This window comes from Pantoea sp. X-Soil-MYKO-1289, from assembly GCF_059730625.1.
The window spans coordinates 2,929,265-3,042,294 of record NZ_AP036004.1; the positions used below are offsets into that span (position 1 = coordinate 2,929,265).

The window sequence follows — 113,030 nt, forward strand, 5'->3', positions numbered from 1 at the left end:
ATCTCTCTAAATAACTCTACATTCACTGCATCATCACTCCACTATTCCGGCGTAATGTTGTACCTATCGGAAAAGAGGAGAACTTTCTGTGAAAAAAATCGTTAAAGTTGCCACCGTTTTTGCCGTTATCTCAATGCTGAGCGGGTGCATTATCGACAGAGGTCATGGCGGCGGCTGGCATCACGGCGGCGGGCATGGCTGGCATCATCACCGCTAAGGGCAAAGATTTCACACAGCATAAAATAATAAAATAAAAAAAGGGCGGGATATTACCCGCCCTTTTTACTTTTTAACGCAATTAGCTTTTCAGCGCGTAGTTACACTGAAACCAGCTGGTTTTCAGTCCAGGAATATGACTCTCCTGCGGCGTTAGCGCCTCCACCTTATCAAATCCTTTCTTACCGCAATAATCCGCCAGATCCAGCTCCATCGCATCTCGATTTAATTTCTGCGGATCGTAACGGTACTGCACGGTATTTGCGCTCGGATCTTCATCTACGCGTTCAAAGCCCCCGGGTTTGCTGACGCTACAGCCGGTCAGCAATAACAGCGCTATCGCGCCGGCGATAATTGATTTCATTTTTTCTTTCTTCCTCTCGTTGCTGCGGCAGTTTAAGCCGCAGCGCTGGCGTCGACTATCGGAAAACTGCCTAACCTGACGCTATAAATGCAAGTTTTCACCGATTAAATTGATATTACCAAACGGTTATCTCTATCACTACAAGGGTGAGAAGATGCTTTCAGACAAAACAGCGTCTGCGCCACACCAGGTTATTCCCAAGAAGACATTCAGATTTATTTCAAGCCCGTGCTAAGCGGGCTTTTTTTCGCCCGTCAGCCAGAGAGAGCGACCATTCTACGCAACAGATTGGCGGCCTGTTTGTCCGGCAATGCGAGGATGGCGCTGTAGAGATCCACGGACATGGCGCACATAGAGGAGCGATCGACCGCGGTGTCGGCAGGCATATTGAGCTGCTGCAGTTTGTCGCCCCACTTCTTATAGAGCGTCGCCACGATGCGCTGCAGATCCTGCTGCGCCTGCGGCTGATCCACCGGTAAATCGGCGCCGCGACTCGACAATAGCAGCTGCTCCATCGCCGCGGCGTCCTCGGCGTTGAGCGTCGGCGACAGCGTTTTCGCCAGATTCACCCCGCCGCTCACCTGCGGATAAAGAAAGCGGAAACAGAGCTGCGGATCGCGCTGGCCCAGCGCCTGCATCGCATCGACCGAAGCGCGGATATAGTTGACCACGGCCGCATCCGGCGCGCGCATCAGCCGCTGATTAATCAGGTCGGCCAGCCAGCCGCGCAGCTCGCCCGTCGCCTGCTGAGGCGGTTCGCCGAGACGCAGCTTGAGCTGCAGCTCCTGCACCAGCAGCTGCCACAGCGCCGGCTCCTGCGTTTCCAGCACGCGGTAGCCTGGCGTTTGCGCCAGATAGTCCATCGCCGCCTGACGCTGGGCAGCGCGCTGCTGCTGCGGCTTAAGCCAGCTGAACCAGAGCAGATTCGCCAGCAGCAGCGGCAGCAGGAAAAGCAGGACGCCCTGCCAGGCGCGCAGCCGGGTGGTTTTAATCAGGACGACGATAATAAGCGCCAGCAGCGCAAAGGCGGCCAGCGTGACAATCCACAGCGAGGTCATGCGAAGTTGCTCAATCCTTACGAACGTCGATTAATACCGGGCAGTGGGCGCGCTCAATCACCGCCGCGCTCACCGATCCCTTCAGCAGGCGATTAAAGGAGGAGAGATGGCGGCGTCCCATTATGATCATCTGTGCGTTAAGCTGCTGCGACTGGGCGACGATGGTATCCGCCGCTTCGCCCGCGACGATCAGCCCGCGCGCGTCGACCCCGGCGCGCAGCAGCGGAGCCAGCGCGTGACGCACCACCAGCTCGGCGGTGTTCTGCTCATCCTGCGCGGCGGCGAAATCCTCCGGATCTTCGCCGGCGGCGATATAGACAGGCTGGTTGCAGGAGGAGTACGCGGGATCGACGCAGCAGAGCACCACAACCTGCGCCTTGTGCGCCAGCGCCTCCTCTATCGCCGTGGCGATCACCTTCTGGGCAACCGGCGAATTATCAACAGCCATCAGCAGTGTTTTCATCAGAGTTTATCCTTCAACAGCGGCAGTTTTGCCGATTTCGCGTATCAGCGCCTCTTTGCATCTGAGCATCTCTTCACGGTACGCCGCTTCGTTTTTCTGAAAACGCGACGTGGGCACCAGCAGAGAAACAGAGAAACGGCCGAACAGCGTATCCAGCGCCACCGCCATGGTGGAGATACCTTCAAGGGTTTCGCCGCGATCGTAGGAGATGCCGGTTTTGCGCACCTCATGAATCAGCGCCATCAGCTGCGGCAGCGTTTTGACGGTTTTATCCGTTAGCTCGCGGTAGGCTTCGCCCACCATCAGGCGCACGTCGTCGTCGCACTCCAGCGCCAGCAGCGCGCGGCCGCCGGAGGTGCTGTAGAGCGGCAGGTTCAGCCCCATGCGCGGCACCACGCGCAGTTCGCGCGACGCCACCACGTGGTGAATGATAGTCAACTGCGTGCCGCTGGCGCGCGACAGCGACACCGTTTCATTGGTCGCTGCGCAGAGCGCTTCCAGCTTGGGTCGCACCAGATCGACGACGTCAGTATGCACGCTGGAGATCAGTTTCAGCAGCGCCGGCCCCAGCCGCAATCCGCCTGCGCCGCTGCTGCGCACCAGCTGGGCGTTATCGAGCGCGGCGACGATGCGCTGCACCGTGGAGCGCGGCAGATCCACCGCCTGCGCGATTTCGCCCAGGCTCATGCCGCCTGGATGCTCTCCCAGCGCGTTAAGAATTTTTGCCGCGCGGGCGATCACCTGAATGCCGCCCGATTTTTCATCCTCGCGGCTGGATGGAAGTTTTGCCATGAGTCGTCCTTTTCAGCTGCCCTACTCTACCGCGAAAAAGGCACGATTTACAGCATGTACCACATTGCAATACAGCATATCGAAATGTAAGATCGCAGCCTGTATCACATCGCAATACACTGCATCATAATAATGAGAAACCTGCTATGAACGCTCAGCCTGCCGCTGCGCCGACGCCGCACCCCTTCACGCTTCGCCTGGCGCTGGGCCTGGTCGGCGTGCTTATCGCCGCGCTGACCTCGGGCCTTAACGACCGCGTGACCGATATCGCGCTGGCGGACATTCGTGCCGCCATCGGCGTCAGCTATGACCAGGGCAGCTGGATCGTCTCGGCCTATCAGGCCGCCGAAGTAGCGGCGATGATGATCGCGCCCTGGTTTGCCGTTACCTTTTCGCTGCGCCGCTTTTCGCTGGCGGTATCGACCGGCTTTATGCTGTGCGGCATTTTGCTGCCGCTGGCGCCTTCAGCCGGCAGTTTTATCGCCCTGCGCGTGCTGCAGGGGCTGTTCGGCGGCGCGCTGCCGCCGATGCTGATGACGGTGGCGCTGCGCTTTCTGCCGCCGCCGCTTAAGCTCTACGGGCTGGGCGGCTACGCGCTCACGGCCACCTTCGGCCCCAATATGGCCGCCTCGCTGGCGGCGTTCTGGACGGACGACGTCAGCTGGATGTTTGTCTTCTGGCAGGTGGTGCCGCTGATGCTGATCGCCATGCTGCTGTTCGGCTGGGGTCTGCCGCAGGATCCGCTGCGCCTCGAGCGCTTTAAGCAGATTGACCTGTTCGGCATGCTCACCGGATGCAGCGGCATGGCGCTGCTGGTGCTGGCCCTTACCCAGGGCGAGCGGCTGGACTGGTTCGAGTCGCCGCTGATCGCCGCCATGCTGCTGGCCGCCGCGCCGCTGCTGCTGGTGTTTCTCATCAACGAGTGGTTTCATCCGCTGCCGCTGTTTCGGCTGCAGATGCTGTCGCGCCGCAATCTGACGCACGGCCTGCTGGCGCTGGCGACCGTGCTGATCGTCTCGCTCTCCGGCTCGGCGCTGCCCTCCGCCTATTTCGGTCAGGTAGAGGGCTTCCGCACCCTGCAGTTCGCGCCGCTGGCGTTAACCGTCGGCCTGCCGCAGCTGCTGATCGCGCCGCTGGTCGCCGCGCTGCTGAATATCCGCTGGATCGACTGCCGCTGGGTGCTGGCGGCGGGCGTCGCCTTGCTGGTGACCGCCTGCCTGCTCGGCGCGCAGATCACCAGCGACTGGGCGCGCCAGAACTTCTGGACGTTGCAAATATTGCAGGCCTTCGGCCAGCCGATGGTGATCCTGCCGATTCTGATGAGCGCCACCAGCGTGGTGGCGCCGCCGGAAGGTCCCTTCGCCTCGGCAATGTTCAATACCGTGCGCGGCTTCTCCAGCGTCGCGGCCTCGGTGCTGGTGGAGGTTTTCCTTAGCCACCGCGAGAAGATCCACTCCAACATCTTGCTGGACCAGGCCGCCAGCCGCCCCTGGCTGATGAGTACGCCCAACAGCGCTGAAGCCAGCGCCAGCCATCCGCTGCTGATGGACGGCAGCGTCAGCAGCAGCGAGAACCTGAGCGGCTTCGCCACGCTGGTGCGTCATCAGGCCACCGTGCTCGGTCTGAGCGACACCTGGCTACTGCTAATCGCCTTCGCCGCGCTGCTATTACTGCTGACTGCCTGGCTGCCGAAACGCGTCTGGCCGCCGCAAACCCTGATTCAACCTGCCTCTTCGACATCGAGAAAATAAGATTATGCGTGCTTTAGTAATGAGAAAAACCGTGCTGCTGAGCCTGTTGTTGCTGGTTTTGCTGGCCATCGCGTTTTTTATCTGGTCAACCCTGACCGGCAACGATCACCGCACCAACGACGCTTACGTCAACGCCGACTACACGCTGGTGGCGCCGAAAGTGTCAGGCTATATCGCCCAGGTGAAAGTGCAGGATAACCAGCAGGTAAAAGCGGGCGACGTGCTGGCGACGCTGGACGATCGCGACTATCGCGTGGCGCTGGAGAGCGCCGAAGCGGATCTGCAGGTCAGCGAGGCGAAACTGCTCAGCAGCCAGGCGCAGCTGGAGCAGCAGCAGTCGGCCATCGAGCAGTCAAAAGCGACTCTGGCGGCCAGCCAGGCAACCGCGCAGTATGCCGGTCAGAACGCCGATCGCTATAACCGCCTGTATAAAAACGGCATCATCGCCGCCGACGACCAGCAGAAGGCCAGCTCGACGCAGCGCTCCGCCGCGGCGGCGGTGCGTCAGAGCCAGGCGGCGGTGGCTTCCGCGATGAAAGAGATCGGCGTGCTGCAGGCGGCGGTGCGTCAGGCGCGGGCAGACGTGGCAGCGGCGCAGGCGAACGTGGATCAGGCGCGCCTGAACCTCTCCTATACGCGCATCGTCGCGCCGGTGGACGGCATGGTGGGCCAGCGCGCGGCGCGCGTCGGCGCCTACGTTTCCGCCGGGACGCGGCTGCTGGCGGTGGTGCCGCTGCAGCAGACCTATATCACGGCCAACTTCCTGGAGACACAGCTCAGCGACGTGCGCCAGGGACAGCGGGTGCAGATCGCCATCGATGCGCTACCAGGCAAGCGTTTCACCGGCCATGTCGACAGCATCGCGCCCGCGACCGGCGCGACGTTTTCGGCAATTTCGCCCGACAACGCGACAGGTAACTATACTAAGGTCGTCCAGCGCCTTCCGGTTAAAATCGTGCTGGATACGGACCAGCCTGACCTGTCGCAGCTGCGGGTTGGTATGTCGGCGATCCCGGAGATTGAAGTAGAGTAAAAACGTGATGAATCTCTCACACTGGTGCTATTTATTTTAGGATCAATAACGCGTAGATTAGCGTTCGATCCTGTTCTGAGTTACTCGGAACGACCTGAGAAAATGCCTGAGGCGATGATGACCTGATGCGTTTTTCTCATTCTGTTCGCGTTGCGCTGGCCTGGGATCGCTATCGTCGTAACCGCTCAGAGGAGTTGTTTGTGAAATACGCCTTGATGGGAATCTCTTTCTTTGCGCTGCTTTGGCTCGGCACCTTTGTGCTGATGCTGTAGCGCCAGCCAGGGGGCGACAGTGCTGTCGCCCCGCTTTGCTTTACTCTGCTTCCTCTACTGCTTTTACGCTACCCGGCAAAATGCCGTCCGCGCGAAACATCGCTTTAATGCCCCGCACCGCCTGCCGAATGCGATCGCTGTTCTCTATCAGCGCGAAACGCACGTGAGTATCGCCGTAGTCGCCGAAGCCGACGCCCGGTGAAACGCACACCTTCGCCTCATGCAGCAGCTTTTTGGCGAACTCCAGCGAGCCGAGCGCGGCGTAGCGATCGGGAATTTTCGCCCAGACGTACATCGAGGCCTTGGGGTTATCCACCATCCAGCCCGCCTCATGCAGTCCTTTGACCAGCACGTCGCGGCGACGCTTGTACTGTTCGGCGATGTCGCGCACGCACTGCTGATCGCCTTCCAGCGCGGCGATGGCCGCCACCTGCAGCGGCGTAAAGGTGCCATAGTCGTGATAGCTTTTGATGCGCGCCAGCGCGGCGACCAGCTCTTTGTTGCCCACCATAAACCCGATGCGCCAGCCCGCCATGTTGTAGCTTTTCGACAGCGTGAAAAACTCCACCGCCACGTCGCGCGCGCCGGGCACCTGCATAATCGAAGGCGCTTTCCAGCCGTCGTAGACGATATCGGCGTAGGCGAGATCGTGCACCACCAGCACGTTGTACTGTTTCGCCAGCGCAATCACCCGCTCGAAAAAGTCCAGTTCGACGCACTGCGCGGTGGGGTTCGACGGAAAGCCGAGGATCATCATTTTCGGCTTGGGATAGCTTTCGCGGATCGCCCGCTCCAGCTCGGCGAAGAAATCGACGCCCGCCACCAGCGGCACCGAACGCACCTGCGCGCCGGCGATCACCGCGCCGTAGATATGAATGGGATAGCTGGGATTCGGCACCAGCACCGTGTCGCCGTGATCGAGCGTCGCCAGCATCAGGTGCGCCAGCCCCTCTTTCGATCCAATGGTGACAATAGCTTCGGATTCGGGATCGATCTCTACCTGATAGCGCTCGGCGTACCAGCGCGAAATGGCGCGGCGCAGGCGTGGAATGCCGCGCGAGGTAGAGTAGCCGTGCGTATCTTCGCGCTGCGCCACCTGACAAAGCTTTTCCACGATATGCGGCGGCGTAGGGCCGTCAGGATTCCCCATCGAGAGGTCGATGATATCTTCGCCGCGCCGACGCGCAGCCATCTTCAACTCAGCGGTAATGTTAAATACATAGGGGGGAAGGCGATCGATACGCGAGAAACGACGGGGTGTGCTGTTGTCAGCCATAATGTCCTCTTGAATACGTAAGCGCCCGGACCGTCCGAGCGACGCAGGTCACAGCCGTGACCGAAAAAAGACCTTAACGCGGCGCTTGCGCGCTTGTCGAGGGAAGAATAAAATTTTTTTAATCTTCGGGATTCAGGCGACCAAACACCCAATCGTTCACCCATTGGCCATTTAGCAGATAATTATCCCGCAAAGTCCCCTCCAGCACATAGCCATTCTTCTCCAGAATACGCCGCGATGCCATATTTCCTTCTACCACCATTGCCTTGAGCTTATGGAAACCCGCTTTGAGCAGGAAGTCGCTCAGGCCGGCCAGCGCTTCGCTGCCGTACCCCTGGCCGCAGAACCGGTGCAGCAGCATGTAGCCGACCTCCGCCTGACGATAAGGCTGCCATTCCGGGCTACAGCCGAACAGGCCGATCGGCTCGCCGCTGTCGCGCAGGCGCGCCACCACGCAGAGCATATGAAAACTGCTGACCTGCCAGGGCGCGAGGCGTTCATTGAAGCGCTGGCGCAAATCCGCCTCGTCAGGAATTTCGCTGACCCAGGTCATGGTGGCCGCGTCTTCATGCACGGCGCGGAACAGCAGCCAGTCTTCAGGCTTAAGGGTGGTGAGGGTAAGACGCGGCGTGATTAACTGCATGAAATGGCTCCCGGTGCAGATAGCCATAACGGCTGTCTGAATAAAAATGCTATTAGCTCACCCGCCTGCGGCGAACGAAAAACCTTCCCTGTTTTGCTACTCAGGTTTCCCCTTTTTACCATTTCAGCCGTGAAAATTGATCCACAACATGAAGGACGCGCTCACTCTTTTTGCAGACTGGCGCATCGCGATCACATTTTTTATCATAGGCCTCTCTCTGTTATAACCTGAAGGCTGGCTGTGATCTCTCACTTCGATATGCTGTTGGCGGTGTTTGACCGCGCCGCCCTGATGTTGATCTGCCTCTTCTTCCTGACCCGCACCCGGCTGTTCCGCCAGCTGCTGCAAAAAGATGAACATGCCCCGCTGGAAAAAGCCGCCGTTATCGCCATTTTTGCACTGTTTGCGCTTTTCAGCACCTGGTCGGGCATTCACGTCGACGGCTCGCTGCTGAACGTGCGGGTAATTGCGGTGATGGCCGGCGGCATCCTGTTCGGCCCCTGGGTCGGCATCGCCACCGGCGTTATCGCCAGGCTGCACCGTTTTCTGATCGACATTCACGGCGTCACCTCGGTGCCCTGCTTGATCACCAGCATTATTGCGGGCTGCGTGGCCGGCGCTATCAACCGCCGCGTGCCCAAGGCGCAGCGCTGGCGCGTCGGCATCATCGGCGGCATGCTGTGCGAAAGCCTCACCATGCTGCTGATCGTGCTGTGGGCGAAGCCGATGTCGCTTGGCCTGGAGATTGTGTCGGAGATTGCGCTGCCGATGATCCTCGGCGCGTCGAGCATCGGCCTGATTGTACTGCTGGTGCAGAGCGTCGAAGGCGAAAAAGAGGCGATTGCGGCGCGACAGGCCAAGCTGGCGCTGGAGATCGCCAACAAAACGCTGCCGCTGTTCCGCGACGTCAACAGCGACTCGCTGCGTCGCATCTGCGCGATAATCTGTGACGATATCAACGCCGACGCCGTCGCCATTACCAACAAGACCCATATTCTCGCCTACGTCGGCTACGGCGAGCAGAACTACCAGAACGGCGACGACGGCATTAGCCCCACCACTGTGCAGGCGATGGCCACCGGAAAAATTATCATCAAAAACAACGATGAGGCGCATCGCACCAGGGATATTCACTCGATGATCGTTATTCCGCTGCGCGAGCAGGGCAAGGTTACCGGCACCCTGAAGATTTACTACCGCCGCGCGCACCGCATCACCGGCTCGCTGAAAGAGATGGCGATCGGCCTGTCGCAGCTGATCTCGACCCAGCTGGAGGTGTCGCGCGCCGAGCAGCTGCGCGAAATGGCGAATAAAGCGGAACTGCGCGCCCTGCAGAGCAAAATCAATCCCCATTTTCTGTTTAATGCGCTGAACGCCATCAACTCCTCTATCCGCCTTAATCCCGATACGGCGCGCCAGCTGGTGATCAATCTTTCCCGCTATCTGCGCTACAACCTTGAGCTTAACGACGACGAGACGATCGATATCAAACGCGAGCTGTGGCAGGTCAAAGATTATATCGCCATCGAACAGGCGCGCTTTGGCGACAAGCTGACGATGATCTACGACATTGACGACGATCTTCACTTCTCGCTGCCCAGCCTGCTGATCCAGCCGCTGGTGGAGAACGCCATCGTGCACGGCATTCAGCCCTGTCGCGGCAAAGGGGTGGTGACGCTGAGCGTCAAGGCGTGCGGCGATCGGGTGCGTATCGCGGTGCGCGACACCGGGCCGGGCATCAGCGACGAGGTCATGCGGCGCGTGGCGAATAATGAGATGCCGGGCAATAAAATCGGTCTGCTGAATGTGCACCATCGCGTCAAACTGCTGAGTGGTCAGGGGCTGGACATTACCCGGCTGCAGCCCGGCACCGAAATCGCCTTTACCCTGAGCAAAAGCGGACAGCTGCTAACCGAGTCGCCGCTTGCCGTCGCGGAGAGCGTGCAATGAAAGCCATTATTGTCGAAGACGAATTTCTGGCGCAGCAGGAGCTGAGCTGGATGATTCAACAGCACAGCAAGATTGAGATCGAAGCCTGTTTCGACGACGGACTGGAGGTGCTGAAATATCTGCAGCAGCATCGGGTCGACGTCATTTTTCTCGATATCAATATTCCGTCGCTGGACGGCATGCTGCTGGCGCAAAATATTCGTCAGTTCGCGCAGCGGCCGCTGATCGTGTTTATCACCGCCTGGAAAGATCATGCGGTAGAGGCTTTCGAGCTGGAAGCCTTTGACTATATTCTCAAGCCCTATCACGAGGCGCGTATCGTCACCATGCTCAACAAGCTGGAAGCCGCCGGACAGCAGCAGAACGTTGCCCAGACGCCGATCGACCACAGCCCGCAGACGGTGAACCTGGTCAAGGATGAGCGCATTATCGTGACCGATATCGACGATATCTATTACGTGGAGGCGCATGAGAAGCTGACGTTCGTCTATACGCGGCGCGAAGCCTATGTGATGTCGATGAGCATCAGCGAATTCTGCGCCCGTTTGCCGGAACAGCGCTTTTTCCGCTGTCATCGCTCTTACTGCGTGAACCTGAGCAAAATCTCTGAGATAGAACCCTGGTTCAACAATACCTACCTGCTGAAACTGCGCGATCTGGCGTTTCAGGTGCCGGTCAGCCGCAGCAAAGTAAAACGCTTTCGCGAGCTGATGCGCCTGTAGAAAAACAGTCCGCGCCAACACGCATTAATGCTAGCCAGCGGGTGGTATGAAGCGGAGAGCAAAGCGTCCCGCGACAGGGACGTCGCGGGCCGAGCGAGCAAGGATGCCTTGAGCGACTTTGCGATCGCTTCATATCACCCGCGCCAGCATAAAAAAACGGCCCGAAGGCCGTTTTTGAAAGACGCTACAGAATACGCCCCAGCGTCTGCCGCAGATGCGCGCCTGCGCCCAGCAGGCCAGGCTGATCGTGGGTGATCATATAGACCGGGATGCGGGAAACGTAGTCGCGGAAGCGCCCTTTATCCTCAAAGGCGGCGCGGAAGCCGGAGGCCTTAAAGAACTCCAGGAAGCGCGGCACGATGCCGCCGGCGATATAGACGCCGCCGAAGGTGCCGAGATTCAGCGCCAGATTGCCGCCGAAACGTCCCATAATCACGCAGAACAGCGACAGCGCGCGACGGCAGTCGGTGCAGCTATCGGCGAGCGCGCGCTCGGAGACATCCTTCGGCTTAAGGTTTTCCGGCACGCGGTTGTCCGCCTTCACGATAGCGCGGTAGAGGTTCACCAGACCGGCGCCGGAAAGCACGCGCTCTGCGGAAACATGGCCCAGCTCGGCGCGCAGCACCTCCAGAATCAAATCTTCCTCATCGCTGTTGGCGGCGAAGTCGACGTGGCCGCCCTCGCCCGGCAGGCTGACCCAGCGACGATCGACGTGCACCAGATGGCTGACGCCCAGTCCGGTTCCCGCGCCGTAAATCGCGATGGGCTTATCCTTCACCGGCTCGCCGCCGCCGAACTGAATCACATGCTCAGCCTTCAGCATCGGGATCGCCATGGAAACGGCGGTGAAGTCATTAATGATTTCAAGATGATCGAAGCCAAGGCTGGCTTTCATTTTGCTGGTGGAAAAAGCCCAGTCATGGTTGGTCATTTCGACCCAGTCTTCCGTGATCGGGCAAGCAATGGCGATGCAGCCGTCTTTAACGTTTTGCAGCTGCTCGCCAAGATAGTGGCGGATGACGGCTTCGAGGCTGTCATAATCTGAAGTTGAGAATGTTTGGGCCTGGGAGATGCTGCCGGTTTCCACCTCACACAGGGCGAGTCGGGCGTTGGTGCCGCCGACGTCGCCGACCAGGGCATAAGTTGTCATTCTTTTGTTGCTCCGCTTGGGGTCCCTAAGATGCAGGACACTATAAAAGTCTGCCGGTAAAACAACAACGCTCGCCACGACAAAAGAGGAGCGTTGAAGGTGGTGAGCACAGCCTACCCGTCCGGCAAGCCGCTTGACAGCGGCAACACTCCGAATCTTACCCTCCGTTGCGTTGCGCGAGGCAAGCCGTCACCTTATGCAACAGCGGCGGCAGATCGTCTTTAGGCATCACGACCTCGACCAGCGTCAGGTAGTCGGGCGCCTGCAGGCGCGCCATTACCTCATCCAGCTGCACACATTCGGTGACGCGCCAGCTCTGCGCCTGTCCATGCAGACAAAGCGCCTGCGGCAGCGCGGTCCAGTTCCACTGCGCGATATCATTATAACGCTGCGTTGCGCCGTGGATGGCGCGCTCCACCGTATAGCCCTCGTTGTTCAACAGGAAAATAATCGGCGTTTGCCCGTCGCGCAGCATCGAACCCAGCTCCTGGATCGTCAGCTGCGCCGAGCCGTCGCCGGTAATCAGGATCACCCGCTGCGCGGGCGCGGCGGTCTGCACGCCGAAGGCTGCCGGAAGAGTATAGCCAATGGAGCCCCAGAGCGGCTGCACCACCAGCTGCGCGCCGGACGGCAAGCGCAGCGCCGCCGCGCCGAATGCGGCGGTGCCCTGATCGGCGAGAATAATGTCGCCCGGCTGGAGAAAGCGCTGCATCGCCAGCCAGAAAGCGCTCTGGCTGATGATATCGTCGCGCGCGTCCGCCGTCTCGACCGGCTGCACCTGCGGCGACAGCGCCCAGCCCTCGCCGTAGCGCGCAAACAGCGCCTCCAGCTCGCTTAGCGCATCCGCCATGTTAAGCGGCGCAAAGCGTTCTCCAGCAACGCTGGCGGCGAAAGGCTGCAGATCGATCAGCTGCGAGGCGGCAAAACTTTGGGTGAAGCCCGCCGTCAGCGTATCGGTGAAGCGCACGCCGACGCAGATGGTTACATCGGTCTGCTCAATCAGCTCGCAGATGCCTGGCTCGCTGCCCGCTGCGGCGTAAGTGCCGACGTAGCCCGGCTGGCGCTCGTCCAGCACGCCCTTGCCCATCAGCAGCGTGGCGCAGGGAACGGCGCGCAGCCGACGCAGCCGGGCCAGCGCCGCCTGCTGCCGCCAGCGCGCGGCGAGGAAATCAGCCAGCAGCGCCACCCGCCGCGCCGGTTGCAGCAGTCGTTCAGCGGCGGCGCGAAACGCCTGGCGCGCCTGTGCGCTGGAGCCCGGCGCGGCGTCGAGCGGCGCGGCGGGCGGCGCCACCTCCGCCTCCGCGACATCGACAGCCAGCATCAGATAGCCCGGCCGCTGTTCGCGCATCGCCGTGGCCAGCACCCGATCGATTTCCGCCGCGGCGTTGCCCGCGCTGAGCTGCGCCGTCGCTGCGCTGACCTCGCCCGCCATGCGCAGAAAGTGACGAAAGTCGCCGTCGCCCAGCGTATGGTGCACGCAGTCGCCGCGCTTTTGCGCCCCGCTTGTGGGCGCGCCCACGATATGGATCACCGGCAGATACTCGGCAAAACTGCCGGCCGTGCCGTTGATGGCGCTCAGTTCGCCGACGCCGAAGGTGGTCAGCAACGCCGCCACGCCGCGACAGCGCGCATAGCCGTCCGCCGCATAGGCCGCGTTGAGTTCGTTGGCGCAGCCGACCCAGCCGATATCGCGATGGGCGATCACGCGATCGAGAAACTGCAGGTTATAGTCGCCCGGTACGCCAAACAGATGAACGACGCCGATCTCCTGAAGCCGCGCCAGCAGATAATCTCCTACGGTAAAGCGTTGCATATGCCACTCCTTTCACCAGTGTCTGGTTTGAGTATCCGCTATGCTGCCAAAGCGGCGAGAAAGCAGCGCAATCGACTGAACAAAAAAGTGGCAACCCGGCGTTACGATGGGGGATTATTCTGTAAGTATGCGATCTGCGATCCGTTGTGACTGTGTGTAAACGCATACACTGCTATTCTTGCGCTTGAAAATTCTTCCCTTTGACAGGAAAGCCGTATGACCTACCTTCCGCATCCCGGTCGTTATCAGCAGATGGAATATCGCCGCAGCGGCCGCAGCGGGCTAAAGCTGCCCGCAATTTCCCTTGGCCTGTGGCATAACTTTGGCGACAACACGCGCGTCGACAACAGCCGCGAGCTGCTGCGCCACGCGTTCGATCGCGGCATTACCCATTTTGATCTGGCCAACAACTACGGCCCGCCGCCGGGCTCAGCGGAAGAGAACTTCGGCCGTATCCTGCGCGAAGACTTTCGCACCTTTCGCGACGAGCTGGTGATCTCCACCAAAGCGGGTTACACCATGTGGGACGGCCCATACGGCGACTGGGGCTCGCGCAAATACCTTATCTCCAGCCTTGATCAGAGCCTGAAGCGCATGGGGCTGGAGTATGTGGACATCTTCTATCACCACCGGCCGGATCCGGAAACGCCGCTGGAAGAGACTATGCGCGCGCTGGATCAGGTGGTGCGGCAGGGTAAGGCGCTCTATGCCGCGATCTCCAACTATCCGGCGGATCGCGCGGCGGAAGCGATCGCCATCCTGCGCGATCTCGGCACGCCCTGCCTGATCCATCAGCCGCGCTATTCGATGTTTGAACGCGGCCCAGAAAACGGCCTGCTGGAAACGCTGGACGACAACGGCGTCGGCTGCATCGCCTTCTCTCCGCTGGCGGGCGGCGTGCTGACTGACCGCTATCTACAGGGCATTCCCGAGGATTCGCGCGTGGCGAGCGGCAGCAAATTCCTGCGTGAAGATCAGCTTACCAATGAGAAGATGGAGAAAGTGCGCAAGCTGAACGAGATTGCGCAGCAGCGCGGCCAGAAGCTGGCGCAGATGGCGCTGGCGTGGACGCTGCGCGACGCGCGCGTCACCTCCGTGCTGATCGGCGCAAGCAAAACCGCGCAAATCGACGACGCGGTGGAGATGCTGGCCAACCGTCACTTTACTATCGCCGAACTCTCCGCTATCGAAGGCGCGCTGATCTGACCTTTGCTCGCCCGGCCGCCGCGCCGGGCATTTCTGCGAACAGAATTGTCTCAATCCGCTTTTTCTTCCGATTTTCCTCACAATTGTCAGCGACACTCAACCTGCCACACAAGCAATACGTGGGCACTACGCCTGCACCGCAGCGGCGCTGTCGCTGATAAGGAGAATAAGATGAAATTTGCTATTTTTGCTGCTTTGCTAACCTGCCTGTCGCCTCTGGCGATCCCCAGCGCTCAGGCTGACGGTGCCTCTATCAGTCTGGCGCCGGGCGTAACGCTGCATCTGGGTGACCAGGATCGCCGCGGCTATTACTGGGACGGCGGCCGCTGGCGTGAGCCGCGCTGGTGGCACGATCGCTATCAGTACAACAACCATCGCTGGTGGCGCCATGAAGAGTGGCGCCGTCATCAGCAGTGGGAGCGCGAGCGACGCTGGCATGAACGCGAACGCCGCCACCACTGGCGCGAAGCGCAGCGCCATCACGACCGCCACGACCGCCACGACCGTCATGACCACCACCATCACTGATGATGCGGCGGCACGGCTAAAGGCCGCTGCGCGATACCGCGCGCAAAGCGGCCTTTAATCCGCGAACAGCCGACGTCCGATTTGCCGCGCCGTTTCCAGATGCGCTTCAGGCGAGTCGGCGTCAGGCAGCAAGATCAGTTCCGACGTTTTCACCGCTGCGCCGACATAGTCAAAGATGCCCTCGTCAATCTGCGTGCGCATCGCGGCATAGTAGCCGCGCCGCGCATAGGTGCGCAGATTCGCCCCGCCTATTCCCAGCAGGTGCACCTTCAGACGGCCCATTTTTTTATCGATTTTGCCGTCGGGCGTCTCCTGATATGCCCAGCCGTGGGTAAAAACGCGATCGATCCAGCCTTTCAGCACGCCGGGAAACGACCACCAGTAAACGGGATAAACCAACACCAGCGCGTCTGCGCCGTCAATGCGCTTTTGCTCGGCCAGCACATCGGCGGGCGGCGCGGCCTCACTGCGGAACAGCGCCAGATCGGCGGCGGCGTAGCGCGGATCGAAACCCTCTGCTATCAGGTCGGCGATTTCAAAGGTGTGCGGCGCGCGAATCTCGCTGGTTAGCGTTCGCGCGACGGCGTGGGTAAAAGAATCTTGATCGGGATGGGCGACCACTACCAGAGCATGCATATCCTGACTCCTGTGCGAGAAGAGAAAACGGCTGCATATCGAGAGTAGATGAGTGGAGGCGGGCTGTTAAGGCGGCGGCACGGGAGGTTAAAAAGCAAAGCTGGCCCGGCATAGATCGGGCCAGCTTCGGCAGCCTTTACAGGCCGAGTATTTCACCAATCAGCAAATAGGCGTTGAGCGCCACCACCAGCACCACGATGGCGCGACCGGCGTTCTGCATCAGGCGCGTATTGACCATCTCGCCCATAATCTCGCGGTTGCCGGTAAACGAGAGCAGCGGCACCAGCGCCAGCGCGATGCCGAAGCTCAGCAGCACCTGGCTCATAACCAGAATGCGCGTCGGATCCCAGCCCGCCATAATCACGATAAATGAGGGCAGCATGGTGACCAGACGGCGCACCCAGAGCGGAATATGAAAGCGGATAAAGCCCTGCATCACTACCTGACCGGCCAGGGTGCCCACCACGGTAGAGGAGAGGCCCGCGGCCACCAGACTCAGGCCGAATACCGTCGCCGCCGCATGGCCAAGCAGCGGCGTCAGCGTCAGATAGGCCTGATCCAGTTCGGCAATGGTGCTGTGGCCGCTGAAGTGGAACGCGGCGGCGGCGGTCGCCATCATCGCCAGATTGACAAAGCCGGCGATGGTCATGGCGATGGCCACGTCCAGCTTGGTGGAGGAGTAGCGCTGGCGCTTATTGCCGCTTTCGCCGCCCTGCGTCAGCGCCGAGTGAAGGTAGATGACGTGCGGCATAATAGTCGCGCCCAGCACGCCCGCCGCCAGGAAGACCGCGTCTGACGTTGGCAGCGACGGCAGCGCCATCCCGGTCACCAGCTCGCTGACCTTCGGCTGCGAAAAGAAGAGTTCGACGATATAGGCCGCCGCCACGAACAGCAGCAAACTGCCGATCACCAGCTCCAGCGGCTTCTGACCGCGGCTTTGCAGCATCAGGATCAGGAAGGTCGCCACGCCGGTCAGCACCGCGCCCTGCAGCAGCGAAATGCCGAGCAGCAGCTTAAAGCCGAGCGCCGCGCCGATAAATTCCGCCAGATCGGTCGCCATGGCGATGATCTCCGCCTGCACCCAGTAGAACCAGACCGCCGGACGCGGGAAGCGATCGCGAATATGCTCAGCCAGATTTTTACCGGTGGCGATACCGAGCTTGGCGGACATCAGCTGAATGATCATCGCCATGATATTGGCCCAGACCACCACCCACAGCAGCTTATAGCCGTAGGCTGCGCCCGCCTGAATGTTGGTGGCGAAGTTGCCGGGATCGATATAGCCGATGGCGGCGATAAAGGCCGGCCCCAGCAGCGCAAGCTTGATTTTTCGGGCTCCGCGAGCGGCGCGCTCGGCGGTACGGCTCTCAAACATATTTCTCTACCTGTCTGAACGCGTTTTAACCATGGCAGCTTATGGCCTGATCGCGGCAAGTGAAATGAGGTTATTGTTATCGTTGTGATAGATGATGCTATAAAGTATAGCCATTGCTATACCTTACGGTAAAGCGAGACTTGCTAAAAAATATGCAATGCATTTCACTTTACGCTTCGGACATATTATAGACAATAAATTTGTGGATATTAGGTGTGAACATTTTGTGAACAGGCTGTGACTGGTGAGAGTTTTCTGAGAAAAGGGGTGATAGCGAATCCTTATAATGTGGAATTGATCTCGTTTTTAAGTAACGCGTTACATAGAATACGCAGCAAATTACAACCCTCCTCAAATCTGGAGCAAGCATGTCCCATATTTTGCACTTCCTTTTAGCACTGGTGGTGGTAGCCGTGCTGGCGTTACTCGTCAGCCACGACCGTAAAAGTATTCGTATTCGCTACATTGTCCAGCTTCTGGTCATTGAAGTGCTGCTGGCGTGGTTCTTCCTTAACTCCGAGGCGGGTCTCGGATTTGTGAAGGGTTTCGCTGGTCTGTTCGATCATCTGCTCAAGTATGCGGCCGAAGGCACCAACTTCGTGTTCGGCAACATGAATGATAAAGGCCTCGCCTTCTTCTTCCTCAACGTGCTCTGCCCGATCGTCTTTATCTCCGCGCTGATCGGCATTCTGCAGCATTTCCGCATCCTGCCGTGGGTGATCCGCGGCATCGGCACCGTGCTGTCAAAAATCAACGGCATGGGCAAGCTGGAATCCTTTAACGCCGTCAGCTCTCTGATTCTGGGACAGTCAGAAAACTTTATCGCCTATAAGGATATCCTCGGCAAAATGTCGCAGCGCCGCATGTACACCATGGCCGCGACCGCGATGTCGACCGTTTCCATGTCGATCGTCGGCGCCTATATGACCATGCTGCAGCCGAAGTATGTGGTGGCCGCGCTGGTGCTTAACATGTTCAGCACCTTTATCGTACTGTCGCTGATCAACCCTTACCGCGTCGACAGCGAAGAAGATCTGCAGCTGCAGGATATCCATAAAGGCCAGAGCTTCTTTGAAATGCTGGGCGAATATATCCTCGCCGGCTTCCGCGTGGCGATTATCGTCGCGGCGATGCTGATCGGCTTTATCGCGCTGATTTCCGGCCTGAACGCGCTGTTCGATTTTATCTTCGGCATCAGCTTCCAGGGCGTGCTGGGCTACGTTTTCTATCCGTTCGCCTGGGTGATGGGCGTGCCGGCTCACGAAGCGCTGCAGGTCGGCAGCATCATGGCCACCAAGCTGGTTTCCAACGAGTTCGTGGCGATGATGGATCTGCAGAAGCTGGCGGGCCAGCTGTCGCCGCACTCTGAAGGCATCCTGTCGGTGTTCCTGGTCTCGTTCGCCAACTTCTCGTCTATCGGCATTGTCGCCGGCGCCATCAAGGGCCTGAACGAAGAGCAAGGCAACGTGGTGTCGCGCTTCGGCCTGAAGCTGCTCTACGGTTCAACGCTGGTCAGCGTGCTCTCCGCCGCTATCGCCGGTCTGGTGCTGGCGTTCTGATGCGCAAGGGCGAGACCGGTTCTCGCCCTTCAGGCTGCTGATAAATTCAAAACGCGAATGACGGGAAACGAATAGCAACGCGTCCCGTCTTTATTCTTAATTATTCCTGCTTGATATAACGCCTGCCGCGGCGCCTCAGCCGCGCGGCGCCGCCCTTCCCCGATTCCCGCAAATCCTTTGCACAATATCGAATTTCATCTCCTGCCCGTCGCCCCGTAGTTTTTTCATTACTTAACATCGGGAGAAGCGCATGAGCATTCAATTTCTGGGCATGATCGGCCATCGTCTGGCCTCTGAAATCATTCCGGCCAGCGGGCCGTTATTCGATAAAAACTACATTGCCGATTTCGCCCGCGCCCACGAAGAGGCGGGATTCGATCGGATTCTGGTGGGCTACTGGTCCGATCAACCAGACGGTTTTTTAGTCACGGCGCACGCCGCCGCGAACACCTCGCGCATTAAATTTTTACTGGCGCACCGTCCCGGCTTCGTCTCGCCCACGCTGGCGGCGCGCAAGCTGGCGTCGCTCGATCACCTCACCGACGGGCGCCTGGCGGTGCATATCATTAGCGGCGGCAGCGACAGCGAACAGCGCCGCGACGGCGACTTCCTCAGTAAGGCGGAACGCTACGCGCGCACCGACGAATTTCTCCACGTGCTGAACAAGAGCCTGACCTCGGCGGAAGCCTGGGACCACAAAGGCGAGTTTTACCAGGCTGAACAGGCTTTTTCCGCCATCAAGCCGCTGCAGAGCAAGCTGCCGGTCTACTTCGGCGGCTCTTCGCCAGAGGCGATCGAGGTCGCCGCGCGTCACGCCGACGTCTTCGCGCTGTGGGGCGAGCCGCTGCAGGGCGCGGCGGAAACCGTGCAAACCGTGCGCGCCGCCGCCGCGAAAAGAGGCCGCGACATCAAATTCAATATCTCTTTCCGCCCGATTATCGGCAAGACCGAGAAAGAGGCCTGGGAGCGCGCGGAACACATTTATCAAACCGCGCAGAAACAGCTGGCCGAATCGGGCTACACCTTCGGCCTGCCGAAACCGCAGAGCGTCGGCGCGCAGCGCCTGCTGGCGGCGGCTAACGCAGGCGACCGTCACGATAAAGTATTGTGGACCGGCGTCGCGAAGCTGGTGAGCGGCGGCTACAACTCCACCGCGCTGGTGGGCACGGCGGATCAGGTCTCCGACGCGCTGCTGGATTACTACAACCTGGGCATCGACAGCGTGCTGATCCGCGGCTTCGATCCGCTGAACGACGCAATTGAGTATGGCCGCGAGCTGCTGCCGCTGACGCGCGAAAAAGTCGCCGCGCTAACGCGCGTTAAGAGGAGCGCCTGATGCGTCTCGCCGCCCTGTTTGCCGGCGTCGCGCTGGCGCTGAGCCTCAACTCCGCTTTCGCCGCTGAAAAAGTGACGCTGCGGCTCGGCGATGTTAAAGGGGATCGCTTCGCCTCGCTGAAGGCCTCCGGCGAGCTCGATAATCTGCCTTACGATCTGAAGCTCACCGCCTTCGACTCCGGCGCGCCGGTGCAGGAGGCGCTGAATGCGGGCGCGCTGGACGTCGGTTTTACCGGCGATCTGCCCTTTCTGTTCGTCTATGCCGCAGGCGCGCCGGTTAAAGCGGTCGGCGCCTGGCAGAATAATCCCGACAGCATCGCGCTGCTGACGCGTCCCGACGCCGGGATCCACAGCCTGAAGGATCTAAAGGGCAAGCAGATCGCCGTCAACCGCGGCGGCTGGGGACACTATCTGATCCTTGGCCTGCTGGAACGCGCCGGCCTGAAGCCCGATGAGGTGACGCTGCGCTTCCTCGGCCCGGTGGATGGCCGCGCGGCGCTGACTTCCGGCGCGGTTTCCGCCTGGGCGCCGTGGGAGCCCTATATCGCTACCTCGACCCAGATCGACGGCACGGTGCGCGTGCCGCAGGGCGGCGGCAACGGCATTATGTCGGGCTACTCCTATGCGCTGGCGCGTAAAGAGGCGCTGGCCGATCCGGAGAAACGTAAAGCTATCGCCGATTTGCTGACGCGGCTGGCGAAGGCGCAGGTGTGGGCGGCGCAGCATCCGCAGCCGTTCGCCCAGGCGCTGGGCAAGACGCTGAATATGCCGACCACCATCACCAGCAGCTGGATCGCCGACGCGCGTATTCGCCCGCTGGTGTTCGATCCCTCGCTTATCGCGACGCTGCAGAAATCCGCCGACTTTTTCCACCGCTATCAGGTGCTGCCGAAGGCGGTCGACGTCAGCGAGGCCTTCGATTTCAGCCTGGCGAGCGGCGCTAATCAGGTGGCGCGGCACTATCAGGAGAACAAATCGTGAGCGACCTTAACCACCAGCGGCTGCGTGACTTTGTGGCGCAGCTCGCCGCCTTGCTCGATGGGCAGCCGGACGAGGCGACGATTCTGGCGCGCGGCAGCGAGCTGCTGCGTCCGCTGCTGCAGCACGACGACTGGCTGGATGACGCTTTTGCCCAGCCGCATCCGCAGCGCTATCAACAGTATCTGCTACACGCCGACGCGCAGCAGCGCTTTTCGGTGGTGAGTTTTGTCTGGGGGCCTGGCCAGCAGACGCCGGTGCACGATCATCGCGTCTGGGGATTGATCGGCATGCTGCGCGGCGCGGAAGTGTCGCAGGGCTTTAAGGCGGAAAACGGCGCGCTGACGGCGGACGGCGCGCCGGTTCGTCTGGAACCTGGCGAGATTGACGCAGTCTCGCCGCGCGTCGGCGATATCCATCGCGTCAGCAACGCCTTCGACGATCGCGTCTCTGTCAGCATTCACGTCTACGGCGCCAATATCGGCGCGGTCAAACGGGCGGTTTATCGCGAAGACGGCAGCGAAAAACCTTTTATCTCCGGCTACAGCAATCGCTACTTGCCTAACATCTGGGATCTTTCACATGGCTAAAACTTTTCCTCTGCGCGACGCCGCAGAAATTCAGCAGGCGCTGCGCCAGCAGCAGGAAGTGGCGCTGGTCGACGTTCGTGACGAGGCGCTCTATGCGCAGGGGCATCCGCTGTTCGCAGTTAATATTCCGCTTTCGAAGCTGGAGCTGGAGTGGCTGGATCGCCTTCCACGCCGCGATACGGCGATTACGCTTTACGACAACGGCGAAGGGCTGGCGCAGGCGGCGGCGGAGCGCGCGGCGGCGTGGGGCTACACCAGTATCAGCCTGCTCAAAGAGGATCTGGCTGGCTGGCGGGCCGCGGGCGGCGAGCTGTTTATCGATGTGAACTCCCCGAGCAAAGCCTTCGGCGAGCTGGTGGAACACCATAATCAGACGCCGTCGCTGGCGGCCGAAGAGGTCGATGCGCTGCTGCGCGACACGGCCGACGTGGTGGTGCTCGACGCGCGCCGCTTTGACGAATACCACACCATGTCGATTCCAGGCGGCATCAGCGTGCCGGGCGGCGAACTGGTGCTGCGCGTGCGCGATATCGCGCCCTCTCCCGCGACCACGGTGATCGTCAACTGCGCAGGCCGTACGCGCAGCATTATCGGCACTCAGTCGCTGGTGAACGCGGGCATCCGCAATCCAGTCTACGCGCTGCGCAACGGCACCATCGGCTGGACGCTGGCCGGTCTGACGCTTGAGCAGCAGCAGAGCCGCCGCTACGGCGCCGTCAGCGAAACCGCGCAGCGTCATGCGGCGGCGCAGGCGCGTCAGGTGGCGGATCGCGCCGGGGTGGCGCGCATCGACGCGACGACGCTGGCGCGCTGGCGGCAGGAGGCGCGCACGACTTATCTGTTCGACGTGCGCGACGCCGACGAGTACGCCGCCGGGCATCTGCCGGGTAGTCGTCACGTGCCGGGCGGACAGCTGGTGCAGGAGACCGATCACTACGCCAGCGTGCGCGGCGCGCGCATCGTGCTGGCTGACGACGACGGGGTGCGCGCCAGCATGACCGCCTCCTGGCTGGCGCAGATGGGCTGGGAGGTCGCCGTGCTGGAGGGGCTGCAACCACAGGACTTCAGCGCCACTGGCGGCTGGACGGCGCAGGTGCCGGCAGCGCCTGCGGCCGAGACGATCTCTCCGCAGCAGCTGAACGACTGGTTGAAGCAGGGCGATACGCAGGTGCTGGATTTCACCACGCGCGCCAACCACGTTAAAAGTCATATCCCCGGCGCCGCCTGGCTGCTGCGCTCGACTCTGCAACAGCAGGGCAAAGCTGCGCTGCCGCCGGCCGAGCGCTATGTCCTGACCTGCGGCAGCAGCCTGCTGGCGGGCTATGCGGTGCAACAGGTGGCGGCGCTGACCGGTAAGCCGGTCTTTGTGCTGGAAGGCGGCAATGCCGCCTGGCGCAGCGCCGGGCTGCCGACCGACGCAGGCGAAGAGGCGCTGCTCTCCCCCGCCATCGATCGCTATCGCCGCCCCTATGAAGGCACCGATATCGAACCGGCGGTGATGCAGGCCTATCTTGACTGGGAGTATGGTCTGGTGGCGCAGCTGGATCGCGACGGCACGCATGGCTTTCGCGTGCTGCAGCCGGAGAAACAAAGCGTAACGGCGTAAGTAAACAGGGCGGCAGCGATGTCGCTCTTTTTTGCGCGCAGCAAGGCTTGCGTAAGATTTGCGGATGATTTTTAGAAGCTGCCTGAGAGATCAGGACGAAGAAAATGGTGGAGATAAGCGGGATCGAACCGCTGACCTCTTGCATGCCATGCAAGCGCTCTCCCAGCTGAGCTATACCCCCACATCTGGAATCGTTTTTTCAGTGCCAAATCGTTGGGATGCGATTTGGTGGAGCTAAGCGGGATCGAACCGCTGACCTCCTGCATGCCATGCAGGCGCTCTCCCAGCTGAGCTATAGCCCCGAACCGAAAAAACCGTCGGATGTTCTCGACGGACGGCATAATATGAAACCGCCTTCAGGGTGTCAACGGCAAAATCAAAAACTGCGTTTGATCGCTGAAAAAGGCGGCAAATCCCGGATGGTGCTGTTTTCCGCCGCTTTTATTCAGCGCAAAAGCAGAGGTTGGTCGGTGTGGCGTCGTGCTGCTCTTTGCCTGCCGCGTCAGGTTAAATTATGGTTAAACAGCCTTTAGGATTTTTCTTGTTTTCCGTTAAAAGCCGTGTAAAACTTAGCCCGCTAATTAAGTGGTCATCGCTGCCCACGCCTTATTACAACACCATCCCTGTCACAACTATCAATAATATTCGAGATACTATGTCGCTGCATTCACCTAAAGAGATCGCTCAACTGGCGATTCAGGCTGGCGTCACTAAAAGCCGCGCCTCCATTCCGACGTTATTAATTCTTGGTTTTATGGCTGGCGCCTTTATCGCCACCGGCTTCCTGCTTGACCTGCACGTGATTAACTCGCTGCCGGCAGACTGGGGCTCGTTCGGCGGCCTGCTGGGCGCGGCCGTCTTCCCGGTAGGTCTGATTCTGACCGTACTGGCGGGCGGCGAACTGCTGACCGGCAATATGATGACGATGCCGGTCGCCTGGTTTGCGCGTCGCATCAGCGGTTTCGCCGTGCTGCGCAACTGGTTCTGGGTCACTATCGCCAACTTTATCGGCAGCCTGGCCATCGCCTGGTTCTTCGGCCATATGCTCGGCATGACCGAAGGCGACTACCTGAAGAAGACCGTCGCCATCGCCAGCGCGAAAGTGCACGCCGACTTCCTGCACGCCTTTATCTCCGGCATCGGCTGCAACTGGCTGGTTTGCCTGGCGGTGTGGCTGGCGTTCGCCAGTAAAGATGTGGTAGGGAAAATCTTCGGCATGTGGTTCCCGGTGATGGCCTTCGTCGCCATCGGCTTCCAGCACGTGGTCGCCAACATGTTTATCGTGCCTGCGGCTATTTTCGCCGGTCAGCTGAGCTGGGCGGAGTATCTGCCGAACTTTGTGGCCGTATTCCTGGGCAACGGCGTCGGCGGCGCGGTATTCGTCGGCCTCGCCTACTTCCTCGCCTTCCGCCCTTCCGCTGAAGCGGTAGGCACTGCGCAGTGATTTTTTTGCCTTTTGTCGCAAGGCAAAAGGCAATTTCCCTTCCTGTTACTTTCACGCGTTACGATTTGCTGTAATATGTAGAACTAATGTATTTAACAGGGACAGCATCGTGAAAAAGGAATGGTTAACCCCCGAAGAGCTTGCGAACGAAACAGGTTACAGTCGGCAAACGGTGAATAAATGGATCAAGCGCGAAAACTGGACCACCACGCCGAAGCCCGGCGTACAGGGCGGTAAGGCGCGATTGATTCATATCGACGAGCGCGTGAAAAGCTTTATTCAGTCCATGCGTAACCTGAACGAGCCGAACGCTTCCTACGCCGCACAACAAAATTCTTTACCTGCGTTACTATTAAGTTCTGTACAGCAAATGACACAGAATGAGCAGGATCTTCTTGCCGCGATGATTTTACGCGAAGGGATTAAAGGCGTACTGCAGCGACTGGGCATTAGCGAAGAATAAAAAAAACCGGAAGCATTGCGCTTCCGGTTTTTGTTTGTCAGGCCTGCGCTTCGCGTTCAGCGATGAAGGCCAGCGCTTTTTCGATCCGCGCCACGCTACGGCGCTGTCCGATCGCTTCGACGGTGACGTCCAGGCCCGGCGACTGACCGGCGCCGGTCACGGCGACGCGCAGCGGCATGCCGACCTTGCCCATCCCCACTTCCAGCTCATCCGCCGCGCTCTGAATCGCCTGGTGAACGTTTTCCGCCGTCCAGTCGCTAATAGCGGCCAGTTTGTCGCGCACTACTTCCAGCGGCTGGCGCGCCACCGGACGCAGATGTTTTTTCGCCGCGTCGGCATCGAACGCGTCGAACTCTTCATAGAAGTAATGGCAGGAAGCCGCCATCTCTTTCAGCGTCTTGCAGCGTTCGCCCAGCAGGGTCACCAGCTTTGCCAGCTCCGGGCCGGTGCGGGTGTCGATGTTCTGCTGTTCAATATGCCACTGCAGATGGGTCGCCACATATTCCGGCGGCAGGCTGTTGATATAGTGGTGGTTGAGCCACTGCAGCTTTTCGGTGTTGAACGCGCTGGCGGATTTGCTCACCGCGTCGAGGGTAAACAGCTCTTTCATCTCCGGGATCGAGAAGATCTCCTGATCGCCATGGGACCAGCCCAGACGCACCAGATAGTTGAGCAGCGCTTCCGGCAGATAGCCGTCGTCGCGGTACTGCATCACGCCTACCGCGCCGTGACGCTTGGAGAGCTTTTTGCCGTCGTCGCCCAGAATCATTGAGACATGCGCGTAGACCGGCACCTGCGCGCCGATCGCTTTAAGGATGTTGATCTGGCGCGGCGTGTTGTTGATATGGTCTTCGCCGCGAATCACATGGGTGATGCCCATGTCCCAGTCATCGACGACGACGCAGAAGTTATAGGTCGGCGAACCATCGGTGCGGCGGATAATCAGGTCATCCAGCTCCTGGTTGCTGAACTCGATCGGGCCGCGGATCTGGTCGTCAAAGATGACCGATCCTTCCTGCGGGTTGCGAAAGCGCACCACGCAAGGCTCATCCGCCGCGTGATGGTCATGGCTGTCGCGGCAGCGGCCGTCGTAGCGCGGCTTTTCGCCGTTCGCCATCTGGGTTTCACGCAGCTGTTCCAGTCGCTCTTTCGAGCAGTAGCATTTATAGGCGGTGCCCGCTTCCAGCATCTCGTCGATAACGGCGTTGTAGCGGTCGAAGCGTTTGGTCTGATAGTACGGGCCTTCATCCCAGTCCAGGTTCAGCCAGTTCATGCCGTCCATAATGGCTTCGATGGCTTCCGGCGTTGAGCGCTCGAGATCGGTGTCTTCGATGCGCAGGACGAATTCGCCCTGGTGGTGACGCGCAAAGAGCCAGGAGTAGAGCGCGGTACGTGCGCCGCCGACATGCAGGTAGCCGGTCGGACTGGGCGCGAAGCGAGTTTTGATTTTCATTCAGCAGTGCCTTAGATGCGCAGGTTTGATGTCTGGATGACAAAAAACGGGTTAGACGCGAAAAACCGTGCGCACATTCTAGCACCTGGCGTTGAATCCTCAATGACCGCGCGCCTGCGCAAAGGCGTTAAGCCGTGGGTTTCTGCTAATAAAACCAGCACATTGGCTAAAAGCAGCGCGTGATGTCTAATTTTGAAGCGAACGCGCATTTTAGTTTTAAAAAGCGTTGACTCACTTCGAAGGATCCCTATAATGCGACTCCACACAGCGGGGGTGATTAGCTCAGTTGGTAGAGCATCTCCCTTACAAGGAGGGGGTCGGCGGTTCGAGCCCGTCATCACCCACCACTCTAAAGGTGGCCCGCAGTGAACAAGAGATAAGATATGGGTGATTAGCTCAGTTGGTAGAGCATCTCCCTTACAAGGAGGGGGTCGGCGGTTCGAGCCCGTCATCACCCACCATATCTCAGTCAGATGACGCTCTTGTTAAGCAGTACCGAAGTGGGTGATTAGCTCAGTTGGTAGAGCATCTCCCTTACAAGGAGGGGGTCGGCGGTTCGAGCCCGTCATCACCCACCACTTCGGGTCGTTAGCTCAGTTGGTAGAGCAGTTGACTTTTAATCAATTGGTCGCAGGTTCGAATCCTGCACGACCCACCAATTCAGAGAAAAGCGCCTTATGGGCGCTTTTTTCGTTTCTGCGCGCCGTGAGTTAGTGCCTTTCAGGCACACGGAATGGACCGTTACGTAAAGTCGGCGTGAACACGTCCGTGTGGCCTCGGCCGCCGCTTCCCTGCGGCGGACGCTTTACTTCACGGCCCATCCCGCGCGCCTTTATGTAGCATCGCGCAGCGTTTGAGAAAAATCAGGGGTAGCTTTCCCTATCTTTTCCAAACCTTAACGCATTCTTGCCTCAAGCCTTTTTCTCCTCAACCGATAACGATCATGTCTATTTGCAAGGAGAAAAACGATGTCATCAATATCCGCTTTATCTGGCAGTACAGGCAGCAGCGCCGGCAGCAACGTCAGCGTCTCGTCGCAGATTTCCGCACTGAATAAGCAGATCCAGAGCATCACGAAGCAGGTCAAAGAGCTGTCGGATAATCAGGAGCTGACCGACGAGCAGAAGTCGGAAATGGAGCAGATGTATCAGTCGCAGATCGCCATGCTCGAAGCGCAGATCGCTCAGCTAGAGCAGAAGCAAACAGAGCAGGCGCAGCAGAACAGCGAGCCGGCGAATCAGGTCAGCGGCGCTAAGGCCGGCGACGGCCTGAATCGTCCAACGGAAGCTAACCAGATTAACGTCTATATCTAAAACGCCGGATTGATCGCGCGTTGTTGCGTCAGCAGCGTCGCCTGCTGACGCGCTTCCTGCCAGATTGCCTGCGCCGCCGGCGTCAGCGAACGGTTTTTGCGCTTGACCAGCATCAGGCTGCGGTTGATTTCAGGATAGAGTCGCCGCACCGTCAGCGCCCTGCCCGCCGGCAGCGGCAGCGCCAGTGCCGGCAAGATGCTGATGCCGATGCCTGCATCCACCATAGGAAACAGCGTCGCCGGATGACCAATATCCTGCACCACGTTAATTTCCACCTGCTGCTGTCGCAGCGCCGCGTCAATCAACACGCGGCTGCCAGAAGCGTAATCCTGCAGCACCACGTCGCGCCCCGCCAGCATGCGCCAGTGCGCCATATCGACCGCAGCAAGCGGATCGTCGCTGCGGCACAGCAGTAAAAAAGGCTCTTCCAGAATCGGCTGACAGTCGAGGTCGCTATCGTTAAGCGGGCCGATGACGATGCCGAAATCGACTTCGGCATTGCGTACGCTCTGTAAAACCACCTGCTGCATCCGGTCGTGCAGAATGACGTTGATGTCGGGATAGCTTTTCTGGCTGGCGGCGAGACACTGCGGCATCAGATGCGCAGAGATAGTCTGGCTGGCGGCGATACGCACCGTGCCGCTTCGCTGTTCGCCGTAACTGCGGATATCCAGCAGCGTCGAGTTCATCTCTTCCAGCAGACTCGCCATACGCGACGCCAGCTGCTGCCCCGCTTCCGTTAGCATAACCTCGCGCGTGGTGCGATCGAGCAGCCGCACGCCGATAACCGCCTCCAGCTCTTTGATGCTGTGGCTGACGGCCGACTGACTCAGGCCAATCGCCTGCCCGGCCTGGCTGAAACCGCCGTGATGGGCGACGGCGACAAAGGTGCGCAGCTGACGTAACGTGTAATTCATCGAAATGGCTCATAGATTGATGCAATAAATCAATTTTATTTCTAAACCCGCATCACGCACAATCACTGCATGTAACTTTTAACCGGATTTTAACAATGAGATTTCTGCGACTCGATCCGATGATGATTAAGCTGATCATCACGGTTCTGCTGGCCACCTTTCTGCCCGCTAAAGGCGTTTTCGTCGATATCTTCGACTACCTGACCACGGCCGCTATCGCCCTGCTCTTTTTTATGCACGGCGCCAAGCTGTCGCGTGAAAAAATCATCGCGGGCAGCAGCCACTGGCGGCTGCATCTGTGGATTATGTTTAGCACCTTCGTGCTCTTCCCGATTATCGGCCTGCTGATCGTCTGGTGGCATCCGGTTAATGTCAGCGCAGAAATCTACACCGGCTTTATCTACCTCTGCATTCTGCCCGCTACGGTGCAGTCCGCTATTGCTTTTACCTCAATGGCGGGCGGCAACGTCGCGGCGGCGGTCTGTAGCGCTTCGGCCTCGAGCCTGCTGGGCGTCTTTATCTCTCCGCTGCTGGTGAATCTGGTGATGGATGTACACAGCAGCGCACCCACCAATGGTCTTGAGCAGGTCGGCAAAATTATGCTGCAGCTGCTGGTGCCTTTTGTTCTCGGTCACCTGTCGCGCCGCTGGATTGCCGGCTGGGTAGAAAAGCATCGCAGCCTGATCGGCAAAACCGACCAGACCTCCATCCTGCTGGTGGTCTATTCCGCCTTTAGCGAAGCGGTGGTGAACGGCATCTGGCATCGCGTCGGTATCGATACCCTGCTGTGGATTCTGGCGGGCTGCGTGCTGCTGCTGGCGCTGGTGCTGGCGATCAATATCTGCGCCTCGCGTCTGTTCGGCTTTAATCGCGCCGATGAAATCGTGGTGCTGTTTTGCGGCTCGAAAAAGAGCCTGGCAAACGGTGTGCCGATGGCGAACATTCTGTTCCCGGCCAGTTCAGTGGGTATTATTGTGCTGCCGCTGATGATCTTTCACCAGGTGCAGCTTATGGTCTGCTCCTGGATCGCCCAGCGTTATAAAGTCAGTCACGAGAAGAAGCTGGCGCAGCAGGTGAAGCCGACCGTCATTGAGTCGCAGAAGTAACGAAAAGCCCGCCGAAGCGGGCTTTTTTACGCATCGCGTTTAAGCGGTTTAACCAGACCTTCCAGGCCTTCGATCTTGATAGCGAGCGTCATTTGCATCAGCTCGCCGAGATGGCCCGACGGGAACTCCGCTTTGCGCGCGAACCACAGCAGATAAGGCTCCGGCAGATCGATAAGCAGACAGCCTTTATATTTGCCGAACGGCATCGCCGTGTTGGCGATTTCAACCAGGTGCGCCTTGTCCATATCAGGCGTCCAGCAGCCGGATCATTTCAGCTTCGTCGATCACCTCAATGCCCAGCTCCTGCGCCTTAACCAGCTTAGAACCCGCCGCTTCGCCCGCGATAACCAGATCGGTTTTCTTCGAGACGCTGCCGCTGACCTTCGCACCGAGCGCGGTCAGGCGATCTTTAGCTTCGTCGCGCGTGAGCTGGGTCAGTGAGCCGGTCAGCACCACGGTTTTGCCGGCAAACGGACTGTCGATCTCTTCCGCCTTAACCACTTCGATTTTCGGCCAGTGGACACCAATCTCATCCACCAGCTGGCGAATGATCTCACGGTTGCTCTCTTCATCCATAAAGTTGCGCACGTGGGTGGCGACGACGGTGCCGACATCCTGCACGGCAATCAGCGCTTCCAGATCGGCGTCCATCACTTTTTGCAGCTCGCCAAAGTGGTTCGCCAGGTTGGCGGCTGTCGCCTCGCCGACTTCGCGAATGCCAAGCGCGTACAGGAAACGCGCCAGCGTGGTCGATTTCGCCTTCTCCAGCGCGTTGACCACGTTTTGCGCCGATTTCGGCCCCATGCGATCCAGGCCGAGCAGCTTCTCCGGCGTCAGCCTGAAGAGATCCGCAGGGGTTTTGACATATTCGGTCTCTACCAGCTGGTCGATAATTTTATCGCCCAGACCGTCGACGTCCATGGCGCGGCGCGAGACGAAATGCTTCAGCGCCTCTTTGCGCTGCGCGCCGCAGATTAGCCCGCCGGTGCAGCGCGTGACCACTTCTCCTTCGACGCGTTCGACGTCGGAGCCGCATACCGGGCAATGGGTAGGAAATACCACTTCGCGCGCGTCTGCCGGTCGTTCAGAGAGCACCACGTTGACGACCTGCGGGATCACGTCGCCCGCGCGGCGGATCACCACCCTGTCGCCGATGCGCAGGCCGAGACGCTCAATTTCATCCGCATTATGCAGCGTGGCGTTGCTGACCATCGCGCCCGCTACCAGCACCGGCTCAAGCCGCGCCACTGGCGTAATCGCGCCTGTGCGGCCCACCTGAAATTCGACGTCGCGCACGAATGTCATCTGCTCCTGCGCGGGAAACTTAAAGGCCACCGCCCAGCGCGGCGCACGCGCCACAAAGCCGAGGCGCTCCTGCAGCGCCTGCGAGTCGACTTTGATCACTACGCCGTCGATATCGAATCCCAGCTCAGGACGCGTCTCCTCTACCTGACGGTAGAACGCCAGCGCCTCTTCCGCGCTGTGCACCAGCTGAACGCGGTCGCTGACAGGCAGTCCCCAGGCTTTAAACTGCTGCAGACGCGCATAGTGGCTGCCCGGCAGCTCGCCGCCTTCCAGCAGCCCGAAGCCGTAACAGAAAAAGGTAAGCGGACGCTTCGCGGTGATGCGCGGATCGAGCTGACGCAGCGATCCCGCGGCGGCGTTGCGCGGGTTAGCGAAGATTTTGCCGTCGGTGCGGCGCGCTTCCGCATTCAGCTTCTCGAAGCCGCGCTGCGTCATAAAGACTTCGCCGCGCACTTCCAGCCGAGCGGGAAAATCGTCGCCCTTGAGGCGCAGCGGAATCGCGCCGATGGTGCGGACGTTGGCGGTGATATTCTCGCCCGTGGTGCCGTCGCCGCGCGTGGCGGCGCGCGTCAGCAGGCCGTTCTCATAAAGCAGGCTTACCGCCAGGCCATCCAGCTTCAGTTCGCAGCAGTAGGCGATATCGTCGCTGCTTTTCAGGCGATCCTGCACGCGCTTGTTGAAAGCGAGAAAGCCGGCTTCGTCGAAGGTATTGTCCAGCGACAGCATCGGCACCTCATGGCGCACTTGCTCAAATACCGTTAGCGGCGCGGCCCCAACGCGCTGGGTCGGCGAGTCTGGCGTGATGAGTTCGGGATGCTGCTCTTCCAGCGCGCGCAGTTCGCGCATCAGGCGGTCATATTCGGCGTCCGGTATCTCGGGCGCGTCCATGACATGGTAGAGATACTCGTGATGGCGCAGCGTGGTGCGCAGTTCGGTGATCTGGTCCTGAACGGATTTCATATTGCCCCATCAGATAAAAAACCCCCGACAGGCGGGGGTTTGGTGAATCAGAATTAACGGTCTGCCCTATTCTCTGGATTCAATGACTTCGCGTATGCGGTTCTTGTAGGTTTCCAGCTTCTGCGGCGTCATCATGCGACGCTCGTCGTCCAGCACCACGCCGCCGACGTCATCAGCGATGCGCTGCGCGGACTGCAGCATTAGCTTGAAGTTTTGGTTCGCGTCGCCGTAGGAAGGCACCATCATAAAGATCGAGATGCCGGGCGTGGAGAAGTCAGACATCTCATCTGGATTGAACGAGCCAGGCTTCACCATGTTCGCCAGGCTGAACAGCACCGGGCCGCTGCCCGCTGGGCTGAGATGGCGATGGAAAATATTCATTTCGCCGAACTGGAAGCCCGCCTGCAGAATGCCCTGCAGCAGCGCTTCGCCGTTCAGCGTGCCGCCGGTATGCGCGGCGACGTGCAGCACCAGCACCGTCTCTTTCGGCTTGCCTGGCGCTTTCGGCGCCTCATGGCGAACCGGCTCGTTCGGCTGCGGCTCATGCTGTTCCGGCTGATGGCGAACAGGCTGCTGCGGCTCCGGCTCCGCCTCGTACAGCGGCTCGGGCTGCACAGCGTCCAGCGGATCTAAATCGAGCAGCGGATCGGCCTGAATCGGCTGCGCTGGCGCGAAACGCGGCGCAGGTTCCTGCGGCGTCTGCACAGGCTGCGGACGCGACTGCTGCGGACGCGGCTGTTGCGGCGTCAGCAGCGGATCGTCTTCCTGCTGAGGCTGCGGGCGCGCGGCGGGCTGACGCGGCTTCTCCGGCGCGGCGCTGAAGACCGGCGCGTCGTCCTGCTGCTCGTCGCGGAAATTGTCGATGCGCGGCTCCTGATGCGGCCGCTCATGGCGCACGCGAACTTCGCCGACGCTCTCTTCGTCATCGGTCAGGCTATCTTCATCGTCGCGCTGGTCGCGCTGTTTGAGCCGTTTGTGCGGGCGATCGCGAAACACTGACGAGCGCTCTTTACGGCTGGTCCACAGCCCGTGAAGAAGGAGCGCTATAATGGCGATCGCGCCAACAACGATTAATATCAGACGCAAATCCTGCATCATTGTATTCTCTGTTGTTCCAATACCTTGCCACCGCGGCAAACTTTATCCTCTAACTGTATTTGCCCAGCTAAACAAGTGCAAGCTCGTGCAGTATTTTCTGACAAATAAGATAGTCACCCCACGGTTTTTTGCTGTTTTTTCACACAATCGCCTCATGGTCAGGAGAAAAAGCCAGGTTATCATGGTCTCGCCTGATTATTTCCTGGAGAGTTGCCTGTATGGCCCACAAGAACACTGTCTCAAGTTTCAACGGCGTGCACTATTTTAGCGAAGGCTGGAGACTGGTTCGTCTGCCAGGCATTCGGCGTTTCGTTATTATTCCGCTGCTGGTCAATATTCTGCTGCTGGGCGGCGCGTTCGTCTGGCTCTTCTACCAGCTGGGCAACTGGATCCCGCAGCTGATGGCGCACATTCCCGACTGGCTGCAGTGGCTAAGCTATCTGCTCTGGCCGCTGTCGGTCATTTCGATCGTGCTGGTGTTCAGCTACTTCTTTTCTACTATTGCCAACTGGATCGCCGCGCCGTTTTGCGGCCTGCTGGCGGAGCAGCTGGAAGGCCGCCTGACGGGCAAACCGCTGCCGGACAGCGGCTGGATGGCGATGCTGAAGGATGTGCCGCGCATTATGAAGCGCGAACTGCAAAAGCTCGGCTACTATTTGCCGCGCGCGCTCGGCCTGCTGCTGCTCTACTTTATTCCCGGCTTTGGCCAGACGGTGGCACCGGTGCTGTGGTTCCTGTTTAGCGCCTGGATGCTTTCGGTGCAGTATTGCGACTATCCGTTCGATAACCATAAAGTGAGCTTTCAGCAGATGCGCAGCGCTCTGCGCCGCCATAAAAGCGCCAATATGCAGTTCGGCGCGCTGGTCAGCCTGTTCACCATGATTCCGATTCTCAACCTGGCGATTATGCCGGTTGCGGTATGCGGCGCGACGGCGATGTGGGTCGATCGCTACCGCGCGCAGCTGGGCCGCGCTGAGCTACGCTAGTACTCATCAGACCGCCTTATGCATTTTTTAATAAGGCTTATTGCGTGGGGACATATAGATATGCGTTTTCTTTCCTTCCGCGCGTAGACAGAAAGGGTATGCTCAGTGGGTTCCCAATAATTCATACAGTTAAGGACAGGCTATGAGTAAGATCTATGAAGATAACTCGTTGACAATTGGTCATACGCCACTGGTTCGACTGAACCGCATCGGTAACGGCCGCATTCTGGCGAAGGTAGAATCCCGTAACCCGAGCTTCAGCGTAAAATGCCGTATCGGTGCCAATATGATTTGGGACGCAGAGAAACGCGGTATTCTGAAACCTGGCGTCGAACTGGTCGAACCGACCAGCGGCAATACCGGCATTGCGCTGGCCTACGTGGCCGCCGCGCGCGGCTACAAGCTGACGCTGACCATGCCGGAAACCATGTCGGTCGAACGCCGCAAGCTGCTGAAAGCGCTGGGCGCCAACCTGGTGCTGACCGAAGGGCCGAAAGGCATGAAAGGCGCTATCGCCAAAGCGGAAGAAATTGTCGCCAGCGATCCAGACAAATATGTGCTGCTGCAGCAGTTCAGCAACCCGGCGAACCCGGAAATCCATGAAAAGACCACCGGTCCTGAAATCTGGGAAGATACCGACGGCGCGGTAGATGTGTTTATCGCAGGCGTCGGCACCGGCGGCACCCTGACCGGCGTCTCTCGCTATATCAAGAACACCAAAGGCAAGAAAGAGCTGATCACCGTGGCGGTGGAGCCGACCGACTCGCCGGTTATCGCTCAGGCGATCGCGGGTGAAGAGATCAAGCCTGGCCCGCATAAGATTCAGGGCATCGGCGCCGGCTTTATTCCCGGCAACCTCGATCTCAATCTGGTGGACCGCGTTGTGGCGATCACCAACGAAGAGGCGATCAGCACGGCGCGTCAGCTGATGGAAGAGGAAGGCATTCTTGCCGGCATCTCTTCCGGCGCAGCAGTCGCAGCGGCGCTGAAGCTGCAAGAGGACGAAGCGTTCGCCAATAAGAATATCGTGGTCATTCTCCCCTCTTCCGGCGAGCGCTATTTAAGTACCGCGCTGTTTGCCGATCTTTTCACCGAGAAAGAGCTGCAACAGTAACGACAGATTCCTAAAACGCCGAAAAAAGCACCCAAATGGGTGCTTTTTTGTGGCGTAGATCGCACTTTCACCACCGTCCAGATTGATTTCAGTGACTCAGCTCTGGTATTTAAGCTGCCAATTATTTCGGTGCCTGAAATTAATCAGCCTTTGAAGTGGATCAAGCTGAATCGATTTACGCATTTGGCGAAACGGCGAATCACGGCATAATTAGCAGCTGAAGCGCTCGACAGGGATTTTGACCCTTCATCTGGAATGACGTACTCATTCAAGCGCATTTAATGGTCAGCGTAACGCTATACCCGCGCACCTACACAGGCTAAAGTTACGGCTCCAGGCTAGACTTTAAGTCCATAACACCAAACCTGATAACGTTGGGGAAACAGAATGTTCCAGCAAGAAGTTACTATCACCGCGCCTAATGGTCTTCACACCCGCCCTGCCGCGCAGTTTGTTAAAGAAGCGAAAGCGTTCCAGTCAGAAATCACCGTTACCTCTAACGGCAAATCCGCCAGCGCCAAGAGCCTGTTCAAACTGCAGACGCTGGGCCTGACTCAGGGCACGGTTGTGACGCTCTCCGCAGAAGGCGAAGATGAGCAGCAGGCCGTGGAGCATCTGGTTAAACTGATGGCTGAACTGGAGTAATCTGGTCAGCTTTTGCTTTATACCGACTCCTTTGCCCCATTGAGTGCAAACATCTTGATCGCGGACAATTTGTCCGCGTTATCACATCCGTAGAGTACAGCTCCCGCGACAATGGCAACGCATTGGGTCTAAGAGCCATCGTGATTAAAAGGTAGGGTTATGATTTCAGGCATTTTAGCATCACCAGGTATCGCTTTCGGCAAAGCTCTGCTGTTGATTGAGGATGAGATCGTCATCAACCGCAAGAAGATTTCTGATGATCAGGTTGACCAGGAAGTAAAACGCTTCCTCGACGGCCGCGCTCAGGCTGCGCAGCAGCTGGAAGCGATCAGAGTGAAAGCGGGTGAAACGTTTGGTGAAGAGAAAGCAGCCATCTTCGAAGGCCACATCATGTTGCTGGAAGACGAAGAGCTGGAGCAGGAAATCATCGACCTGATCAAGAAAGATCACGCTTCGGCCGACGCCGCCGCCTACTCCGTGATCGACGGTCAGGCGAAAGCGCTCGAAGAGCTGGACGACGAATACCTCAAAGAACGCGCCGCTGACGTTCGCGATATCGGCAAACGTCTGCTGCAAAACATTCTCGGTCTGCATATCGTCGACCTGAGCGCTATCCAGGACGAATCGATTCTGGTAGCCAAAGATTTAACGCCGTCGGAAACCGCGCAGCTGAACCTGAAAAAGGTGCTGGGCTTTATTACCGACCTCGGCGGCCGCACTTCGCACACCTCAATTATGGCGCGCTCGCTTGAGCTGCCGGCGATCGTCGGCACCGGCAACGTCACCGCCACGGTGAAAAATGGCGATTTCCTGATTCTGGACGGCGTGAACAACAAAGTTTACGTCAATCCGTCAGAGAGCGAGCTGGAAGAGCTGAAAGCGGTTCAGACCCAGTATCTGAGCGAAAAACATGAGCTGGCCAAGCTGAAAGATCTGCCGGCGATCACGCTGGACGGTCACCAGGTTGAAGTGTGCGCCAACATCGGCACCGTGCGCGACGTTGCCGGCGCAGAGCGCAACGGCGCGGAAGGCGTCGGCCTCTACCGTACCGAATTCCTGTTTATGGATCGTGATTCGCTGCCGACCGAAGAAGAGCAGTTCCAGGCCTATAAAGCGGTAGCCGAAGCCGTCGGCTCGCAGGCGGTGATTGTGCGCACCATGGATATCGGCGGCGACAAAGATCTGCCTTACATGAACCTGCCGAAAGAAGAGAACCCGTTCCTCGGCTGGCGCGCCATTCGTATCGCCATGGATCGCAAAGAGATCCTCCATGCCCAGCTGCGCGCTATTTTACGCGCCTCCGCCTTCGGCAAGCTGCGCATTATGTTCCCGATGATCATCTCTGTTGAAGAGGTGCGCATCCTGAAAGCCGAGCTGGAAACCCTGAAGGCGCAGCTGCGCGAAGAAGGCAAAGCGTTCGATGAAACCATCGAAGTCGGCATTATGGTGGAAACCCCGGCGTCGGCGGTGATTGCGCGTCATCTGGCGAAAGAAGTCGACTTCTTCAGTATTGGGACAAACGACCTGACGCAGTATACTCTGGCGGTCGATCGCGGTAATGATTTGATTTCACACCTGTATAACCCGATGACGCCGTCGGTGCTGAATTTGATCAAGCAGGTGATCGACGCTTCTCATGCCGAAGGTAAGTGGACCGGCATGTGCGGTGAGCTGGCCGGTGATGAACGTGCTACACTACTGTTACTGGGTATGGGGCTGGACGAATTCAGCATGAGTGCCATTTCAATCCCAGGCATTAAGAAAATCATTCGCAATACTAATTTCGAAGATGCGAAGGCTCTGGCGGAGCAGGCTCTGGCTCAACCTACAGCGGAAGACCTGATGAATCTGGTCAACAAGTTCATCAAAGAGAAAACACTCTGCTGATCCACGAGACGCTGGCCCAACAATACTGTTTAGGAGAAGAATATGGGTTTTCTTGACAAGCTTTTTGGCAATAAATCAGAAAGCACATCTGGGACGATTGATATTGTTGCGCCTCTGTCAGGCGAAATCGTAAACATTGAAGACGTGCCGGATGTGGTGTTTGCCGAGAAGATCGTTGGCGACGGTATTGCCATCAAACCAACCGGCAACAAAATGGTTGCGCCGGTCGATGGCACCATCGGTAAGATTTTCGAAACCAACCACGCGTTTTCAATCGAGTCTGACAACGGCATCGAGTTGTTTGTACACTTCGGCATCGACACCGTCGAGCTGAAAGGCGAAGGCTTCAAGCGCATCGCGGAAGAAGGCCAGAAGGTCAAGAAAGGCGATGTGGTGATCGAGTTTGATCTGCCGCTGCTGGAAGAGAAAGCGAAATCTACGCTGACGCCTGTGGTGATCTCCAACATGGATGAGATCAAAGAGCTGGTTAAGCTCTCTGGTCAGGTTACCGTTGGCGAAACGCCGGTGATCCGCATCAAGAAGTAACGGATCTCGCTAACAAAAACGGCACCCACTGGGTGCCGTTTTTGTTTCTGTTTTGTGGGGTGACGACGCGGGTGAAAAACGTAACTCAGCTGCCCTTTACCTGCGCCTGCCAGCGCGGCAGACGGATCGTCAGCTCCAGCCCGCCCTCAGGGCGATTTACCGCCTGCACTTCGCCGTGATGCGCCAGAACCACCTTACGCACGATAGCCAGCCCCAGCCCGTAGCCTTTGCCCAGCAGCGGCGAATTAACCCGGACAAAAGGATCGAAGATGCTGGAGAGCTTCTCATCGTCCACGCCCGGCCCCTGATCGCGTACGCGAATCGCCAGCCACTCCTGATCCGCCTTCAGCCTGACCTGAATATGCTGACCGGGCAGCGAGAAACGCAGCGCGTTGCGCAGCACGTTTTCGATGCCGCGGCGAATCAACTCGGCGTTGCCGCGCACGGTGTAATCGGCGTTTTCATCCACCAGGAAGTCAACCTTCACGCCAGGAATTTGCGCCTCGTAGCGCACATCGGTGACCACCGCGTGCACCAGGCCGGTCAGATCGAAATATTGCTCGTCGGGCATGCTCTCATGCTCGGCGCGCGACAGCGTCAACAGCTCGCCAATCATCTTATCCAGCCGCCGCGCCTCTTCGTCGATGCGATCCAGAGAGGCGTTAACGCTGGCCGGCGTCTGACGCGCCAGGCCGGTGGCCAGCTGCAGTCGCGCCAGCGGCGAACGCAGCTCGTGCGAAATATCATGCAGCAGCTCCTCACGCGCGTGCACCAGCGTATCGAGCCGCTCCACCATGGCGTCGAACGCCTCCGCCACGTTAGAAAGCTCATCGTGGCGCTTGCGCATCATGGGATAGAGCCGCACGCTGAGATCGCCGTTCGATACGCGTGAAAAGCCCTCGCGCAGCTGACGCATCGGCCGCGTCAGGTTCCACGCCAGCAGCAGGCTGAACAGCAGCCCCACCGTACCGGCGAAAAAAAACATCGGCTCGGGGATATTGAGAATGCGGCGCGGCCTGTCCAGACCCATTGAGCTGTCTTCGCGCAGCCCTTTGACGTTATAGCGCAGCTCATACTCTTTGCCGTCCGCGCCTTTCACCCAGCGCACGATCACATCCGGGAATTTGCCCTGAAACGGCGGACTGAAGGTCTCCGGCAGCGGCTCGGAATGAGCGGGCCGGGCATGCTGGATCACGGAAAAGAACTGGCGATCGTTAGGCTCCCAGTCCGCCATCATATCGTTCAGCGAGCCGAGGCCGCCGCGCTCCAGCACCGAAACCGCGGACGCCATCTGCAAGTTGACGATGCGGCGCGTGGCGATAATCTCCGGCGGCTCATGGCGATTGCCGGCAATGCTGAAGCCGAGCCAGAGCAGCTGGCTGATAATAACGAATACGATCCAGAAGCCGATTAAAATCTTCCAGAACATGCGCCCACGGTAGTTCTGCTTCATCGAATGCGGTAGCCGATGCTGCGCACCGTTTCGATGTTGACGCTGTCGGCGGTGAGCGCCGCCAGCTTCTGACGGATGTTGCTGATATGCACGTCAACGCTGCGATCGTAGGCTTCGCGCGGACGGCCAAGCCCTTTTTCCGACAGCTCATCTTTCGACACCACGCGGTCCGGCGCGCGCATCAGCAGATCCAGCAGATTGAATTCCGAAGCGGTGAGGTCGAATGCTTTGCCCTGCCACTCAGTTATGCGCGTGGCGGGATTGAGCGTCAGTTCGCCCCAGCGCAGCAGCTCTTTTTTATCCGGCAGCGGCGCCTGCTCTTCGAAACGGCGCAGCACGGCGCGCAGGCGCGCCACCAGTTCGCGCGGGTAGCAGGGCTTCGGCATATAGTCGTCCGCGCCCATTTCCAGCCCGATCACGCGATCGATATTGTCGCCTTTGGCGGTCAGCATGATCACCGGCAGGCGGCTGTTCTGCCGTACCTGACGCAGCACGTCGATGCCGCTCATATCGGGCAGCATAATATCGAGGATCATCGCGGTGTAGTGGCCGGAAAGCGCGCCTTCGATACCGGCGCTGCCGGTTAATACCAGCTGGGTTTCAAAGCCTTCCGCAATAAGGTACTGGCTGAGCATGGTGCCCAGCTCCAGATCGTCATCAACTAACAAAATTTTCATAGGGGTCTCTCGCCTGAATTGCCGCTATTTTGTCCTGAGCGGGCGCCGGACGCAGCCGATTTTACGCGTTCCTTACAGATCCGACGTCAGACGATGCTCAGGATGACTATAGACAAAAACGGCCCGGCAGCACCAGACAGGCGCAGCCGGGCCGTTTAGCAGAGGGGTTAGCGGTAGACGCCAGTTGAGAGATAACGGTCGCCGCGATCGCAGACGATAGCGACAATAACGCTGCCGGGCCGCGCCTGAGCGATGCGCAATGCGCCCGCCACCGCGCCGCCGGAGCTGACGCCGCAGAAGATCCCTTCGCGCCGCGCCAGCGCCCGCATCGTCTCTTCCGCCTCTGCCTGTCCCATATCCATCACCTCGTCCACCAGCTCGGGCCGATAGATGCCCGGCAGATAAGCCTGCGGCCAGCGACGAATGCCGGGTATGGCGCTGCCCTCTTCCGGCTGCAGCCCGATGATGGCCACGCGATCGCTTTGCTCTTTCAGGTAGCGCCCGACGCCGGTAATGGTGCCGGTGGTGCCCATGCTGGAGACGAAATGGGTCAGGCGTCCGGCGCTCTGCTGCCAGATTTCCGGGCCGGTGGTCTGATAATGGCCGAGCGGATTATCGGGATTATTGAACTGATCGAGCACATGCCCTTCGCCGCGCGCCATCATCGCCAGCGCCATATCGCGCGCGCCCTCCATGCCCTGCTCGCGGCTCACCAGCACCAGCTCGGCGCCGTAGGCGCGCATCGCGTCCTGCCGCTCCTGGCTCATATTTTCAGGCATCAGCAGGCGCAGCGCGTAGCCCTTCATGGCGGCGATCATCGCCAGCGCGATGCCGGTATTGCCGCTGGTCGCCTCAATCAGGCGGTCGCCGGGCGCGATCTCACCGCGCAGCTCTGCCTGGTGGATCATCGACCAGGCGGCGCGATCCTTAACCGAGCCGGCGGGGTTGTTGCCTTCCAGCTTAAGCCAGATTTCGCTGCCGTTGGCAGGCGTCAGGCGCTGAAGTTTGATCAGCGGCGTATTGCCGATGGTGTTTTGCAGAGTGCTCAAGGTGCGTTTCCCGGCGAAGCTAAGCGAACAAAAAAAGGGCGGGATCGCTCCCGCCCGCTGTCGCGTGAGAAAATATCAGGCGCTCTCGGCAAAGGCAACAGCGCGCAGCGGCGTCGCGCCCTGATAGAGGCGCGCCTGCTGCAGGCCGACGAACAGGCGTTCGCCGCGTACCGGCGCGCTGCGTTCGCCGTCGAACACCAGTGAAAAAGGTTCGCTCTGCCAGCCGCTCGGCTGAACCACCAGCTGCCAGAAGTGGCCGCGCGGGCTCACCTCAAGGATCTGCACCGGCAGCGGCGTCTCCAGGCTGCTCTGACGGGAAACGTCAATCTCCCACGGACGCAGGAAGAGCTCGACCGCGCCCTGATGCGCCGGGGTGTAGCCCAGCGGCCAGTGGTGCGCGCCGACGTGGAACTGCGAGCCGTGGACTTCGCCGTCGAAGCGGTTCACTTCGCCGAGGAACTCCAGCACGAAGCGCGTGGCGGGATCGCGCCACACCTCGTCCGGCGTGCCTACCTGCTCGATATTGCCCTGGCTCATCACCACCACGCGATCGGCCACTTCCATCGCCTCTTCCTGATCGTGAGTCACGAAGACGCTGGTGAATTTCAGCTCTTCATGCAGCTGACGCAGCCAGCGACGCAGCTCTTTACGCACCTGGGCGTCCAGCGCGCCGAAGGGTTCGTCGAGCAGCAGGATCTGTGGTTCCACCGCCAGCGCGCGCGCCAGCGCCACGCGCTGCTTCTGGCCGCCCGAGAGCTGCGCCGGGAAGCGGTTCGCCAGATGCGCCAGCTGCACCATCTCCAGCAGACGCGTCACGCGCTGCTTAATTTCCGCCGAGGAAGGACGCTCGCGGCGCGGCAGCACCGTCAGGCCGAACGCGATATTGTCGAACACCGTCATATGACGGAACAGCGCATAGTGCTGAAACACGAAGCCGACCTGGCGGTCACGAGCGTGCAGCGCGCTGACATCTTTATTGTGAAAGCGGATCTGCCCGCTGTTCTGGTGCTCCAGCCCGGCGATAATACGCAGCAGCGTGGTTTTCCCGGAGCCGGACGGGCCCAGCAGCGCCACCATCTGGCCAGAAGGAATATCCAGAGAGATATCGTTCAACACCGGAGTGCGGCCGAAAGATTTGTTGATCTGGTTAATCTCAATGCTCATGATTTTCCTCCTGTTGCAGGCGATGCTGCTGTTGCTCTAAACGCCACTGCAACATGCTTTTCAGAAACAGCGTCACAATTGCCATCAGCGTCAGCAGCGCGGCGGCGGTAAAGGCGCCCACCACGTTGTAATCCTGATGCAGTAATTCAATTTGTAGCGGCAGCGTGTAGGTTTCGCCACGAATCGATCCCGATACCACCGAGACCGCGCCAAACTCGCCCAGGGTGCGGGCGTTGGTCAGTACCACGCCGTAGAGCATCGCCCAGCGAATATTCGGCAGCGTTACGCGGCGGAACATCTGCCAGCCAGAGGCGCCAAGCAGCACCGCCGCCTCATCTTCATGGCTGCCCTGGCTCAGCATCACCGGCACCAGCTCGCGCACCACAAAGGGACAGGTGACGAAGACGGTGGCCAGCACCATGCCGGGCCAGGCGAACATCACCTGAATGTTATGCGCGTCCAGCCAGCTGCCTGCGGTGCCGTTAACGCCCCAGAACAGCAGGTACATCAGACCCGCCACCACCGGCGACACGGCGAACGGAATGTCGAACAGCGTCAGCAGCAGCTGGCGGCCGGGAAAGTTAAAGCGCGTCACCAGCCAGGCGAGCAGCGTGCCGAACACCAGATTAACCGGCACGGTAATCAGCGCCACCAGCACCGTCAGCCAGATGGCGTGCAGCATGTCGCTGTCGCCGAGATTCTGAAGGGCGACGCCCACTCCCATCTTCAGCGCTTCGTAGAAGATAGAGATCATCGGCACCACCAGCAGCAGCAGCGACACCAGCACGCCGATGCCGATCAGCAGCCATTTGCCCCAGTTGACCGGCTGGCGGTCGGCGGCGTTGATGTGGGAAATATCCGCCATTAGTGACCTCCCAGTCGACGGCCGAAGCGGCTCTGCAGGGTGTTAATCGCAAACAGCAGCACCAGCGACGCGGCCAGGATCACCGAGGCGATCGCGCTGGCGGCCGGGTAGTCGAACTCCTGCAAACGCACGAAAATCATCAGCGAGGTCACCTCGGTTTTCCAGGCGATATTGCCGGCGATAAAGATCACCGCGCCGAACTCGCCGATGCTGCGGGTAAAAGAGAGCGCGGTGCCCGCCAGCAGCGCAGGTGCCACTTCGGGCAGTACCACGCGGCGAAAGCTCTGCCAGGGCGTCGCGCCCAGCGTTTGCGCCGCCTCTTCATACTCCGGCCCCAGCTCTTCCAGCACCGGCTGTACGGTGCGCACGACGAAGGGAATGCTGGTAAAAGCCATGGCGACGGCGATGCCGAGCCAGGTATAGGATACTTTGACGCCGAAGGCGTTGTAGATCCACTCGCCGTACCAGCCGTTCGTCGAGAAGAGACCGGCCAGCGTCAGGCCCGCCACCGCCGTCGGCAGCGCGAACGGCAGATCCACCAGTCCGTCCAGCAGCGTGCGGCCGGGAAAGCGATAGCGCGTCAGGATCCACGCCATAATCATGCCGAACACCGCATTAAACAGCGAGGCGACAGCCGCCGACAGCAGCGTCACTTTATAGGCCGCCACCATTTGCGGATTGCTGATCACCTGCCAGTACTGCGCCAGCGTCATCTGCGACAGCTGCATCAGCAGCGCGCTGATCGGCAGCAGCAGAATCAAACAGGTAAACAGCAGGCTGGTGCCCAGACTCAGGCCGAAGCCAGGCAGGACGCGTTTCTGACTTAAGGCAAACATTATCCACGCCCCGCTGATAACAGTTGATCCAGCTCGCCGCCGCTGGCGAAGTGGGTTTTCATCGCCTTATCCCAGCCGCCGAACTGATCTTCCACGCGGAACAGCTGCGTCTGCGGGAAGCGATCTTTATGCTCGCCCATCAGCTGCGGGTTGTTCACGCGGTAGTAGAAATCGGTCACGATTTGCTGCGCCTGCGGCGTATAGAGATAGTTGAGATAGGCTTTCGCCGCATCCGCGGTGTGATTGTGCTCGACGTTTTTATCGACCCAGGCAACCGGGAACTCGGCGAGAATATCCGTTTTCGGCACCACGACTTCGTACTCGTCTTTGCCGTACTGGTTGCGGATATTGTTCACTTCCGATTCAAAGCTAATCAGCACGTCACCCAGGCCGCGCTCGGCGAAAGTGGTGGTCGCGCCGCGCCCGCCGGTATCGAACACCTCGACGTTCTTAAGAAACTGCGTCATAAAGGCGCGGGTTTTCGCCTCGTCTCCGCCGTTAGCTTTACTGGTGGCGCCCCAGGCCGCCAGCCAGGTGTAGCGGCCGTTGCCGGAGGTTTTCGGATTGGGAAAGACCAGCTTCACGCCGTCACGGCCAAGATCGGCCCAGTCGTGAATCTGCTTTGGATTGCCCTTGCGCACCAGAAAAGCCATGGTGGAGTAAAACGGCGAGCTGTTATTCGGCAGCCGGCTTTGCCAGTCGGCCGCGACCAGATTGCCTTTATCGTGCAGCACCTGCACGTCGGTGACCTGGTTATAGGTGACCACATCGGCGCGCAGTCCCTGCAGGATCGCCAGCGCCTGCTTCGACGAGCCGGCGTGCGACATCTTAATGGTGAGTTTGTCATCGGGATGGCTGGCATCCCACTGTTTTTCGAACGGCGCATTCAGGGCGACAAAAAGCTCGCGCGCGACGTCGTACGAGCTGTTGAGCAGTTCGGTGGCACTGGCCGCGCCCGCCAGGCTAAGCGACAAGGCGATACCGCCAACGATATTTTTCATCGTTCTTTTGGTCATGGGGCACCCTGAGAAAACAAGAGATCCGGCTTATGCCAGCCGTTCGCCCAGTGTATTTATAACCCCATGAAAAGCTGTAGCGGTTTTATATATCGTTTGATGATTTCAAAGTCGAAAATGGCATAAGCGGGCGCAAGAGTTTATGCGTCAGGCGGGAATGGCGCTGACGCTAAAGGCTTTAACGCTGCCAGATGATTTTGCTGAGCTTCCAGCTTTTCAATACGTCATCCGACGGCATCAGGCCGTCCGGGCCGTGCCAGTCGCCGCTGTAAACGTAGGAGAGATGCTGGCTGCCCGGCGCGCGGCACTCGACGTCGTGGCTGCCCGCGCCGCCCGCCAGCTTGCAGTTATTAAAGGCCTTGCTGAACCTGTCGCTAAAGGCGTCGCCAATTTTCGCGCCGTCCTGCGCGGCGATGTCGCTATCCATCACCTCGATACGCTCTACGCTGCTGGCTCCGCTGATCTGCAACTTCACTTTGCCGTCATCCAGCGCCTGCCAGAAAGCGATCACGTCGCCGTTTTCGCTGCGCATGCCCTGACGCAGCTTGTAGTTGCCTTTCAGGCCGTCGCTGATGGCGCTTTCGCTCATCGCAGTGGCGCTGCCGACGCCGCCGACGCCCTGTTCGGTGGCGGTCAGCGATGAACCGAACCAGTTCCACGGCAGCGCCGACGACCAGTGGTAGCTCAGCGGGTTATACCAGCTTACGTCGGACGCAGAGGCGGAACCGGAATCCGAACTGGCGCAGCCGCTCAGCAGCGCGGCGGCAACCAGCAGCGAAATGGGTAAAGCTTTCATGAAAACTCCTGTTAACACTGTGCCAAACGGCAGAACTCATTGGAGTCGCCAGCGGCAAAAAAGTTTATTCCGCCAGCTGATGTTCCGGCAGAAAGCAGTCGCGCAGCCTGACGTTGACCAGCAGCCACAGCAGCGCCAGACCGTCGAACAGCGTCAGCAGCAGCGGCCAGGGCGACGCGAGCAGATCGCCAGAGGCGAACGTCGCGCCCTGCCACGCCAGGTTAACCGCCAGCGACAGCGCCAGCACCCAGCGCCACGCCTGCCACAGCCGCGGCCAGCGCGCGCGATAGCCGGTCAGCAGCAGGCCGATCAGCGCGGGCGCGCCGAGCGCCAGCCCGAGCCAGAACGCCTGGCGATCGGGATAGAACAGCCCCAGCAGATCGCTGCCCTGCTGACGCGACGCGCCTGCCATCACCAGCAGGATCCAGGTGCGCGCCAGCAGCAGCAGCGTCAGCCAAAAAAGAAACGGCAGCCGCAGCTGCCCTTTCGCATCATATTCATCCGGCAGATATTTCACCGCATCAATACTCCCGGTCTTCAATCAGCCGCTTGCCGAGCAGCACCGAATCCACCGGTTCGTACTCCAGCTTTTCGTAGAACGCCACCACCTGATCGTTCTCTTCGCGCACCATCAGGTTGATCTTGGGACAGCCGCGCGCAATCAGCTTTTTCTCCAGCCGGTTCATCAGCGCGTTGGCGAAGCCGCGGCCCTGGTAGTCGGGATGCACCGCCAGATAGTAGGCGGAGCCGCGATGGCCGTCGTAGCCGCCCATCAGCGTGCCGACCACTTCGCCGCCGACTTCCGCAACCAGAAAGAGGTCCGCGTCATGGTTCATCTTGCGTTCGATATCCAGCTCTGGATCGTTCCACGGACGTAACAAATCGCAACGCTCCCAGAGCGTGATCACCTCTTCAAAATCTTCCTGGCGGAAGGCGCGGATTTCCATCTTCTTTACCTTGCAAATAAGCACAATTCGCTGATTATCACGCATTCGCCGCCGCGTGCAACCCCGCTTAGTGCAGCCTGGAACAAAAACCGGCAATTTTTCTGTTAGCAACCTGACATACAAAGTAAAGAGCTGAAAGGGTTGCGTCCTCGCGGTGAACAAAATGTTACGATATAACACTCTGCACCTAAATTCGCTAATGGACCAGCCCATGCCCACACTCTCTCTGCTTAAGCGTCTTACCAACCGTCGCCAGCTGCTGCTCTCCGGCCTGGCGCTGGCCGTGCTCTCTCCACGCGCGATTCAGGCGAAAGAGGAGAATACGCCGCTGCGCGCAAGTCCGCGTCACGCGCAGCCTGCGCCGCCGCAGAAAAACGGCAAGCGCATCGTGATGATCGATCCCGGCCACGGCGGCATCGATTCCGGCGCCGTCGGCAGCGAAGGTTCGGAAGAGAAACATATCGTGCTGGCGATCGCGCACCAGGTGCGCGCGCTGCTGCAGGCGCATCCGCGCATCGAAGTACGGCTGACGCGCGACAGCGACCACTTTATTCCGCTCTATCAGCGCGTCGAGATCGCCCACCAGCACGGCGCGAACCTGTTTATGTCGATTCACGCCGACGGCTTTACCAGCCCGGAAGCCAGCGGCGCCTCGGTGTTCGCCCTCTCGAATCGCGGCGCCAGCAGCGCCATGGCGCGCTATCTCTCCGATAAAGAGAATGCGGCGGATAAAGTGGGCGGCGCAAAAGTCGAGGAGCAGGATCACTATCTTAATCAGATCCTGTTCGACCTGGTGCAGACCGATACCATCCGCAACAGCCTGACGCTGGGCAAGCATGTGCTCGATCAGATCCGCCCGGTGCATCGACTGCACAGCGAACACACCGAACAGGCGGCGTTCGCCGTGCTGAAATCGCCGTCGATTCCGTCGGTGCTGGTAGAGACCTCCTTTATTACCAATCCGCGCGAAGAGCAGCTGCTCGGCACCGACGCCTTCCGCCGCAAAATCGCCACAGCGATCGCCGACGGCATTACGCGCTACTTTGATGAGTACGATCGCCGCAATGGTCAGGTATAATCGCGCCACTTTTTTGCAATGAGTCCGAAGCCATGCCCGATATTTCCCGCGTTAAAGCCTTTCTGCTGAACCTGCAGGAGACAATCTGTAATCAACTGGCGGCAGCTGACGGCGGCGCGCAGTTTGTCGAAGACAGCTGGCAGCGTCCGGGCGGCGGCGGCGGACGCAGTCGCGTGCTGCGTGACGGCGCGGTATTTGAGCAGGCAGGCGTTAACTTTTCCCACGTGCACGGCGATCAAATGCCCGCGTCGGCGACGGCGCACCGTCCCGAGCTGGCGGGCCGCAGCTTCGAGGCGATGGGGGTGTCGCTGGTGATCCATCCGCACAGCCCCTATGTGCCGACCAGTCACGCCAACGTGCGCTTTTTTATCGCCGAAAAGCCGGGCGCCGATCCGGTGTGGTGGTTCGGCGGCGGTTTCGATCTGACGCCCTATTACGGCTTCGAGGAAGATGCGGTGCACTGGCATCAGACCGCCTTCGATCTCTGCCAGCCGTTCGGCGACGAGGTCTATCCACGCTATAAAAAATGGTGCGACGACTACTTCTATCTGAAGCACCGCGACGAACAGCGCGGCATTGGCGGCCTCTTCTTCGACGATCTCAACGCGCCGGACTTCGACACCAGCTTCGCCTTTATGCAGGCGGTGGGCAACGGCTTCCTCGACGGCTATCTGCCGATCGTCGAGCGCCGCAAAGCGCTGCCCTGGGGCGAGCGCGAGCGTCAGTTTCAGCTCTATCGCCGCGGACGCTACGTCGAGTTCAATCTGGTGTGGGATCGCGGCACCCTGTTCGGCCTGCAGACCGGCGGCCGCACCGAATCCATCCTGATGTCGATGCCGCCGCTGGTGCGCTGGGAGTATGACTACCAGCCCGCGCCCGACTCGCCGGAAGCCGCGCTGACGCGCGACTTTTTGCCGGTGCGCGACTGGCTATAGCGGCGCGGTTTGTGCTTCGACTACCGCCAGCGCCACCATATTCACAATGCGCCTGACCGACGCGATGCGCGTCAGCACATGCACCGGCTTGCTGATGCCCATTAGCACCGGGCCGACCGTGACGCCTTCCGAACTGGAGACGCGTAGTAGGTTGTAACTAATGCGCGCCGCTTCTACGTTGGGCATGATCAGCAGGTTCGCCGCCCCTTTTAGCGGGCTGTCAGGCATCAGCTCGCGGCGGACGCTCTCTACCAGCGCCGCGTCGCCGTGCATCTCGCCATCCACTTCCAGATCCGGCGCGCGGCGCTGAATAATCGCCAGCGCCTCGCGCATCTTGCGCGCTCCCGGCGCGTTCGAAGTGCCGAAGCTGGAGTGCGACAGCAGCGCGACGCGCGGCTCGATGCCGAAGCGACGCACCGTTTCCGCCGCCAGCAGCGTCAGATCGGCCAGCTGTTCCGGCGTAGGATCGTCGTTGACGTAGGTGTCGGTAATAAAGGTATTGCCGCTGGGCAGCAGCAGCGCGTTCATCGCGCCCGCCACCTTAACGTCGTCGCGCAGGCCAAACACCTTCTCTACCACGTCATAATGCTCATGGTAGTCGCCGATGGTGCCGCAGATTAGCGCGTCCGCCTCGCCGCGATGCACCATAATGGCGCCGATCAGCGTCGGATTGCCGATCACCGCACGCTGCGCCTGCTCGGGCGTGACGCCGCGCCGCTTCATCATCTGGTAATATTCGTTCCAGTATGCCTTGAAGCGCGGATCCGATTCGTTGTTGACTACGTCGAAATCTTTGCCCGCCTCGATCTTCAGCCCCTGCTTCTGCAAACGCATCGCGATAACGTTGGGACGCCCTATCAGGATCGGCCGCGCCAGACCGAGCGTCACCAGCTCCTGGGTGGCGTGCAGCACCCGCACCTCCTCGCCTTCCGCCAGCACCACGCGCTTTGGCGCCTTGCGCGCCTGGGAGAAGATCGGCTTCATAAACAGGTTGGTTTTATAGACGAACTCGGTCAGCTTCTCACGGTAGGCGTCGAAATCCTCAACGGGCCGGGTCGCCACGCCCGACTCCATCGCGGCGCGCGCCACCGCCGGCGCGATCTGCACGATCAGGCGCGGGTCGAACGGTTTAGGTATCAGGTAGTCCGGCCCGAAGCTGAGATCCTGGTCGTCATAGGCGGAGGCGACCACATCGCTCTGCTCCGCCTGCGCCAGCGCGGCGATGGCGTGCACCGCCGCCAGCTTCATCTCTTCGTTGATAGTGGTTGCCCCGACGTCGAGCGCGCCGCGGAAAATAAACGGGAAGCAGAGTACGTTATTGACCTGATTAGGGAAGTCGGAGCGGCCGGTGCAGATGATGGCGTCGGGGCGCACCGCCTTCGCCAGCGGCGGCATAATTTCCGGCTCCGGGTTGGCCAGCGCCAGGATCAGCGGATCGCGCGCCATCTTTTGCACCATCTCCGGCGTCAGCACGCGCGGCCCCGAGCAGCCGAGAAAGATATCGGCGTTTTCAATCACCTCTTCCAGCCTGCGCGCGCCGTTATCTTCGACGGCGTAGGCGGACTTGGTGGGCGCCATATCCGCTTCGCGATCGCGGTAGATCACTCCTTTCGAATCGCACACCACGATGTTGCGCTTCTGCATGCCGAGCGCCACCAGCAAATTCAGGCAGGCGATAGCCGAGGCGCCGGCGCCAGAAACCACCAGCCGCACTTCGCCAATCGCTTTCTCGACAATGCGTAGCCCGTTGAGCACTGCGGCGGTGCAGATAATCGCCGTGCCGTGCTGGTCGTCGTGAAATACCGGTATCTTCATGCGCTGGCGCAGCTGCTGCTCGATATAGAAGCACTCCGGCGCTTTGATATCTTCCAGGTTGATGCCGCCAAACGTGGGCTCCAGCGCGGCGATAACCTCGATCAGCCGATCGGGATCCTGCTCGTCGATCTCGATATCGAAGACGTCGATGCCGGCGAACTTCTTGAACAGCACCCCTTTGCCCTCCATCACCGGCTTGCCCGCCAGCGCGCCGATATTGCCGAGCCCCAGCACCGCGGTGCCGTTGGAGATCACCGCCACCAGATTGCCGCGCGCGGTGTATTTATGCGCCGCCAGCGGGTCCTGCGCAATTTCCAGACAGGGCGCCGCGACGCCGGGGGAGTAAGCTAGCGCCAGATCGCGCTGGGTGGCGAGAGGTTTGGTGGGGGAAACCTGGATTTTGCCCGGGGTGGGAAACTGATGAAAATCCAGCGCGCTCTGCTTGAGTTGGTCGTCCATTGTCGGTTCCTTTTTCAGCTTCGGTGCGCTGGCAGTATAAAAGGCTGATGACAAGGAAAACGTTGGGGCGATCGCGATAAGGCAGTTCGGTGCGTAAAGGCGGCGCAGGGCGGAAAGTGCGGTTCATCCGGCAGAACCTGTCAGTTCTGCTAACCTTTGTGATGCGCGATTTTCGCCCCCCGGCTCGCTGACAGGATGTTGCAGCATGCTCTCCCTGTTTAACGTCACGCGCTTTTCGCCGTGCGGGGCCCCGATGAGTTCAACCCATCGCAATAATCAGAAAAAGAGTATTTTCATCATCGAACGCCTGATGCACTGTGTTGCAGGGTGAAATCATTCGCAATAAAGAATTGCTCATCAAGGAGTTAAAAGATGAACCAGCTAGAGGCATTAAAACAGTTTACTACCGTCGTGGCGGACAGCGGCGATATCGAATCCATTCGCAACTACCATCCTGAAGACGCGACCACCAACCCTTCTCTGATCCTGAAAGCTGCCGGCCTCGAAGGCTACAAGCATCTGATCGACGACGCTATCGACTATGCGAAAAAGCAGGGCGGCAGCAAAGAGACGCAGATTATCAATGCCAGCGATAAAGTCGCTATTAACCTCGGTATGGAAATCCTGAAAAGCGTACCGGGCCGTGTTTCGACCGAAGTAGATGCGCGCCTCTCTTTCGATCGTGGCATGTGCGTGACCAAAGCGGAAAAACTGGTTCGCCTGTATGAAGAGCACGGCATCGACCGCTCGCGCATTCTGATCAAGCTGGCGTCCACCTGGGAAGGCATCAAGGCGGCCGAGGAGCTGGAGAAAAACGGCATCCACTGCAACCTGACGCTGCTCTTCTCCTTCGCCCAGGCACGCGCCTGCGCCGAAGCGGGCGTCTTCCTGATTTCGCCATTCGTCGGCCGTATCTACGACTGGTACAACAGCCGCAAGCCGCTCGACCCGTATGTGGTCGACGAAGATCCGGGCGTGAAATCGGTGCGTCGCATCTACGACTACTACAAAAAGCACCGTTACAGCACCATCATCATGGGCGCGAGCTTCCGTAAAGTAGAGCAGATTATCGCGCTGGCGGGCTGCGACCGCCTGACTATCTCTCCGAATCTGCTGGAAGAGCTGCAGAACAGCGATGCGCCGGTTGAGCGCAAGCTGGAACCGTCGACCGAAGGTTTCCACCAGCCGGCGTCGCTTTCTGAAGCGGAGTTCCGCTGGGAGCACAACCAGGATCCGATGGCGGTCGAAAAACTTTCCGACGGCATCCGTCAGTTTGCCGTCGATCAGCAGAAACTCGAAGACGTGCTGGCCGCGCGCCTGTAGTTTTTGCCTGTTAATTTTGTCGGGCGGGTTTCCCGCCCGCACTTCCGCTCAACGAAGGGAGAACCCTATGTCATCACGCAGAGAGCTGGCGAACGCGATTCGTGCGTTAAGTATGGATGCGGTACAGAAAGCGAACTCAGGTCACCCGGGCATGCCGATGGGCATGGCGGACATCGCCGAAGTGCTGTGGCGCGACTACCTGAAACACAACCCGACTAATCCCGCATGGGCAGACCGCGACCGTTTTATTCTTTCCAACGGCCACGGCTCGATGCTGCTCTATAGCCTGCTGCACCTCACCGGCTACGATCTGCCGATGGAAGAGCTGAAGAACTTCCGTCAGCTGCACTCTAAAACGCCGGGCCACCCGGAAATCGGCTACACGCCGGGCGTCGAAACCACCACCGGTCCGCTGGGCCAGGGGCTGGCCAACGCCGTGGGTCTGGCGATCGCCGAACGCACGCTGGGCGCGCAGTTCAACCGTCCGGGCCACGATATCGTCGACCACTTTACCTATGTGTTTATGGGCGACGGCTGCCTGATGGAGGGGATCTCCCACGAAGTCTGCTCGCTGGCCGGCACGCTCGGCCTCGGAAAACTCATCGGCTTCTATGACCATAACGGCATCTCTATCGACGGTGAAACCGAAGGCTGGTTTACCGACGACACCCATAAGCGTTTCGAAGCCTACAACTGGCACGTCGTCGGCGAGATCGACGGCCACGACGCCGAGGCGGTGAGCCGCGCGATTAAAGAGGCGCAGAGCGTCACCGACAAGCCGTCGCTGATTATCTGCCGCACCGTTATCGGTTTCGGTTCGCCGAACAAAGCCGGTAAAGAGGAGTCGCACGGCGCGGCGCTGGGCGACGCGGAAGTGGCGCTGGCGCGTAAAGAGCTGGGCTGGACCTCGCCGCCGTTTGAAATCCCGCAGGAGATCTATCAGCAGTGGGACGCCAAAGAGGCAGGCGCCGAACGCGAGCGCGCCTGGAACGACAAGCTGGCCGCCTATAAGCAGGCGCATCCGGAGCTGGCTGAAGAGTACCAGCGCCGCATGAACGGCGAAATGCCGTCGACGTGGGAGAGCGAAACCCACAAGTTCATTACCGACCTGCAGGCCAATCCGCAGAAGATCGCCAGCCGCAAAGCGTCGCAAAATACGCTGGAGCACCTTGGCTCGCTGCTGCCGGAGCTGCTGGGCGGATCGGCGGACCTTGCGCCGAGCAACCTTACCATCTGGTCAGGTTCGAAGCCGATTAAAGAAGATCCGGCGGGCAACTACATTCACTACGGCGTGCGCGAGTTCGGTATGACCGCCATCGCCAACGGCATCGCCCATCACGGCGGTTTCGTGCCCTACACCGCCACCTTCCTGATGTTCGTGGAGTATGCGCGCAACGCGGCGCGTATGGCGGCGCTGATGAAAGCGCGGCAGATTATGGTCTATACCCATGACTCTATCGGCCTCGGCGAAGACGGCCCGACGCACCAGCCGGTCGAACAGCTCGCCAGCCTGCGCCTGACGCCGAACTTCAGCACCTGGCGCCCCTGCGACCAGGTCGAGACGGCGGTGGCGTGGAAAGCGGCGATTGAGCGCCATCACGGCCCGACCGCGCTGATCCTGTCGCGCCAGAACCTGTTGCAGCCGGAGCGTAGCGCGGCGCAGGTTGAGAATATCGCGCGCGGCGGCTACGTGCTGAAAGAGAGCGACGGCACGCCGGATATCATCCTGATTGCCACCGGTTCCGAAGTGGAGATCACGCTGGGCGCGGCGGAGAAGCTGACCGCCGACGGCCACAAAGTGCGCGTGGTGTCGCTGCCGAGCACCGACGTGTTCGACAAGCAGGATATCGCCTATCGCGAATCGGTGCTGCCGTCGACGGTGCGCGCGCGCGTCGCCGTTGAGGCGGGCATTGCCGACTACTGGTACAAATATGTCGGCATTGACGGCAAAATCGTCGGCATGACCACCTTCGGCGAATCCGCGCCGGCAGGCAAACTCTTCCCTGCCTTCGGCTTCACGGTGGAAAACGTCGTGGCGCAGGCGGAGTCGTTACTCAAGCCAGCGTAATGCTTCTGGCCCTTCCCTTTCTGCGGGAAGGGCCACTCTCTCTCATAGCCTGAAACAGAAAAAAATCCTCTTGGCCCCCTTCACCGCTTGCGTAAACCCATTACTATAGGATCTTTCCCTTATTCCTCTCGCTGGATGCTTTTCCGTTGAAAAAACGTACACCCTGGTTACTCGCCTTAATGGTTTCGCTGATGCCATTCGCAGGCAAGGCGCAGATCGCGCCCGATCCGCTGCTCTCATCCCAAATCGTCGATCGCTACGCTGAACACATTTTTTACGGCAGCGGCGCCACCGGCATGGCGCTGGTCGCTATCGACGGCAACCAGCGCGTTTTCGCCAGCTTTGGCGAAACGCGTCCCGGTAATAACGTGCGGCCGCAGAAAGATTCCCTGATCCGCATCGCCTCGCTCAGCAAGCTGCTGACCAGCGAAGTGATGGTGAAGATGGCGGAGCGCGGGCAAATTCGCCTTGACGATCCGCTGAGCAAATATGCGCCGGCGGGCGCGCGCGTGCCGAGCTACGCCGGGCAGCCGATTCGCCTGATCAATCTCTCGACCCACACCAGCGGCCTGCCGCGCGAGCAGCCCGGCGGTAAGCCGCATCGCCCGGTGTTTGTCTGGCCGACGCGCGGCGACCGCTGGCAGTGGCTGGCCGGCGCGAAGCTGAAAGCCGCGCCAGGCACCGACGCGTCCTATTCGAATCTGGGCTATGACCTGCTGGGAGATGCGCTGGCGCGCGCCGCCGGCATGCCCTATCCGGCGCTGCTCCAGCAGCTGATTACCCGCCCGCTCGGCATGAAAGACACCACCTTTACGCCCTCGCCTGAGCAGTGCGATCGCCTGATGGTGGCGGAGAAAGGCGCCAGCCCCTGCAATAACACGCTGGCCGCTATCGGCAGCGGCGGCGTCTACTCGACGCCGGACGATATGGGCCGCTGGATGCAGCAGTTCCTCGACTCGGCCATCAGCCCGCGTTCGCCGCAGGTAGACCGTATGCAGACGCTGATCTATCGCCGCGATCAGCTGGCGAAAGTAGAAGGCATGGATGTGCCGGGCAGAGCCGACGCGATTGGCATGGGCTGGGTCTATATGGGGCCGAAAAACGGTCGCCCCGGCATTATTCAGAAAACCGGCGGCGGCGGCGGATTCATCACCTATATGGCGATGGTGCCGCAGCATAACGTCGGGGTATTTGTGGTGATCACCCGCTCACCGCTGACGCGCTTTACCGCCATGAGCGACGGCGTCAACGATATGCTGGCGGAGCTGGTCGGCAACCAGAACGGCTCGCCGATGATGGTGCAGGCGATTCGCTAGGGCGCGGGCGGCGGCTGGGAGACCCACAGGGTCGGCCAGTCGTCGCTGCTGTGCCAGGCGTCGCAGGTAGACTCTTCGGCATATTCCGCCAGCGTGAAGTCGGTGCCGTTAAAGCGCCAGCGCGTGGCGGAGCCGCAGTCGCCCAGCCCGCGTCCTTTGCTGAAGGTGTAAAGCTGGCCGGTGCTGGCGTCATAGTCGGCGTTGATCAGCTCCAGCTGGCGCTCGCCGCGCGGCGGCGTAAACGGCAGCGTCAGGGTGATGCCGCGTGCGACATAGGGCGCGGCGCGCGTCACTTCGAACGCCAGATCGATCACGTTATAGGCGCCCATCTCGCAGCTCACCATCAGCAGCGCTTTGCTGTCGGTCAGCGGCGCGACGTTGACTTCGCGCCGCATCGGGTCGAGCGAGCAGGCGTCGCTGTTAAGCCGCCAGGTGCCGTAATCAAGCAGTCCGCTGGTTTCCTCGCGCGTCAGCGCGGCAGGCGGCGCGCCCATATCGGGCAGCGGCGGCAGCGGCGGCTGGGGCGGCACATCCCACAGCGCGCGCGAACCGCGTTTAATCCACGCGCTCATGCCGTTGACCCTGCCCTGCACGTCATCCACCAGCAGCAGCGCCGCTTTCAGTCCATGCAGTGAAATAGCCGCCTGGCCATTATAGGTAAGCTGGATCGCGTCCGCGTCGAGGATTTGCGCGAGAAATTCGTCAATGGCGATAGCGTTGCTGGTGGCGAGGTGGTGCGGCTCAACCGTCCAGTGTTTGAAGTCGGGACGCAGACGGCGCTGATCGAGCAGTAAATTATCCTGTAGCGGCGCGCCGGGCAGCTCGCCGCTGTAGGCGCTGCCGTAATCGATACGCAGCAGCGGGCGATCGTTGACGCCGGCATGGCGCGCGATAGTCATTACCAGTCCTTTGTCGCCAGGTATATTGCGCGCCACGCAGAACGCGACGTTATTGCAGGTCACCTGCCAGTCGGAAAACGACTTTTGCAGTGGATCGGCTTTAGCGCAGGCAATGAAAAAGAATGGCAATACCAGCAGTGACTTCGTCCAGGTCGGCATCAGGAAAAACGGTCCCCAAAATCTCAGAGTGGAGATGATAGCGCAACGGCCGGACATCAGGTGGACCTAAACTGTGACCACGTCCGGAAAGCGCACTTAACTGCTGAAAAAGCATACGATAATGCGATACGGCGCCACAGAAATCACCTTTTTCATCATCGGGAGCGCACGGGTTTATCTCAATCGGATTTATCGGACAATGCGCGGCGACGCATCGCCCTGCCGCGCGCGTCGTCCCTTTCGTCAGGCCTTCAGCCAGCCCGCCAGCTGGGCATGCTGCAGCAGCATAATGGTTTTGCCATCGCGGATACGGCCATCTTTCACCATCGTCAGCGCCTCCGGGAACGGAATCTCCAGCACGTCGATATCCTCATCCTCGACGCCGCCGCCGGCGTTATCGCGCAGCGATTCGTTATATTCGGCGGCGAAGAAATGAATCAGCTCGGTGACGCCGCCCGGCGACATATAGGCTTCATAGAGTTTTTCTACCTCGCCCACCGCATAGCCCGTCTCTTCGATCGCCTCTTTGCGAATGCAGACTTCCGGGGTGTCGTTATCCAGCAGCCCGGCGCAGGCCTCGATCAGCATGCCGCTGGCGTTGCCGTTGACGTAGGTGGCGATTCGAAACTGGCGGGTCAGCACGACGCTGTTTTTCTCGCGGTTATAGAGCAGGATGGTGGCGCCGTTGCCGCGGTCATACACTTCGCGCTTGTGGCGCACCACCTCGCCGCGTTGGGTGGCGAGTTCGTAGGTGAAGTTGCGCAGGATAAAATAGTTTTCGGAGAGAAGTTTGTCTTTGATGATATTGATCTTGAACGACATGATGGCTCCACTGCCGATTTGCGGGAGCCTGCCATCATAGGGGGAAGCGCGCGCGAAAACTATAAGCGGCGGGAATAAAAAAAGCCTGCCGTTAGCAGGCAGGCTTTTCAGCATGGATGCTTGCGCTTAGCGCGCGGCGTCATCCGCCAGCGCGTGCGGCTTGTCGTCGTGCAGGTGATCGTGCTCGGTCTGCGCGACAGCGGCCACGCGCTTGCGCACGCCGAACCAGCCCAGCACCAGAATCACCGCCAGAACCGGGATAGCAGCGATGGTGTAGGTGCCGTTCGGGTAATCGAACGCCATCAGCACCAGCACGCTCAGCAGGAACAGCAGCGTCAGCCAGGAGGTGACCGGCGCGCCCGGCAGCTTAAAGCTGACGTCGTCCGCTTTGCCTTCCTTGATCGCTTTGCGCAGGCGCATCTGGCAGATCACGATAAAGCCCCATGAGGCGATAATACCCAGCGACGCGACGTTCAGCACGATCTCGAAGACCTGCGAAGGCACGTAGTAGTTGAGCACCACGCCGATGACGTAGACCGCGATGGTGACCAGAATACCGGCGTAAGGCACCTGCTGGCCGTTCATTTTCGCCATGAACTTCGGCGCCGAACCGCCCATCGCCATCGAACGCAGAATACGGCCGGTGGAGTAGAGGCCGGAGTTCAGACTGGAGAGCGCCGCGCTCAGCACCACGATGTTCATGATGCTGCCAACGTAAGGCACGCCCAGCTTCGAGAAGAAGGTCACGAACGGGCTCTGGCCCGCCTGATAGGCGTTCCACGGCAGCAGCAGCACCAGCAGCACCACCGACCCCACGTAAAACAGACCGATACGCCAGATCACGCTGTTGATCGCTTTCGGCAGCATGGTGGCGGGATCTTTACACTCGCCTGCGGCGGTGCCCACCAGTTCGATAGACGCGAAAGCGAACACCACGCCCTGCACCAGCACCAGCGCCGGCAGCAGACCGTGCGGGAACAGGCCGCCGTTGTCGGTCACTAAGTGGAAGCCGGTGGCGTTGCCGTCCAGCGGTTTGCCGGTGCCGAGAAACACCACGCCCACGACCAGGAAGATGGCGATCGCCAGCACTTTCACCAGCGCGAACCAGAACTCCATCTCGGCGAACCACTTCACGCCGATCATGTTCATGGTGCCGACAATGGCCAGCGCGCCGAGCGCGAAGACCCACTGCGGCACATCGCCAAACGCGCCCCAGTAGTGCATATAGAGCGCGACGGCGGTGATGTCGACGATGCCGGTCATCGCCCAGTTAACGAAGTACATCCAGCCTGCGACATAGGCGGCTTTTTCCCCGAGGAATTCGCGCGCGTAAGAAACGAAGCTGCCGCTGGAGGGACGGTGCAGCACCAGTTCGCCCAGCGCTCGCAGAATAAAGAACGAGAAGATGCCGCACACCAGATAGATTAACGCCAGCGCCGGTCCCGCCGCCTGCAGTCGTCCGCCTGCGCCGAGGAATAAGCCGGTGCCGATGGCGCCGCCGATGGCAATCATCTGAACGTGACGATTGCCCATCGCCTTGTGGTAGCCGGTGTCATGTGAGTTCAGCCAGCGTCTTTTCGCAGCACGCATTTCGGCTGCGGTTTTTTTTGTAGATTTCATAGCCTTCCTGTTTGTCCTGACCATCAATCACGGCGATCACAAACGATTGCGTACGCCATGCGAAATGGGGTAATGACCCTGTGATCTGCCTGTGAGTTATTAGTAAAAAGGCAGGGGAAATTACGGCGATGAATCCTACCCGTTCTGCGAGAACGAAGCAAAAGATACCGGCGAGACGCACAAAGTGTTTTGTAATAATTGGGTTTGTTGCACAAAAAAACCGGCCATTGGCAGGCCGGTAAGTGCTACAGGGATGGAAGGGTATGGCTGAGGGTTAGCGATAAATCTCTGCGGTGCCGCGCCACAGGCTGGAGTCGCCCGGGTTCTCGACGCCGATAACACGGTAGTGGCTTGCGCCCATCTCTTCCGCTTTTTGCGACAGCTGACGCGTCGCGTCATCCAGCGAGCCGCGCGCGTTCGAAACGGAAACGCTGCCGATGCTTTGCAGACCCTGCGCCTGGTCCTGATCGACCGGCGTGGCCGCCAGCGTCGTAAACGAAGCGGTTGCCAACAGGGCGCCGGCCAGAATCACAATACCTTTTTTCATAGCATGCTCCTTCGAGGGGGTTGCAGGTGACGTGTTTAATTGTGCTTAGAATTATTAGCGCCGTAATGAAAGCCTACATCTGGCCGATGTAAACCTGTCTGCTTTTTAAACGCCACGCCGTACGCTCTCCTGGGTTATGTCAACAGAGTTTATTTTTTGTGCAGACTGTAAGCCGGCGTGTCGATAATTGGTATGAACCTGGCAGCTTGCTGCCCTCTCCTTTATAATGCCCGCACCAAAAACAGGGATATTGCCGTGATTGTGAAACGTTCCGTAACCCGCAGCATCGCCCAGGCGCTGAGCGCCATCGTGCTGCTGGCGCTGCTGACGACCGGGCTGGCGCTGATGACCCTCTCCAGCAGCCTGCGCGACGCCGAGGCGGTCAACCTGGCGGGTTCGCTGCGCATGCAGAGTTATCGGCTGGCCTGGGACAGCGCCAGCGCGCCACAGCAGCTTCGGCACCATCTGCTGGAATATGAAGAGACGCTCAATAAACCGGCGCTGCGCGACCTTGATCGTCCCTGGGTGCCGCAGGAGGTGGTCAACCGCTATCGCCATCTGCGTACCGCCTGGCCTGCGCTGCGGCAGCAGCTGCAGCGCGGCGAGGCAGCGCTCTATCAACAGCAGGTGGCGAACTACGTCGGCGAGATCGATCGCTTTGTGATGGGATTACAGCGCTACAGCGAAAGAAAGATGGAGCTGGTGGCCGCCAGCAGCCTGCTGGGCGTGGTGTTGATTGTGGCGCTGGCGCTGGGCACGATTCGCTTCAGCCGTCGTCAGGTGGTGCGTCCGCTCAACGCGCTGGTCACCGCCAGCCGCTACGTTGAAAGCGGCAACTTCGCCTTTCCGCCACTGGTGGTGGAGCAGAATAATGAACTGCGGGTGCTGGCGCAGACTTTTAGCGCCATGGCGGCGCGTCTGCATTCGCACCATCAGGCGCTGGCCAGCGCGGTAGAAGAGAAAACGCGCGATTTACAGGAAGCGAACCGCACGCTGTCGCTGCTGTATGAAAGCTCGCAGATGCTGACCGCCCGACCGCTCAATGCGGCGCTGTTTGAAAGCGTGATGGCGCAGGTGCGCGAGCGCGAAAACCTGCGCGCGCTGGTGCTGGAGAGCGAGCATGGCCGCTTCAGCGTCGGGGAAAGCGACGCGGCGCTAAGCTGGCACGGCGTCACGCTGCAGCAGGACGACGAACAGGCCGGCGCGCTGCGCTGGCAAAGCGATCAGCCGCGGCCGCGCCAGGCGCTGATGCAGAGCCTGGGCAATATGCTGTCGCGCGCTGTCTGGATCTGGCAGACGCAAAAGCAGGTTCAGCAGATGCTGTTGATCGAAGAGCGCGCCACTATCGCCCGCGAGCTGCACGATTCGCTGGCGCAGGCGCTCTCTTTTATGCGTATTCAGTTTACGCTGCTGCGCCGTACGCTCGGCCCCTCCAGCGCGGAGGCGCAAAGCATTATCGCCGACGTCGACCGCACGCTTTCCGACGCCTATCGCCAGCTGCGCGAACTGCTGGCGACCTTCCGCCTGACCATTGAGCAGGCCGATCTGGTGGCGGCGATGCAGGCGATGATCGCTTCGTTGCAGGAGCAGGTTACGGCTAAAATTAGTTTTAGCTTCCAGCCCGGGCTGGAAACGCTGGATGCGCAGCAGCAGGTTCATCTGCTGCAAATTGCGCGCGAGGCGGTGTTGAACGCCATTCGTCACGCCGATGCCGCCACCATCAGCGTACGCTATGAGCGCAATGCGGAAGGTGAGCATTTACTTACGGTAACGGACGACGGCGTGGGCATCGCCAGCACCGAGGAGCCGCAGGGCCATTACGGCCTGACCACCATGTCGGAGCGCGCCGCACGGCTGGCGGGCGAGCTGAAGATTCAGGCGCAGGCGCGCGGCACGCAGGTCGCCCTGCGTTTTCCGCCGCGCTCCGCCGCGCCGCTGACGTAATACCATCGCGTTGACGCGCAACGCCTCTTTTTAACCTTTTCAGACGCGCTTTTGCGTTTTCGCCGGGAGTCAATATGCAACAATCTACGCTGACGGTCATGATAGTGGACGATCATCCGCTTATGCGCCGCGGTATTCGCCAGCTGCTGGCGCTGGAGCCTCGGCTGGACGTCATTGCCGAAGCGAACAACGGCACCGAAGCGCTGGCTGAGGCGCGCCGCCTCGCGCCGGATATCATTCTGCTCGATCTCAATATGAAAGGCATGTCGGGCCTCGATACGCTGAAGGCGCTGCGCCATGAAGGGATTAGTTCGCGCATTTTGATCTTTACCGTGTCGGATGCGCGCAGCGATATCGACGCGATGGTCGACGCCGGCGCGGACGGCTATCTGCTCAAAGACAGCGATCCGGAACTGCTGCCCGGCCAGATCCTGCAGGCGGCAAGCGGCGAAAAAATCTTCAGCGACGCGGTGCGCGATTATCTCGCCACGCGCCAGCACAGCGCCAGTCCGTTTCGCCAGCTCACCGAGCGCGAGCGGGATGTGCTGCAGGAGGTGGCGCGCGGCCTGTCGAATAAAGAGATCGCCGCCGCGCTGCATATCTCGGAAGAGACGGTAAAAGTGCATATCCGCAATTTGCTGAAAAAACTCGACGTGCGCTCGCGCGTCGCCGCAACCGTGATGTGGCTGGAAAACCGCCACAGCTGACCTGACGGGGGTTTTACACTTTCTCCACAATTTCTCCACGATTTCCTAATTTGCAGCACGTAGAGTAAGTTTCGGCGAAAGAGTGACTTTTCCCTGCCCGCACGACCCGCGCAACGCGCGGGTCGCATTCAGATAATAAAAGCGAAACGCTGCTGAGGAGTGTCGATTCGATGTCGAATTTTTTCATCGACCGCCCTGTTTTTGCCTGGGTGCTGGCGATTTTAATCAGCCTGTGCGGCACGCTGGCGATTATTTCCCTGCCCATTGAGCAATATCCCGATCTGGCGCCGCCGAATGTGCGCATCACCGCCAACTATCCTGGCGCCTCGGCCGAAACGCTGGAAAACACCGTTACGCAGGTTATCGAGCAGAACATGACCGGCATCGACAATCTGATGTATATGTCGTCCAACAGCAGCAATACCGGTCAGGCGCAGATCACCCTCACCTTCTCGGCCGGCACCAATCCCGATGAAGCGCGCCAGCAGGTGCAGAACCAGCTGCAGTCGGCGCTGCGCAAGCTGCCGCAGGCGGTGCAGTCGCAGGGCGTGACGGTCAATAAAACCGGCGACAGCAATATCCTGATGATCGCTTTCGTCTCCACCGACGGTAGTATGGATAAACAGGATATTGCAGACTATGTCGCCAGTAATATTCAGGATCCGCTGAGCCGCATCGACGGCGTCGGCCAGGTTGACGCCTACGGCTCGCAGTATGCGATGCGAATCTGGCTCGATCCCGCCAGGCTTATCGCCTACTCGCTCACCACCGACGACGTGGTAAGCGCCATCGAGGCGCAAAACGCGCAGGTCGCCGTCGGTCAGGTCGGCGGGCTGCCTTCGGTCGACAAGCAGGCGCTGAACGCCACGGTTAACGCCCAGTCGCTGCTGCAGACGCCGGAACAGTTCAAGGCCATTACCCTGAAGACCAATCCCGACGGCTCGGTGGTGACGCTAAGCGACGTGGCGCAGGTGGCGCTGGGCGCGGAAAAATATGACTATCTGAGCCGCTATAACGGCCAGCCGGCGTCGGGCCTGGGCATCAAGCTCGCCTCCGGCGCTAACGAGATGAACACCGATAAGCTGGTGCGCCAGCGCGTGGATGAGCTGTCGCACTTTTTCCCGCACGGGCTGGAAGCCAAAATCGCCTATGAAACCACGCCCTTCGTCAAAGCCTCGATTACCGACGTGGTGAAAACGCTGCTGGAAGCGATCGTGCTGGTGTTCGGCGTGATGTATCTGTTTATGCAGAATTTTCGCGCCACGCTGATCCCGACTATCGCCGTGCCGGTGGTGCTGCTCGGCACCTTTTCCGTGCTCTACGCCTGCGGCTTCAGCATCAATACCCTCACCATGTTCGCCATGGTGCTGGCGATCGGCCTGCTGGTGGACGACGCCATCGTAGTGGTGGAGAACGTCGAGCGCATTATGAGCGAAGAAGGCCTCTCGCCGCGCGCGGCGACGCGTAAGTCGATGGGGCAAATTCAGGGCGCGCTGGTGGGGATCGCGCTGGTGCTGTCGGCCGTTTTCGTGCCGATGGCCTTTTTCGGCGGCACGGTCGGCGCGATCTACCGTCAGTTCTCTATTACCATCGTCTCGGCGATGGTGCTGTCGGTGCTGGTGGCGATGATCCTGACGCCCGCCCTGTGCGCCACGCTGCTGAAGCCGCTGGCGCAGGGAGAACATCACGGCCGCCGCGGCTTTTTCGGCTGGTTTAACCGCCACTTTAATCGCAACGCCGACCGCTACGAGCGCGGCGTCGCGCGCATTCTGCGCAAAGGCGGCCGCTGGCTGCTGCTCTACCTCGCGATTATCGGCCTGATGGCGTTTCTGTTTATCCGTCTGCCCACCTCGTTTCTGCCCCTTGAAGATCGCGGCGTTTTTCTGACGCAGGTGCAGCTGCCTCCGGGCGCGACGCTGCAGCAAACCTCCGCCGTGGTGGCAAAGGTTGAGCGCTACTATATGACCCAGGAGCAAGAGAATGTGCTGTCGGTGTTCTCCACCATCGGCTCGGGGCCGGGCGGCAACGGTCAGAACGTGGCGCGCCTGTTCGTAAGGCTGAAAGACTGGGAAGCGCGCTCCGGCGCGGATCGCACCTCTTTCGCCATTATCGAGCGCGCCACCAAAGCCTTCCGCGACATCAAAGAGGGACGCGTTATCGCCAGCAGCCCGCCAGCGATTACCGGCATGGGCAGCTCCTCTGGTTTTGATCTGGAACTGCAGGATCACGCCGGTCTCGGCCACGCTTCGCTGATGGCGATGCGCGATAGGCTGCTGGAGATGGCGGCGGCGGATCCGGCGCTGTCGCGCGTGCGCCACAACGGCCTGGACGACAGCCCGCAGCTGCAGATCGATGTCGATCAGCGTAAAGCGCAGGCGCTGGGCGTCTCGATCGACACGATCAACGACACCCTCACCACCGCCTGGGGATCGACCTACGTTAACGACTTCCTCGATCGCGGACGCGTGAAAAAGGTCTACGTGCAGGCCGCGCCGGCTTTCCGCATGCTGCCGGACGACATCAATAAGTGGTACGTGCGCAACAGCAGCGGCGGCATGGTGCCCTTCTCCGCCTTCGCCACCAGCCGCTGGGAGACCGGCTCGCCGCGGCTGGAACGCTATAACGGCTACTCGTCAATCGAGATCGTCGGCGAGGCGGCGCAGGGCGTCAGCAGCGGCGCGGCGATGGACGCCATGGAACGCCTGGTCGCGCAGCTGCCGCTCGGCGTTGGCTTCCAGTGGACCGGCGCCTCTTATCAGGAGCGGCTGTCTGGCTCGCAGGCGCCGGCGCTCTACGCGATTTCGCTGCTGGTGGTATTTCTCTGCCTGGCGGCGCTCTATGAGAGCTGGTCGATCCCCTTCTCGGTGATGCTGGTAGTGCCGCTCGGCGTCGTTGGCGCGCTGGTCGCTACCTGGCTGCGCGGGCTGGAGAACGACGTCTACTTCCAGGTGGGGCTGCTGACGGTGGTGGGCCTGTCGGCGAAGAACGCCATACTGATTGTGGAATTCGCCAACGAGATCAACAGCAAAGGCGGCGAGCTGGTCGGGGCGACGCTCTCCGCGTCGCGTCAGCGTCTGCGCCCGATCCTGATGACCTCGCTGGCCTTTATCTTCGGCGTGCTGCCGATGGCCATCAGCGCGGGCGCCGGTTCCGGCAGCCAGCACGCGGTCGGCACCGGCGTGATGGGCGGCATGATCTCCGCCACGCTGCTGGCGATCTTTTTTGTGCCGCTGTTCTTCGTGCTGGTGCGCCGGCGCTTCCCGCTAAAGGCGAAGCCGCACGACTGACTGAAAAAGTAAAGGCAGCCACCGAAGTGGCTGCCTTATTGCTATGTGTGGTCGGAATCAGAGCAAGGGGGACGTTTCCTGCCTTTACCGCCGCGCGTTACTTGTTGCGTAACATCGCCGCGATGAATTCTTTCCAGTTCCCCATTTCAGCGTCAATCATATAAACCCTCTCTTATTGTGCTGACGATTTTACGCATAAATTTTCGCCATGTGAATACGGTTACACCTGTTTTCACTATCGGCAGCGTCGATTAATTACTGTAGCTTTTCGTTCTGCTAGCTGACGCACATTTCAGCAACCTGTTATAAACATAAAAGAAACAGGGAAGACATTCGGGCCAGCAGGTCTGGATGAACACTAAGATAATTCTTAACAGGCTCATGATAAACCGCGTGACAATAACCCTTAAAATGAAAGCGGTTACTAAGACAAATCTTAATGATTTTGTTCCAGTTATTTCTCCGCTTTTCTTTTCACACCGCTTAGCACCCCGGCTCTCTGTGTTAAACTGACCGCCTCATTTTCAGACGAGGAATCCTGATGACAGCGCAGTGGGTGATGTACGGCATAAAAAATTGCGACACCATAAAAAAAGCGCGCCGCTATTTAGAAGCCGCCGACATCAACGTTGAATTCCATGACTACCGCGCCAGCGGGCTAAACGATGCGCTGCTGTCGCAGCTTATCGACAGGTCCGGCTATCAGACGCTGCTTAACACCCGCGGTACCACCTGGCGCAAGCTGACGGATGCCGAACGCGACGCCGTTATCGATGCAGAGAGCGCCAAGGCGCTGATGCTGGCGCACCCCGCCGTCATCAAGCGGCCCGTACTGCGCGCGCCAGACGGCGCGCAGCTTGTCGGCTTCAGCGAAGCCGCTTACCAGGCGTTTATCCAGGAGAAGTCATAATATGTTCTGTCCTGTAATCGAACTGGCGCAGCAGCTTATCCGCCGCCCCTCGCTCAGCCCGGATGACGCGGGCTGTCAGGCGCTGCTGATTGCGCGTCTGGAGGCGATTGGCTTTCAGGTCGAGCCGATGCTTATCGACGACACGCTCAACTTCTGGGCGACGCGCGGTCAGGGCGAAACCCTGGCGTTCGCCGGCCATACCGACGTGGTGCCGCCGGGCGACGCCAGCCGCTGGATCAACCCCCCTTTCGAGCCGACGATTCGCGACGGCATGCTGTTTGGCCGCGGCGCGGCGGACATGAAAGGTTCGCTGGCGGCGATGGTGGTGGCGGCGGAACGTTTCGTCGCCGCGCACCCCAACCATAAAGGCCGCCTGGCGTTTTTGATCACCTCGGACGAAGAGGCGAGCGCCAAAAACGGTACGGTGAAAGTGGTAGAGCGTCTGATGGCGCGCCATGAGCGTCTGGACTACTGCCTGGTGGGCGAGCCGTCCAGCACCGAAGTGGTGGGCGACGTGGTGAAAAACGGGCGTCGCGGCTCGATGACCGCGAACCTGACCATCCACGGCGTGCAGGGCCATGTCGCCTATCCGCATCTGGCGGATAATCCGGTGCATCGCGCGATGCCGGCGCTCAACGCGCTGGTCGCCACCGAGTGGGATCGCGGCAATGAATTTTTCCCGCCCACCAGCATGCAGATCGCCAACGTGCAGGCGGGCACCGGCAGCAACAACGTTATTCCGGGCGAGTTTTTCGTGCAGTTCAATTTCCGCTTCAGCACCGAACTTACCGATCAAATGATTAAAGATCGCGTGGCGGAACTGCTCGACAGCTATCAGCTGCGCTATACGCTGGAGTGGAACGTTTCCGGCCAGCCCTTCCTGACCTCGCGCGGCAAGCTGGTGGACGCCGTTATCAGGGCGGTATCGCACTATAATGAAATTAAGCCGCAGCTCCTGACCACCGGCGGCACCTCAGACGGGCGGTTTATCGCGCGGATGGGCGCGCAGGTAGTGGAGCTTGGCCCGGTGAATGCCACCATTCACAAAATCAATGAGTGCGTGAAGGCAGCCGATCTGCAGACGCTGAGCCGCATGTATCAGCGCATTATGGAACAGCTGGTCGCCTGATCGCGATCGAGAGGAGCAGGCAAATGGAATTTATTAAAGATTACTGGTGGATCCTTGTGATCCTGTTGCTGGTCGGCGTGTTGATGAACGTATACAAGGATCTGAAGCGCATCGATCATAAAAAATATATGGCAAACAAGCCCGACCTGCCGCCGCATCGCGACTTTAACGATAAATGGGACGATGACGACGACTGGCCGAAAAAGAAATAACCGGCTCTTTGCGTCGCGCCACCGTCCTGCAACGCCCTCGCCTGCGCGAGGGCGTTTTCACATCATCATAATGACGTCGTCGTCGCCGGGTTTCGCGCCGCTCAACGCCTCATCGAAATAGCGCTTCGGCACGGTATAGTGCAGATGCTTCAGCGCCAGCGCCATGCTGCGGTCGTCAACCGCATGCGGCAGATCTTCAACGATATCGAGCGTCACATCGCCGCCCAGCGCGGTCAGCCGCTGCGCCGCCTGCTCAGCGTGCTGCATCGGTATCTGTTCGTCATACTCGCCGTGGATCAGATGGATGGTGGTGCGCGTCGATGCGCGCTCCGGCAGCGTCGCATAGCGGCCGCTGAACGCCACCACCCGCCCCGCCAGATCCGGCTGCGCCTTCACGCCCTCCAGCACCATGGTGCTGCCCTGTGAAAAGCCCACCAGCGCGGTCGCGTCGGCGCGCACGCCGCTTTGCGCTTGCCAGTGCCGCACCGAGTCGACGAACTGCGGCAGCACGGCGTTAACCCGCTGCTGCTCGCTCTGATCGTGCTGTGCGGTTTCGCTGAACCAGTAGTGGCCCGGCGACGGCGCGCCTACCGCCACCACCTGCGCCTGCGGGAACTCGCGCGCGAACCAGCCGCCCAGCTGCGCCATAGAGTGGGGATTGTCGCCGACGCCGTGATAGAGCAGGAACAGCTGTTGCGCTTCCGCGCTCGGCTGCTGAACAATAACGTATTGCAGTGTCATAGTGACCTCCTTTAATCACTATACGCCGCCCTGCGCAGAGCGCTATTGGGAAAATTTGAACAAGTCTGTGGATTTATTCTACTTGCCGACGCAGCTGTTCGGCGCGCGCCGCGTCCAGCGCCATCAGCACGGCGCCGGTCTCAAGGCGTAGCCTGGCGATCAGCGCCTTGCGTCCGGTTAATCCGGCCTGCCGCGCCAGCGCGCCGGGCTCCGCCCCAGGCTGCAGCGCGGCCTGCAGCAGCGGCGGCACGGCGGCGCAGGCGGCAAGGCGAGATAAAACCGGCAGGCTCGCCTCCAGCGGCCGCTGCGCCCAGGCGAAGCCCGCCGCCAGCCGGGCATCTTCATCAGTAAACGTCAGCGGCGCCTCCGGCAGCGCGATCGACTCAGCAACCTGCTGGCGCAGCTGCGGCCAGTCGCGCGCCAGCCGCGTTGCGGCGCGCTGCTGTAACGCCCTGCCTGCGGGCGTCAGCGCCAGAATCGCCATCGCCGCATAGCAGCCGCTGCTCGCTTCGCGCTGAGTACCGATACGCGCCAGACTAAAGCCGCAGGCGCGCCAGAAGGCCCACAGCGCCTCGGTGTAGCCAAAGCTGACCGAGAGAAAATCCACACCCTGCTGACGCCGGACGGCAGCGACTAACGCCTGGCCGATACCCTGTCTGCGCTGTTCCGCCGCCACCGCGATACGGCTGATGCGTCTGGAGCGCAGCGTCGCCGCCTCGACGAATCCGGCGTGCGCCGCCAGCGACTGCGCCACCAGATTGCCGCGCGGACGTCGTCTGCCCGCCCAGACCGCCTGCGCCAGCTCGGGCGTTAAGCCGCCCTCCTCGACCAGCCAGAGCGCGCCCTGCAGCGCGGGCGCTTCGCCGCTCAGCCACAGCGTCATGCCGGGCGCATCCATTAAGCGTCGCAGATCGAGCGGCGAGGTGCGGTAGTGAGCGCTGGCCAGCAGCCGATAAGCCGCCTTCGGCTGCGCGGGATCGCGCCGCCAGGCGTCGTCAGGCAGAGGACGCGGCGCGCCGGCCGAGGCGCGCGGCGCGGGCGCGGCGTCCTCAAACAGCAGCGCCTGATTGAGCCAGGCCTCCAGCGGATCGTGACGCGACCAGCGCAGCGGCTCGTCCAGCGTAAAGTAACGCACCTGTTCCAGCCCGGCGCAAAACTTCAGAATAAAGCCGCGGCCGGTGCCTTCATAGCCCTGCACCGTGGTGGTCAGCAGCACGCGCGGGAAGCGCGCCACCAGCTGCGTCAGTATCGGCGCCGGGATCGCCGCGGCCTCATCGACGATTAGCCAGTCGACAGGGGGCAGATCCGGCTGGGCGAGAATGGCGTCGGGCGCCATAAAGTGAAAGTGGTCCTGCGCGAAGCGCGACAGCACGTCGGTGGCGGCTTTCGCCGGGGCGGCGATCAGCGCGCGCGGGATCTGCCGCGCCAGCATGCCCGCCAGCGCCGATTTGCCGCGTCCGCGCGGCGCGGTCAGCACCGCGACGCCTGACGTCATCGTCAGCAGCTGATGGACAATCGCCTGCTGCTGCTCCGGCGCGCGACACTGCCAGCGCGGCAGCGGCGCCAGCGGCGAAATACGCGGCGGCGCGTCCTGACGCAGCAGCGCCACGGCGGGATCGGCCAGCAAACTCGCCTGCAGATGGCGCACAAAGTGCGGCGTCGGGAGCGGTTCGGCGACGTCGGCCCAGCGCAGGCTGTCCTCGTCAGGCTGCTGCGCCCAGCGCGACCACGGCGGCGTCAGCAGCAGCAGCCAGCTCCCGGCGCGCAGCGTGCCAGCCAGCGCGGCGAACGCCTCGGCGTGGAAACCGCGGCGCGCGTCGAAAATAGCGTGGGTGAATTCGCGGCCCAGCAGCGTGCGCAGCGCAGACGGCGCGCAGTGCGGCAGCCCCGCGATCGGCGCGTCGCCCACCACCAGCCAGTCGCCCGGCAAGGCGGCGCGCCACTCGGCGGCGCGCGCCAGAGACCACTCTGTGTCGCCGCTGATGGCGCAAAGCCGCCGGACGCCTGCCTGCTGCATCTGACGGCTGAGCTGCTCAGGCGACATCAGTTAGCAGCGAAAGTATTGCACTGTCCCGGATCGCCGCTGTCGAATCCGCGTTTAAACCAGGTGTAACGCTGTTCCGAGGTGCCGTGGGTAAAGCTGTCGGGCACCACGCGTCCCTGACTGCGCTGCTGCAGACGGTCATCGCCGATCGCCTGCGCCGCATCCAGCGCCTGCTGCAGGTCGCCGGTTTCCAGCCAGTTGTCTTTGCTAACGTAGTGGCCCCATACCCCGGCGAAGCAGTCCGCCTGCAGCTCCATTTTCACCGACAGATGGTTGATTTGCGTCTGGCTTGCGCCCTGCTGCATTTCGCGCACTTTCGGTTCGATGCCGAGCAGATTCTGCACGTGGTGTCCCACCTCATGCGCCACCACGTAGCCCTGCGCGAACTCGCCGCCCGCGCCAAGCTTGTTTTTCATCTCATCGTAGAACGAGAGGTCGATATAGACGCGCCGATCCGCCGGGCAGTAGAAGGGGCCCATCGCCGTCTGACCGGTGCCGCAGCGGGTCTGGGTCGCGCCGCGGTACATCACCAGCGTCGGCGCGGTGTACTCTTTGCCCATCTGCTGGAACAGTTTGCTCCAGGTATCTTCCGTGGAGGCCAGGATAACGCGGGTGAACTTCGCCGCTTCGTCGTCATTGGCGCTGACGCGCTGCTGCTGCTGGCTGGTGGGCGCGACGTCGCCGCCGGTCAGCAGCCCCGTCAGGTCGTATCCGTAATAGCCGGCAACCGCGACCACGACTAACAGGATAATGCCGCCCTTTCCGCGTGGAATACGAATCTGACGTCCACCGCCACCGTAAGCAGGGCTTTGATCTCGACGGTCTTCTACATTGTCGCTCTCGCGACGTCCTTGCCAGCGCATAATCTGCTCCTGATTGAGATAGTTTCCCGTGATTTTAGTTGCGCGAGGAGACAACTACCAGCCTTGCGGCCAAATGAAAAAAGGAGAGCCGCGGCTCTCCTTTCTCTGTCTGGCAAGCGATGAGCTTAGTCGAGCTTAACGCCCAGACGCTGCGCCACCTCTTCATAGGCCTCGATCAGACCGCCCAGGCTCTGGCGAAAACGATCTTTGTCCATTTTATCCATGGTCTGCTTGTCCCACAGGCGCGCGCCATCCGGCGAAAATTCGTCGCCCAGCACCACTTCGCCTTTAAACAGGCCGAACTCCAGTTTGAAATCGACCAGGATCAGGCCCGCGTCGTCAAACAGTTTGCTCAGCACTTCGTTGGCTTTAAAGGTCAGCTCCTGCATCCGCGCCAGGTTCGCTTTGCTTACCCAGCCGAAGGTTTCGCAGTAGGATTCATTGACCATCGGGTCGTGCTTCGCGTCATCTTTGAGGAACAGATCGAACAGCGGCGGATTGAGGATCATGCCCTCTTCCACGCCGAGACGTTTTACCAGCGAGCCAGCCGCGCGGTTGCGCACCACGCACTCTACCGGCACCATCTCCAGCTTTTTCACCAGCGCTTCGTTGTCGGAGAGCAGCGCTTCCATCTGGGTCGGAATGCCCGCTTCCTGCAGTTTGGTCATGATGAAATGGTTGAACTTGTTGTTTACCATTCCTTTGCGATCGAACTGCTCGATTCGGGCTCCGTCGCCTGCTGACGTATCGTTGCGGAACTCGAGTACCAGCAGATCCGGATTGTCGGTGCTGTATACGGTTTTCGCTTTACCGCGATACAACTCAGCTCGCTTTTGCATCTTGTTAACTCCAGACTTGAAAATTTCAGGTGTTCTGCGACGGCGGGCCGCTGGGGGATTGCCGCGACGCAATCGTTTACTTCGCCGCGCGCTATTATGCCAGAGACGAAAAAAAAAGGCCGGAGAATCTCCGGCCCTGAGGCGATTTATTTGTTGAGGGCCGCCTGGAACACGGCCACCAGCGCATCGTTCTGCGACTGGGTGAGCACATGCCCTTTCGGATCGATAAACTGCAGGCTGCTGCGGTTATCGAGATCGCCGACCTGCACTTTATAGTCGCCGTTCGGCAGTTCCGGATCTTTCGCGCCAACCTCATCCCACGCGCCGCTGCCCGGCGACTTGTAGGTTACGTTCATGCTGCCCTGCGAGCGATTGCTGTCGGTCACTTCCATGCCGACGCGCTGCATCGCCTGCGGCAGACGCTGCCAGGCGACGCTGAACGGCGTGCGCAGCACCAGCAACGGCAGGCCGGTATCGTCCGCGCCGCTCTGAACGTCAATGCTGCCGCTGGCGCGGCCCGCCGCCGCGTTTTCGCTGGCGACGTCGATTTTATCCAGGCCGGCGCTGATGGCGTTGAGCATCTGCGCAGTGTAGCGCTGGATCTGCACCGGCGCGGTGACCGCTTTGCCTTCCTGCTGCAGCTCCAGCAGGCGCACCGTCAGCACCTGCTGATAGCTCTGCGACTGCACGCTGATCTCATAGCGGCCGCGATACTGATTGTCTTCGTCGGCGCGGTTCCACTGCACCCAGTCGGTGGTCAGCTGCTGACGCGCATCGTTGCGCTGCGCAATGGGGAAGTTGCTCGACTCAACGACTTTAGTCACCTGCGACCAGACCGCGCCGCGGCTGTTTTCCAGCATCAGCACGCCGGTATTGCCGGTGAACTGCGCGCGCGCGCCGTTGACCAGCGCCAGCGGCTGAGCCGGCGGACGAATGTCGAGCTGCTTGCCGACGTTGCCGCTGGCGGCGGTGTGCGGCACGTCGTAATCGCCGTGCGCCACCGGCAGGATCATGCCGGCGGGCGCCTGCAGATCGTGCAGCTCGCTGGCCTGTAAATAGGACTCGTCACCGCTTACCTGACGTTTATAACGCTGATCGCTCGAGCACGCCGTTAACAGCATCGCAGTAGACAGCGCCACGACGGTCGCAACCGTTGAGCGCTTTACAGAATGATTCATTGAAACTCCCTAACTTATCGCAAACCCGCTTTAATCAGCGCCTGCTCAACTTTTGGTATGGCCGCTGAACTCAGCGGCGTCATCGGCAGACGCAGCGTGTCACTGGCGATTAATCCTAACTGTTTCGCCGCCCATTTCACTGGGATCGGATTGGGTTCGCAGAAAAGCGTCTGGTGCAGATGCATCAGACGCTGATTCAGACGACGCGCCTCGACGAAGTTGCCCTGTTGCGCCAGCGCGCACAGCTCAGCCATTTCACGCGCCGCGATGTTGGCCGTGACCGAGATCACGCCCTTGCCGCCCAGCTGCATCAGGTCCAGCGCGCTGGCGTCGTCGCCACTGACGATTATAAAGGCCTCATCGACCAGTGCTTGGATCTGGCTAACGCGCGATAAGTTCCCGGTCGCCTCTTTGATTCCGATAATATTTTTGATTTCAGCAAGGCGCGCGACGGTTTCCGGCAGCATGTCGCAGCCGGTGCGTGAGGGGACGTTGTATAACATTTGCGGCAGCGCTGTGCTTTCCGCGATCGCTTTAAAGTGCTGGAACAGCCCTTCCTGCGTCGGACGGTTATAATAGGGCGTCACGGTCAGGCAGCCGACTACGCCGCTGTTTTCGAAGCGTTTGGTGAGAGAGATGCCTTCTGCGGTGGCGTTGGCGCCGGTGCCGGCGATCACCGGAATACGGCCATCCGCCAGATCGAGCGTCAGCATCACTACGTCGCCATGCTCTTCATGGCTCAGGGTCGCGGATTCGCCGGTGGTGCCGACGGAGACGATCGCCGCGGTGCCGCTGGCGACGTGATAATCAATTAGTTTTTTCAGACTCGCACGGCAGACATTACCTTTGTCATCCATTGGCGTAACGAGTGCAACAATACTTCCCGTGAACATTGGCGATCCCCTCGACAAACAAGTGCTTCATGGTACGTTTTACTTCTGTTGAAAAGCAAGCAGGCCACGCCCCTCCTGCGCTTGTCAGCAGTTTTTTTTATGTTTACCTTATAGTTATTAGCGAATGAACAGGAAATCCCACTTTGCCGCAGTCTCAGCCCCACCATTTGGTGATCACCGCACTGGGTGTTGACCGTCCGGGTATCGTCAATACCATTACCCGTCACGTCAGCAGCTGCGGATGCAATATCGAAGACAGCCGTCTCGCCATGCTCGGGGATGAGTTCACCTTTATTATGCTGCTCTCCGGCAGCTGGAACGCCATCGCGCTGATTGAATCGACGCTGCCGCTGAAAGGCGCGGAGCTGGAGCTGCTGATCGTTATGAAGCGCACCAGCGCCAGAATGCGTCCGCCGATGCCGGCGACGGTGTGGGTGCAGGTCGAGGTACCCGATTCGCCCCACCTGATCGAGCGCTTTACCGATCTGTTCGACAAACATGCGATGAATATCGCCGAACTGGGATCGCGCATCAAGCCGGGTCAGGCGGACCAGACGCCGACGCTCTATATTCAAATTACCGCGCACAGCCCGGCGGGCGTCGGCGACTCTCAGTTTGAGCAGGCGTTTTACGCCCTGTGCCGCGAACTCAACGCCGACGGCACGCTGCGTTTCTACAGCCTGGCCGACGACGATGCGGCGACGCTGCAGGGTTCACGCTAAGCTGTAAACAAGCCGGGGCTATTCCTCCACATCACTGTTGTCTGGCTATGTGGCGCAATATCCCCTGATGGCGGCTTTTCGCCTGACGCGGTTCGTCAGTCGTCAGGTCGCCCACAGCATAAAGAAAAAATGGAGAGTAGTGATGAATCCACTGAAAGCCGGTGATACCGCACCGAAATTTAGCTTGCCCGACCAGGATGGCGAACAGGTAAATTTAACCGACTTCCAGGGACAGCGCGTTCTGGTCTATTTCTACCCGAAAGCGATGACGCCGGGATGCACCGTGCAGGCCTGCGGCCTGCGCGACAATATGGATGAGCTGAAGAAGGCGGGCGTGGAAGTGCTCGGCATCAGCACCGACAAGCCTGAAAAGCTGTCGCGCTTCGCTGAAAAAGAGCTGCTGAACTTTACGCTGCTCTCTGACGAAGATCATCAGGTCTGCTCCGCCTTCGGCGTCTGGGGCGAGAAGACCTTTATGGGCAAAACCTACGACGGCATCCACCGTATCAGTTTCCTGGTGGGCGTCGACGGCACTATCGAAAAAGTGTTCGACGACTTCAAAACCTCTAACCATCACGACATCGTGATGGATTATCTGAAGTCGGCGTAACGCGGCGCGGATGCGGCCCTGCGCCGCATCCGCCTCTTCGCTTTACGGCGTCAGGCGCTTCGACGCCTCCGCCACCCGCACGCAGTTGCGTCCGTCATGCTTGGCCTGATAGAGCGCGGCGTCAGCCTGTTTCAAACTCTGCTCCAGCGGCATCGCCTCATCCTGCCAGGCCGCAACGCCGACGGAAAGGGTAATGGCGCCGACGTCGGCTATCGACGCGGCGGCGATGCTGGCGCGTATGCGCTCGGCGAGGCGGCTCGCCTCATCAATATCGGTCACGGGCAGCAGCATCAGAAACTCCTCTCCGCCGCTGCGGCACACCACGTCGCTCTGACGCGCGCTGGCGCTTAACGTCTCCGCCACCTGCTTGATCACGCGATCGCCGACATCGTGTCCCCAGCTATCGTTGACCCGCTTAAAGTGATCAATATCGAGCGCCAGCACGGCGAACGGCTGACGCATCGTCTGATAGAAGTCGAGCACTGCGCTAAGTCCGCGCCGGTTGAGGAGCTGCGTCAGCGGATCGGTCTGCACCTCTGACTTCAGGCGGCCGATCTTGTCCTGCACCAGCCCGATGCCGGTCAGCAACGCGCGCTTCACCTGCGCCGCCTCGAAGTACCAGGCGTGAATCATGCCAAGCTCCAGCGAGACGCCCGGCGCATCCATCTGGCGCGCCTTACGCGCCAGCTGCCAGAGCGGCAGCGCGATCAACCGCGCCAGCACCACCGCCACCAGCAGCGTCAGCAGCGCAAAAGGCACCGAGTGCTTCAGCACCTGCATCAGCAGGCCGGTGAGCGGCTCCAGCGTTACAGCGGTCGGCTTCAGCGCCACCACCGTCCAGCCGGTGGTCGGCACCACGGCGTATCCGGCAAGGCGCGGCGGTTCACCCGCCGACTGCAGCTGCAGCGAGCCGTTGCTGCTTTCGTCGCGGCCGCTCAGCAGCGCGGGCAGCGTTTTGCCAATCAGCTGCCCGTTCTGGTGATAGAGCACCTGACTGGCGCTGTCGATCACGTAGACGCTGGTGCCGTCGCGATAGTACTGTTCGCCGAGCAGCGTATTTAAGATGCTTTTCTTTTTCAGGTAGATGGTGCCGCCTACGTAGCCGAGATAGTGCCCGTCGCGGCTCCAGATCGGCCAGGAGACGAAAATAATCAGGTTGTTCGCCGCCGAAATGGTCGGCTTGCTGATGGCGGGCTGCCGCGCGCTGAGCGCTTCGCGCGACGCATCGCTGGTCAGGTGCATGCCCTGCAGCATCAGGGACTCCGGCGAGATAGCCTTTACCACGCCGCTGGCGTCAACCACCGCCACCGAGTTAAAGCTGCTGGTCTGCTCGCGCAGGCGATCGACCTCCTGACGCAGCAGCGCGGGATCGTCAAAGTTTTCGCCGAGCAGCCTGGCGCTGTAGTGCAGCTGCGACTGCGCCAGCTGGAAAAAGATTTCGGTGGTGGAGGCGAGCTTGGTGGCGTAGGCGCGGTTCGCCTCCAGCGTGCTGTCGATCAGCGCCATACGCTGCACGCGCCAGGTGGCATAGAGCGTGTTGGTCAGCGTAACCACAATGCTGACGATAGCGAGCAACGCGATAAGCGTACGCAGATCGGTTCGGGGACGCAGGCGCATTAACATAGCGCGCCCGCCGCAAAAGATAAGTACATGCTGAAAGGCCTGAGAATGTCGTTATTGTTGGAGGTTATCTGCCCTGGTGAGGCAATCGCCAAGTGTACACGCTGTCGCCCTTCTGAGCACCTTTCCCACCGCGACATTCTCAGAAACCGTTGATTTACGCCAGGCGCTAATCGATCAGTCCGTGCCGATCGTAGAAGGGCCAGGGGCCGGCATAATCGCCGATGGCGCACTGGTGCGTCACCATGCCCTGCCCCGGCTGCCAGCGGTGCAGCAAGAAGCCTGGCGGCTCCAGCACGAAATGGGCCGGGCCGTCAGGCTGCAGGTCAAAGGCCACCTGGTGAGAGAGGCCCGGCGCGCACACCGCCAGCGTGCCGGCGAAGCGCGTTTGCAGGCTGCGATGCAGATGGCCGCACAGCACGCGCTCAACCTGCGGATGCCGGGCGATCACCGCCGCCAGCGCGTCGGGATTGCGCAGCCGCTGGCGATCCATATGGTCGATGCCGCAGATAAAGGGCGGATGGTGCAGCATCACCAGCGTCGGCGCGGTGGGTTCGCGCGCCAGGTTTTGCTCCAGCCACGTTAGCTGATGTTCATCGACATAGCCCCAGGGCTGCTGCGGCACGCTGGAGTCGAGCGCAAGCAGCTGCAGCGGCCCAACCTTTAGCTGCCAGTTCAGCGTTGCTCCCTGCTGCAGACAGGCGTGATCGGCAAACGCCGCGCGCAGCGCCTGGCGATCGTCATGGTTGCCCGGCATCAGGCGAAACGGCAGCTGCAGACGACGCAGCGCCAGCCGCAGCGTCTCATACTCCTCAGCCGTGCCGAAATCGACCAGATCGCCGGTGATCACCACCATATCCGGCTGCGGCCGCAGCGCGTTAAGGGTGTCGATGGCGCGCAGCAGCGCGGCCTGGGTATCGACTTTTTTATAGGACAGGCGACCGTTCGCCTTGATATGCAGGTCGCTGATCTGCGCAATCAGCGTCGGATTGTCGGACACAAAGCTCTCCTTAATAACCGGTAAAATCGAGCGCGGCGCGCGGCGCCAGCGTCCAGGTGACGCGCTGCCCGGCGTGCCAGGCCTCCCGCGCATGGCGCTCGACCTGAATCGGCACGGCGAGACCGATATCGATCTGCAAACGCTGCGCAGCGCCTAAAAAGGTGCTGCCGACGATATAGCCGTGACGCGCGTAGCGGTTGTCGTCCGCCAGCAGAATATCCTCCGGCCGGCAGAACTGACGCGGTTCGCCGTGGGCGTTGGTTTCGACGCAGTTAATGGCGCCGACGAAATCGGCGACGAAGCGCGTCGCCGGACGCTGATAAATCACCTGCGGCGTGTCGATCTGGGCGATGCGTCCCTGCTCCATTACCGCGATGCGATCGCCGAGCGCCATCGCCTCCTGCTGATCGTGCGTCACGTAGACGGCGGTAATGGCGAGCTTTTTCAGCAGCGCGCCAATCTCGATGCGCAGACGCTCGCGCAGTTTGGCGTCGAGCGCCGCCAGCGGTTCGTCGAACAGCAGCACTTTCGGCCGTGCGGCCAGCGCGCGCGCCAGCGCCACGCGCTGCTTCTGTCCGCCAGAAAGCTTGTCGATGGCGCGGTTCGCCAGCGCGCTGAGATCAACCAGCGCCAGCATCTCTTTGACGCGCGCTTCACGTTCGCCGCGCGCCACGCCCTGTACCTTCAGGCCATACTCGACGTTCTGCGCCACGTTCATATTGGGAAACAGCGCGTAGTTCTGGAACACCATGCCGACGTTGCGCTTCTCAATCGGCAGCGCAGTGACGTCGCGATCGCCAAACCAGACCTCGCCGCCCGCGTCGCTGCTTTCCAGCCCGCTGATAATGCGCAGCGTGGTGGTTTTGCCGCAGCCGGACGGCCCGAGCAGCACCAGGGTTTCGCCGGCGTGAACGGTGAGATCGAGCGGGTGCAGCGCGGTGTGTTGGTGAAAGCGGCGCGCGCAGCGGCGCAGCGTGACGGTAACGGCATCGTTATTCATGCCAGCTCCTTAAGGGCGTTTCGCGTCGCCTGGCGCGTCAGCCAGTGATTGCAGGCGTTAAGCATCAGCAACAGCGGTAAAATCATGACGATAAAGATCAGCGTATAGGCCGATCCCACTTCCAGTCGCATCGAGGCGTAGCTGTCCGCCAGCCCAACCGGCAGGGTTTTGGTCAGCGGCGTATGCAGCATCCAGGTAATATTGAACTCGCCCACCGACAGCGTAATCACCATAAACGCCCCCGCCAGAATGCCGTTGCGGCAGTTCGGCACCACCACGGTGAAAAAGCGGCGCCAGAAACCGGCGCCGAGGCTGGCGGCCGCCTCTTCGAGGCGCGGCAGCTGAATCGCCTGCATTACCGCCAGCACCGGACGGATCATAAAGGGCAGCGTAAAGAGCACATGGCCGATCAGGATAAACAGCCAGCTGTCGCGCAGGCCGCTAAACCGGCCGTAAAGCAGAATAATGCCGAGCGCGGTGGCAAGGCCCGGCAGCGCCACCGGCAGCATCAGGCACTCCTCGATGCGGGCGGCCCAGCGCGGCGGCGCCTTCAGCAGGCCCCAGGCGGCGGGCAGCCCGATCGCGACGGTGAGCGCCAGGCAGCAGAGCGCAATCAGCAGCGACAGCCAGAAGGTGTCGGCGTAGAGCGCCCACACCTGATCGACCCACTTCAGCGTCAGGCCGCTGCGCAGACCGATAAAGTAGTTCTGCGTGACGCCCGCCAGCATCGACAGCACCACCGGCACGATCATAAACAGCGCCGTCAGCGCGGTAACGCCAACCTGCAGACAGAACAGCGCGCGACGTTTCATGATGGTTGCTCTCCTCCAGCGCGCGTCAGCGCGCGCGCCAGCATCAGGCCAAGCCAGGCGACCGTGCCCATTACCACCGACAGCGCCGCCGCGGTGGCGAAATTGGCATAGTTAGTGAACTCGCCGTAGATGGTCAGCGGCAGCACGCTAAGGCTGGTGCCGAGCGTGAAGGCGGTGCCGAATGCGCCCATGCTGGTGGCGAAGCAGAGCGCGCCGCTGGAGAGCAGCGCCGGCTTCAGGCCCGGCACGATAACGTCCCAGGTGATGCGCCACTGGCTGGCGCCCAGCGATCGCGCCGCCTCTTCCAGCGAAAGATCCAGCTTTTCGCTGGCCGCCACCAGCGTGACGATGGCGCGCGGCAGGGAAAAGTAGAGATAGCCGATAAAGAGGCCGCTGAGCGAGTAGGCGAGCGTCCAGCGCTCGTGGAACAGGCTCATGCTCAGCTGCGCCAGCACCCCCTGCCGTCCCGCCAGCATCACCACCAGAAACCCCACCACCACGCCGGGAAAGGCGAGCGGAAAGGTCAGCAGCGCCAGCAGCGTGCCGCGTCCGGCGAAGCGCTGACGCGCCAGGAAACAGCCGACTACGGCGGCGATCAGCAGCGTCATCAGCGTTACCGCCAGCGACAGCAGCAGGGTGTTGAGCAGGCTTTGCAGATACTGCGGCTGGCTCACCACCGTCCAGTAGCCGCTCTGCTGCGTGGTGCGATCCGGCGAGAGGCCGATTTGCAGCAGACGCGCGAAAGGCAGCAGCCAGAAGGCGGCGAGAAACAGCAGCGCAGGCAGCAGCATCCAGGGCCAGCGCGCGCCATGATGCGCCCGACGATGCAGGGCCGTCGGCGCGCGGCCGCGAGTCTCCAGCAGCGACATTAACGGATCTCGCTCAGGTAGCGGGCGGAAAAGGCTTTCTGCGCATCGGCCATCTGCTGGTAATCCACCGTGGTAGCGCGAGCATAGTCGCTGTCAGGCAGGAACTTCGCCTTCGCCTCGGCGGACATCGCCGACGGGCGCACCGGGCGCAGATAAGCGTTGGCCCAAATCGCCTGACCTTTATCCGAGAGCACATAGTCGATCACTTTTTTGCCGTTGGCGGCGTGCGGCGCGTTCTTCACCAGACTAATGACGTACGGCACCGTCACCGTGCCCTCTTGCGGGATCACGAAGGCGACGTTGGCGTGGTCTTTATATTTCGCGCGGTAGGCATTGAAGTCGTAGTCGAGCAGAATGGGGATCTCGCCGGAAATCAGGCGCGCGTAGGCGGTCTGCTTCGGCACGATCGGCTGGTTGGCCTGCAGCTTTTTGAACCAGCTCAGCGCCGGCGTAAAGTCCTGCATCGATCCGCCTTTTGCCTGGTTAACCGCCACGGCAGCGACGTAGCCGACGAAGGCGCTGGAGGGATCGAGATAGCCCACCATGCCTTTATATTCCGGCTTCAGCAGGTCATCCCAGGATGTGGGCAGCGGCGCGCCGCCCAGCGCATCGACATTGACCATAAAACCCATGGTGCCGGAGTGCAGCGCTACCCACTTGCCGTCAGGATCCTTCATGCCTGTTGGCACCTCATCCCAGTGCGCCGGTTTGTAGTCGGCGATAACGCCGGCGCCCGCCGCCTGAATGCCGAAGCTGACGCCGTAATAGACCACGTCGGCAACCGGATTGCCCTGCTCGGCGACCATCTGCGCCAGCGCCTGGCCGGAGTTTTTGTTGTCCTGCGGCACCTGAATGCCGGTGTCGCGCGCGATGGCTTTCAGCTGCGTTCCCCAGTCCGCCCACTCCGGCGGGCAGTTGTAGCAAATGGCGCTTTCCGCCGCGTGGGCGGCCTGGCTCGCCATGCCGCATGCAGCCAGCAGCGCCGCAGCGGTTAATCTCTTTATTCTGTTGTGCGTTGACATGTGGATCCCCTGGTGTTGGCAAAGAGAGAGCGCGGCGCGGGCGAGATGCTTTCGCCCAACCGCAAGTGGTGCGCCAGCATGCGGGATCCGCCGCTGGCGTGTTGTAAAAGCATATCGATGGCGCAGGCGCCGAGCAGATCGCTGGGCTGCACCACCGAGGCCAGCGACGGCGTCAGATGCTCGCCGGTCTCGATACCGTCGAAGCCCATAACGGAGAGCTGCGTCGGCACCTGAACGCCCGCGCGCGCGGCTGCGCCCATCAGGCTGATGGCCAGCAGATCGTTGCTGCAGATCACTGCGGTCAGCGGGTTCGCGCCCTGCAGGCGCGGCCGTAGCTGCTGAAAGTCGGAGCGCGTGTGGCTCGGCATCTCAATCAGCGGAAAGGGTTTCAGTCCGGCCTGCTGCATGGCGTCGCAGTAGCCGAGAAAGCGCTGCTGGGCGCGATCGGACTGCCAGACCGGCCCGGTCACCATGCCGATATGGCGATGGCCCAGCGCCAGCAGATGTCCGGCGGCTTCGGCCATCGCGCGGCGGTTATCGACGCACACGCTCGGCCAGCTGACGCTCTGCGGCACGTTGTGCGCCAGCACGAAGGGCATCTGCGCCGCGGCCAGCGTCGGCAGCACGGCGCTGCGGTCCGCGTCGGCTACCGTCAGCACCAGCCCGGCGACGCGCTGACGCAGCATATGCTCGACAATCGCCGCCTCGCGTTCGGCCTGATAATCGCTGGTGGCGACCAGCAGCCCGAAGCCAGCCAGCCGCGCCTGGCGCTCCATCGCCTGTAGCTGCTGGGCGAACACCGGATTGAGCAGCGAAGGCAGCAGCACGCCGAGGGTGGTGGAGCTTTGGGTGCGCAGCTGGCGCGCAATATGGTTAGGACGGAAGCCGAGCTGGTCTGACGCCGCCAGCACGCGCTGCAGCGTGCTCTCTTTCAGCAGATGGGGATCGGAGAAGGCGCGCGCCGCCGTGGCGCGCGAAACGCCCGCCAGTTTCGCTACGCTGACTAAATCCGTCATCTTTCTCCCCTTATGCGCTGATGAGATCGATCTCACTGGCGCTCAAAGTAAAGAGGTTGTATGACAGAACAATCGCAGCGGAATGACGAACAGATGACAGCGGCGCGCGGCCGCTGTCGGGAGAGGCTTTACAGCATCAGGAAGGCGTAGCCTTCATTTTGCAGCGTCGCCACCGTGGTGCCGCTGGAGATAGTGTGCGTTACGCGCTGATCGATCCAGTCGCGCTGCAGATTGTGGAAGGCCACCGACTGGTCGCAGATCGAAACCTGCACGCCCGCCTTTTTCAGCTCGTCGATCAGCTTCAGGTTAGGGTTATCCACGCCGTAGGCTTTATGGAACTGATCGTTATTTAGCGCTGCCGGCACCGCGTCGCTGTTGATCGACACCACGAATTTCAGCTGATCCAGCGGCACGCCTGCGGCGTAGTAGAGGTTGGTTACGCGGGCGACGCGCTCCAGCCCGAGATTCGGCTGACGAATATCGCCTTCATTACGGTTAATCTGGAAAACGATTTTATTGCTCAGGCCCGGCACGGTGCCTGGTTTAAACGCGGGCGTGTCGACATAGTGAATTTTGCCGAAGCCTTCAATCGCAGGCGTACTCCAGAAATCCGCTGGCTGTGTGGTGTTGCCGGCAAATTTGCCGCTCACCTTGTCATATAATTCCGGCAGCTGTAACACATTGCCGCCAATAAAACCGGCTATCGCCGCCACCACAACATAGGCCGCTGGACGCATCGTTATTCTCCTGCTTGTTATTTTCGAAGTGTGATTACATCTGTAGCCATGCGTAACCCTGATTTTCCAGGGTTGAAACCGTGGTCGGGCTGGAGAGCGCATGGACGACCGATTTATCGATCCAGTCATTGGGGTAATGGTGGAAAGCCACCGACTGATCGCAGACGGAGACCTTCACGCCCAGCTTATCGAGTTGGTTGATAAGCTTGAGGTTGGGATTGTCTACGCCGTAGAACTGTTTGAAGTGGGCGTTATCCAGCATCGCGGGCGTCGCATCGCCCGTTACCGAGACCACGAATTTCAGCTCTTCGGCCGGCACGCCGGAGGCGACATAGAGATTGACCACGCGCGCCACGCGCTCCAGGCCCAGGTTGACATCGGTCATCGCGCCGTCGCTGCGGGTAATCTGGAAAACGATCTTATTGCTCAGGCCCGCGACCGGTTTAAAGGCGGCGTCGGGTTCGTAATGGATCTTGCCGTAGCCGTCGACGGCGGGCGTGCTCCAGAAACCGTCGGGATCGCTGGGTTTGGCGGCAAAATGGTTAACGACTTTTTGATAGAGCGCGCCGCTCTGGGTAACGCCCGCGCCAACAGCACCGCCAATAATGGCGATGAGCGCGTAAGATACAGCTGAACGCATAAATTATCTCCGGACAACAGCGTAGCGCTGGTTCACATCCCGAATTGGGTGAGCTATCTATACCACAGCCCCGGCGCGGCAAAAGGGCGCGGCGCTGACCGCCTGCGGCGCGTTAATTTCAAAGGGAACTATTAATAAAGCTAATTGATAAACGCTTTCGATGGCGAGGCGCGTGCCGGTCAGGATTGAAGTGGATCGATATTAAAGAAGTGAACGCCGTCAAATAAAATTTAATGCCCTGAATGACGTACCAGCTATTTATATTTCCTGGAGAAGCACCTCAGGCGTAACAATAAAAATTATTAATTTTCGCTTTCGCTCGCTAAGACTTTTTAGGGCATTTTTTTCAGAGTAAGCCTGGAAAAAAACATGCCACCTTCAATTTTTTTGAGTAAATTTACATATCTTTAATTAAAAAGCGCGTTGGCTATCTCAGCTTTCAGTCATGGTTAGCTATCCCGTCCGGTTCGCTTAAAAAAGCGACGCCTGTTGCAGCGCTGCTATAGCGCCGTTTCCTGTTGATAAAATAAATGCGCGTTTTGTTTTTCAACGAAAGCGCGCCTGCGCTTAACGTTCAATTTTTTGCTGCAAAAGCGCCGCTGCGGCGCATGCTAATCGCAGAGCAGACCGTTTCTTTCTTTTAAGGCTGTGGTTAAGATAGGCGCGACGCGTCTTTTACCCTGAAAAAGCACAATGTACTTTCCAGGCCTCAGAGCTTCTCTACAGGATCCAGGCATGTTGAACCGGTTAAAGAAAACGCTACTCGCCGCGCTGATTCCCACGCTGATGCTGATGCCGCACGCGTCCGCCTGGGCCGACGTCAGCGACTCGCTGCCCGATATGGGCACGACCGCAGGCTCGACGCTCTCTATCGGTCAGGAGATGCAGATGGGCGACTTTTACGTGCGTCAGCTGCGCGCCAGCGCGCCGCTGATCAACGACCCGCTGCTTAATGAGTACATCAATCAGCTCGGCCAGCGTCTGGTCGCCCATGCCGATTCGGTGAAGACGCCCTTCCACTTTTTTCTGATCCAGAACGACGAACTTAACGCCTTCGCCTTTTTCGGCGGCAACGTGGTGCTGCACGCCTCGCTGTTCCGCTTTACCGAAAATGAGAGCCAGCTGGCGTCGGTGATGGCGCATGAGATCTCGCACGTTACCCAGCGCCATCTGGCGCGCGCGATGGAAGATCAGAAGCGCAACGCGCCGCTGACCTGGGTCGGGGCACTGGGATCGATTCTGCTGGCGATGGCGAGTCCTCAGGCGGGCATGGCGGCGCTGACCGGCACGCTGGCGGGCACCCAGCAGGGTATTATCAGCTTCACCCAGGGCAACGAGCAGGAGGCGGATCGCATCGGTATTCAGGTGCTGCAGCGCGCCGGATTCGATCCCGAAGCGATGCCCAATTTTTTACAGAAGCTGGCCGATCAGAGCCGCTTCTCGTCGAAACCGCCGGAGATTCTGTTGACGCACCCCCTGCCCGATAGCCGCCTGGCGGACGCGCGCAACCGCGCCAACCAGATGCGCCCGGTGGTGGTGCAGTCCTCACAGGATTACTACATGGCGAAGGTGCGCGCCCTTGGCATGTACGCCACCGGCCGCAACCAGCTGACCGACGAGCTGCTGGACAGCTATAGCCACGGCAACAGCCGCGAGCAGCAGGCGGCGCAGTATGGCAAAGCGGTGCAGTTTTTACAGGCGAAGAGTTTCGCCAACGCGAAAAAGATCATCGAGCCGCTGCTGGCGAAGCAGCCCGATAACGTCTGGTATCTCGACATCATGACCGATATCGATATCGGCCTGAACCAGCCGCAGCAGGCGATCGCCCGGCTGAATGCCGCAGGCGCGGCCAAAAACAGCCCGGTAGTGCAGCTAAACCTGGCGAACGCCTACGTCGAGGCGAAACAGCCCGCCAACGCCAGCCGCATTCTGAATCGCTACACCTGGTCGCATCCGGACGATGTCAACGGCTGGGATCTGCTGGCGCAGGCGTCGGCGCAGCAGGGACTGAATGATGAAGAGATGTCGGCGCGTGCCGAAACGCTGGCGCTCAACGGCCAGCTCGATCAGGCGATTACCACGCTGAGCAGCGCCAGCGCGCAGGTGCCGGTCGGCAGCCTGAAGCAGGCGCGCTACGACGCGCGTATCGACCAGCTTCGTCAGTTGCAAACCCGCTTTAAACAGTATCAAAAAGGATAACCCAGCATGGTCACCATTTATCACAATCCGCGCTGCAGCAAGAGCCGCGAAACCCTGGCGCTGCTGGAGGCGAACGGCGTTAAGCCGGAAATTGTGCGCTATCTGGAGACCCCGCCGGATCGCGAGACGCTGCAAATTCTGCTGCAAAAGCTCGGCATGAGCAGCGTCCGGCAGCTGATGCGCACCAAAGAGGAGCTTTATAAAACGCTGCGGCTGGAAGAGGCCGACGAAGCGCAGCTGCTTGAGGCGCTGGCGGCGCATCCGGCGCTGCTGGAGCGGCCGGTGGTGATCAACGGCGAGCGGGCGCGCATCGGCCGGCCGGCGGAGGCGGTGCTGGAGATCCTTTAAAGCCCGAGCGTCTCTTTTACGAAAGGAATGGTGAGCTTGCGCTGCGCGCTGATCGAAGCGTGATCGAGGCGATCCAGCGTATCGAACAGCGTGCGCATTTCGCGATCGAGCCGTTTCAGCAGGAAACGGCCGACATCTTCCGGCAGCTCAAAGCCGCGCATACCGGCGCGCAGCTGCAGCGCCTGCAGCTTATCTTCGTCGCTCAACGGCTGCAGGCGATAGATCTGCCCCCAGTCGAGACGCGACGCCAGATCGGGCAGGTTGAGGTTGAGCTGGCGCGGCGGCCGATCGCCGGTGATAAAGAGTCGGGTTTTGCCGGTTTCCAGGATGCGGTTATAGAGATCGAAGATCGCCATTTCCCACGCCTCTTCGCCGGCGATGCATTCGATATTATCGATGCAGACCAGCGCCAGATGCTCCATGCCGTCCAGCACGTCCGGCACAAACCAGGTGCGTTTATCCAGCGGCACATAGCCGACCGCTTCGCCGCGCGCCGACATCTCCGCGCACGCCGCGTGCAGCAGATGGCTGCGGCCGCCGCCTTCGCGCGACCAGAAATAGAGATAGCTGCCGTGTTGCTGACTGAGGGCGCCTTTCAGCGCGGCAATAAGCGACGGATTTTCCCCCGGCCAAAAGCTGGCGAACGTCTCGTCGTCCGGTAAGTAAAGTGGCAGTGACAGTTGTGCCGGCGTGTTCAGAAGCACCTCAAAAGGAACAGGCAAAAAACGGGGCAAGTCTACCACAGTTTTCGCCGGGTGAGGATAACGGGCGTCCCTGCCCGCGCGGGGTTTAGTGGCCGCCCTTCTCTTCGGCGTCCAGCACCACTTCTTCCGGGCGCAACAGCGAGATCACGCGGAAAATCAGCGCCAGCAGCACGCCGACCAGCGTCGCCAGCGCCATGCCTTTCAGCTCTGCGGCGCCGATATGCACTTTCGCTCCGCTGACGCCGATGATGAGGATAACCGAGGTAAGGATCAGGTTTTGCGCCTTGCTGTAATCCACTTTGGATTCGATCAGCACGCGGATGCCTGACGCGCCGATGACGCCATAGAGCAGCAGCGACACGCCGCCCATGACCGGCACCGGGATCGCCTGAATCGCCGCCGCCAGCTTGCCGACGCACGACAGCAGGATCGCGATGATCGCCGCGCCGCCGATCACCCAGGTGCTGTAGACGCGGGTAATCGCCATTACGCCGATGTTTTCGCCGTAGGTGGTGTTCGGCGTCGAGCCGAAAAAGCCGGAGATCACGGTGGAAAGGCCGTTCGCGAACATTGAGCGATGCAGGCCGGGATCGCGGATCAGATCTTTTTTCACGATATTGGCGGTCACCACCAGATGGCCGACATGCTCGGCGATCACCACCAGCGCGGCGGGCAGAATGGTCAGCATCGCCGCCCACTCGAAGCGCGGCGTATAGAAGGTCGGCAGCGCGAACCAGGGCGCGTTGTAGACGGGCGTCCAGTCTACGATGCCCATAACGAACGAGAGCGCGTAGCCCGCCACCACGCCCACCAGGATAGGGATAATGGCGAGGAAGCCGCGGAACAGCACCGAGCCGAACACCGTCACGCCCAGCGTCACCAGCGAGATCGTAATGGTGGTGCTGTCGGGACTCGCGCCTTCCGCCGGCAGCAGTCCGGCCATATTGGCCGCCACGCCCGCCAGCTCCAGACCGATAACCGCCACGATCGCGCCCATCGCCGCCGGCGGAAACATTACGTCGATCCAGCCGGTACCGGCCTTTTTCACAATCAGCGCCACGATGCAGAACAGCGCGCCGCACAGAATAAAGCCGCCCAGCGCCAGCTCATAGCCGAGCGGCAAGAGCAGCAGCACCGGCGAGATAAAGGCGAAGCTGGAGCCGAGATAGGCGGGAATTTTGCCTTTGCAGATAAAAAGATAAAGCAGCGTGCCGACGCCGTTGAACAGCAGCACCGTCGCCGGGTTGATATGAAACAGGATCGGCACCAGCACTGTGGCGCCGAACATGGCGAACAGGTGTTGCAGGCTGAGCGGTATGGTTTGCAGTAGCGGCGGTCGTTCGCTGACGCCAATGGCGCGACGAGTCATCATTTATCCCCTTCAACGTTTATTTTTTTGCCAAAAAAAAGCCGACTCTCTGGTCGGCTGATTCAGTTACTTCGTTCCGAAAATCTTGTCGCCGGCATCGCCCAGCCCCGGAATGATATACCCTTTCTCATTCAGGCCGCGATCCACCGACGCGGTGTAAAGCTCAACGTCCGGATGCGCCTTCTCCAGCGCGGCGATGCCTTCCGGCGCGGCGACCAGAACCAGCACCTTGATGCTGCTGCAACCCGCTTTTTTCAGCAGATCGATGGTGGCGATCATCGAGCCGCCCGTGGCCAGCATCGGGTCGACCACCAGCGCCAGACGCTCTTCGATATTGGAGACCAGCTTCTGGAAATAGGGCACCGGCTCCAGCGTCTCTTCGTCACGGTAGACCCCGACCACGCTGATGCGCGCGCTCGGCACATGCTCCAGCACCCCTTCCATCATCCCCAGACCCGCGCGCAGAATCGGCACGACGGTGATTTTTTTACCTTTGATTTGATCGATTTCCACCGGGCCGTTCCAGCCCTCAATGGTAACGCGCTCGGTTTCCAGGTCGGCGGTGGCTTCGTAGGTCAGCAGGCTGCCGACTTCCGACGCCAGCTCGCGGAAGCGCTTGGTACTGATATCGTGCTCACGCATCAAGCCCAGTTTATGTTTGACCAGCGGGTGTTTGACTTCCACGATCTTCATTGGTGTTCTCCCGGAATGAGTTGAGCTAAAAAAAATCGCGGGATTATACCGCCTTTTCGCAAGCGCGCCATATGTCGTTGCGCAAAGAGGCGAAGTTTTGATCCGTTATTCAAGGATCGATGAAAATCGGCCGGCGCGCAATTTGACCAGGCAATGGGACTCGCAAACGTTTGCCTGCGCTGTTAGAATTGCCGCGCTTTTTGTTAACCACCAACCGCAATCGCGTGGGGATTCCGCAGTGACCGACAAGACCTCTCTCAGCTACAAAGACGCCGGCGTTGATATCGATGCTGGTAATGCTCTGGTTGATCGTATTAAAGGCGTAGTGAAAAAGACCCGTCGCCCGGAAGTGATGGGTGGGCTGGGCGGTTTCGGCGCCCTTTGCGCGCTGCCGCAGAAATATCGCGAGCCGGTGCTGGTCTCCGGAACCGACGGCGTCGGCACCAAGCTGCGTCTGGCGATGGATCTGAAGCGCCATGACGCTATCGGCATCGATCTGGTCGCCATGTGCGTGAACGATCTGGTGGTTCAGGGCGCGGAGCCGCTGTTTTTCCTCGACTATTACGCCACCGGCAAGCTGGACGTCGAGACCGCCTCTGCCGTTATCACCGGCATCGCCGAGGGCTGTCTGCAGTCCGGCTGCGCGCTGGTAGGCGGCGAAACCGCTGAAATGCCGGGCATGTACCACGGCGAAGATTACGACGTGGCGGGATTCTGCGTCGGCGTGGTTGAGAAGTCAGAAATTATCGACGGCTCAAAAGTGCAGGACGGCGACGTGCTGATTGCGCTGGGCTCCAGCGGCCCGCACTCCAACGGCTATTCGCTGGTGCGCAAAATCCTTGAGGTCAGCCAGACCGATCCGCTGACGAAACAGCTGGACGGCCGCCCGCTGGCGGATCATCTGCTGGAACCGACCCGCATCTACGTGAAAAATATTCTCAGCCTGATCGAGCAGGTGGATGTGCATGCGATTGCGCATCTGACCGGCGGCGGCTTCTGGGAAAATATTCCGCGCGTGCTGCCGGATCACACCCAGGCGGTGATCGACGAGAAGAGCTGGGAATGGCCCGCTGTCTTTGACTGGCTGCAGCAGGCGGGCAACGTCAGCCGCCACGAAATGTACCGCACCTTTAACTGCGGCGTCGGCATGGTGATCGCCCTGAGCGCCGCCGAAGCTGACAAAGCCGTAGAGCTGATGCGCGCCGCGGGCGAAAAAGCCTGGAAGATCGGCGTGATCAAGGCGTCAGATGCGGAAGAGCGCGTGGTTATCAACGCATGAAAAAGCTGGTTGTACTGATCTCCGGCAACGGAAGCAATCTTCAGTCCATCCTCGACGCCTGCGCAAGCGGGCGGATTAACGGCAGCGTCGCTGCCGTTTTCAGTAATAAAGCAACCGCTTACGGGCTGACGCGCGCGCGTGACGCGGGCGTGCCGGCCCATGCGCTGGCGGCGGGCGATTTCCCCGATCGTGAAGCCTTCGATCGTCAGCTGATGCGGGAGATCGACGCCTACGCGCCGGATCTGGTGGTGCTGGCGGGCTATATGCGCATCCTGAGCAGCGCCTTTGTCGCGCATTATCAGGATCGCCTGCTGAATATTCACCCTTCCCTGCTGCCGAAATACCCCGGCCTGCATACCCATCGTCAGGCGCTGGCGAACGGCGACGCCGAACATGGCACTTCGGTGCATTTCGTGACCGACGAGCTGGACGGCGGCCCGGTGATATTGCAGGCTCGCGTGCCGGTTTTTCCTGACGACAGTGAAGACGAGGTCACCGCGCGCGTGCAGCATCAGGAGCATGCGATCTATCCGCTGGTGATTAGCTGGTTTGTCGAGGGTCGGTTAGCGATGCGCGAAGGCAAGGCCTGGCTGGATAATCAGCCTCTGCCGCCGCAGGGCTACGCGTACGACTAAGGCATAAAGCTGTTTGATTCATCCGTGCTTAAGTAGATGGCATGGACCGATCGCCAGGCCGCTCAAGGTATCCCTACGCGCTCGGCCTGCGCGGACACGCACCTCCTCCCTGAGGTGCGCCCGTAAACGGGCCAGCGCTCTGCGCTGTTCAAAAACGCTCCCAGCGTTTTTGTCCCTGGCGCAGGACGCTTCGCTCTTCTGCTCATGCCAGCTACGTTTTGACGTTGTTAGCTGCCTGTGAGAACTCGTACCGCTACCTCAGCCGTAGCGCCCGGTAATGTAATCCTCGGTGCGCCGGTTGCGCGGCGAGGTAAAGATGCGGTCCGTTTCATCGAACTCCACCACCGCGCCCTGATGCATAAAAGCGGTGTAGTCAGAGACGCGCGACGCCTGCTGCATATTGTGGGTGACCAGCACCAGCGTAAAGTGCTGCTTCAGCGTGGTCATCAGCTCCTCAATCACCAGCGTTGAGATAGGATCGAGCGCCGACGTCGGCTCGTCCAGCAGCAGGACTTCCGGTTCGATAGCGATAGCGCGGGCGATCACCAGTCGCTGCTGCTGGCCGCTGGAGAGCGTCAGCGCGTTCTGCCCCAGCTGATCTTTCACCTCGCCCCACAGCGCCGCGGCGCGCAGTGCGCGTTCGCACGCCTCATTCAGCACTCGCCTGTCGCGCACGCCCTGCAGCCGCAGACCGTACACCACATTTTCATAAATCGACTTAGGAAACGGATTGGGACGCTGAAACACCATGCCGATCCGGCGGCGCAGCGCCGAGAGATCCTGCTCCGGCTGCATAATGTCGTGGCTGCCCAGCAGAATTTCGCCTGCGATACGGCAGCTATCCACCACATCGTTCATGCGATTAAAACAGCGCAGCAGCGTCGATTTGCCGCAGCCGGAAGGCCCAATCAGCGCGGTAATGCGCTTCTCGGGAATACGCAGCGAAATATCATGCAGCGCCTGACGTTCGCCATACCATAACGAAAGGTGGTTTAGCGTCAGCGCCGTTTCGGTATCGGGCATCATAGTCATCATCTTTTATTGGGTCATCAGCCGGTAGCGTTCGCGCAGCCGATGGCGCAGCGCCATCGCCAGCAGGTTGAGCGACAGAATAATCGTCACCAGCAGCAGCGCCGTGGCGTAGACCAGCGGGCGATCCGCCTCGACGTTGGGACTCTGAAAGGCGAGATCGTAAATCTGAAAGCCGAGGTGCATAAATTTGCGGTCAAGGTGCAGCCAGGGAAAGACCGCGTCGACCGGCAGCTCCGGCACCATCTTCACCACGCCCACCAGCATTAGCGGCGCGGTCTCTCCCGCCGCACGCGCCACCGCCAGAATCAGGCCGGTGAGCATCGCCGGCAGCGCCATCGGCAGCACCACGTGCCATAGCGTCTCCGCCTGGGTGGCGCCCAGCGCCAGCGAGCCCTGACGCAGCGAGTCGGGGATGCGCGACAGCCCCTCTTCGGTGGCGACGATCACCACCGGCAGCGTCAGCAGCGCCAGCGTCAGCGACGCCCACAGCAGCCCTGGCGTGCCGAAGGTAGGATTGGGCAACGCGCGGGAAAAGAAGAGCTGATCGAGCGTGCCGCCAGCCAGCCAGACGAAAAAGCCGAGCCCAAACACGCCATACACGATCGACGGCACGCCCGCCAGATTGACCACCGCAATGCGCACCAGCCGCGTCAGGGCGTTGCGCCCGGCATACTCATGCAGCCAGATGGCGGCGATAACGCCCAGCGGCATCACCACCAGCGACATCAGCAGCACCATCAGCACGGTGCCGAAAATCGCCGGAAACGCCCCGCTGTCGCTCTCGCCGTCTGCGGGTGAATCGCTGACGAAATGCCAGATCTGACGCAGCGCGTGGGTCAGCTTCTGCTGCGCGTTCATGGCGTTAGGACGCCAGGCTTCGACCACCTGCGCCAGTGGAATGGCGTGCTCGCGATGCTGCGCGTCGCGCAGGATCACCACGTCGCGCTGGCTCTCGCGCTGCAGATCGGCCAGGCGGCTGCTGAGCCGGGCGAAACGGCGCTGCAGCGCCGCCTGGTTTGCCTCGAACTCCGACAGCGCGCGCGTATCGAATTGCTGCTGCTGCCGCAGCCGATCGGCGCGCTCATCCAGCGCCGCCAGCTGATCGTTGAGCCGCGTCAGATCGACATGGCGAATGCGATGTATTTTATGCAGCAGTTCGCGCACCTGGTCCAGCCGCTGATGCAGAAGCGCGTCGGGATCGCGCGCCGTCAGCGCCTCATTATCTTCGCGCAGGCCGGCGAACCAGCCGTAGGCGTTGCCGCCGCTGCGCCGCTGCAGCACCATCACCTCTTTCGGCTGGCTGATCCTGAGCGCCTCGCGCGCATAGATCACGCGGAAATCGGGCGCGTCCCAGTCGCGGTTGCCGGTTTTGATCAGGTAGCGGTGAACGTGGCTGACCGGCGGCAACGCCTCGCCTTCCGCCGCGGGCGCGGGAAAGTGCGGCTGATGCTCGAGGGTTTCGCCCAGCAGCGCCGTGGTCTGCCCTTCCGGCTGCGTCAGCTGGTAGAGATCGACGCGCTGCGGCCAGAAGGCGCGCATTCCCTGCCACGCCAGCAGCGCAATCAGCAGGGTAAAGGCCAGCAGGCAGACGGCGACCGCGCCTGCGGTCAGCCAGCGCCAGCGGTCGTTTTGTCGCATCGTCTTCATGCCTGGCCCTCATGCTGCCCGTATCGCTGGCGCAGGCGCTGGCGGATCAGCTCGGCCAGCGTGTTGATGATCAGGGTAAAAATCAGCAGCATCAGCGCGCTGAGAAAGAGTATTCGGTAGTGCGCGCTGCCTGCCGCGGCTTCCGGCATCTCAATGGCGATATTAGCGGAAAGCGCGCGCAGCCCGGAAAAGAGACCGCCCTGACTCTGCGGCGTGTTGCCGGTCGCCATCAGCACAATCATGGTTTCGCCCACCGCGCGGCCAAAGCCGATCATCAGCGCGGCGAAAATCCCCGCCGACGCCCCCGGCAGCACCACGCGCGTCAGGGTCTGCCACGGCGTGGCGCCCAGCGCCAGCGACCCCTGCCCCAGCGCCGCGGGCACGCTGAACAGCGCATCCTCCGACAGGGTGAAAATCAGCGGCACCAGCGCGAAACCCATCGCCAGCCCGGCCACCAGCAGGTTGCGCTGCTCGTAGTGTGGCAGCCACTCCGCGGCGTCGCGCATCAGAAAAGTCGGGACGATCAGCGTGCCCAGCGTCACGACCAGTAGCAGCGGCAGCAGCAGCATCACTTCGCGTCCCGGCTGACGCCAGCGCGGCGGCAGATGTCGGCTGAGCGCGCCGCAGATAAGCAGCGTGGCCGCCAGCGTCAGCGGCAGCAGCAAGACCCCGAGCAGCGCCTGGCTGATATGCGGCGCCAGCCAGAGTCCGGCGATAAGCCCGATCACTACGCTGGGCAGCGCGCCCATCATCTCAATCGCCGGCTTGACCCAGCGGCGCAGTCCCGGCGTCATAAACCAGGCGGTGTACATGGCGGCCGCCAGCGCCAGCGGCGTGGCGAACAGCAGCGACAGCGCCGCCGCCTTTAGCGTGCCAACCACCATCGGCATAAAGCTGAACTTAGCCTGATAGCTGTCTGCGGCGTTAGTGGACTGCCAGACCCAGTCCGGCGCGGGATAGTTTTCGTACCAGATTTTTTGCCAGAAGCTGCGCCAGCTGACGTCCGGCCAGGGATTATCGATACGCAATACCTGCCAGCTTCCGGCACGCTCCAGCAGCAGCGCGTCGCCGCGCGGCGAAAAGGCGGCGTGCGTTACGCCGGGCGCCAGCTGACGCTGCAGGATCGGGCCGGGCTGCTTGCTGGCGAACAGCTTCAGCGCGCCGTCAGGCTCCAGGGTGGCGAAGACGCGACGCTGCGGCTCCGTGATGATAGCCGCGGTCGGGCTGCTGCCGACGAAGGTGCGGATTTCATGCAGCCGCGGCCCTTCCGCGCCGGCGATAGCAAACCACTGCGTTACGCCGCGTCTATCCTGAATTAACAAACTCCGCCCGCCCGCCAGCAGATGCAGGCTGCGCGGCGGCTGCGCCAGCGTCACGGTTTCGCGCAGGGTCGCGCGCTCGTCGTCGAGCTGCCAGACGCTCAGCGCGTTGCCATCGCTGGCATACAGCAGATCCCCCTGCGGCGACAGCAGCAGATGATCGGCGTTCGTCTGCGGCAGTTCGACCGCGCGCGGCGCCTGCTGAGGCGTCAGCGTCAGCACGCTAAGGCCCTTCTCGGTCAGAACGCCGATACGCCATTTATTGTCGTCCAGCGTCGCCAGCGCCATCTTTTTCACCGCGCCGCCAGGCAGGCTTAAAGGCGCATCGCCGAGCGGAAAACGCCATTCGCCCTCTGCGGGCTGCAGCAGCATCAGCCTGCTCTGCGCGCTCAGCAACAGCGTGCGACCTTCGGCGCTGCTCACCGCCTCCTGCGGCGTCGGACGCAGCATCAGCGCCGGCTCGGCGGGCTGACCGTTAAGCGGAATAAAGCGCGCCGCGCCGTCCCGTCCGATACGCCAGCCCCAGTCGTCCTGATTCCCGATCATCAGCGCCGGCTGCCTGTCCCATAGCTGCTGCGCGGCCTGCGCATGAACGCCCGGCGCGGCGAACAGCGGCAGAACCACCCAAATCAACCAGAAAAAGAGCAGCAGCATCAGCAGCAAAATAGCGATGCCGCTGGAAGTGACCATGCGCCGCGTGAAGCGATCGATCGCGCGGCGACGGCGGTCGCTGAAGTTGACGGGAATATGCTTTAGGCTCATGCGGCTCTGAATAAGATCGGTATTAAGCCGCTATGTTGCCCGTAGCTGGTTGATAAGACAACTATTGACGTTGGACAAGGTTGCCATACTCTCGCCATAATGATGACGGACACTGGTTCTTTAAGTCCTGCGAACGCGATATGGAGTCAGAATGGGTCAGGAAAAGCTGTATATAGAAAAAGAATTAAGCTGGTTATCCTTTAACGAGCGCGTTTTACAGGAAGCGGCCGATAAAACTAACCCGCTGATCGAACGTATGCGTTTTCTGGGGATCTATTCCAACAACCTTGATGAGTTTTACAAGGTACGCTTTGCCGACCTTAAACGCCGCATCCTTATCGGCGAGGAGCAGGGGTCGCCAGGCCTGCCGCGCCATCTGCTGAAGAAAATTCAGCAGCGCGTGATGAAGTCAGAACAGGAATTCGACGGCCTCTATAACGAACTGCTGCTGGAGCTGGCGCGCAACCAAATCTTTTTGATTAACGAACGTCAGCTTTCCGCCAATCAGCAGGTGTGGCTGCGTCACTACTTCAAACACGACTTACGCCAGCACATCACGCCGATTCTGATCAATCATGACACCGATCTCACTGAATTTCTGAAGGATGACTATACCTATTTGGCGGTGGAGATCATTCGCGGCGACGATATCCGCTATGCGCTGCTGGAGATCCCGTCCGACAAGGTTCCGCGCTTCATTAACCTGCCAGCTGAATCGCCGCGCCGCCGCAAGCCCATGATCCTGCTGGATAACATTCTGCGTTACTGTCTTGACGATATCTTTAAAGGCTTCTTCGATTACGATGCGCTGAACGCCTACTCGATGAAGATGACGCGCGACGCGGAATACGATCTGGTGACGGAGATGGAGTCGAGCCTGCTGGAGCTGATGTCCTCCAGCCTGAAGCAGCGTCTGACCGCCGAGCCGGTGCGCTTTGTCTATCAGCGCGATATGCCGGACGCCATGGTGGAGCTGCTGCGTAATAAGCTGACCATCTCCAACTACGACTCCATCGTGCCAGGCGGCCGCTACCACAACTTTAAAGACTTTATCGGCTTCCCTGACGTCGGCAAAAGCAACCTGGTCAACCGGCCGCTGCCGCAGATCCGTCACATCGGCTTTGACGGCTTCCGCAACGGCTTCGACGCCATTCGCGACCGCGATATTCTGCTCTACTACCCCTATCACACCTTTGAGCATGTGCTGGAGCTGCTGCGTCAGGCTTCCTTCGATCCAAGCGTGCTGGCGATCAAAATCAACATCTATCGCGTGGCGAAGCGCTCGCGCATCATGGATGCGATGATACACGCCGCCTATAACGGCAAAAAAGTCACCGTGGTGGTGGAGCTGCAGGCGCGCTTCGACGAAGAGGCTAACATTTCGTGGGCCAAGCGCTTAACCGAAGCGGGCGTGCACGTTATTTTCTCCGCGCCGGGCCTGAAAATTCACGCCAAGCTGTTCCTGATCTCGCGCCGTGAAGGCGATGAAGTGGTGCGCTACGCCCATATCGGCACCGGCAACTTCAATGAGAAAACCGCGCGTCTCTATACCGACTATTCGCTGCTTACCGCCGATGCGCGTATCACCAACGAAGTGCGCCGGGTGTTTAACTTTATCGAGAACCCCTATCGCCCGGTGAGCTTCGAGCATCTGATGGTTTCGCCGCAAAACTCGCGCCAGATGCTCTATCAGCTGGTTGATGCGGAAATCGCCAATGCGCAGCAGGGTCGTCCGTGTGGGATTACGCTGAAAATTAACAACCTGGTGGATAACGGTCTGGTCGATCGCCTCTATGCGGCGTCGGGCGCAGGCGTGAAGGTGAATCTGCTGGTGCGCGGCATGTGCTCGCTAATCCCCGACTTGCCCGGGATCAGTGAAAATATCCGCGTGATCAGTATTGTTGATCGCTATCTTGAGCACGATCGCGTCTATATTTTCGAGAATGGCGGCGACAAAAAAGTCTTCCTTTCTTCCGCTGACTGGATGACGCGCAACATCGATCATCGCATCGAAGTGGCGGTATCGATCCTCGATCCGCGCGTGAAGCAACGCATTCTGGACATCATCGCTATCCTGTTTAGTGATACGGTGAAAGCGCGTATCGTTGATAAAGAGTTGGGGAACCGCTATGTTCCGCGCGGCAATCGTCGTAAGGTCCGCTCTCAACTGGCGATTTATGATTACATCAAGAAACTGGAACAGCCTGAATAATCTATGCCCATTTCTCATAAGAGTACGCCGAGACCGCAAGAATTTGCGGCAATCGATCTTGGCTCAAACAGCTTTCATATGGTCATTGCGCGCGTGGTGGATGGCGCTCTGCAGGTGCTTGGCCGTCTGAAGCAGCGCGTGCATCTGGCTGACGGTCTCGACAGCAAAAATCGCCTGAGCGAAGAGGCGATAGAGCGCGGGCTGAGCTGCCTGGCGCTGTTTGCCGAGCGGCTGCAGGGCTTCAGTGCCAGCAACGTCACCATTGTTGGCACCCACACGCTGCGTCAGGCGGTGAATGCGGAAGAGTTTCTGCGGCGCGCGGCCGAAGTGATCCCCTACCCTATTGAGGTTATTTCCGGCCATGAAGAGGCGCGCCTGATTTTTATGGGCGTCGAACATACCCAGCCGGAAAAAGGCCGCAAGCTGGTAATCGACATCGGCGGCGGATCGACCGAACTGGTGATCGGCGAGAACTTCGAACCGCAGCTGGTCGAGAGCCGCCGTATGGGCTGCGTCAGTTTCGCCCAGCTCTACTTCCCTAACGGCGAGATCAGCCGCGAAAACTTCCGCCGCGCGCGTCTGGCGGCGGCGCAGAAGCTGGAGACGCTGGCGTGGCAGTATCGCCTGCACGGCTGGCAGTACGCCCTCGGCGCGTCAGGCACCATAAAAGCGGCGTGCGAAGTGCTGCTGGCGATGGGCGAGAAAGAGAAAATGATCACGCCGGAGCGGCTGGACAGGCTCTATGACGAGGTGATGAAGCATAAATCTTTCAGCGCGCTGAGCCTGCCGGGCCTCTCTGAAGAGCGTAAATCGGTATTCGTGCCGGGTCTCGCTATTATCTGCGGCGTGTTCGACGCGCTGGCGATCCGCGAGCTGCGCCTCTCGGACGGCGCGCTGCGCGAAGGCGTGCTTTACGAGATGGAGGGCCGTTTCCGCCATCAGGATATCCGCAGCCGTACGGCGCAGAGCCTGGCGAACCACTACGCAATCGATAACGACCAGGCGCGCCGCGTGCTGGATACCACCGATCAGCTCTATCTGCAGTGGCGCGATCAAAACCCTAAGCTGGCGAACCCGCAGCTGGCGGCGCTGCTGAAGTGGGCGGCGATGCTGCACGAAGTGGGACTCACCATCAACCACAGTGGCATGCAGCGCCACTCCGCCTATATCCTGCAAAACACCAACCTGCCAGGCTTTAACCAGGATCAGCAAACGCTGCTGGCGGCGCTGGTACGCTTTCATCGCAAAGCCGTTAAGGTCGAGGATCTGCCGCGCGTGACGCTGTTCAAGAAAAAACAGTTTCTGCCGCTGCTGTTCCTGCTGCGCCTTGGCACCTTACTCAACAATCAGCGTCAGGCGACTACGCGTCCCGACTCGCTTAAGCTGACCACCGATGACGGCCACTGGACGCTGACGTTCCCGGCGGGCTATTTCAGCCAGAATAACCTGGTGCAGCTCGATCTGGAGCGTGAGCAGACCTACTGGACCGAGGTCACCGGCTGGAAGCTGACGCTGGAAGAAGAAGCCTGAGAAGATGGGCGCATGCGCCCATCTGATAAAAGCGAACCATGATTACAGAAAACTATTTTGCCGAAACCTATGGTCTGACGCCGACCCACTCTGAAGTGCTGGCGGCGCTGCCGCATCTGAATCCAGGCAAAGCGCTGGATCTCGGCTGCGGCAACGGCCGCAACAGCCTGTTTCTCAGTCAGAACGGCTTTGACGTCACCGCCTGGGATCACAATCCCGCCAGCCTGGCGCGTCTTGAGCAGATCGTCGCTCAGGAAGGAATTACCCGTATTCATACCGAACAGCGCGACCTCAACCAGACGCGTTTTAACGGCGGCTACACCTTCGTGCTCTCCACCGTGGTGATGATGTTCCTGCAGCCGCAGACCATTCCGCAGCTGATCGCCGATATGCAGGCGAGCACGGTAAGGGACGGGCATAACCTGATTGTCGCGGCGATGAGCACCGACGATTATCCCTGCCCGCTCGCGTTCCCCTTTACCTTTAAATCGGGCGAGCTGAGCCACTACTACCGCAACTGGCACATCCTGAAATATAACGAACATGTCGGCCAGCTTCATAAGCGCGACGAACAGGGCAACCGTATCAGCTGCCGCTTCGCCACGCTGCTGGCGCAAAAAGCCAGCCTGTAAAGCGGGGCTGCGCACGCGGCCCCTTCACTCTGCTCTTTTTTTAATCATTGATTGATTTCGACGCAGCGTTATGACTAAATATTGCCATCGCCCATAAGGGTCATTACAGGAAACACCTCGCGTGAACAGCGCCATCCCTTCCCGAAGACGAGCCAAAACCAGTTCCTTTACCCGGATCGTTTTACTGATTAGCTTTATTATTCTCTTCAGCCGCCTGATTTTTATCCTGCCCGCCGCTTTTGAACATCACCAGCAGAAAAAAGCCGCGCCGGACGCCGCCCCGTTGAGCACCGCTATCCGCGACAGCCGTTAACCTTTTATGTCCTCTGCATCCTCCAGCTAAACGCAGTCTGAATAACCGCGTCTTTTTTTGCGTCCTTTTGCGAGGCGAAACGCTACACTTCGTGCTGTAACTTTCAGACACAAAGGACTCGTTATGTCTGCCTCGCATACTCAACGTTTAAGTGAAATTCGTCATCGCATTCTGACGCTGCTGCTCAGTGAGCCAGATCTGGTGGACGCGCTGCTGGAGAAATCCGGCGATCGCAGCCCTGAACAGCAACGTGAAAATGCGGCTCACCAGGCTGCGCTGGAGCAGGATATCGCTCAGCTGCACGCAGCGGATTTAGCCGATATCCTCGAAGCGCTGCCGGAAGAGGCGCGCCAGGCGCTGTGGCGGCTGGTGCCCGTCGAAAAGCGCGGTCATGTGCTGGTTGAAGCGTCGGAAACCGTCTGGGCCAGCCTGACGGAAGAGATGAGCGATCGCGACATTCTTCGCGCCATCGAACCGCTCGATATTGACGACCAGGTGTGGCTGGCACGCTACCTGCCGCGCGATCTGACTGGTCGTCTGCTCGCCTCGCTGGAGCCTGGCCAGCGCGCGCGCGTGCTCAGCGTGGTCGACTTCGATCGCGATCGCGTCGGGCGCATTATGGATTTCAATATCCTGACGGTGCGCGCCGACGTCACGCTGGCGACGGTGCAGCGTTATCTGCGCCACCGAAAAAGCATGCCGAACGGCACAGATAAAATTTTCATCACCGATGATGACAACCTGCTGCTGGGCGAGCTTCCGCTGACCGATATTCTGCTCAATAAGCCGAAAAAACGCGTCGAAGAGGTGATGAACACCTCGCCCACCACCTTCCAGCTCAACGACAAAGCCGAAGACGCGGCGGGCGCTTTTGAGCGCTATAACCTCATCTCCGCCGCGGTCATCGACGCCAAAGGCAAGCTGATTGGACGCGTCACCATTGAAGACGTGATCGACCTGGTCAACGAAGAGAATGAGAGCAATATTCGCCGCATGGGCGGCATCAGTCAGGAGGAAGATGTGTTCGCGCCGGTGCGCAAAGCGGTGCGCCGCCGCTGGGCCTGGCTGGCGATCAATCTCTGCACCGCCTTTATTGCGTCGCGCGTTATCGGTTTGTTTGAAGACACCATCTCGCAGCTGGTGGCGCTGGCAACGCTGATGCCGATTGTCGCCGGCATCGGCGGCAACACCGGCAACCAGACCATTACCATGATTGTGCGCGCGCTGGCGCTGCATCAGGTTGAGCCGGGCAACTTCTCGTTTCTGATTGCGCGCGAGCTTGGCGTGGCGCTGCTTAACGGCCTGTTCTGGGGCGGCACCATGGGGCTGATCACCTGGATGATGTATGACAATCTGGAACTGGGCGGCGTAATGATGCTGGCAATGGTGCTGAATTTGCTGCTGGCGGCGCTAATGGGCGTCTTGATCCCGCTAATCATGACCAAACTCAAGCGCGACCCGGCGGTAGGCTCCAGCGTACTGATTACCGCCATTACCGATACCGGCGGCTTTTTTATTTTCCTTGGTCTGGCGACGCTGTTTCTGCTGCATCACTGATTGCCGATCTCAGCGGCGGCGGCGAGGCAGTGCGCATAGCGCTGCATCGCCTGCTGCAGGTTGAGCCGCAGCGTCACCTGCGCCAGATCGCGCGTCTCGGCAGGAATGGCGTAGCTGCCGCGCTGCTCCAGCCATTCCAGCACGTCCGCCAGATGCCAGAGCGCGGTTTTGCCGTCGTGCACCGGCTGTGGAAAGTGCGGGCTGTGGCTCAGCATCAGCTTGCGCATATTCTGGCGAGAAACGCCGATGATGTCGGCCACGTCGGTCAGGCCGACAAAATCGGGCGCCGCCTCAATAAGCTGCGCGTCCGGCACCGCGCTCTGCACGTTCTGGATGGCGCTCAGCACCGCCCGCTTCGCGCTGGAGGCGTCACGCGTAAACTCCAGCGCCACTTTTCCCGGCACGCCTAGCCCTACCAGCGCATCGTCGCAGCCCGCCTCGATGAGCCGCTGCAGCAGTTGCTCTTCCGGCAATAGCGGTTTCGGCAGTTGAAAACGCAGCGTAAAGATATATTCCATGTTGGCTCCTTAATGCAGTTTGCGCACTGCAATACACTTATCGACTACCCGCCGCAGCGCACGCGCATGGTTAAAGGCATTACGCGGCGTGCACCAAATCACGCTGATGCAAAACTCTCCGCAGCGACATGTCGCCGAATACGTAGGGCAATACATTTTTCCCCACCCATGATGTCCCATCGCCACTATTTGCCATCCGTAAGCTTCGGCATGACGCAGCGCCGCTTCAATCTCTTTATCTGGATGCCGTCTTCTTTCCATTTTGTCTGCACCTTACGCCAAAACTGATAGGTTGTCAACTGACAACTGCGCCAACTAATGCTGTCTGCGCAGCATCATGCCTCAATCCGTTTTAGAGAGGGAATTTCATGAAAAATCATGGAAGAGGCGCCGCAAAAAATGTTATGCAGAGGCGCGCGGCGCACCCTACACTTCCTTAAAACCCAAGGAGAAAAGCATGTTTAAACCCGATGATTTTGTGCAGTCTAAAACCGGCGGCCCGAAGATGCTGGTGCTGCGCGTGGAAGGCGAGACGTTGTGGTGCGCGCGCGTCGATGACGCCACAAAAAAAGAGATCGAGGTAAAGGCGGACAGCGTCAACCTCTACCATGAAGAGGGCGATTTTGGCGTCTGCTGACGCCTGCGCCGGGCGTCAGCCCGGCGGATTGTCCTGCTGCACGTTGTCGCCGCCGATGCCACCGATAAACGGCAGACGCAGGCGCAGCGGCGTAAAATCCACGCCCATATTCAGACCCAGCACGTTCAGCTCAAAGCCCTCTTCCGCGCCGAGCGTTACGCCGGCGACGCCCAGTACGGAAACCTGAATACCGCGCCCCGACGGCGGCAGGCCAATCGGACGCCACAGCGGCCGATAATCTTTGCCGAGCGCGTTGGCGGGCATGTCGAGTTTCAACGCCGGCACTTCACGTCCGATATGGGCGAGAAAGGTGTTGCTGTTCGGCCCCGGCCAGGCGTGATAGGTATGCGGCCAGGGATAGGAGCGGATCGCCGCCTCAATGCGCGGGATCATCGCCTCCGCCGCCTCGCCGCGATGATCCACCAGCAGACGCGGTTTCGCGCCATACCAGTAGCCGTCAGGCAGGTTGCTGTTGCGCCGCACTTTATCGCCGCTGCCCCAGCTAATCACCTCATAACGGCTGTAGCGCGTCTCGCCTGCGCGCTTGAAGATAATCCACGGATGCACCGCCACCGCGCCTTTCCAGCCGTAGGTCGGCGCGGCGTAGACCTGCACGATCGCCTGCGCCGCGTAGCGCTGCGGATCGGGCGCCAGACCGGCGGAGTCGCGCCGCGCCGACCACCAGCCGCCCTGCCCGCCGGAGAGGTCGCCGTGGCGCGTCGCCTGCGCCAGGCTGGCGCCCAGCGACAGCAGGATCACCAGCAGAATGCAGAGGCTCACGGCCTTGAGTGACAGCATAGATATTTCCTGGAGTGAAGAGCGGAAAGAAAATCGCCAGCCTCTCTGACGACAGGCTGGCGAGGAATTAATCAACGCGCTTCAGTGTAAGCGGAAAGCTTATTCCCACTCAATGGTCGCCGGCGGCTTGCCGCTGATATCGTATACCACGCGGGAGATACCGTTGACTTCGTTGATGATGCGGTTAGAGACGCGGCCGAGGAAATCATACGGCAGATGCGCCCAGTGCGCGGTCATAAAGTCGATGGTCTCAACTGCGCGCAGCGAGACGACCCAGTCATATTTGCGGCCGTCGCCCATCACGCCTACGGAACGCACCGGCAGGAAGACGGTGAACGCCTGGCTCACTTTGTTGTAGAGATCCGCTTTGCGCAGCTCTTCAATAAAGATCGCATCGGCGCGACGCAGCAGATCGCAATACTCTTTCTTCACTTCGCCCAGCACGCGCACGCCGAGGCCCGGACCCGGGAACGGATGGCGATAGAGCATATCGTACGGCAGACCCAGCTCCAGGCCGATTTTGCGCACTTCATCTTTGAACAGCTCTTTCAGCGGCTCGACCAGGCCCAGCTTCATCTCTTTCGGCAGGCCGCCCACGTTGTGGTGGGATTTGATTACGTGCGCTTTGCCGGTCGCGGAGGCGGCGGACTCGATCACATCCGGATAGATGGTGCCCTGCGCCAGCCATTTCACGTCGGTCAGCTTGCTCGCCTCTTCGTCGAACACTTCGACGAACACGCGGCCGATGATTTTACGCTTGGCTTCCGGATCGTTTTCGCCCGCCAGCGCGTCGAGGAAGCGCGCCTCAGCCGGAACGTGAACGATATTAAGACCGAAGTGATCGCCGAACATATCCAGCACCTGCTCCGCCTCGTTCAGACGCAGCAGACCGTTGTCGACGAAGACGCAGATCAGACGATCGCCGATGGCGCGGTGCAGCAGCATCGCGGTCACGGAAGAGTCCACGCCGCCTGACAGGCCGAGAATGACTTTATCGTTGCCGATTTGCTCGCGCAGACGTTCGACCGCGTCTTCGATAATTTTCGCCGGCGTCCACAGCGCTTCGCATTCGCAGATGTCGAGCACGAAACGCTCCAGCATGCGCAGACCCTGGCGAGTATGCGTGACTTCCGGATGGAACTGCACGCCGTAGAAACGCTTCTCTTCGTTAGCCATGATGGCGAACGGACAGGTTTCGGTGCTGGCGACGGTGACGAAGTCGGACGGAATAGCGGTCACTTTATCGCCGTGGCTCATCCAGACGTCAAGCAGCGGTTTGCCTGCGGCGCTGATGGCGTCTTCGATATCGCGGATCAGCGCGCTTGGCGTCAGCACTTCCACCTGCGCATAGCCGAACTCACGTTCGTTAGAGCCTTCAACTTTGCCGCCCAGCTGCATCGCCATGGTCTGCATGCCGTAGCAGACGCCGAGCACCGGTACGCCCGCATTGAAGACATACTCCGGCGCGCGCGGGCTGTTGAGTTCGGTGGTGCTTTCCGGGCCGCCGGAAAGGATGATGCCGTTCGGGTTGAACTGGCGGATCTGCTCTTCGGTGACATCCCATGCCCAGAGTTCGCAGTACACGCCCAGCTCGCGGACGCGGCGCGCGACCAGCTGCGTGTATTGAGAACCAAAATCGAGAATCAGAATGCGATGCTTATGAATATTTTCCGTCGTCATTGAGGCGTTTCCAGAGCGGGTAACTTGATAATGAAAGCGCCCGGCTTATGCCGGGCGATAAATCTTACGGGATCAGGATCCCATACGGTAGTTCGGCGACTCTTTGGTGATGGTCACATCGTGCACGTGGCTTTCGTTGATGCCGGCGCCGCTGATGCGGACGAACTCCGCTTTGGTGCGCAGATCATCGATGGTCTGGCAGCCGGTCAGGCCCATACAGGAGCGCAGGCCGCCCATCTGCTGGTGAACGATCTCTTTCAGGCGGCCTTTATAGGCGACGCGGCCTTCGATGCCTTCCGGCACCAGTTTGTCAGCGGCGTTATCGCTCTGGAAGTAGCGGTCGGAAGAGCCTTTGGACATCGCGCCCAGCGAACCCATGCCGCGGTAAGATTTGAACGAGCGGCCCTGGTAGAGTTCGATTTCGCCCGGCGACTCTTCCGTACCGGCCAGCATAGAGCCGACCATGACGGCTGCCGCGCCAGCGGCGATCGCTTTGGCGATGTCGCCGGAGAAACGGATACCGCCGTCGGCGATAACCGGAATGCCGGTGCCTTCCAGCGCTTCCACCGCGTCAGAAACGGCGGTGATCTGCGGCACGCCCACGCCGGTGACGATACGGGTCGTACAGATAGAACCCGGGCCGATACCGACTTTCACTGCGCTCACGCCCGCTTCCGCCAGCGCCAGCGCGCCTGCGCCGGTCGCGACGTTGCCGCCGATGATCTCCAGGTCAGGATATTTTGCGCGGGTTTCGCGGATGCGCTGCAGCACGCCTTCTGAGTGACCGTGCGACGAGTCGATCAGCAGCACGTCGACGCCAGCGGCGACCAGCGCGTCGACGCGCTCTTCGTTGCCCGCGCCCGCGCCCACTGCCGCGCCAACGCGCAGACGGCCCTGCGCATCTTTACAGGCGTTCGGCTTACGTTCGGCTTTCTGGAAGTCTTTAACGGTGATCATGCCGAGCAGATGGAAGCTGTCGTCCACCACCAGCGCTTTCTCGACGCGTTTTTCATGCATTCTCTGCAGTACGACGTCACGCGCCTCGCCCTCTTTCACCGTGACCAGACGTTCTTTCGGCGTCATGACCGCGGTAACCGGCTGCGTCAGATCGGTGACGAAGCGCACGTCGCGGCCGGTAATGATGCCGACCAGTTCGTTGCTTTCATTCACGACAGGATAACCGGCAAAGCCGTTGCGCTCGGTCAGGGCTTTGACTTCCGCCAGCGTCGTGGTCGGCAGAACGGTTTGCGGTTCGGTTACCACGCCGCTTTCATGTTTCTTCACCTTGCGAACTTCATCCGCCTGGCGCTCAATCGACATGTTTTTGTGGATAAAGCCCAGACCGCCTTCCTGCGCCAGCGCAATAGCCAGTCCCGCTTCGGTTACGGTATCCATAGCGGCGGAGAGCATCGGGATGTTCAGACGAATATTTTTCGTCAGCTGAGTGCTGAGATCGGCCGTGTTAGGCAGAACGGTGGAGTGAGCAGGAACGAGCAGAACGTCGTCGAAAGTAAGGGCTTCTTTAGCGATTCTTAGCATGGCAATATCTCAACCTGGGGTGAATGAGAACAGATAAAATATTGCCGCGGCATTATACAGGCCGTAATCGTTTGCCTCCAGCATTATTTTAGAAAAAGTCTTGATCCTCGCCAGCAGCCATGTAGTATCGGTTAATTAACCCTCTGATTTACTATTTGATCTCCATCACATGTCGCTACCGCCAGTCGCCAATGTTTTTACCGTCAGCCGCCTGAATACCACGGTGCGCCAGCTCCTGGAACAGGAGATGGGATCGGTGTGGCTGAGCGCAGAGATCTCCAACTTTTCTCAGCCCGCCTCGGGCCACTGGTACTTCACGCTGAAGGATGACGGCGCGCAGGTGCGCTGCGCGATGTTCCGCAACAGCAACCGCCGCGTTACCTTCCGTCCGCAGCACGGCCAGCAGATTCTGGTGCGCGCCACCATTACGCTTTATGAGCCGCGCGGCGACTATCAGCTGATTATCGAAAGCATGCATCCGGCGGGCGAAGGCGCGCTGCAGCAGCAGTTCGAGCTGCTGAAGGCGAAGCTGGCGAGCGAAGGCCTGTTCGACCAGCAGCACAAACAGCCGCTGCCCGAGCCGGCGAAACAGGTTGGCGTGATCACGTCGGCGACCGGCGCGGCGCTGCATGACGTGCTGCGCGTGCTGCACCGCCGCGATCCTTCGCTGCCGGTGATTATCTATCCTACGCCGGTTCAGGGCGCCGAGGCGCCGGCCGCTATCGTGCGCGCGATTGAGCTGGCGAACCAGCGCGCAGAGTGCGATGTGCTGATCGTCGGCCGCGGCGGCGGCTCGCTGGAAGATCTCTGGAGCTTCAACGAAGAGCGCGTCGCGCGCGCTATTTTCGCCAGCCGTATTCCGGTGGTGAGCGCCGTCGGCCATGAAACCGACGTCACCATCGCCGATTTCGTCGCCGACCTGCGCGCGCCGACGCCCTCCGCCGCTGCTGAAATTGTAAGCAGAAATCAGACAGAGCTGCTGCGACAGTTGCTCTCGCAGCAACAACGACTGGAAATGGCGATGGATTACTATCTGGCGCAGCAACAACGCCGCTTCTCTCGTCTCGATCATCGCCTGCAGCAGCAGCATCCGCAGCTTCGCCTGGCGCGCCAGCAGACCGCCCTGTTCCGCCTGCAGCAGCGGCTGAACGAGGCGATGGAAAATCGGCTGCGTCAGAGCCTGCGGCAGCAGGATCGGCTTTCTCAGCGTCTTGCCGCGCATCAGCCGCAGCCGCGCCTGTTTCAGGCGCAGCGCCAGCTGGAACAAATGCGCTATCGCCTGCAGCAGAGCATGGAAAAGACGCTTAACCGCGACAAACAGCGCTTTGCCACCCTTGCCGCCCAGCTGGAAGGCGTCAGCCCGCTGGCGACGCTGGCGCGCGGCTTCAGCGTCACTACCGATAGCGCCGGGCAGGTGGTGAAAAGAACCGCCCAGTTGCAGAGTGGCGATACCCTGCGCACGCGTCTCGACGACGGCTGGGTGGAAAGCCAGGTGACCAGTCTGCTGCCGGAAAAAAAACGCCGTCGTAAAACCGCTTCCTGAACAAAGACTATACTTTTTGGCACATTACTTGTGCCAAGGAGTCGGGTATGTCCTACAGCGTTATTCCTCCCTATATCTTGCGTAACATCGTGACCCACGGTTCCAGTCATCAACAGGACTATGCGCGCCGTACGTTGATGCACGTTCAGCATCTGATGGCGGAGAACTGGCAAAAACCGGTCGCGCCGCAGACAGCGACCGGCGGTCACGTCGAGCGCGAAATTTACGATGCGAAAAACACCCAGAACCTGCCAGGCGAGCTGCTGCGCAGCGAAGGTCAGCCTGATACCGGCGATGTCGCCGCCCGAGAAGCCTGGGATTATCTTGGCGTAACCTACGACTTCTTCTGGCAAACCTATCAGCGCAACTCCCTCGACAATCAGGGGCTGAAGCTTCTCGGCACCGTCCACTACGGCAAGGCGTATCAAAACGCCTTCTGGAACGGACAGCAGATGGTGTTCGGCGACGGCGACGGCGAAATTTTTAATCGCTTTACTATCGCCATCGACGTGGTGGCGCACGAGCTGGCGCACGGCGTTACCGAGACAGAAGCCGGATTGATCTATTTCGAGCAGGCGGGCGCGCTAAACGAGTCGCTGTCCGATGTCTTCGGCTCACTGGTGAAGCAGTTCCATCTGAAGCAGAGCGCAGACAAAGCCGACTGGATTATCGGCGAAGGTCTGCTGGCGAGCGGTATTAACGGACGCGGGCTGCGCTCGATGGCGGAGCCGGGCACCGCCTATGACGATCCGATGCTGGGCAAGGATCCGCAGCCTGCGCATATGGATCACTATATCAAGACGCGTGAAGACAACGGCGGCGTGCATCTGAATTCCGGCATTCCCAACCGCGCCTTTTACCTGGCGGCGAAAGCGCTGGGCGGCTATGCCTGGGAGCAGGCAGGCCAGGCCTGGTACGACACGGTGTGCGACAAATCGCTGCCGCAGGACGCCGATTTTAGCACCTTCGCGCAGTTAACCATTCAGCACGGCGAGCGCCGCTTTAATCAATCTGTGGCGCAATCGATCGAACAGGCGTGGAAGGAGGTTGGCGTGCTATGAGTTCCCTTCCCGAACTGACCGACGACGCGGTCATTGAAGTCGAACGCGAGGGCGGACTGGCCTTTATTCCCGGCCTGCGCGGCGCGCGGCGTTTCGCGCTGGCTCAGCTGCCGCAGCCGCAAAAGCAGCGCGTCTGTCAGGTTCTGGAACAGGCGCTGCCGCTGGGCGAACCTGAAGATAAAGCGCCGGAGATCGGGCGTAGCGATCAGCGCTACTTCCGCATACAGATCAGCTACGCCACACATCGTGAAGTGGGCACTATCGTTTTGCTGATCCCGGAACAGGTCGCGCCGCCGGAGCTGGAAGCGCTCTGGCGCGACGGCGACGATCCGGCGCAATAAAAAAGGCCGCCACAGAGATGGCGGCCTTATGAAGGCGCTTCAGGCCTGTCCTGCCAACAGCCGGTAAAGGCGGGGATCGCTCCCCGCCTTCCGGTTGCTACTTACCAGATTCGTAAGCCATCGAAGCAGCCACCTCGCGCTGGTTGTCCCGGTAGCGGATTTCGCACAGCGATTTCCGCGTCAGCCAGGTAAAGATTAAAAGTGTGAGACACACCAGTAATACACAAAAAACCAGCGTTAGCTGTGGCAATTTCATGGTCACTCCTCCTTGCGCAGAGCGCGGTAAGAGGCTACCCTGCTGTTGTTGGGACAGTTGGGCAGCCTCGTGGGTTAATGAAAATTAACTACGGGGCTTTCTCTTTTCTGCCTCACAACCAGCTTGCCGATCGCTCAAGGCAGAAACCTCAAGCGCCGTCGCGATTATACCCACTTCTCTTTCCTGCCCAACCGGCACGCCGCCACTTAGCGACCCGCTTCCCATACGCTTTTGCAATTGCCGTCACGCTTACACTTTATTGTGCGCCAAATAAAAAACCCCACGCCGGAGCGCAGGGTTTTGTTAATAACGCTTTGCCGTTACGGCAGCGCGTAGGCAATCACATAATCGCCGCGATCCGGCGACTGACGCGCGCCGCCTGCGGAGATAAGGATGTATTGTTTACCGTTTTTCGGTGAAACATAGCTGATCGGGCCGCCCTGGCTACCCACCGGCAGACGGGCTTTCCATACTTCTTTACCCGTAGAGCTGTCGAAAGCGCGCAGGTAGTAGTCCTGCGTACCGGCGATAAACACCAGTCCGCCCTGCGTTGCCAGCGTACCGCCCAGCGTCGGCATGCCGATCGGCATCTGCGCGTGCATTTTAATCCCGAACGGACCGGTATCCTGCACCGTGCCGACCGGCACCTGCCAGACGATTTTACGCGTCTTCATATCGATCGCCGACAGCGTGCCAAACGGCGGCGCCTGGCAAGGAATACCCAGCGGCGACATAAAGCGGTTTTTGTTAACCGCATACGGCGTGCCTTTCAGCGGCACCGCGCCCATGCCGGTATTGATCGCTTCGCCGCCGTTGCTGCCGCGAGAGATTTTACTGGTATCAGCCGGGATCATCTGCACCCACAGGCCGAGACGCATATCGTTGACGAACATGTACTGGTTGTTCGGATCAAACGACATGCTGCCCCAGTTCATGCCGCCGAGGGAACCCGGGAAGCTGAGCGACTTGTCGGTATCCGGCACGGTGAAGAGGCCGTTGTAGCGCATCGATTTAAAGGCGATGCGGCACGCCAGCTGATCGAACGGCGTCGCGCCCCACATATCTGATTCGGTCAGCGTCTGGTTGCCGATCTGCGGCATCTCAGTCGAATGCGGCTGCGTTTTGGTGTACTGCTCGTTCGGGATATGGCCCTGCGGCATCGGCAGCTCTTCGACTTTCGTCAGCGGCTTGCCGGTTTCGCGATCCAGCACGAAGATCATGCCGGTTTTCCCGC

General features: G+C 60.3%; 107 protein-coding genes and 6 tRNA genes (1 of these 113 cut by a window edge). 53 read left to right on the top strand and 60 right to left on the bottom strand.

All coding sequences use genetic code 11. The features are described 5' to 3' along the window. Positions 1-88: 88 nt before the first annotated feature. Positions 89-217, top strand: a complete 129-nt coding sequence (locus AC6I7Z_RS14100) for a hypothetical protein (RefSeq protein ID WP_255351578.1) — start codon at positions 89-91, stop codon at positions 215-217. A gap of 81 nt (positions 218-298) precedes the next feature. Here the strand turns inward: AC6I7Z_RS14100 and AC6I7Z_RS14105 are convergent, their stop codons facing one another. From AC6I7Z_RS14105 to AC6I7Z_RS14120, 4 genes are all read right to left on the bottom strand, one after another. Then, complete coding sequence (locus tag AC6I7Z_RS14105; protein ID WP_497814683.1) at positions 299-580, bottom strand: hypothetical protein; 282 nt, start codon at positions 578-580, stop codon at positions 299-301. Positions 581-834: 254 nt separating this feature from the next. Further along, complete coding sequence (locus AC6I7Z_RS14110; protein WP_497814684.1) at positions 835-1,638, bottom strand: hypothetical protein; 804 nt, start codon at positions 1,636-1,638, stop codon at positions 835-837. Positions 1,639-1,648: 10 nt separating this feature from the next. Continuing rightward, positions 1,649-2,101: a universal stress protein gene (locus AC6I7Z_RS14115; protein ID WP_497814685.1), complete on the bottom strand. Its 453-nt coding sequence runs from the start codon at positions 2,099-2,101 to the stop codon at positions 1,649-1,651. Between the two features lie 6 nt (positions 2,102-2,107). After that, the gene (locus AC6I7Z_RS14120) at positions 2,108-2,893 is read right to left on the bottom strand and encodes an IclR family transcriptional regulator (protein WP_033753624.1); all 786 of its coding nucleotides are present in this window, start codon (positions 2,891-2,893) and stop codon (positions 2,108-2,110) included. Positions 2,894-3,039: 146 nt separating this feature from the next. On the opposite strand from AC6I7Z_RS14120, the gene AC6I7Z_RS14125 reads away from it, so the two are divergent. From AC6I7Z_RS14125 to ypdK, 3 genes are all read left to right on the top strand, one after another. Then, positions 3,040-4,644 carry an MFS transporter gene (locus AC6I7Z_RS14125; protein WP_497814686.1) on the top strand — a complete coding sequence of 535 codons (1,605 nt, stop codon included), beginning with the start codon at positions 3,040-3,042 and terminating at the stop codon, positions 4,642-4,644. Positions 4,645-4,648: 4 nt separating this feature from the next. Beyond that, complete coding sequence (locus AC6I7Z_RS14130) at positions 4,649-5,677, top strand: HlyD family secretion protein (RefSeq protein ID WP_497814687.1); 1,029 nt, start codon at positions 4,649-4,651, stop codon at positions 5,675-5,677. Between the two features lie 200 nt (positions 5,678-5,877). Further along, positions 5,878-5,949, top strand: coding sequence for a membrane protein YpdK (gene ypdK / locus AC6I7Z_RS14135; RefSeq protein WP_102990980.1), 72 nt, complete (start codon positions 5,878-5,880; stop codon positions 5,947-5,949). 40 nt (positions 5,950-5,989) lie between these two features. Here ypdK and alaC read toward each other — a convergent pair whose 3' ends face one another. Both alaC and AC6I7Z_RS14145 read right to left on the bottom strand, forming a co-directional pair. Continuing rightward, the gene (alaC, locus tag AC6I7Z_RS14140) at positions 5,990-7,225 is read right to left on the bottom strand and encodes an alanine transaminase (RefSeq protein ID WP_497814688.1); all 1,236 of its coding nucleotides are present in this window, start codon (positions 7,223-7,225) and stop codon (positions 5,990-5,992) included. 118 nt (positions 7,226-7,343) lie between these two features. Then, complete coding sequence (locus tag AC6I7Z_RS14145; RefSeq protein ID WP_497814689.1) at positions 7,344-7,868, bottom strand: GNAT family N-acetyltransferase; 525 nt, start codon at positions 7,866-7,868, stop codon at positions 7,344-7,346. 258 nt (positions 7,869-8,126) lie between these two features. On the opposite strand from AC6I7Z_RS14145, the gene AC6I7Z_RS14150 reads away from it, so the two are divergent. Together AC6I7Z_RS14150 and AC6I7Z_RS14155 are read left to right on the top strand one after the other, a co-directional pair. Beyond that, positions 8,127-9,818: a LytS/YhcK type 5TM receptor domain-containing protein gene (locus tag AC6I7Z_RS14150; protein ID WP_497815453.1), complete on the top strand. Its 1,692-nt coding sequence runs from the start codon at positions 8,127-8,129 to the stop codon at positions 9,816-9,818. Beyond that, entirely contained in the window at positions 9,815-10,540 is a 726-nt protein-coding gene (locus AC6I7Z_RS14155; RefSeq protein ID WP_497814690.1) for a LytR/AlgR family response regulator transcription factor, read from the top strand. The genes AC6I7Z_RS14150 and AC6I7Z_RS14155 overlap by 4 nt, the downstream gene beginning before the upstream one ends. 184 nt (positions 10,541-10,724) lie before the next feature. Here AC6I7Z_RS14155 and glk read toward each other — a convergent pair whose 3' ends face one another. Next, positions 10,725-11,690 (bottom strand): glucokinase, encoded by a 966-nt coding sequence (gene glk / locus AC6I7Z_RS14160; RefSeq protein ID WP_033753641.1) that lies wholly within the window; start codon positions 11,688-11,690, stop codon positions 10,725-10,727. Positions 11,691-11,847: 157 nt separating this feature from the next. Continuing rightward, entirely contained in the window at positions 11,848-13,503 is a 1,656-nt protein-coding gene (locus AC6I7Z_RS14165; protein ID WP_497814691.1) for a thiamine pyrophosphate-binding protein, read from the bottom strand. 216 nt (positions 13,504-13,719) lie between these two features. Between AC6I7Z_RS14165 and mgrA the strand changes: the two genes are divergently transcribed. After that, the gene (gene mgrA / locus AC6I7Z_RS14170; protein WP_497814692.1) at positions 13,720-14,709 is read left to right on the top strand and encodes an L-glyceraldehyde 3-phosphate reductase; all 990 of its coding nucleotides are present in this window, start codon (positions 13,720-13,722) and stop codon (positions 14,707-14,709) included. Positions 14,710-14,880: 171 nt separating this feature from the next. Beyond that, complete coding sequence (locus AC6I7Z_RS14175; RefSeq protein ID WP_497814693.1) at positions 14,881-15,237, top strand: DUF2502 domain-containing protein; 357 nt, start codon at positions 14,881-14,883, stop codon at positions 15,235-15,237. A gap of 54 nt (positions 15,238-15,291) precedes the next feature. Here AC6I7Z_RS14175 and AC6I7Z_RS14180 read toward each other — a convergent pair whose 3' ends face one another. Beyond that, the gene (locus tag AC6I7Z_RS14180) at positions 15,292-15,873 is read right to left on the bottom strand and encodes an NAD(P)H-dependent oxidoreductase (RefSeq protein ID WP_497814694.1); all 582 of its coding nucleotides are present in this window, start codon (positions 15,871-15,873) and stop codon (positions 15,292-15,294) included. Between the two features lie 136 nt (positions 15,874-16,009). Continuing rightward, a complete protein-coding gene (locus AC6I7Z_RS14185) occupies positions 16,010-17,248 on the bottom strand; it encodes an Nramp family divalent metal transporter (protein WP_497814695.1) in 1,239 nt (412 codons plus the stop codon). A gap of 368 nt (positions 17,249-17,616) precedes the next feature. Here AC6I7Z_RS14185 and AC6I7Z_RS14190 point away from each other — a divergent pair, with 368 nt between their 5' ends. From AC6I7Z_RS14190 to AC6I7Z_RS14210, 5 genes are all read left to right on the top strand, one after another. Continuing rightward, positions 17,617-18,807 (top strand): NupC/NupG family nucleoside CNT transporter, encoded by a 1,191-nt coding sequence (locus AC6I7Z_RS14190; RefSeq protein WP_497814696.1) that lies wholly within the window; start codon positions 17,617-17,619, stop codon positions 18,805-18,807. Positions 18,808-19,057: 250 nt separating this feature from the next. Beyond that, positions 19,058-20,143 (top strand): LLM class flavin-dependent oxidoreductase, encoded by a 1,086-nt coding sequence (locus AC6I7Z_RS14195; protein ID WP_497814697.1) that lies wholly within the window; start codon positions 19,058-19,060, stop codon positions 20,141-20,143. Then, positions 20,143-21,123: an ABC transporter substrate-binding protein gene (locus tag AC6I7Z_RS14200; RefSeq protein WP_497814698.1), complete on the top strand. Its 981-nt coding sequence runs from the start codon at positions 20,143-20,145 to the stop codon at positions 21,121-21,123. The genes AC6I7Z_RS14195 and AC6I7Z_RS14200 overlap by 1 nt, the downstream gene beginning before the upstream one ends. Further along, a complete protein-coding gene (locus AC6I7Z_RS14205) occupies positions 21,120-21,710 on the top strand; it encodes a cysteine dioxygenase family protein (protein ID WP_497814699.1) in 591 nt (196 codons plus the stop codon). The genes AC6I7Z_RS14200 and AC6I7Z_RS14205 overlap by 4 nt, the downstream gene beginning before the upstream one ends. Then, on the top strand, positions 21,703-23,316 hold the full coding sequence (locus tag AC6I7Z_RS14210; protein ID WP_497814700.1) for a rhodanese homology domain-containing protein: 1,614 nt from the start codon (positions 21,703-21,705) through the stop codon (positions 23,314-23,316). The genes AC6I7Z_RS14205 and AC6I7Z_RS14210 overlap by 8 nt, the downstream gene beginning before the upstream one ends. A gap of 105 nt (positions 23,317-23,421) precedes the next feature. On the opposite strand, the gene AC6I7Z_RS14215 is transcribed toward AC6I7Z_RS14210, so the two are convergent. Both AC6I7Z_RS14215 and AC6I7Z_RS14220 read right to left on the bottom strand, forming a co-directional pair. After that, positions 23,422-23,497, bottom strand: a tRNA-Ala gene (locus tag AC6I7Z_RS14215). Between the two features lie 45 nt (positions 23,498-23,542). Further along, positions 23,543-23,618, bottom strand: a tRNA-Ala gene (locus AC6I7Z_RS14220). A gap of 42 nt (positions 23,619-23,660) precedes the next feature. On the opposite strand from AC6I7Z_RS14220, the gene AC6I7Z_RS14225 reads away from it, so the two are divergent. The 3 genes from AC6I7Z_RS14225 to AC6I7Z_RS14235 all read left to right on the top strand — a co-directional run bounded on the left by AC6I7Z_RS14225 (position 23,661) and on the right by AC6I7Z_RS14235 (position 25,223). Next, positions 23,661-23,849: a hypothetical protein gene (locus tag AC6I7Z_RS14225; protein ID WP_497814701.1), complete on the top strand. Its 189-nt coding sequence runs from the start codon at positions 23,661-23,663 to the stop codon at positions 23,847-23,849. Between the two features lie 122 nt (positions 23,850-23,971). After that, positions 23,972-24,760 carry a formate/nitrite transporter family protein gene (locus AC6I7Z_RS14230; protein WP_033753670.1) on the top strand — a complete coding sequence of 263 codons (789 nt, stop codon included), beginning with the start codon at positions 23,972-23,974 and terminating at the stop codon, positions 24,758-24,760. Positions 24,761-24,869: 109 nt separating this feature from the next. After that, the gene (locus AC6I7Z_RS14235) at positions 24,870-25,223 is read left to right on the top strand and encodes a YfeC-like transcriptional regulator (protein WP_033791729.1); all 354 of its coding nucleotides are present in this window, start codon (positions 24,870-24,872) and stop codon (positions 25,221-25,223) included. Positions 25,224-25,260: 37 nt separating this feature from the next. Here the strand turns inward: AC6I7Z_RS14235 and gltX are convergent, their stop codons facing one another. After that, entirely contained in the window at positions 25,261-26,676 is a 1,416-nt protein-coding gene (gltX, locus tag AC6I7Z_RS14240; protein ID WP_497814702.1) for a glutamate--tRNA ligase, read from the bottom strand. Positions 26,677-26,947: 271 nt separating this feature from the next. Between gltX and AC6I7Z_RS14245 the strand changes: the two genes are divergently transcribed. The 5 genes from AC6I7Z_RS14245 to AC6I7Z_RS14265 all read left to right on the top strand — a co-directional run bounded on the left by AC6I7Z_RS14245 (position 26,948) and on the right by AC6I7Z_RS14265 (position 27,989). Beyond that, positions 26,948-27,023: transfer RNA gene (locus AC6I7Z_RS14245), tRNA-Val, on the top strand. Positions 27,024-27,061: 38 nt separating this feature from the next. Then, positions 27,062-27,137 (top strand) — tRNA-Val (locus AC6I7Z_RS14250). Between the two features lie 41 nt (positions 27,138-27,178). Beyond that, positions 27,179-27,254, top strand: a tRNA-Val gene (locus AC6I7Z_RS14255). Between the two features lie 4 nt (positions 27,255-27,258). After that, positions 27,259-27,334: transfer RNA gene (locus AC6I7Z_RS14260), tRNA-Lys, on the top strand. 310 nt (positions 27,335-27,644) lie between these two features. Continuing rightward, on the top strand, positions 27,645-27,989 hold the full coding sequence (locus AC6I7Z_RS14265; protein WP_497814703.1) for a FlxA-like family protein: 345 nt from the start codon (positions 27,645-27,647) through the stop codon (positions 27,987-27,989). Here AC6I7Z_RS14265 and AC6I7Z_RS14270 read toward each other — a convergent pair. Continuing rightward, on the bottom strand, positions 27,986-28,906 hold the full coding sequence (locus AC6I7Z_RS14270; RefSeq protein ID WP_497814704.1) for a LysR family transcriptional regulator: 921 nt from the start codon (positions 28,904-28,906) through the stop codon (positions 27,986-27,988). The genes AC6I7Z_RS14265 and AC6I7Z_RS14270 overlap by 4 nt on opposite strands. Positions 28,907-29,001: 95 nt before the next feature. Between AC6I7Z_RS14270 and AC6I7Z_RS14275 the strand changes: the two genes are divergently transcribed. Then, complete coding sequence (locus AC6I7Z_RS14275; protein WP_497814705.1) at positions 29,002-30,012, top strand: bile acid:sodium symporter family protein; 1,011 nt, start codon at positions 29,002-29,004, stop codon at positions 30,010-30,012. Positions 30,013-30,038: 26 nt separating this feature from the next. Here the strand turns inward: AC6I7Z_RS14275 and AC6I7Z_RS14280 are convergent, their stop codons facing one another. From AC6I7Z_RS14280 to zipA, 3 genes are all read right to left on the bottom strand, one after another. Continuing rightward, positions 30,039-30,257, bottom strand: coding sequence for a DUF3820 family protein (locus tag AC6I7Z_RS14280; protein ID WP_497814706.1), 219 nt, complete (start codon positions 30,255-30,257; stop codon positions 30,039-30,041). Between the two features lies 1 nt (position 30,258). Beyond that, positions 30,259-32,277 (bottom strand): NAD-dependent DNA ligase LigA, encoded by a 2,019-nt coding sequence (ligA, locus tag AC6I7Z_RS14285; protein WP_497814707.1) that lies wholly within the window; start codon positions 32,275-32,277, stop codon positions 30,259-30,261. 66 nt (positions 32,278-32,343) lie between these two features. Then, positions 32,344-33,375: a cell division protein ZipA gene (gene zipA / locus AC6I7Z_RS14290; RefSeq protein WP_497814708.1), complete on the bottom strand. Its 1,032-nt coding sequence runs from the start codon at positions 33,373-33,375 to the stop codon at positions 32,344-32,346. Between the two features lie 218 nt (positions 33,376-33,593). Here zipA and cysZ point away from each other — a divergent pair, with 218 nt between their 5' ends. The 5 genes from cysZ to crr all read left to right on the top strand — a co-directional run bounded on the left by cysZ (position 33,594) and on the right by crr (position 38,553). Beyond that, on the top strand, positions 33,594-34,361 hold the full coding sequence (cysZ, locus tag AC6I7Z_RS14295; protein ID WP_497814709.1) for a sulfate transporter CysZ: 768 nt from the start codon (positions 33,594-33,596) through the stop codon (positions 34,359-34,361). Between the two features lie 142 nt (positions 34,362-34,503). Further along, positions 34,504-35,475, top strand: coding sequence for a cysteine synthase A (gene cysK, locus AC6I7Z_RS14300; RefSeq protein WP_434125715.1), 972 nt, complete (start codon positions 34,504-34,506; stop codon positions 35,473-35,475). A 387-nt stretch (positions 35,476-35,862) separates the two neighbouring features. Beyond that, a complete protein-coding gene (ptsH, locus tag AC6I7Z_RS14305; RefSeq protein ID WP_007889063.1) occupies positions 35,863-36,120 on the top strand; it encodes a phosphocarrier protein Hpr in 258 nt (85 codons plus the stop codon). Between the two features lie 159 nt (positions 36,121-36,279). Beyond that, entirely contained in the window at positions 36,280-38,007 is a 1,728-nt protein-coding gene (gene ptsI / locus AC6I7Z_RS14310; protein ID WP_033753701.1) for a phosphoenolpyruvate-protein phosphotransferase PtsI, read from the top strand. A 42-nt stretch (positions 38,008-38,049) separates the two neighbouring features. Continuing rightward, a complete protein-coding gene (gene crr, locus AC6I7Z_RS14315; protein WP_033753703.1) occupies positions 38,050-38,553 on the top strand; it encodes a PTS glucose transporter subunit IIA in 504 nt (167 codons plus the stop codon). An 85-nt stretch (positions 38,554-38,638) separates the two neighbouring features. Here crr and AC6I7Z_RS14320 read toward each other — a convergent pair whose 3' ends face one another. The 10 genes from AC6I7Z_RS14320 to AC6I7Z_RS14365 form a co-directional block, all read right to left on the bottom strand. Beyond that, entirely contained in the window at positions 38,639-40,006 is a 1,368-nt protein-coding gene (locus AC6I7Z_RS14320) for an ATP-binding protein (protein WP_497814710.1), read from the bottom strand. After that, a complete protein-coding gene (locus AC6I7Z_RS14325) occupies positions 40,003-40,683 on the bottom strand; it encodes a response regulator transcription factor (protein ID WP_497814711.1) in 681 nt (226 codons plus the stop codon). Before AC6I7Z_RS14325 ends, AC6I7Z_RS14320 begins: the two co-directional genes overlap by 4 nt. A 167-nt stretch (positions 40,684-40,850) precedes the next feature. Further along, on the bottom strand, positions 40,851-41,732 hold the full coding sequence (cysM, locus tag AC6I7Z_RS14330) for a cysteine synthase CysM (RefSeq protein WP_313590344.1): 882 nt from the start codon (positions 41,730-41,732) through the stop codon (positions 40,851-40,853). A gap of 75 nt (positions 41,733-41,807) precedes the next feature. Further along, positions 41,808-42,896, bottom strand: coding sequence for a sulfate/thiosulfate ABC transporter ATP-binding protein CysA (gene cysA, locus AC6I7Z_RS14335; RefSeq protein WP_497814712.1), 1,089 nt, complete (start codon positions 42,894-42,896; stop codon positions 41,808-41,810). Further along, on the bottom strand, positions 42,886-43,761 hold the full coding sequence (gene cysW, locus AC6I7Z_RS14340) for a sulfate/thiosulfate ABC transporter permease CysW (RefSeq protein WP_497814713.1): 876 nt from the start codon (positions 43,759-43,761) through the stop codon (positions 42,886-42,888). The genes cysA and cysW overlap by 11 nt, the downstream gene beginning before the upstream one ends. Further along, positions 43,761-44,597, bottom strand: coding sequence for a sulfate/thiosulfate ABC transporter permease CysT (cysT, locus tag AC6I7Z_RS14345; protein WP_497814714.1), 837 nt, complete (start codon positions 44,595-44,597; stop codon positions 43,761-43,763). Before cysT ends, cysW begins: the two co-directional genes overlap by 1 nt. Further along, positions 44,597-45,613 carry a sulfate ABC transporter substrate-binding protein gene (locus AC6I7Z_RS14350; RefSeq protein ID WP_497814715.1) on the bottom strand — a complete coding sequence of 339 codons (1,017 nt, stop codon included), beginning with the start codon at positions 45,611-45,613 and terminating at the stop codon, positions 44,597-44,599. Before AC6I7Z_RS14350 ends, cysT begins: the two co-directional genes overlap by 1 nt. A 178-nt stretch (positions 45,614-45,791) precedes the next feature. Continuing rightward, positions 45,792-46,409 (bottom strand): RpoE-regulated lipoprotein, encoded by a 618-nt coding sequence (locus AC6I7Z_RS14355; protein WP_497814716.1) that lies wholly within the window; start codon positions 46,407-46,409, stop codon positions 45,792-45,794. Between the two features lie 64 nt (positions 46,410-46,473). Next, complete coding sequence (locus AC6I7Z_RS14360; RefSeq protein ID WP_497815454.1) at positions 46,474-46,935, bottom strand: DUF2919 domain-containing protein; 462 nt, start codon at positions 46,933-46,935, stop codon at positions 46,474-46,476. Then, the gene (locus tag AC6I7Z_RS14365) at positions 46,931-47,356 is read right to left on the bottom strand and encodes a GNAT family acetyltransferase (protein WP_033753728.1); all 426 of its coding nucleotides are present in this window, start codon (positions 47,354-47,356) and stop codon (positions 46,931-46,933) included. The genes AC6I7Z_RS14360 and AC6I7Z_RS14365 overlap by 5 nt, the downstream gene beginning before the upstream one ends. Before the next feature lie 211 nt (positions 47,357-47,567). Here AC6I7Z_RS14365 and amiA point away from each other — a divergent pair, with 211 nt between their 5' ends. Both amiA and hemF read left to right on the top strand, forming a co-directional pair. Then, on the top strand, positions 47,568-48,434 hold the full coding sequence (amiA, locus tag AC6I7Z_RS14370) for an N-acetylmuramoyl-L-alanine amidase AmiA (RefSeq protein WP_497814717.1): 867 nt from the start codon (positions 47,568-47,570) through the stop codon (positions 48,432-48,434). Between the two features lie 32 nt (positions 48,435-48,466). Beyond that, positions 48,467-49,369 carry an oxygen-dependent coproporphyrinogen oxidase gene (gene hemF, locus AC6I7Z_RS14375; protein WP_497814718.1) on the top strand — a complete coding sequence of 301 codons (903 nt, stop codon included), beginning with the start codon at positions 48,467-48,469 and terminating at the stop codon, positions 49,367-49,369. Here hemF and maeB read toward each other — a convergent pair. Then, entirely contained in the window at positions 49,364-51,643 is a 2,280-nt protein-coding gene (gene maeB, locus AC6I7Z_RS14380; RefSeq protein ID WP_497814719.1) for an NADP-dependent oxaloacetate-decarboxylating malate dehydrogenase, read from the bottom strand. The two genes, hemF and maeB, sit on opposite strands and share 6 nt — an antisense overlap. Positions 51,644-52,015: 372 nt before the next feature. Here maeB and tal point away from each other — a divergent pair, with 372 nt between their 5' ends. The 3 genes from tal (at position 52,016) to ampH (ending at position 56,350) form a co-directional block, all read left to right on the top strand. Then, positions 52,016-52,966 carry a transaldolase gene (gene tal, locus AC6I7Z_RS14385; protein ID WP_033753764.1) on the top strand — a complete coding sequence of 317 codons (951 nt, stop codon included), beginning with the start codon at positions 52,016-52,018 and terminating at the stop codon, positions 52,964-52,966. Positions 52,967-53,033: 67 nt separating this feature from the next. Beyond that, complete coding sequence (gene tkt / locus AC6I7Z_RS14390; RefSeq protein WP_497814720.1) at positions 53,034-55,034, top strand: transketolase; 2,001 nt, start codon at positions 53,034-53,036, stop codon at positions 55,032-55,034. A gap of 146 nt (positions 55,035-55,180) precedes the next feature. Next, complete coding sequence (ampH, locus tag AC6I7Z_RS14395; RefSeq protein WP_497814721.1) at positions 55,181-56,350, top strand: D-alanyl-D-alanine-carboxypeptidase/endopeptidase AmpH; 1,170 nt, start codon at positions 55,181-55,183, stop codon at positions 56,348-56,350. Here ampH and AC6I7Z_RS14400 read toward each other — a convergent pair. From AC6I7Z_RS14400 to AC6I7Z_RS14415, 4 genes are all read right to left on the bottom strand, one after another. Further along, on the bottom strand, positions 56,347-57,408 hold the full coding sequence (locus tag AC6I7Z_RS14400; RefSeq protein WP_497814722.1) for a DUF1176 domain-containing protein: 1,062 nt from the start codon (positions 57,406-57,408) through the stop codon (positions 56,347-56,349). The genes ampH and AC6I7Z_RS14400 overlap by 4 nt on opposite strands. 243 nt (positions 57,409-57,651) lie before the next feature. Beyond that, complete coding sequence (nudK, locus tag AC6I7Z_RS14405; protein WP_497814723.1) at positions 57,652-58,230, bottom strand: GDP-mannose pyrophosphatase NudK; 579 nt, start codon at positions 58,228-58,230, stop codon at positions 57,652-57,654. A gap of 126 nt (positions 58,231-58,356) precedes the next feature. Continuing rightward, complete coding sequence (gene ansP / locus AC6I7Z_RS14410) at positions 58,357-59,850, bottom strand: L-asparagine permease (protein WP_497814724.1); 1,494 nt, start codon at positions 59,848-59,850, stop codon at positions 58,357-58,359. A 274-nt stretch (positions 59,851-60,124) separates the two neighbouring features. Continuing rightward, complete coding sequence (locus tag AC6I7Z_RS14415; RefSeq protein ID WP_033753779.1) at positions 60,125-60,397, bottom strand: YdgH/BhsA/McbA-like domain containing protein; 273 nt, start codon at positions 60,395-60,397, stop codon at positions 60,125-60,127. Between the two features lie 255 nt (positions 60,398-60,652). Here AC6I7Z_RS14415 and narQ point away from each other — a divergent pair, with 255 nt between their 5' ends. From narQ to acrD, 3 genes are all read left to right on the top strand, one after another. Further along, entirely contained in the window at positions 60,653-62,341 is a 1,689-nt protein-coding gene (narQ, locus tag AC6I7Z_RS14420) for a nitrate/nitrite two-component system sensor histidine kinase NarQ (protein ID WP_497814725.1), read from the top strand. A 74-nt stretch (positions 62,342-62,415) separates the two neighbouring features. Further along, positions 62,416-63,048 (top strand): response regulator, encoded by a 633-nt coding sequence (locus AC6I7Z_RS14425; protein WP_497814726.1) that lies wholly within the window; start codon positions 62,416-62,418, stop codon positions 63,046-63,048. Positions 63,049-63,218: 170 nt separating this feature from the next. Further along, positions 63,219-66,335, top strand: coding sequence for a multidrug efflux RND transporter permease AcrD (gene acrD / locus AC6I7Z_RS14430; RefSeq protein ID WP_497814727.1), 3,117 nt, complete (start codon positions 63,219-63,221; stop codon positions 66,333-66,335). 97 nt (positions 66,336-66,432) lie between these two features. Here acrD and ypfM read toward each other — a convergent pair whose 3' ends face one another. Beyond that, positions 66,433-66,495, bottom strand: a complete 63-nt coding sequence (gene ypfM, locus AC6I7Z_RS14435; protein ID WP_143806259.1) for a protein YpfM — start codon at positions 66,493-66,495, stop codon at positions 66,433-66,435. Between the two features lie 381 nt (positions 66,496-66,876). Here ypfM and AC6I7Z_RS14440 point away from each other — a divergent pair, with 381 nt between their 5' ends. The 3 genes from AC6I7Z_RS14440 to AC6I7Z_RS14450 are packed head-to-tail and all read left to right on the top strand — an operon-like array spanning position 66,877 to position 68,586. After that, on the top strand, positions 66,877-67,245 hold the full coding sequence (locus AC6I7Z_RS14440; RefSeq protein ID WP_497814728.1) for an ArsC family reductase: 369 nt from the start codon (positions 66,877-66,879) through the stop codon (positions 67,243-67,245). Position 67,246: 1 nt separating this feature from the next. Next, on the top strand, positions 67,247-68,374 hold the full coding sequence (gene dapE, locus AC6I7Z_RS14445) for a succinyl-diaminopimelate desuccinylase (protein ID WP_497814729.1): 1,128 nt from the start codon (positions 67,247-67,249) through the stop codon (positions 68,372-68,374). Between the two features lie 23 nt (positions 68,375-68,397). Beyond that, complete coding sequence (locus AC6I7Z_RS14450; RefSeq protein WP_497814730.1) at positions 68,398-68,586, top strand: YpfN family protein; 189 nt, start codon at positions 68,398-68,400, stop codon at positions 68,584-68,586. 57 nt (positions 68,587-68,643) lie between these two features. Here the strand turns inward: AC6I7Z_RS14450 and ypfH are convergent, their stop codons facing one another. From ypfH to dapA, 6 genes are all read right to left on the bottom strand, one after another. After that, positions 68,644-69,327: an esterase gene (gene ypfH / locus AC6I7Z_RS14455; RefSeq protein ID WP_497814731.1), complete on the bottom strand. Its 684-nt coding sequence runs from the start codon at positions 69,325-69,327 to the stop codon at positions 68,644-68,646. Between the two features lie 73 nt (positions 69,328-69,400). Then, complete coding sequence (locus tag AC6I7Z_RS14460; RefSeq protein WP_497814732.1) at positions 69,401-71,371, bottom strand: tRNA(Met) cytidine acetyltransferase TmcA; 1,971 nt, start codon at positions 71,369-71,371, stop codon at positions 69,401-69,403. Continuing rightward, on the bottom strand, positions 71,371-72,234 hold the full coding sequence (ypfJ, locus tag AC6I7Z_RS14465; protein ID WP_497814733.1) for a KPN_02809 family neutral zinc metallopeptidase: 864 nt from the start codon (positions 72,232-72,234) through the stop codon (positions 71,371-71,373). Before ypfJ ends, AC6I7Z_RS14460 begins: the two co-directional genes overlap by 1 nt. Before the next feature lie 125 nt (positions 72,235-72,359). After that, positions 72,360-73,073, bottom strand: coding sequence for a phosphoribosylaminoimidazolesuccinocarboxamide synthase (purC, locus tag AC6I7Z_RS14470; RefSeq protein ID WP_033753802.1), 714 nt, complete (start codon positions 73,071-73,073; stop codon positions 72,360-72,362). Between the two features lie 146 nt (positions 73,074-73,219). Next, positions 73,220-74,251, bottom strand: a complete 1,032-nt coding sequence (gene bamC / locus AC6I7Z_RS14475) for an outer membrane protein assembly factor BamC (RefSeq protein WP_497814734.1) — start codon at positions 74,249-74,251, stop codon at positions 73,220-73,222. Positions 74,252-74,265: 14 nt separating this feature from the next. After that, entirely contained in the window at positions 74,266-75,144 is an 879-nt protein-coding gene (gene dapA / locus AC6I7Z_RS14480; protein WP_033753807.1) for a 4-hydroxy-tetrahydrodipicolinate synthase, read from the bottom strand. Between the two features lie 143 nt (positions 75,145-75,287). On the opposite strand from dapA, the gene AC6I7Z_RS14485 reads away from it, so the two are divergent. After that, a complete protein-coding gene (locus AC6I7Z_RS14485) occupies positions 75,288-75,866 on the top strand; it encodes a glycine cleavage system transcriptional repressor (RefSeq protein ID WP_033753810.1) in 579 nt (192 codons plus the stop codon). Positions 75,867-76,008: 142 nt separating this feature from the next. Further along, positions 76,009-76,476 (top strand): thioredoxin-dependent thiol peroxidase, encoded by a 468-nt coding sequence (bcp, locus tag AC6I7Z_RS14490; RefSeq protein WP_033753813.1) that lies wholly within the window; start codon positions 76,009-76,011, stop codon positions 76,474-76,476. 42 nt (positions 76,477-76,518) lie between these two features. On the opposite strand, the gene AC6I7Z_RS14495 is transcribed toward bcp, so the two are convergent. The 9 genes from AC6I7Z_RS14495 to AC6I7Z_RS14535 all read right to left on the bottom strand — a co-directional run bounded on the left by AC6I7Z_RS14495 (position 76,519) and on the right by AC6I7Z_RS14535 (position 85,192). Next, on the bottom strand, positions 76,519-78,099 hold the full coding sequence (locus AC6I7Z_RS14495; protein WP_497814735.1) for a GGDEF domain-containing protein: 1,581 nt from the start codon (positions 78,097-78,099) through the stop codon (positions 76,519-76,521). A 166-nt stretch (positions 78,100-78,265) separates the two neighbouring features. Further along, entirely contained in the window at positions 78,266-79,096 is an 831-nt protein-coding gene (locus tag AC6I7Z_RS14500; RefSeq protein ID WP_497814736.1) for a phosphodiesterase, read from the bottom strand. A 10-nt stretch (positions 79,097-79,106) separates the two neighbouring features. Continuing rightward, a complete protein-coding gene (locus AC6I7Z_RS14505; protein WP_497814737.1) occupies positions 79,107-80,096 on the bottom strand; it encodes an ABC transporter ATP-binding protein in 990 nt (329 codons plus the stop codon). Beyond that, a complete protein-coding gene (locus AC6I7Z_RS14510) occupies positions 80,093-80,908 on the bottom strand; it encodes an ABC transporter permease (protein WP_497814738.1) in 816 nt (271 codons plus the stop codon). The genes AC6I7Z_RS14505 and AC6I7Z_RS14510 overlap by 4 nt, the downstream gene beginning before the upstream one ends. Beyond that, positions 80,905-81,777 (bottom strand): ABC transporter permease, encoded by an 873-nt coding sequence (locus AC6I7Z_RS14515; RefSeq protein WP_497814739.1) that lies wholly within the window; start codon positions 81,775-81,777, stop codon positions 80,905-80,907. The genes AC6I7Z_RS14510 and AC6I7Z_RS14515 overlap by 4 nt, the downstream gene beginning before the upstream one ends. Beyond that, positions 81,777-82,799, bottom strand: coding sequence for an ABC transporter substrate-binding protein (locus tag AC6I7Z_RS14520; RefSeq protein ID WP_497814740.1), 1,023 nt, complete (start codon positions 82,797-82,799; stop codon positions 81,777-81,779). The genes AC6I7Z_RS14515 and AC6I7Z_RS14520 overlap by 1 nt, the downstream gene beginning before the upstream one ends. Next, complete coding sequence (locus AC6I7Z_RS14525) at positions 82,778-83,815, bottom strand: substrate-binding domain-containing protein (RefSeq protein WP_497814741.1); 1,038 nt, start codon at positions 83,813-83,815, stop codon at positions 82,778-82,780. Before AC6I7Z_RS14525 ends, AC6I7Z_RS14520 begins: the two co-directional genes overlap by 22 nt. 128 nt (positions 83,816-83,943) lie before the next feature. Continuing rightward, entirely contained in the window at positions 83,944-84,552 is a 609-nt protein-coding gene (locus tag AC6I7Z_RS14530; protein ID WP_497814742.1) for a DsrE family protein, read from the bottom strand. Between the two features lie 34 nt (positions 84,553-84,586). Next, the gene (locus AC6I7Z_RS14535; protein ID WP_033753833.1) at positions 84,587-85,192 is read right to left on the bottom strand and encodes a DsrE family protein; all 606 of its coding nucleotides are present in this window, start codon (positions 85,190-85,192) and stop codon (positions 84,587-84,589) included. Positions 85,193-85,927: 735 nt separating this feature from the next. Between AC6I7Z_RS14535 and bepA the strand changes: the two genes are divergently transcribed. Both bepA and arsC read left to right on the top strand, forming a co-directional pair. Beyond that, entirely contained in the window at positions 85,928-87,391 is a 1,464-nt protein-coding gene (gene bepA / locus AC6I7Z_RS14540) for a beta-barrel assembly-enhancing protease (RefSeq protein WP_497814743.1), read from the top strand. A 6-nt stretch (positions 87,392-87,397) separates the two neighbouring features. Further along, positions 87,398-87,739 carry an arsenate reductase (glutaredoxin) gene (gene arsC, locus AC6I7Z_RS14545; RefSeq protein ID WP_497814744.1) on the top strand — a complete coding sequence of 114 codons (342 nt, stop codon included), beginning with the start codon at positions 87,398-87,400 and terminating at the stop codon, positions 87,737-87,739. Here the strand turns inward: arsC and hda are convergent. From hda to upp, 3 genes are all read right to left on the bottom strand, one after another. Then, the gene (gene hda / locus AC6I7Z_RS14550; protein ID WP_239670403.1) at positions 87,736-88,437 is read right to left on the bottom strand and encodes a DnaA inactivator Hda; all 702 of its coding nucleotides are present in this window, start codon (positions 88,435-88,437) and stop codon (positions 87,736-87,738) included. The genes arsC and hda overlap by 4 nt on opposite strands. Before the next feature lie 91 nt (positions 88,438-88,528). After that, positions 88,529-89,812, bottom strand: coding sequence for a uracil permease (gene uraA, locus AC6I7Z_RS14555; RefSeq protein ID WP_497815455.1), 1,284 nt, complete (start codon positions 89,810-89,812; stop codon positions 88,529-88,531). A gap of 66 nt (positions 89,813-89,878) precedes the next feature. Beyond that, positions 89,879-90,505 carry a uracil phosphoribosyltransferase gene (gene upp, locus AC6I7Z_RS14560; protein ID WP_033753846.1) on the bottom strand — a complete coding sequence of 209 codons (627 nt, stop codon included), beginning with the start codon at positions 90,503-90,505 and terminating at the stop codon, positions 89,879-89,881. Between the two features lie 238 nt (positions 90,506-90,743). Between upp and purM the strand changes: the two genes are divergently transcribed. After that, positions 90,744-91,784, top strand: a complete 1,041-nt coding sequence (gene purM, locus AC6I7Z_RS14565) for a phosphoribosylformylglycinamidine cyclo-ligase (protein ID WP_497814745.1) — start codon at positions 90,744-90,746, stop codon at positions 91,782-91,784. Continuing rightward, positions 91,781-92,419, top strand: coding sequence for a phosphoribosylglycinamide formyltransferase (purN, locus tag AC6I7Z_RS14570; protein WP_313589213.1), 639 nt, complete (start codon positions 91,781-91,783; stop codon positions 92,417-92,419). The genes purM and purN overlap by 4 nt, the downstream gene beginning before the upstream one ends. Positions 92,420-92,677: 258 nt before the next feature. On the opposite strand, the gene pstB is transcribed toward purN, so the two are convergent. Genes pstB through AC6I7Z_RS14585 form a run of 3 tightly spaced genes read right to left on the bottom strand, consistent with a single transcriptional unit; the run spans position 92,678 to position 97,179 of the window. Beyond that, entirely contained in the window at positions 92,678-93,445 is a 768-nt protein-coding gene (gene pstB, locus AC6I7Z_RS14575; RefSeq protein WP_497814746.1) for a phosphate ABC transporter ATP-binding protein PstB, read from the bottom strand. Positions 93,446-93,457: 12 nt separating this feature from the next. After that, positions 93,458-95,098, bottom strand: coding sequence for a phosphate ABC transporter permease PstA (pstA, locus tag AC6I7Z_RS14580; protein WP_497814747.1), 1,641 nt, complete (start codon positions 95,096-95,098; stop codon positions 93,458-93,460). Beyond that, complete coding sequence (locus AC6I7Z_RS14585) at positions 95,095-97,179, bottom strand: ABC transporter permease subunit (RefSeq protein WP_497814748.1); 2,085 nt, start codon at positions 97,177-97,179, stop codon at positions 95,095-95,097. Before AC6I7Z_RS14585 ends, pstA begins: the two co-directional genes overlap by 4 nt. A gap of 151 nt (positions 97,180-97,330) precedes the next feature. Here AC6I7Z_RS14585 and ppk1 point away from each other — a divergent pair, with 151 nt between their 5' ends. The 5 genes from ppk1 to mgtE all read left to right on the top strand — a co-directional run bounded on the left by ppk1 (position 97,331) and on the right by mgtE (position 103,423). Next, positions 97,331-99,391, top strand: coding sequence for a polyphosphate kinase 1 (ppk1, locus tag AC6I7Z_RS14590; RefSeq protein WP_033753863.1), 2,061 nt, complete (start codon positions 97,331-97,333; stop codon positions 99,389-99,391). 3 nt (positions 99,392-99,394) lie between these two features. Continuing rightward, on the top strand, positions 99,395-100,921 hold the full coding sequence (ppx, locus tag AC6I7Z_RS14595; RefSeq protein WP_497814749.1) for an exopolyphosphatase: 1,527 nt from the start codon (positions 99,395-99,397) through the stop codon (positions 100,919-100,921). A 38-nt stretch (positions 100,922-100,959) separates the two neighbouring features. Then, positions 100,960-101,553 carry a tellurite resistance methyltransferase TehB gene (tehB, locus tag AC6I7Z_RS14600; RefSeq protein WP_497814750.1) on the top strand — a complete coding sequence of 198 codons (594 nt, stop codon included), beginning with the start codon at positions 100,960-100,962 and terminating at the stop codon, positions 101,551-101,553. Positions 101,554-101,674: 121 nt separating this feature from the next. Further along, a complete protein-coding gene (locus tag AC6I7Z_RS14605; RefSeq protein WP_033753871.1) occupies positions 101,675-101,866 on the top strand; it encodes a YfgG family protein in 192 nt (63 codons plus the stop codon). 123 nt (positions 101,867-101,989) lie between these two features. Beyond that, positions 101,990-103,423, top strand: a complete 1,434-nt coding sequence (mgtE, locus tag AC6I7Z_RS14610) for a magnesium transporter (RefSeq protein WP_497814751.1) — start codon at positions 101,990-101,992, stop codon at positions 103,421-103,423. Here the strand turns inward: mgtE and AC6I7Z_RS14615 are convergent. Beyond that, complete coding sequence (locus tag AC6I7Z_RS14615; protein ID WP_497814752.1) at positions 103,417-103,941, bottom strand: helix-turn-helix transcriptional regulator; 525 nt, start codon at positions 103,939-103,941, stop codon at positions 103,417-103,419. The genes mgtE and AC6I7Z_RS14615 overlap by 7 nt on opposite strands. A gap of 457 nt (positions 103,942-104,398) precedes the next feature. On the opposite strand from AC6I7Z_RS14615, the gene AC6I7Z_RS14620 reads away from it, so the two are divergent. Continuing rightward, a complete protein-coding gene (locus tag AC6I7Z_RS14620) occupies positions 104,399-104,578 on the top strand; it encodes a GDFGVC terminal motif YodC-like protein (protein WP_033753879.1) in 180 nt (59 codons plus the stop codon). A gap of 15 nt (positions 104,579-104,593) precedes the next feature. Here the strand turns inward: AC6I7Z_RS14620 and AC6I7Z_RS14625 are convergent, their stop codons facing one another. The 3 genes from AC6I7Z_RS14625 to guaB form a co-directional block, all read right to left on the bottom strand. Then, positions 104,594-105,376, bottom strand: a complete 783-nt coding sequence (locus AC6I7Z_RS14625) for a DUF3750 domain-containing protein (protein ID WP_497814753.1) — start codon at positions 105,374-105,376, stop codon at positions 104,594-104,596. 99 nt (positions 105,377-105,475) lie between these two features. After that, complete coding sequence (gene guaA, locus AC6I7Z_RS14630) at positions 105,476-107,056, bottom strand: glutamine-hydrolyzing GMP synthase (protein ID WP_033753883.1); 1,581 nt, start codon at positions 107,054-107,056, stop codon at positions 105,476-105,478. Between the two features lie 72 nt (positions 107,057-107,128). After that, entirely contained in the window at positions 107,129-108,595 is a 1,467-nt protein-coding gene (guaB, locus tag AC6I7Z_RS14635; RefSeq protein ID WP_033753885.1) for an IMP dehydrogenase, read from the bottom strand. A 169-nt stretch (positions 108,596-108,764) separates the two neighbouring features. Between guaB and xseA the strand changes: the two genes are divergently transcribed. The 3 genes from xseA to AC6I7Z_RS14650 are packed head-to-tail and all read left to right on the top strand — an operon-like array spanning position 108,765 to position 111,540. Then, positions 108,765-110,138, top strand: coding sequence for an exodeoxyribonuclease VII large subunit (xseA, locus tag AC6I7Z_RS14640; RefSeq protein ID WP_497814754.1), 1,374 nt, complete (start codon positions 108,765-108,767; stop codon positions 110,136-110,138). Positions 110,139-110,185: 47 nt separating this feature from the next. Then, positions 110,186-111,199 (top strand): M4 family metallopeptidase, encoded by a 1,014-nt coding sequence (locus tag AC6I7Z_RS14645; RefSeq protein WP_497814755.1) that lies wholly within the window; start codon positions 110,186-110,188, stop codon positions 111,197-111,199. Continuing rightward, complete coding sequence (locus AC6I7Z_RS14650; protein WP_033753890.1) at positions 111,196-111,540, top strand: protealysin inhibitor emfourin; 345 nt, start codon at positions 111,196-111,198, stop codon at positions 111,538-111,540. Before AC6I7Z_RS14645 ends, AC6I7Z_RS14650 begins: the two co-directional genes overlap by 4 nt. 97 nt (positions 111,541-111,637) lie before the next feature. Here AC6I7Z_RS14650 and AC6I7Z_RS14655 read toward each other — a convergent pair whose 3' ends face one another. Beyond that, a complete protein-coding gene (locus tag AC6I7Z_RS14655) occupies positions 111,638-111,796 on the bottom strand; it encodes a type I toxin-antitoxin system Hok family toxin (RefSeq protein WP_033753892.1) in 159 nt (52 codons plus the stop codon). A 320-nt stretch (positions 111,797-112,116) separates the two neighbouring features. Further along, positions 112,117-113,030: the final stretch of a glucose/quinate/shikimate family membrane-bound PQQ-dependent dehydrogenase gene (locus AC6I7Z_RS14660; RefSeq protein ID WP_497814756.1), read on the bottom strand. The gene runs 1,519 nt beyond the window's last position; the window shows 914 of its 2,433 coding nt (coding positions 1,520-2,433); its start codon lies beyond the right edge, outside the window; the stop codon is at positions 112,117-112,119.

Bases quoted from the DNA above. Each gene is read 5' to 3' on its own strand.
- AC6I7Z_RS14105 (WP_497814683.1), bottom strand. From the start codon at position 580: ATGAAATCAATTATCGCCGGCGCGATAGCGCTGTTATTGCTGACCGGC.
- AC6I7Z_RS14110 (WP_497814684.1), bottom strand. From the start codon at position 1,638: ATGACCTCGCTGTGGATTGTCACGCTGGCCGCCTTTGCGCTGCTGGCG.
- AC6I7Z_RS14115 (WP_497814685.1), bottom strand. From the start codon at position 2,101: ATGAAAACACTGCTGATGGCTGTTGATAATTCGCCGGTTGCCCAGAAG.
- AC6I7Z_RS14120 (WP_033753624.1), bottom strand. From the start codon at position 2,893: ATGGCAAAACTTCCATCCAGCCGCGAGGATGAAAAATCGGGCGGCATT.
- AC6I7Z_RS14125 (WP_497814686.1), top strand. From the start codon at position 3,040: ATGAACGCTCAGCCTGCCGCTGCGCCGACGCCGCACCCCTTCACGCTT.
- AC6I7Z_RS14130 (WP_497814687.1), top strand. From the start codon at position 4,649: ATGCGTGCTTTAGTAATGAGAAAAACCGTGCTGCTGAGCCTGTTGTTG.
- alaC (WP_497814688.1), bottom strand. From the start codon at position 7,225: ATGGCTGACAACAGCACACCCCGTCGTTTCTCGCGTATCGATCGCCTT.
- AC6I7Z_RS14145 (WP_497814689.1), bottom strand. From the start codon at position 7,868: ATGCAGTTAATCACGCCGCGTCTTACCCTCACCACCCTTAAGCCTGAA.
- AC6I7Z_RS14150 (WP_497815453.1), top strand. From the start codon at position 8,127: ATGCTGTTGGCGGTGTTTGACCGCGCCGCCCTGATGTTGATCTGCCTC.
- AC6I7Z_RS14155 (WP_497814690.1), top strand. From the start codon at position 9,815: ATGAAAGCCATTATTGTCGAAGACGAATTTCTGGCGCAGCAGGAGCTG.
- glk (WP_033753641.1), bottom strand. From the start codon at position 11,690: ATGACAACTTATGCCCTGGTCGGCGACGTCGGCGGCACCAACGCCCGA.
- AC6I7Z_RS14165 (WP_497814691.1), bottom strand. From the start codon at position 13,503: ATGCAACGCTTTACCGTAGGAGATTATCTGCTGGCGCGGCTTCAGGAG.
- mgrA (WP_497814692.1), top strand. From the start codon at position 13,720: ATGACCTACCTTCCGCATCCCGGTCGTTATCAGCAGATGGAATATCGC.
- AC6I7Z_RS14175 (WP_497814693.1), top strand. From the start codon at position 14,881: ATGAAATTTGCTATTTTTGCTGCTTTGCTAACCTGCCTGTCGCCTCTG.
- AC6I7Z_RS14180 (WP_497814694.1), bottom strand. From the start codon at position 15,873: ATGCATGCTCTGGTAGTGGTCGCCCATCCCGATCAAGATTCTTTTACC.
- AC6I7Z_RS14185 (WP_497814695.1), bottom strand. From the start codon at position 17,248: ATGTTTGAGAGCCGTACCGCCGAGCGCGCCGCTCGCGGAGCCCGAAAA.
- AC6I7Z_RS14190 (WP_497814696.1), top strand. From the start codon at position 17,617: ATGTCCCATATTTTGCACTTCCTTTTAGCACTGGTGGTGGTAGCCGTG.
- AC6I7Z_RS14195 (WP_497814697.1), top strand. From the start codon at position 19,058: ATGAGCATTCAATTTCTGGGCATGATCGGCCATCGTCTGGCCTCTGAA.
- AC6I7Z_RS14200 (WP_497814698.1), top strand. From the start codon at position 20,143: ATGCGTCTCGCCGCCCTGTTTGCCGGCGTCGCGCTGGCGCTGAGCCTC.
- AC6I7Z_RS14210 (WP_497814700.1), top strand. From the start codon at position 21,703: ATGGCTAAAACTTTTCCTCTGCGCGACGCCGCAGAAATTCAGCAGGCG.
- AC6I7Z_RS14225 (WP_497814701.1), top strand. From the start codon at position 23,661: ATGAAACCGCCTTCAGGGTGTCAACGGCAAAATCAAAAACTGCGTTTG.
- AC6I7Z_RS14230 (WP_033753670.1), top strand. From the start codon at position 23,972: ATGTCGCTGCATTCACCTAAAGAGATCGCTCAACTGGCGATTCAGGCT.
- gltX (WP_497814702.1), bottom strand. From the start codon at position 26,676: ATGAAAATCAAAACTCGCTTCGCGCCCAGTCCGACCGGCTACCTGCAT.
- AC6I7Z_RS14265 (WP_497814703.1), top strand. From the start codon at position 27,645: ATGTCATCAATATCCGCTTTATCTGGCAGTACAGGCAGCAGCGCCGGC.
- AC6I7Z_RS14270 (WP_497814704.1), bottom strand. From the start codon at position 28,906: ATGAATTACACGTTACGTCAGCTGCGCACCTTTGTCGCCGTCGCCCAT.
- AC6I7Z_RS14275 (WP_497814705.1), top strand. From the start codon at position 29,002: ATGAGATTTCTGCGACTCGATCCGATGATGATTAAGCTGATCATCACG.
- AC6I7Z_RS14280 (WP_497814706.1), bottom strand. From the start codon at position 30,257: ATGGACAAGGCGCACCTGGTTGAAATCGCCAACACGGCGATGCCGTTC.
- ligA (WP_497814707.1), bottom strand. From the start codon at position 32,277: ATGAAATCCGTTCAGGACCAGATCACCGAACTGCGCACCACGCTGCGC.
- zipA (WP_497814708.1), bottom strand. From the start codon at position 33,375: ATGATGCAGGATTTGCGTCTGATATTAATCGTTGTTGGCGCGATCGCC.
- cysZ (WP_497814709.1), top strand. From the start codon at position 33,594: ATGGCCCACAAGAACACTGTCTCAAGTTTCAACGGCGTGCACTATTTT.
- cysK (WP_434125715.1), top strand. From the start codon at position 34,504: ATGAGTAAGATCTATGAAGATAACTCGTTGACAATTGGTCATACGCCA.
- ptsH (WP_007889063.1), top strand. From the start codon at position 35,863: ATGTTCCAGCAAGAAGTTACTATCACCGCGCCTAATGGTCTTCACACC.
- ptsI (WP_033753701.1), top strand. From the start codon at position 36,280: ATGATTTCAGGCATTTTAGCATCACCAGGTATCGCTTTCGGCAAAGCT.
- crr (WP_033753703.1), top strand. From the start codon at position 38,050: ATGGGTTTTCTTGACAAGCTTTTTGGCAATAAATCAGAAAGCACATCT.
- AC6I7Z_RS14320 (WP_497814710.1), bottom strand. From the start codon at position 40,006: ATGAAGCAGAACTACCGTGGGCGCATGTTCTGGAAGATTTTAATCGGC.
- AC6I7Z_RS14325 (WP_497814711.1), bottom strand. From the start codon at position 40,683: ATGAAAATTTTGTTAGTTGATGACGATCTGGAGCTGGGCACCATGCTC.
- cysA (WP_497814712.1), bottom strand. From the start codon at position 42,896: ATGAGCATTGAGATTAACCAGATCAACAAATCTTTCGGCCGCACTCCG.
- cysW (WP_497814713.1), bottom strand. From the start codon at position 43,761: ATGGCGGATATTTCCCACATCAACGCCGCCGACCGCCAGCCGGTCAAC.
- cysT (WP_497814714.1), bottom strand. From the start codon at position 44,597: ATGTTTGCCTTAAGTCAGAAACGCGTCCTGCCTGGCTTCGGCCTGAGT.
- AC6I7Z_RS14350 (WP_497814715.1), bottom strand. From the start codon at position 45,613: ATGACCAAAAGAACGATGAAAAATATCGTTGGCGGTATCGCCTTGTCG.
- AC6I7Z_RS14355 (WP_497814716.1), bottom strand. From the start codon at position 46,409: ATGAAAGCTTTACCCATTTCGCTGCTGGTTGCCGCCGCGCTGCTGAGC.
- AC6I7Z_RS14365 (WP_033753728.1), bottom strand. From the start codon at position 47,356: ATGGAAATCCGCGCCTTCCGCCAGGAAGATTTTGAAGAGGTGATCACG.
- amiA (WP_497814717.1), top strand. From the start codon at position 47,568: ATGCCCACACTCTCTCTGCTTAAGCGTCTTACCAACCGTCGCCAGCTG.
- hemF (WP_497814718.1), top strand. From the start codon at position 48,467: ATGCCCGATATTTCCCGCGTTAAAGCCTTTCTGCTGAACCTGCAGGAG.
- maeB (WP_497814719.1), bottom strand. From the start codon at position 51,643: ATGGACGACCAACTCAAGCAGAGCGCGCTGGATTTTCATCAGTTTCCC.
- tal (WP_033753764.1), top strand. From the start codon at position 52,016: ATGAACCAGCTAGAGGCATTAAAACAGTTTACTACCGTCGTGGCGGAC.
- tkt (WP_497814720.1), top strand. From the start codon at position 53,034: ATGTCATCACGCAGAGAGCTGGCGAACGCGATTCGTGCGTTAAGTATG.
- AC6I7Z_RS14400 (WP_497814722.1), bottom strand. From the start codon at position 57,408: ATGCCGACCTGGACGAAGTCACTGCTGGTATTGCCATTCTTTTTCATT.
- nudK (WP_497814723.1), bottom strand. From the start codon at position 58,230: ATGTCGTTCAAGATCAATATCATCAAAGACAAACTTCTCTCCGAAAAC.
- ansP (WP_497814724.1), bottom strand. From the start codon at position 59,850: ATGAAATCTACAAAAAAAACCGCAGCCGAAATGCGTGCTGCGAAAAGA.
- AC6I7Z_RS14415 (WP_033753779.1), bottom strand. From the start codon at position 60,397: ATGAAAAAAGGTATTGTGATTCTGGCCGGCGCCCTGTTGGCAACCGCT.
- AC6I7Z_RS14425 (WP_497814726.1), top strand. From the start codon at position 62,416: ATGCAACAATCTACGCTGACGGTCATGATAGTGGACGATCATCCGCTT.
- acrD (WP_497814727.1), top strand. From the start codon at position 63,219: ATGTCGAATTTTTTCATCGACCGCCCTGTTTTTGCCTGGGTGCTGGCG.
- AC6I7Z_RS14440 (WP_497814728.1), top strand. From the start codon at position 66,877: ATGACAGCGCAGTGGGTGATGTACGGCATAAAAAATTGCGACACCATA.
- dapE (WP_497814729.1), top strand. From the start codon at position 67,247: ATGTTCTGTCCTGTAATCGAACTGGCGCAGCAGCTTATCCGCCGCCCC.
- AC6I7Z_RS14450 (WP_497814730.1), top strand. From the start codon at position 68,398: ATGGAATTTATTAAAGATTACTGGTGGATCCTTGTGATCCTGTTGCTG.
- ypfH (WP_497814731.1), bottom strand. From the start codon at position 69,327: ATGACACTGCAATACGTTATTGTTCAGCAGCCGAGCGCGGAAGCGCAA.
- AC6I7Z_RS14460 (WP_497814732.1), bottom strand. From the start codon at position 71,371: ATGTCGCCTGAGCAGCTCAGCCGTCAGATGCAGCAGGCAGGCGTCCGG.
- ypfJ (WP_497814733.1), bottom strand. From the start codon at position 72,234: ATGCGCTGGCAAGGACGTCGCGAGAGCGACAATGTAGAAGACCGTCGA.
- purC (WP_033753802.1), bottom strand. From the start codon at position 73,073: ATGCAAAAGCGAGCTGAGTTGTATCGCGGTAAAGCGAAAACCGTATAC.
- bamC (WP_497814734.1), bottom strand. From the start codon at position 74,251: ATGAATCATTCTGTAAAGCGCTCAACGGTTGCGACCGTCGTGGCGCTG.
- dapA (WP_033753807.1), bottom strand. From the start codon at position 75,144: ATGTTCACGGGAAGTATTGTTGCACTCGTTACGCCAATGGATGACAAA.
- bcp (WP_033753813.1), top strand. From the start codon at position 76,009: ATGAATCCACTGAAAGCCGGTGATACCGCACCGAAATTTAGCTTGCCC.
- AC6I7Z_RS14495 (WP_497814735.1), bottom strand. From the start codon at position 78,099: ATGTTAATGCGCCTGCGTCCCCGAACCGATCTGCGTACGCTTATCGCG.
- AC6I7Z_RS14505 (WP_497814737.1), bottom strand. From the start codon at position 80,096: ATGAATAACGATGCCGTTACCGTCACGCTGCGCCGCTGCGCGCGCCGC.
- AC6I7Z_RS14510 (WP_497814738.1), bottom strand. From the start codon at position 80,908: ATGAAACGTCGCGCGCTGTTCTGTCTGCAGGTTGGCGTTACCGCGCTG.
- AC6I7Z_RS14515 (WP_497814739.1), bottom strand. From the start codon at position 81,777: ATGTCGCTGCTGGAGACTCGCGGCCGCGCGCCGACGGCCCTGCATCGT.
- AC6I7Z_RS14520 (WP_497814740.1), bottom strand. From the start codon at position 82,799: ATGTCAACGCACAACAGAATAAAGAGATTAACCGCTGCGGCGCTGCTG.
- AC6I7Z_RS14525 (WP_497814741.1), bottom strand. From the start codon at position 83,815: ATGACGGATTTAGTCAGCGTAGCGAAACTGGCGGGCGTTTCGCGCGCC.
- AC6I7Z_RS14530 (WP_497814742.1), bottom strand. From the start codon at position 84,552: ATGCGTCCAGCGGCCTATGTTGTGGTGGCGGCGATAGCCGGTTTTATT.
- AC6I7Z_RS14535 (WP_033753833.1), bottom strand. From the start codon at position 85,192: ATGCGTTCAGCTGTATCTTACGCGCTCATCGCCATTATTGGCGGTGCT.
- bepA (WP_497814743.1), top strand. From the start codon at position 85,928: ATGTTGAACCGGTTAAAGAAAACGCTACTCGCCGCGCTGATTCCCACG.
- arsC (WP_497814744.1), top strand. From the start codon at position 87,398: ATGGTCACCATTTATCACAATCCGCGCTGCAGCAAGAGCCGCGAAACC.
- uraA (WP_497815455.1), bottom strand. From the start codon at position 89,812: ATGACTCGTCGCGCCATTGGCGTCAGCGAACGACCGCCGCTACTGCAA.
- upp (WP_033753846.1), bottom strand. From the start codon at position 90,505: ATGAAGATCGTGGAAGTCAAACACCCGCTGGTCAAACATAAACTGGGC.
- purN (WP_313589213.1), top strand. From the start codon at position 91,781: ATGAAAAAGCTGGTTGTACTGATCTCCGGCAACGGAAGCAATCTTCAG.
- pstB (WP_497814746.1), bottom strand. From the start codon at position 93,445: ATGATGCCCGATACCGAAACGGCGCTGACGCTAAACCACCTTTCGTTA.
- pstA (WP_497814747.1), bottom strand. From the start codon at position 95,098: ATGAAGACGATGCGACAAAACGACCGCTGGCGCTGGCTGACCGCAGGC.
- AC6I7Z_RS14585 (WP_497814748.1), bottom strand. From the start codon at position 97,179: ATGAGCCTAAAGCATATTCCCGTCAACTTCAGCGACCGCCGTCGCCGC.
- ppk1 (WP_033753863.1), top strand. From the start codon at position 97,331: ATGGGTCAGGAAAAGCTGTATATAGAAAAAGAATTAAGCTGGTTATCC.
- ppx (WP_497814749.1), top strand. From the start codon at position 99,395: ATGCCCATTTCTCATAAGAGTACGCCGAGACCGCAAGAATTTGCGGCA.
- tehB (WP_497814750.1), top strand. From the start codon at position 100,960: ATGATTACAGAAAACTATTTTGCCGAAACCTATGGTCTGACGCCGACC.
- mgtE (WP_497814751.1), top strand. From the start codon at position 101,990: ATGTCTGCCTCGCATACTCAACGTTTAAGTGAAATTCGTCATCGCATT.
- AC6I7Z_RS14615 (WP_497814752.1), bottom strand. From the start codon at position 103,941: ATGGAATATATCTTTACGCTGCGTTTTCAACTGCCGAAACCGCTATTG.
- AC6I7Z_RS14620 (WP_033753879.1), top strand. From the start codon at position 104,399: ATGTTTAAACCCGATGATTTTGTGCAGTCTAAAACCGGCGGCCCGAAG.
- AC6I7Z_RS14625 (WP_497814753.1), bottom strand. From the start codon at position 105,376: ATGCTGTCACTCAAGGCCGTGAGCCTCTGCATTCTGCTGGTGATCCTG.
- guaA (WP_033753883.1), bottom strand. From the start codon at position 107,056: ATGACGACGGAAAATATTCATAAGCATCGCATTCTGATTCTCGATTTT.
- guaB (WP_033753885.1), bottom strand. From the start codon at position 108,595: ATGCTAAGAATCGCTAAAGAAGCCCTTACTTTCGACGACGTTCTGCTC.
- xseA (WP_497814754.1), top strand. From the start codon at position 108,765: ATGTCGCTACCGCCAGTCGCCAATGTTTTTACCGTCAGCCGCCTGAAT.
- AC6I7Z_RS14645 (WP_497814755.1), top strand. From the start codon at position 110,186: ATGTCCTACAGCGTTATTCCTCCCTATATCTTGCGTAACATCGTGACC.
- AC6I7Z_RS14650 (WP_033753890.1), top strand. From the start codon at position 111,196: ATGAGTTCCCTTCCCGAACTGACCGACGACGCGGTCATTGAAGTCGAA.
- AC6I7Z_RS14655 (WP_033753892.1), bottom strand. From the start codon at position 111,796: ATGAAATTGCCACAGCTAACGCTGGTTTTTTGTGTATTACTGGTGTGT.